Source organism: Phytobacter sp. RSE-02 (assembly GCF_040578655.1).
GTDB lineage: Bacteria > Pseudomonadota > Gammaproteobacteria > Enterobacterales > Enterobacteriaceae > Phytobacter > Phytobacter diazotrophicus.
Genome location: NZ_JBEULY010000009.1, coordinates 115,344 through 222,220 on the forward strand (window position 1 = coordinate 115,344; position 106,877 = coordinate 222,220).

The following is a 106,877-nucleotide window of genomic DNA, read 5'->3' on the forward strand; positions in this document are numbered from 1 at the left end:
CTGTTGTGAGGCGACCAGATCCATGCGCTGCGCCTGTTGGTTCAGCGCCTGCGACAGCTCACGGTTGATCTTAAACTGTTCGATGATACCGGGCGGTAGGTTATCACTGTTTTCCGCCAGTTGTTCGGTACTCTCCAGCGCCTGCTCGGCTTCGCGCTGACGCTGGCTGTTGAGCTGATTACGCAGCGCCTGCAGGTAAGCATCCAGTTGCTGTGCCTGCTTTTGGGCCAGCTCTGAGCGCATCCGTGACAGCTCCTGGCGGTTATTTGCCGATAGCTGTGCCAGTTCCAGTTCATCGACCAGTGCCCTCAGTTTTGCAGACTCTGCCTGGGCACTCAGATTTTGCGCCTGCGCGAGCGGCGTATTACTGGTTTGCGCGCCGATGCGGCGTTCAACTTCATTAACCTGGCGGCGAGCATCCGTTTGCTGTTGCGGAAGCTGGCTCAGGGAATCGTTAATTTCCCTGGCGCGCTCCTGCTCTTGCTGTGCCTGGCGGGTTTTTTCCAGCAACTGGCTGCTGACTTGCAGAATTTCCTGGTTTAGCGCGTCGGTGCTTATATTGGCAGGCACCGATTTTGGCTCATCGCGCAGGTTATCTAGCTGCGAGCGTAGCGTGCGGGAAAGTTTGGGGAAGTTATCGATAACGTCTTGATATTGCTGGGCGCGCTCAAGCGAGCCTTTACGCTCTTCAAGCGCGTTCAGCGCGCCCTGGAGCACTTCGACGGTTTCAGCCTGATCGGGCGTGGCTTTTGCCGCTTTGGCCTGCTCCAGTTCTTGCGAGATTTGTTTGGCATCGGGGGCCGTTGCTGCGTTGGCCCCCAGGCTGAGGCACCAGGCCATCAGAAAAATGATAATCAGGCGCACTACAGCTTACCTTCTTCGTTAGACTTCGTCTTTCTTGTCGTCTACCAGCGGGCTGGCATCCAGCTCGGCGGCAATTTCTTCTGCGGGCAAAGGCGTCGGTTCAACTTCCGGTGTCACCAGCGTTTCGGTGGAGACGGCCAGCGGCTCGCCGATTTTGGTCACAGAAAGGCTTTGCAGGTGTTCTGCCAGGTTCACTTTACCCGGCGCGAACAGGTTAATCACCGTTGAACCCAGTTTGAAGCGGCCCATCTCCTGGCCTTTCAGCAGTGCAACTGCACCATCGCTCTCGCCTGCAGGAAAGGTCCAGCGTTTGATGATGCCTTCGCGCGGCGGAGTGATCGTACCGGCCCAGACTGTCTCAATACTGCCGACAATCGTTGCTCCGACCAGAATTTGCGCCATCGGGCCAAATTCAGTATCGAACAAGCAAATGACGCGCTCGTTACGGGCAAACAAGTTCGGCACGTTCTGCGCAGTCAGGTGGTTAACCGAAAACAGGTCGCCCGGTACATAAATCATTTCCCGCAGGATACCGTTGCACGGCATATGCACGCGGTGATAATCACGCGGTGACAGGTACGTGGTAGCAAAAGAGCCATTACGGAACAGGTCTGCCATCAGGTAGTTGCCTGCCAGCAGGGCTTCCAGGCTGTAATCGTGGCCTTTCGCCTGCAGGATTTTGTCGTTTTCGATTTTACCAAGCTGGCTTATCACGCCGTCTGCGGGCATCACCAGGATGTTCGGATCGGTGTTCAGAGGGCGAACATCGTCACGCAACGGGCGCACGAAGAAGTCGTTGAAGGTGCGATAGCTGGCGGTGTCCGGCTTTTGCGCCTCCTGCATATTGACCTTGTAGTATTTGACGAACAGATCAATAACCAGTTTGGTCAGCCAACCCGCGCGTTTGCTTGCGCCCCAGCCCGCCAGGCGAGTGAGCCACAGTTTCGGCAGAATGTATTGAAGCGAAAGTTTAAATGAGTTTAACAAGGTAGCCTCCAGGCCATTGTTTTTGTCGTTCCTGACCCGGCGCTATCGCCAGGTCTTTGCAAAAAAGGGGACGATTCTAACGACGCTTAGCTTAGTTGTCAGTCATCGGATTCAGAAAAGCTTTTACGCGTTTTTACTTGTGACATGCTCTCAAGAATACGGTGATAATTTTCGAACCGTGTCCCGGCGATTTCGCCCTTGTCGACGGCTTCGCGGATGGCGCAGCCTGGGTCGCTGGCGTGTTTACAGTCACGATATTTACAGTGGCCGATATAGTCATGGAATTCGACAAAGCCGTTAGTAATTTGTTCCGGCTCCAGATGCCAGAGTCCAAATTCACGCACCCCGGGAGAATCAATCACATCGCCGCCGTGCGGGAAGTGATAAAGACGGGCGGCTGTCGTAGTGTGCTGGCCCAGACCGGAGTTATCAGAGACATCATTTGTCAGGATTTGGTCTTCATGCAGACCGAGCAGGGCGTTCAACAGGCTGGATTTGCCCACGCCAGACTGCCCGGCGAAGATACTGATACGGTGAGTTAACGCGTCTTCAAGAGGCTGCAGCCCGTTCTGGGTGTGGCTGGATACCATCAATACGCGATAACCGATTTTGCGGTAGATATCCATCTGCTCATTTACGAAGGCCATGCCTTCATCGTCCAGCAGATCGATCTTGTTCAGCACGATCAGCGGTTCAACCTCCAGCGCTTCACAGGCCACCAGATAACGATCGATAATATTGAGCGAGAGTTCCGGCAAAATGGCTGAAACGATCACGATCTGATCGATATTTGCCGCGATCGGTTTTACGCCATCGTAAAAGTCAGGACGGGTCAGTACAGACGTGCGATCGTGTACGGCTTCGACAATGCCTTTTACCGTCACCCCTTCCGCCGCCTCTTTGCCCGGACGCCAGACGACGCGGTCGCCGGTGACCAGTGAACGAATGGTACGACGAATATTGCAACGGTGTACGGTGCCATCCGCGGCTTCAACGTCCGCGTGCATGCCGAAGCGGCTGATCACTATGCCCTCAGACGGCTCGCCAAACAGGTTGTCATCGTAGTCGGCTTTCTCCACAGACGTTTTTAACCGGCGCTGATGATTCGCGTTGACGCGGCGTTGCTGTCCTTTGGAGAGTTTATTTTTACTCAATCGTACTGGCTCCTGGTCGCCCCGGATGGGCAAAACCTTTATGATACACGCTATTTTAGATGAATATAGTCACGCTGAATATGACGCGAGAAGGGTGGAAAATAGCATGAGTGCAAATGAAAACAACCTGATTTGGATCGATCTGGAGATGACCGGGCTGAATCCGGAACGCGATCGTATTATTGAAATCGCGACCCTGGTTACCGACGCGAATCTGAATATCCTGGCGGAGGGGCCGACCATTGCGGTTCATCAGTCTGACGCTCAACTGGCGTTGATGGATGACTGGAACGTACGTACCCACACTGGCAGCGGTCTGGTGGAGCGCGTCAAGGCAAGTCAGTTTGATGATCGCGCGGCAGAGCTGGCGACCATCGAATTTCTGAAAGAGTGGGTGCCAGCGGGCAAGTCACCAATTTGTGGCAACAGTATCGGTCAGGACCGCCGTTTTCTGTTTAAGTACATGCCGGAGCTGGAAGCTTACTTCCACTATCGTTATCTGGACGTAAGCACCTTAAAAGAGTTAGCGCGTCGCTGGAAACCGGAAATTCTCGACGGCTTCAAAAAACAGGGCACGCATCAGGCAATGGATGATATCCGCGAGTCTGTGGCCGAGCTTTCTTACTATCGCGAACATTTTATTAAGCTGTAAAAAGAGTGCCCGGATGGATGAAAAAGAGAGTAAGGTAGTCCGTCCGGTGCAAAAACAGGCAAGATGACGAATAATCGAGCACTTGAACGAAAAATTTAAAAAATCGTTTTCGGGGGGCTTGCAGGAGAAAGGAATTCTCGTATAATGCGCCTCCCGTGACGACACAGAAATGTGAAATTACGACAGCAAGAAAAATGATGTTTGCGGGAATAGCTCAGTTGGTAGAGCACGACCTTGCCAAGGTCGGGGTCGCGAGTTCGAGTCTCGTTTCCCGCTCCAAAATTTGAATGCACCATCAATCGCAGGTATGTACGTGTAGCCAAGCTGTTGCAACGTGAAACCAGAGATTATGCGGGAATAGCTCAGTTGGTAGAGCACGACCTTGCCAAGGTCGGGGTCGCGAGTTCGAGTCTCGTTTCCCGCTCCAAAATTTGAAAAGTATCGAAAGATACGCACCACCCAAGCGGGAATAGCTCAGTTGGTAGAGCACGACCTTGCCAAGGTCGGGGTCGCGAGTTCGAGTCTCGTTTCCCGCTCCAAATTTTTACTCCATTAAATTATCCACAGCGGAAAGCACATGCTGCGGACGATTTTTTTCGTCCTTACATATTCTTGTAAACAGACTTATCCACAGAACGCCTGCCTTCATTTGAAAATCCAATCGCTTCGCCTGGTGAATAGTATCAATTTAACTTACTGAATTATTTAATAAAAAATTCATCTTAAATTGTTAGTGGGATCACTTGACGATTTTGTGGGCATTGAAACGCAATGCGTTTTTAATTTTATTCACAAGCTGTGGATGGCTCAGGCGTCACGTATCAACCCCTTTTCGATGACCCTCACAAGGCGTTGTTTCTTCGGCGTCTGTACTTCCACCACGCAGGCATTTCGTTTTTCTACCTGTTGCGCAATGGCCCATTCTATATGTTCATCAAGAAGTGGGTGCTCACCCCGGCGTTGTTCCAGCGCATGTATATTGGCTTCATTCCAGGGCGCGTTACCCAGCGCGACGGCAATATTACGCAGCCAGCGTAGATGACCGATACGGCGAATCGCCGAGCCTTCCGTTACTTTCAAAAACCAGCTCTCGCTCCATGCAAACAATTCAATCAGTTCCGGCGAATGCAGCGCCTTACGCGGGCTGAAATCTGCTTCATCGGTTAATTGCGAGAAACGGTTCCACGGGCAAATAAGCTGGCAGTCGTCGCAGCCATAGATGCGGTTACCGATTAACGGGCGGAATTCCTCCGGAATCGCCCCTTCCAGTTCAATGGTGAGATAAGAGATGCAGCGGCGTGCATCGACCGTATAGGGCTCGACAATCGCCCCCGTCGGGCAAATGGTGAGGCAGGCCACGCAGCGACCACAATCTTCTTCAACGGGCTGGTCGACAGGCAGGGGCAAATCAATGAGTAACTCGCCGAGGAAGAAGAATGACCCGGCCTGGCGATTAAGAATAAGTGAGTGCTTACCTACCCAACCAAGCCCGGCTTTTTCGGCTAACGGGCGTTCAAGGATGGGCGCAGAATCCACAAACGGTCTAAAATTCAGCGAAGCACAATGCTGCTGGATCTTTTCACCGAGTTGCTTTAATCGGTTACGTAGCAGTTTATGATAATCGCGTCCCAGCGCGTAGCGGCTGACATAGCCCAGCGCCGGGTTTTTAAGTGTGCTGGCGAAGGCGGCATTTGCGGGGAGATAGTTCATTCTTACGCTGATAACCCGCAAGGTGCCGGGCAGAAGCTCGTGTGGACGGGCGCGCATCATGCCGTGTCGCGCCATCCACTCCATTTCGCCATGATATTGTTTGTCCAGCCATGCCTGCAGCTTAGGTTCGCTGGCGGAAAGGTCGGTGTCAGCGATACCGACCTGCTGAAAACCCAGTTCAGTGCCCCACTGTTTGATGCTGTGCGCTAATTGATTGAGATCGAGGGGTTCTGACATGACGGACCATACAATGAAGAAATACGCAGCAAGTATACCACACTCAATCTGGCCTGCGGATGAACTGCGGCGGGCGGAAAAGGAGGCGGCAGATAGCCTTGGGATTACGCTGTTTGAACTGATGCAGCGTGCGGGTGAAGCCGCGTTCAACGTCGCACGGGCATACTACCCCACAACGCGACACTGGCTCGTGCTGTGTGGCCATGGCAACAATGGCGGCGATGGTTACGTTGTCGCACGTCTGGCTACGGCCGCAGGCATTGAGGTGACCCTGTTGGCTGTTGAGGGGAGCAAGCCGCTGCCGGAAGAGGCGCAGGCGGCGCGAGAAGCCTGGCTGAACGCGGGAGGTGTCATCCATGCCGCTGATATCATCTGGCCGGAAGGCGTCGATCTGATTATTGATGGTTTGCTGGGCACAGGGCTTAACAGCGCACCAAGAGAACCTGGCGCCTCCCTGATAGCCCAGGCCAATGCACATCCGGCTCCGATCCTGGCGCTGGATATTCCTTCTGGTTTAGTGGCCCAGACCGGTACAACGCCCGGTGCGGTCATTGAGGCCGCGCATACCGTGACTTTTATCGCCCTGAAACCGGGATTGCTGACCGGGAAGGCCCGTGATGTCGTCGGTGTGCTCCATCATCATGCTCTGGGGCTGGAAAACTGGCTGGCCGGGCAGCAAACTTTACTGACCCGCGTTGATGCGACGTTCCTTCCCCACTGGTTTAGGCCGCGCCGTCCCACTTCACATAAAGGCTCCCATGGTCGGCTGGTCATCATTGGCGGCGATCATGGCACCGCTGGCGCTATCCGCATGGCGGGCGAAGCGGCGCTGCGGGCGGGGGCGGGGCTGGTGCGTGTGCTTACGCGTAGCGAAAATATTGCGCCTGTCATTACGGCCCGCCCGGAACTGATGGTACATCAACTCACGCCACAGAGCCTTGAAGAGAGTCTGGAGTGGGCCGATGTGGTGGTCATTGGGCCGGGGCTTGGTCAGCAAGAGTGGGGCAAAAAAGCCCTGCAGAAAGTTGAGAATTTCCGCAAACCGATGCTCTGGGACGCCGATGCGCTGAACCTTCTGGCAATCAATCCCGATAAACGTCACAATCGCATCCTGACGCCACACCCCGGCGAGGCTGCACGCCTGCTTGGCTGTTCTGTTGCAGAAATTGAAAGTGATCGCTTACTTTCTGCGCAACGTCTGCTACAACGATACGCAGGCGTTGTCGTTCTGAAAGGGGCGGGTACGGTGGTGGCGGGCGCTGACGGCAAGGTCAGTATTATTGATGCCGGCAATGCGGGGATGGCCAGCGGCGGCATGGGAGATGTGCTGTCTGGCATTATCGGCGCAATGCTGGGGCAGAAGCTTGAACTGTATGACGCGGCCTGCGCAGGCTGTCTCGCCCATGGTGTCGCAGCAGATGTGCTGGCGGCGCGACAAGGGATGCGGGGCATGCTGGCAACCGATCTTTTTTCCACGCTGGTGCGTGTAGTTAACCCGGACGTTATTGAAACAGAAGATGATGAATCGAGTAATTCCTTTACCTGATGAGCAAGCGACCCTTACGTTGGGGCAACGCATGGCGCAGGCTTGCAATGGCGCGACAGTGATTTACCTGTACGGCGACCTGGGTGCGGGTAAAACCACTTTCAGCCGGGGCTTTCTGCAGGCTCTGGGTCACAACGGGAATGTTAAAAGCCCGACCTATACGCTGGTTGAACCCTACACACTCGATAAGCTGAATGTGTACCACTTCGACCTGTATCGCCTTACGGATCCTGAGGAGCTGGAATTTATGGGGATCCGCGATTATTTTGCCAACGACGCTATTTGCCTGGTCGAGTGGCCGCAACAAGGTGCGGGTGTGCTGCCTGACCCGGATGTCGAAATTCATATTGATTACCAGGCGCAGGGGCGTGAGGCGCGCATTACTGCTGTATCCTCATCTGGCGATGCATTGCTGGCTCGTTTGGCCGGTTAATCTAAGGGATGACGGGATGATTTATCGCGTTAAAAGTTGGCTAATGACCGCACTGATTTTATTCAGCATGCAGGTCGGTGCGGCGAGTTTGTCAGATATTCAGGTTTCCAATGGGGATAACCAGGCCCGTATCACGTTCAGTTTTATGGGCGACCCGGAATATGCCTTTTCTCAGGAAGGGAAGCGAAGCGTTGCGCTGGATATCAAACAAACCGGTGTAATTCAGGGGTTGCCGCTCCAGTTCAGCGGTAACAATTTGGTCAGAAGCATTCGTTCGGGCACGCCGAAGGATAACCAGTCGCTGCGATTGGTGGTCGATTTAACGCAAAACGGTAAAACGCGCGCGGTGAAACAGCAAAGCGGCTCAGGCTATACCGTGGTGTTTACCATTGATGCCGATGTGCCGCCACCGCCTCCGCCGCCAAAAGTGGTAGCGAAACGCGTTGAGACGCCTGCCGTCACGCCGCAACCGGTGCAGACCCAACCCGGTCGTAATCCTTTTAGTGGCAGCAACGATCGCATCACTAGCGTCACCAGCAGCAATACGGCGGTTCGTCCTGCGGCACAAGCGCGTCCGGCTTCCGGGGACAGTAAAGTCATTATTGCTATCGATGCCGGGCACGGCGGGCAGGATCCTGGTGCGATTGGCCCTGGCGGTACTCAGGAGAAAAACGTCACTATCTCCGTGGCGCGTAAACTGCGTACTTTGCTGAATGACGACCCAATGTTCAAAGCCGTAATGACCCGCGATGGCGATTATTTTATCTCGGTGATGGGGCGTTCGGACGTGGCGCGTAAACAAAACGCAAACTTCCTGGTGTCGATTCATGCGGATGCCGCACCGAATCGCGATGCTACCGGCGCGTCCGTCTGGGTGCTTTCTAACCGTCGCGCCAACAGTGAAATGGCGGGCTGGCTTGAGCAGCATGAGAAACAGTCCGAACTGTTGGGCGGTGCGGGCGATGTGCTGGCGAACAGTCAGTCTGACCCCTACCTGAGCCAGGCGGTGCTGGATTTACAATTCGGCCATTCTCAGCGTGTCGGTTATGATGTCGCCAGCAGTATGATCACTCAGCTTGCGCGTATTGGCGCGCTGCATAAGCGACATCCGGAACACGCAAGCCTTGGTGTACTTCGTTCGCCGGATATCCCGTCAGTGCTGGTTGAAACCGGGTTTATCAGTAACAACAGCGAAGAGCGTATGCTGGGCAGCGATGAATACCAGCAGCAGCTTGCGGAAGCAATCTACACGGGGCTGCGCAACTATTTCCTTGCACACCCTCTGCAATCTGCGCCGCAGGGGGGCAGTGGACAAATGGCTAACGCCGCAGCGCCCGCCAGCGGATTGCTTAATTAAGGAGACTTCATGCCGATTCAGGTTTTGCCGCCACAGCTTGCGAACCAAATCGCCGCAGGCGAAGTGGTGGAACGCCCTGCGTCGGTGGTGAAGGAACTGGTGGAAAACAGTCTGGATGCGGGCGCGACCCGCATCGATATCGATATTGAACGCGGCGGGGCGAAGCTTATCCGCATTCGCGATAATGGCGGCGGCATTAAAAAAGATGAGCTGGCGCTGGCGCTGGCACGTCATGCCACCAGTAAAATTGCCTCGCTTGACGATCTTGAAGCCATCATCAGTCTGGGTTTTCGCGGTGAAGCGCTGGCCAGTATCAGCTCTGTCTCGCGTTTGACGCTCACCTCGCGCACCGCCGAACAGCAGGAGGCCTGGCAGGCTTATGCGGAAGGCCGCGATATGGACGTGACCGTTAAGCCTGCCGCCCATCCTGTTGGCACCACCCTGGAAGTGCTGGACCTCTTCTATAACACCCCGGCGCGGCGCAAATTCATGCGCACTGAAAAAACCGAATTCGGCCATATTGATGAAGTCGTAAGACGCATCGCGCTGGCGCGTTTTGATGTCACCATCAACCTAAGCCATAACGGTAAGATGATGCGTCAGTACCGTGCGGTGACTCAGAACGGGCAAAAAGAACGTCGACTGGGGGCTATTTGCGGTACTGCATTTCTGGAACAGGCGCTGGAAATCGAATGGCAGCATGGCGATCTGGCGCTACGTGGCTGGGTGGCTGAGCCCACGGCGACCACATCCGCGTTTGCTGAAATCCAGTATTGCTACGTCAATGGCCGCATGATGCGCGATCGCCTGATTAACCACGCGATTCGCCAGGCCTGTGAAGACAAGCTTGGGGCCGATCAGCAGCCTGCCTTTGTCCTCTATTTAGAGATAGACCCGCACCAGGTTGATGTGAACGTGCACCCGGCAAAACATGAGGTGCGTTTTCACCAGTCAAGGCTGGTGCATGATTTTATCTACCAGGGTGTGCTGAGCGTGCTGCAACAGCAGACAGCAACCGCCTTGCCGTTGGAAGACGAACCTGCGCCGCGTCCGATACCGGAAAACCGCATCGCCGCCGGGCGCAATCACTTCGCAGAACCCTCTGTGATGCGCGAGCCTACGCCGCGAGCGTCTGCTTCATCAGGAGCTGCTTCGGCAGGTTCCGCGCGTGCGCCTTCATGGCCAAACGCACAGCCGGGTTATCAGAAGCAGCAAGGTGCGCTGTACCGCCAGTTGCTGGAAACCCCGGCGGCGGAGCGTAAAGCGGATGTCGTAAAAGAAGCCGCTCCCGTTCTGGACGCGCACAGCCAGAGTTTTGGTCGGGTGCTGACGGTTGTCGCGCCTGCCTTTGCTTTGCTTGAGCGCGGCGGCCAGGTCGCGTTACTGGCGTTGCCCGTGGCAGAACGCTGGCTGAGGCAGGCGCAATTGTCGCCGACCGGCGGGCCGGTGTGCGGACAGCCGCTGCTCATTCCCGTGCGTCTGAAAGTGTCCTCACAAGAAAATGCCGCGTTAAAACGCGCGCAACCGGTACTGGCTGAAATGGGTATCGAATTTGTGCCGGATGGTCAACACGTTACGATTCGCGCCGTGCCTTTACCCTTACGCCAACAAAATTTACAAATCTTGATTCCTGAACTGATAGGCTACCTGGCGCAGCAGACAGAGATTGATGTGGTGAATGTTTCCCACTGGCTGGCTCGTCATCTGGCGAGCGAACATACCCAGTGGAATATGGCGCAGGCCATTAGCCTGCTTACCGACGTCGAGCGTCTTTGTCCGCATCTGGTTAAGACCCCGCCAGATGGTTTGTTACAACCTGTTGATTTATCTATGGCGATGAATGCCCTGAAACATGAGTGATGTAAGCAAGGCTGGCCTGCCTAAGGCTATTTTTTTGATGGGGCCGACGGCCTCTGGCAAAACGGCATTAGCCATTGAGTTACGTAAAGTTTTGCCAGTTGAGTTGATAAGCGTAGATTCAGCCCTTATCTATCAAGGGATGGATATCGGTACGGCGAAGCCGACTGCCGCTGAATTACGCGCCGCTCCGCACTGGTTGTTGGATATTCTCGACCCGGCGCAGGCGTATTCCGCAGCCGATTTTCGCCGCGATGCGCTGGCAGCCATGGCGGAGATTACCGCAGAAGGGCGCATTCCGCTGCTGGTTGGCGGCACGATGCTTTATTTTAAGGCACTGCTGGAAGGGTTGTCCCCTTTGCCATCAGCGGATCCAGCGGTACGAGCAGAGATTGAAAGACAAGCAGCAGAGCGTGGATGGGACGCGTTGCATCAGCAGCTACAGACTATTGATCCTGTAGCCGCAGCGCGAATCCATCCAAATGATCCGCAAAGGCTTTCCCGGGCACTGGAAGTTTTTTTCATTTCGGGTAAAACTTTAACAGATCTGACGCAAACGTCTGGAGATACTCTGCCGTATCAGGTGCATCAGTTCGCCATCGCCCCGGCGAGCCGTGAACTGCTCCATCAGCGAATTGAGCAGCGTTTTCATCAGATGTTAGCTTCGGGTTTTGAAGCAGAAGTGCGGGCGCTTTTTGCTCGCGGAGATTTGCATACGGATATGCCTTCCGTTCGTTGTGTGGGTTATCGCCAGATGTGGTCGTATCTTGAAGGCGAAATATCCTACGACGAAATGGTTTACAGAGGTGTTTGCGCCACGAGGCAGTTAGCTAAGCGGCAAATAACCTGGTTGCGTGGCTGGGATGGCGTTCACTGGTTAGACAGTGAAAAGCCGCAAGAGTCATACAACGAAGTGTTACAGGTTATTGGTGCGATCGCGAATTGAATGTGTACAATCAAGTTGTATCGTGCGCAAAATTTTACGCAGTTTTCAGAACTCCCGGGTTCTAAGTACAAAACAAGCATATAAGGAAAAGATAGAATGGCTAAGGGGCAATCTTTACAAGATCCGTTCCTGAACGCACTGCGTCGGGAACGTGTTCCAGTTTCAATTTATTTGGTGAATGGTATTAAGCTGCAAGGGCAAATTGAGTCTTTCGATCAGTTCGTGATCCTGTTGAAAAACACGGTCAGCCAGATGGTCTACAAGCATGCTATTTCTACTGTTGTTCCGTCTCGCCCGGTTTCTCATCATAGCAATAACGCGGGCGGCGGCACTGGCAGTAACTACCATCACGGTAGCAATGCTCAGTCCTCTGCGCAGCAGGACAGCGAAGAAACCGAATAAGGTTGATGGCTGTTTTTCCATGTCGGGGAGCCAGGATTCTGAGTTCCCCGCTGGTATTTTAGGAGAGTTTACGCTTGTTTGACCGTTATGAAGCCGGTGAGCAGGCGGTGCTGGTACACATCTATTTTTCGCAAGACAAAGATATGGAAGATCTCCAGGAGTTTGAATCTCTGGTCTCTTCCGCCGGTGTCGAAGCAATGCAGGTGATTACTGGTAGCCGTAAAGCACCGCACCCTAAGTATTTTGTAGGTGAAGGTAAGGCTGTCGAAATTGCGGAAGCCGTAAAAGCGACAGGGGCTTCTGTTGTTTTATTTGATCACGCATTGAGTCCGGCCCAGGAACGTAATCTTGAAGCGTTATGTGAATGCCGGGTTATCGACCGTACAGGTCTGATATTAGATATTTTCGCCCAGCGTGCGCGTACCCATGAAGGTAAGCTGCAGGTTGAGCTGGCGCAGTTGCGCCATTTAGCGACGCGTTTAGTGCGTGGCTGGACCCACCTTGAAAGACAGAAGGGCGGGATTGGTTTGCGTGGCCCGGGTGAAACCCAGCTCGAAACCGACCGTCGTTTACTGCGTAATCGTATTATGCAAATCCTCTCGCGGCTTGAGAAAGTGGAAAAGCAGCGTGAACAGGGACGCCGCTCGCGCATGAAAGCGGATATTCCAACGGTGTCGCTGGTGGGTTATACCAACGCCGGCAAATCCTCCCTGTTTAATCAGATAACCGAGGCCCAGGTGTACGCGGCGGATCAACTGTTCGCCACACTGGACCCGACCCTGCGTCGTATTGATGTTGCTGACGTAGGTGAAACCGTACTGGCGGATACCGTTGGGTTTATTCGCCATTTGCCACATGACCTGGTGGCGGCGTTTAAAGCGACGTTGCAGGAAACCCGGCAGGCGACGCTGCTATTGCATGTCATAGACGCTGCCGATGTGCGTGTCGCTGACAACATTGAGGCGGTGAACATTGTGCTTGAAGAGATCGACGCACATGAAATCCCGACGCTGCTGGTGATGAATAAGATCGATATGCTGGATGATTTTGAGCCGCGTATCGACCGTGATGATGAAAATAAACCGATTCGGGTGTGGCTTTCCGCTCAGACCGGAGTCGGCGTACCACTGTTATTCCAGGCTTTAACAGAGCGGCTGTCTGGCGAGGTTGCGCAGCATACGTTGCGTTTGCCGGCAAAAGAAGGTCGTCTGAGAAGTCGTTTTTATCAGCTTCAGGCCATCGAAAAAGAGTGGATGGAGGAAGACGGGAGTCTGGGCATACAGGTGCGTATGCCGATTGTGGACTGGCGTCGCCTCTGTAAACAAGAACCGGCACTGGAAGACTACGTCGTCTGACCGGTTGGCCAGAAGGATTTTCCCCTTTGGGGGTACCTAAAATAATTTGGGTTGCATCGTGGCGGCAAATCAAGGCCGCCAACAAAGAGGCAGCCCAAAGCATGAAGGGTAAAACCGCATAACAAATATGGAGCACATACATGGCGTGGAATCAGCCCGGTAACAACGGACAAGACCGCGACCCGTGGGGAAGCAGCAAACCAGGCGGCAACTCTGAGGGAAATGGAAACAAAGGCGGTCGCGATCAGGGGCCACCTGATCTGGATGATATCTTCCGTAAGCTGAGCAAAAAACTCGGCGGCCTGGGCGGTGGCAAAGGCACCGGTTCAGGTGGCGCAAGCCAACAACCTTCCGGCCCGCGTGGCCACGTTGGCGGCCGCATCGTCAGCATCGTCGCGGCTGCTGCCGTGATTATCTGGGCTGCCAGTGGGTTCTACACCATTAAAGAAGCGGAACGTGGCGTTGTGACCCGTTTCGGCAAATTCAGTCATCTGGTAGAGCCAGGTCTGAACTGGAAACCGACCTTTATCGATAACGTGACGGCGGTAAACGTCGAATCCGTTCGCGAGCTGGCGGCGTCCGGCGTGATGTTAACGTCTGATGAAAACGTCGTGCGCGTCGAAATGAACGTGCAGTACCGCGTGACCGATCCTGAACGTTACCTTTATAGCGTAACCAGCGCGGATGACAGCCTGCGCCAGGCGACAGACAGCGCGCTGCGTGGCGTTATTGGTAAATACGGCATGGACCGCATTCTGACTGAAGGCCGTACCGTTATCCGTAGCGATACCCAGCGTGAGCTGGAAGAGACCATCAGACCGTACAACATGGGTATCACCCTGCTGGACGTCAACTTCCAGGCGGCGCGTCCGCCAGAAGAGGTCAAAGCCGCCTTTGATGATGCGATTGCCGCACGTGAAAACGAGCAGCAATTCATCCGTGAAGCGGAAGCGTACACCAACGAAGTGCAGCCTCGTGCAAACGGTCAGGCGCAGCGTATCCTGGAAGAAGCGCGTGCGTACAAGACCCAAACCATTCTGGAAGCCCAGGGTGAAGTGGCTCGCTTTGCGAAGATTCTGCCTGAGTATAAAGCCGCACCGGAAATTACCCGTGAGCGTCTCTATATCGAGACCATGGAAAAAGTGCTGAGCCACACCCGTAAAGTGCTGGTCAACGATAAAGGTGGCAACCTGATGGTTCTGCCGCTTGATCAGATGCTGAAAGGCGGGAATGCACCTGCGGCAAAGAGCGATAGCAGTGGCGCGAACAACCTTCTGCGCCTGCCGCCTGCGTCCTCTTCCGGTAACAGCGGTGCGAGCAATTCATCGTCTATCAGTCAGGGCGACATTATGGACCAACGCCGCGCTAACGCGCAGCGTAACGACTATCAGCGTCAGGGGGAATAACGATGCGTAAGTCAGTTATCGCGATTATCATCATCGCGCTGGTAGTGCTCTACACCTCTATTTTTGTCGTAAAAGAGGGTGAACGCGGGATCAAATTCCAGTTCAGCAGCGTGGTGCGTGACGGCGATAAAAAGCCGGTAATTTATGAGCCTGGTCTGCATTTTAAAGTGCCTTTTATTCAGTCAGTTAAAATGATGGACGCGCGTATCCAGACGATGGATAACCAGGCCGATCGTTTCGTGACCAAAGAGAAGAAAGACCTGATTGTCGACTCGTACATCAAGTGGCGGATCAGCGATTTCAGCCGTTACTTCCTGGCGACGGGAGGCGGTGACGTCTCTCAGGCGGAAGTACTGTTGAAACGTAAGTTCTCGGACCGTCTGCGTTCTGAAATTGGTCGCCTGGATGTCAAAGATATCGTGACCGACTCTCGTGGCCGCCTGACGCTGGAAGTGCGTGACGCGCTGAACTCCGGTTCTGCGGGTACGGTAGACGAAGTGACAACGCCAGCGGCGGATAACGAAATCGCTAAAGCGGCGGAGCGCGTTCAGGCTGAAACCAACGGTAAAGTGCCGGTGGTGAACCCGAACAGTATGGCGGCGCTGGGTATTGAAGTCGTTGATGTGCGTATCAAGCAGATCAACCTGCCAACCGAAGTGTCGGAAGCGATCTTCAACCGTATGCGCGCTGAGCGTGAAGCGGTTGCCCGTCGCCACCGTTCTCAGGGTCAGGAAGAGGCTGAAAAACTGCGCGCAGCGGCCGATTATGAAGTCACGAAGACACTGGCGGAATCTGAGCGTCAGGGCCGTATCCTGCGTGGTGAGGGCGATGCCGAAGCGGCGAAACTGTTTGCTGACGCCTTTAGTCAGGATCCTGACTTCTACGCCTTTATCCGTAGCCTGCGTGCTTACGAAAGCAGTTTCCAGAGCAACCAGGATGTGATGGTTCTCAGCCCGGATAGCGATTTCTTCCGTTACATGAAGACACCGACTTCCGCGACACGTTAAACTGACGTCTCGATTTTATAAGTAAAAACCACCGGCCCATCAGGGCGGTGGTTTTCTTTTTATAAGGATAAAAAATGAACGCAACAATCTGGCTGGCACTGGCGCTCGTGTTGGTGTTTGAAGGGCTCGGTCCGATGCTTTATCCCCGAGCCTGGCGTCGCATGATTGCCACGATGAGTACATTGCCAGACAACCTGCTGCGTCGTTTCGGAGGGGGTCTTGTGGTCGCCGGTATCGTTATCTACTACATGTTGAGGAAAACGATTGGCTGATCAAAAAACGGTCGGATTTGCCTCATTTTGGGTACAAAAAGTGCTGTATATCTGAAAAAGCGATGGTAGAATCCATTTTTAAGCAAACGGTGATTTTGAAAAAATGGGTAACAACGTCGTCGTACTGGGCACCCAATGGGGTGACGAAGGTAAAGGGAAGATTGTTGATCTTCTGACTGAACGGGCTAAATATGTTGTTCGCTACCAGGGCGGTCACAACGCAGGCCATACTCTCGTAATCAACGGTGAAAAAACCGTCCTCCATCTTATTCCATCGGGCATTCTTCGTGACAATGTGACCAGCATCATCGGTAACGGTGTTGTGCTGTCTCCTGCTGCTCTGATGAAAGAGATGAAAGAACTGGAAGACCGTGGTATCCCGGTTCGTGAACGTCTGCTGCTCTCCGAAGCATGCCCGCTGATCCTTGATTATCACGTTGCGCTCGATGTAGCACGTGAGAAAGCGCGCGGTGCGAAAGCTATCGGCACCACCGGTCGTGGTATCGGGCCAGCTTATGAAGATAAAGTTGCTCGCCGCGGTCTGCGTGTTGGCGACCTGTTCGATAAAGCGACCTTTGCTGACAAACTGAAAGAAGTGATGGAATATCACAACTTCCAGTTGGTGAATTTCTATAAAGTTGAAGCGGTTGACTACCAGAAAGTGCTGGACGATGTCATGGCGATTGCCGACATCCTCACCGCGATGGTGGTTGATGTTTCCGATCTGCTGGATCAGGCGCGTAAGCGCGGCGACTTCGTGATGTTCGAAGGTGCGCAGGGTACGCTGCTGGATATCGACCACGGTACCTATCCGTACGTCACCTCCTCTAACACCACTGCAGGTGGCGTGGCAACAGGTTCTGGCCTGGGTCCGCGTTATGTGGATTACGTACTGGGTATCATCAAAGCCTACTCCACCCGCGTGGGTGCGGGTCCGTTCCCGACAGAACTGTTCGATGATATCGGCGAGTTCCTGTGCAAACAGGGTAACGAATACGGCGCTACCACTGGTCGTCGTCGTCGTACCGGTTGGCTGGACTCCGTTGCCGTTCGTCGTGCTGTGCAGATCAACTCCCTGTCTGGCTTCTGCCTGACCAAGCTGGACGTCCTGGACGGCCTGAAAGAAGTGAAGATCTGTGTTGCTTACCGTATGCCGGATGGTCGTGAAGTGACGACGACTCCGCTGGCGGCAGACAACTGGGAAGGTATTGAGCCGATTTATGAAACAATGCCGGGCTGGTCTGAATCGACCTTTGGCGTGAAAGAGCGTAGCGGGTTACCGCAGGCGGCGTTGAATTACATCAAACGCATTGAAGAACTGACTGGCGTGCCGATCGATATTATCTCTACCGGTCCGGACCGCACAGAAACCATGATCCTGCGCGACCCATTCGACGCGTAATGATCCAGGGGGCTTGCCTTGCAGGCCCCTCTCTTCCTGCTTTTTTCCCCTTCAGTTCAAATAAATTAGCGGCATCACTGTTGGCTGGTTTATCATCAATAGAGTCAATACCTGTAGGTATCTCACCTTTCTCCCTTTTACTGAGGTAGATGTGCAGTTAACAAGTTTTACGGATTACGGATTACGCGCATTGATTTACATGGCTTCCTTGCCGGAAGGAAAGATGACCAGCATTACCGAGGTCACTGAAATTTATGGTGTGTCCCGTAATCATATGGTCAAAATAATCAATCAACTTAGTCGTGAAGGTTACGTTGCTGCCGTCAGAGGAAAAAACGGCGGGATACGCCTTGGTCGGGCGGCGAAAGATATCTGCATTGGCGATGTCGTGCGTGATCTGGAACCGCTGGCGCTGGTTAACTGTAGCAGTGAGTTTTGCCATATTACTTCCGCCTGCCGCCTTAAGCGGGCGCTTTCTAAGGCTGTGCAAAGTTTCCTCAAGGAGTTGGACAACTACACGCTGGCCGATTTGGTTGAAGAGAATCAACCGCTTTACAAATTACTGCTGGTGGAAGGATAAAAGCCCTGAGTATTTCGCGTTACATCGCGGTGGCAACTGAACGAATTCCCCCGGCGCTTATATCGATAAGTGACGGGGTGAGTGAAAGAAGCCAACAAAGAGGTAGCCTGAAAGATAACGGGACTTTCACCAGAGATGACAACGGAGGAACCGCTATGTCACACGATCCTTTCCAGGAACGCGAAGCTGAAAAATACACAAACCCCATCCCCAGCCGCGAATTTATCCTCGAACATTTAACAAAACGCGAAAAACCGGCCAGCCGTGAAGAGCTGGCAATTGAACTCAATATCGAAGGCGAAGAGCAAAACGAAGCACTGCGCCGCCGCCTGCGCGCCATGGAGCGCGACGGACAACTGGTCTTTACCCGCCGTCAGTGTTACGCCCTGCCAGAACGCCTTGATTTGCTGAAAGGAACGGTTATCGGTCACCGCGATGGCTACGGCTTCTTGCGCGTAGAAGGCCGCAAAGACGATCTGTACCTCTCCAGCGAACAGATGAAAATGTGTATTCACGGCGATCAGATTCTGGCCCAGCCGCTGGGTGCCGACCGTAAAGGTCGTCGTGAAGCGCGTGTTGTGCGCATCCTGGTACCGAAAACCGGTCAGATTGTTGGCCGTTACTTTACCGACGCGGGCGTCGGCTTTGTGGTGCCGGATGACAGCCGTCTGAGTTTCGACATACTGATCCCGCCAGAAGAGATCATGGGCGCGCGCATGGGCTTTGTGGTGGTGGTTGAACTGACCCAGCGCCCGACCCGTCGCACTAAAGCCATCGGTAAAATTGTCGAAGTACTGGGCGACAATATGGGCACCGGCATGGCTGTCGATATGGCGCTGCGTACCCATGAAATTCCGTACGTCTGGCCGCCTGCGGTTGAAAAACAGGTTTCAGGGCTGAAAGAGCAGGTGCCGGAAGAGGCCAAAGTGGGCCGCATAGACCTGCGTTCCCTGCCACTGGTCACCATCGATGGTGAAGATGCCCGCGACTTCGACGACGCCGTTTATTGTGAGAAAAAACGCGGCGGCGGCTGGCGCCTGTGGGTTGCTATTGCCGATGTCAGCTATTACGTCCGTCCGGGCACGCCGCTGGATGATGAGGCGCGTGCTCGTGGAACCTCGGTCTATTTCCCATCCCAGGTTGTGCCGATGCTGCCGGAGGTGCTCTCCAACGGCCTGTGTTCACTCAACCCGCAGGTTGACCGTCTGTGTATGGTCTGTGAAATGACCATTTCGGCAAAGGGTCGTCTGACGAGTTATACCTTCTACGAAGCGGTAATGAGCTCCCATGCCCGTCTGACCTACAACAAGGTCTGGCATATACTGCAGGGCGATCAGGATCTGCGCGAGCAGTATGCGCCGCTGGTTAAGCACATCGAAGAGCTGCACAACCTCTATAAAGTTCTTGATGCCTCCCGTGCCGAACGTGGCGGCATCTCCTTTGAGAGCGAAGAGGCGAAGTTCATCTTCAACGCCGAGCGTCGTATTGAGCGCATTGAGCAAACTCAGCGTAATGATGCCCATAAATTGATTGAAGAGTGCATGATCCTCGCAAATATCTCGGCGGCGCGCTTCGTTGAGAAAGAGAATGAGCCCGCGCTGTTCCGTATCCATGACAAGCCAACGACTGAAGCGATCACTTCTTTCCGTACCGTTCTGGCGGAGTTGGGCCTGGAGCTACCGGGCGGTAACAAGCCTGAGCCTGCGGATTATGCAGCACTGCTTGAGTCCATCGCCGATCGTCCCGATCATGAGATGCTGCAAACCATGCTGCTGCGATCCATGAAGCAGGCGGTCTACGATCCGGAAAACCGCGGCCACTTCGGCCTGGCGCTGCAATCTTATGCACACTTTACCTCGCCGATCCGCCGTTATCCTGACCTGTCGCTGCACCGTGCCATCAAATATCTGCTGGCGAAAGATGAGGGCCATACCGGCAACAGCACCGAAACCGGCGGCTGGCACTACTCTATGGAAGAGATGCTGCAACTGGGCCAGCACTGCTCAATGACTGAACGTCGCGCGGATGAAGCGACCCGTGAAGTCTCTGACTGGCTGAAATGCGACTTTATGCAGGACCAGGTGGGCAATACCTTCCCTGGCGTGATTGCCAGCGTCACCGGCTTTGGCTTCTTTGTACGCCTGACCGATCTGTTTATCGATGGTCTGGTGCACGTCTCCACGCTCGATAACGACTACTATCGCTTCGACCAGGTGGGCCAGCGTCTGATTGGCGAATCGGGCGGCCAGACTTACCGTCTGGGCGACAAAGTGGAAGTGCGTGTGGAAGCGGTCAATATGGACGAGCGTAAAATCGACTTCTCGTTGATTTCCAGCGAACGCGGGCCGCGTAATGTGGGTAAAACCGCACGTGAAAATGCGAAGAAAGGTAACGGCGCTAAGCCGTCGGGAAAACGTCGTCAGACCGGTAAGAAAGTTAATTTCGAACCCGACAGCGCATTCCGTAAAGCGAAAAGCCCCGCGAAACCGAAGAAAGAAAAAAGCGTGAAAAAGCCGTCCGCGAAGACGCAAAAAATTGCCGCAGCGACTAAAGCGAAGCGTGCGTCAAAAAAGAAAGACGCTGAATAAATAGCGCTGAAATACCGCCTGATAACCCCTCTCTATGCAGAGGGGTTATTCTTTTTTAACGTAATATATTCCCGCGTGTAATAGAAATAGCCCTCCGGACGGTTATTTCTCTGACTTAGCTAAATTGTGAGAATCGATATTTATTATTGGTGATTAGCGCTCAGATTCTGATGTGTATAGTGACTCCCATCTGTTATTCGCTTATTTAGCAAGGAGTCGTTATGCATCTGGCGCGCTTTCCCCGACTTTCGCTCGGCCATTTTCCCACTCCCCTGGAGCCTCTGAATAATCTCTCTGCATTACTCGGTGGTCCGAAAATATGGATCAAGCGCGATGATGCGACAGGGCTTGCCAGCGGCGGCAATAAAACCCGTAAGCTGGAATTTCTGCTGGCCGATGCGCTGGAGAAAAAAGCCGATGTGATCATTACCCAGGGGGCGACCCAGTCTAACCATGTGCGCCAGACCATTGCCGGCGCGGCGAAACTTGGGCTGGCCGCAAAAGTGCTGCTGGAAAAACGCGTTACCGACTTTGGCGAAGACTATCAACGCTCCGGGAATGTCCTGCTGGATGATCTGCTGGGCGGCGAAATCGTTGCCCATCTGCCGGGCGGCACCGATATGCAGCAGGCAATGGAAGAGTATGCCGCGACGCTACGTGAGCAGGGCCATAACCCCTACATCATCCCTGGCGGTGGCTCTAACCCCATTGGTGCGCTGGGTTATGTCGCCTGTGCCGAAGAGTTGCTGTACCAGTCTTCACAGTTACGTTTGCGTATTGATCATGTCGTGCACGCTACCGGCAGTACAGGTACACAAGCCGGGCTGGTCGCCGGGTTTACCGCCACCAACAGCCAGGTGCCTGTGCTGGGGATTAGCGTTCGCGCACCGAAGGCGAAGCAGGAAGAGAACGTCTGGAATCTGGCCTCGCGCACCCTGGCGCTGCTGGGTGTGCCGGGTGAGCTACCGCGTGAGGCGGTGGTGGCGAACAGCGATTACGTCGGTGACGGCTACGGTCTGCCGACCGAGAGTATGCTGGAGGCGCTGACCCTCTTTGCCCGCCATGAAGGCATTCTTCTCGACCCGGTCTATTCCGGGAAAGGGGCTGCCGGGCTTATCGATCTGATTCGTAAAGGCCATTTCCGCAAGAATGAGAACGTGGTGTTTATCCACACCGGTGGTTCCGTTGGTCTGTTTGGCTATCGCCAGGTGCTGGAGGCGCATGCCCGTCATGGCTAAGCCCTTCTTGCTTGGTGTGCTGGGCGGCATGGGGCCGCTCGCCACGCTCGACTTTCAGCACAAATTGCTCGACGCCACACCGGCGCAGAGCGATCAACACCACCTGCCGTCGGTAGTGTGGAATGTGCCGCAAATCGCCGACCGGCAAAAGGCGCTGGCCGGGGCTGGTCCGTCGCCGTTGCCTCAACTGCTTGAGGGCATTGAAAAACTGAATCAGGCGGGGGCGAGCCATATCGCTATTCCTTGCAACACCGCGCACCACTGGTATCCGCAACTGAGTGCCGCCAGTGATGCGCCCATTCTGCATATCGTGGATGCTACCCTGGATGCGCTGTTAACGGCGGCGAAAAAGCCCGAACGTGTCGGCATCATTGCCACCAAAGGGACGCTGGACGCCGGCTGGTTTCAGCAGCGTCTGGCAGCGCAGGGCATTGAATCCATTACGCCTACCGAAGACGAGCTGGCTGAGTGGTTTGTGCCCGGCTGCTATGCGGTGAAGCGCGGCAAACTGGCCGAGGGTGGCGAACTGCTCTCATTGCAGGCGCTGGCGCTGATGGCGCGTGGCGCGCAGCAACTGGTGCTGGCCTGCACGGAAGTCCCGGTGGCTCTGCGTGCGGTGGAAGCGCCGTTTCTGTCACTTACGCACGACCCCGCACAATCGCTGGCCGAACGATGTTCCCGCCTCTGGCAGGACTATCGCCTCACGCAACTGGCATAAAACAACACGCTTTAATTGACTATTTTCCCCTGCTTCGCGGGAAAGATGACTCGCATTTACCTCAAGGAAAAAGAAATGAAAAAAACGCTCGGCATATTACTCGCAGCAGGCAGCCTGTGGGCCAATATCGGTATGGCCGCCAATCCTCCAGAAGTCCGTGTGGCTTATAGCGGCGGCTCGCAGGTATTAATGCTCGCCAAAGCCGACGGCTCTTTAGATAAAGCCTTACACAGCCAGGTGAAATGGGTGCAATTTGCCTCCGGTGCCGATGCCCTTAATTATTTCGCCAGCAATGCGATTGATATTGCCAATTTCGGCTCCAGTCCGGCAACGGCGGGTATTGTCCGTAAATTGCCAGTGGAAATTATTGGTGTTTCAGGCGTCATTGCCAGCTATGAACGTTTAATTGGCAAAGACGGCATCAACACGATTAAAGATATTGAAGGGAAACGCGTGGCCTATCCGCCAAATTCCACGGCGGCTTATGCGCTGGAAGCGGCAATTAGCGTCAATAAACTCGATCGCAGCAAAATAACGCTGTTGCCTTTACGCCCGGCAGAGATGGTGGCAGCGTGGAAACGCGGCGATATTGACGCAGGTTACGTCTGGGCCCCCTTTGCGCAGGAGCTGGAATCCTCCGGCGGTCATCAGGTCTTTGCCACCAAAGATCTGCAGAAAGATGGCTACCTGATTTACAACAACTACGTGGTACGTAAGGCCTTTGCCGAACAGTACCCGGAAACAGTGAGCGCCTTCCTGCGCGTGCATCAGCAGAAAGTCGACGAGTTTAAGAAAGACCCGGAGAGTGCTGCCGCCATCGTTGCGAAAGAAGTGGGTGCACCGGTCACCACCGCCGCCAATACGCTGGGCGGGCTGGAGTACCCAACGCTTACTGAGCAGGGCACTGCGGCCTGGCTGGGTAACGGCACCGACACCACCCATAGCGGCATTGGCAAGGCGCTGACCAAAACCTCTAACTTCCTCGCAGGCATTGGCGAAATTCGTAAGCAGGATATCCCGGACAATTGGGACACGGCGATTGATTCCCGTTACATCCGGGAAGCGGCGGCAAAATGAAAGTAGGTCAGCATATCGCCATCAGCGTGTTTTCGGTGGCGGTTTTCTTCGCGCTCTGGCAACTGGCGGCCACCCGGCAATGGGTGGACCCGCTGTTACTGCCGTCACTCACCGATATTGGCCTGACGGCTGAAGAGCTGCTGGCGGACGGTTACCGCCAGGTCCCACTCTGGCAGCACGTGGCGGTGAGCCTGGCCCGTGCGCTGAGCGCCTTTGCGGTCGCGATTGTGCTGGGTATCCCGCTCGGACTGCTGATGGGGCTGTCACCCGGTTTGTCCGCGGTGCTTAACCCGTTTGTGCAGTTCCTGCGTCCGTTACCGAAAATCGCGCTAATCCCGCTGGCCGTGGTCTGGCTGGGGATAGGGGAAGCGTCGAAATTCTTCCTGATCTTTATCGCCACCTTCCTGAGTGTGGTGGTGGGGGCGTCGGCGGCGGTGGAGCGGATTGGGCGGGCACGCATACGGGTCGCGCAAACGCTGGGCGCCACCAAAGGGCAGATTTTCCTGCGCGTGGTGCTGCCGGATGCCCTGCCGGATCTCTTTACCACCGTCAGGCTCTCTATTGGTATTGGCTGGACCTCGTTGATTGCCGCTGAGATGGTCGCCGCCAGTTCAGGCCTCGGCTGGATGGTCATCAACGCCAGCTCTTATTTACGTACCGATATCGTCATGCTCGGCATCCTGCTCTTGGGCGGGACGGGGTATCTGTTGGATTTATTACTGCTGGGGCTACAACGTCTGTTTGTCCCGTGGGCGGGGAAAGAATAATGAGTGCCATCGCGCTTGAAAATGTCTCCCTCTCTTTTGCGGCTAAACCGCAGCCGTTTACGGTGCTGGAGGGGATAGATCTCACCCTCGATAAAGGGGAGTTTGTCGTGCTGTTAGGCCCGTCGGGCTGCGGCAAATCCACCATTCTCAACCTGGTCGCCGGGTTTACCAAACCGGACAGCGGCCGCGTACTCGCGAGCGGAAAACCGGTGCGGCAGCCGGGGCCGGAGCGCGGCATGATCTTCCAGCAGCCGAACCTGTTCCCGTGGTTGTCGGTGCTGGATAACGTCACCTTTGGCCCACGTCTGGGCCGTTATCAAAAAGAAGAGGTCAATGCACGGGCGCAGGACTGGCTGAATCGCGTTGGCCTGAAAGGTTTTGAGCAGCATGCGCCGTGGCAGCTTTCCGGGGGTATGAAGCAGCGTGTGGCGCTGGCCCGTGCCTGGCTGCCGGGGCCAGAAGTGCTGCTGCTGGATGAACCCTTTGGCGCACTGGATGCACAAACCCGTCTGATGATGCAGGAGCTGCTGCGTGAAGCCTGGCTGACGACCGGCACCACGCTGTTGTTCGTCACCCACGATGTGGAAGAAGCACTGTTTCTGGCCGACCGCATTCTGGTGATGTCGGCCAAACCGGGAAAAATCGTCGAAGAGATTGTCCTGCCCTTTGGCCGCGAGCGCGACATTGAAACGCTGGCGGAGCACCCGCGTTACGGCGAAATCAAGCAGCACATTTTACACCGCGTCCGCCAGGAGGCGAAACGTCATTTAGGTTAACTCCCTGTTCCCGGTGTCGGGAATGAATCAACTGTCATCACTGAGGTGGAAGCAATGAGCACGAGCGAATTACGAGACCGTCTGGAAGAGAGCATTCATCAGCACCGCGACGAGTATGTGGCGATAGCCAAAGATATTCATGCCCATCCCGAAACCGGGAATAACGAGTATTACGCCAACGGGGTGCTGACCCAACTGCTGGAGAAGCATGGTTTTACCGTGACCTCCAACGTGGCCGGGCACGAGACCGCCTTCTACGCCGTCAAAGAGAGCGGCAAACCGGGGCCAACCATTGCGTATCTGGCGGAATACGATGCGCTGATCGACATTGGTCACGCCTGCGGGCACAACATCATTGGCGTCACCAGCATTGCGGCGGCGGTAGCCTTAAGTCAGGTGCTGGATCAGACCGGCGGTAAAGTGGTGGTGCTCGGCACTCCGGCGGAAGAGGGCGGACTGCGCGGTAAAGGCGGCCCGAACGGCAATGTGAAAGCCCGCTTTGTTGAGCATGGCTTCCTTGATGATGTTGATGTCGCACTGATGGTACACCCGGCAGGCAAAACCCGCCTTTCCGGCCCGTCGCTGGCCAACAATCATCTCTATTTCCATTTCTACGGTAAACCTTCCCATGCGGGTAGCTCGCCGCACAAAGGGGTGAACGCGCTGGATGCGCTGGTCCTGCTCTACAACGGTATCAGCGTGCTGCGCCAGCAGTTGCCGGACGGGATTCGCGTCCACGGCATTATCACTAACGGCGGTCAGGCTCCGAACGTGATCCCGGAATACGCTTCCGCCCACTACTACATTCGCGCCCATACCCGCGAAGAGGTGTTGGCGCTTGAGCCGCGCATCCGCGCCATTGCCGAAGGCGTTGCCCTGGCAACCGGCACCACGGTGAAAATTGAGCACCAGGTTGGCCCGCGTGATTTCAATATCAACCACACGCTTAATAACGTGCTACTGGAAGAGTTTACCGCCGCCGGGGAAGAGGTCGAGCTGAAAGAGAAAGAGGGGCTGGGTTCAACGGACGCGGGCGATATCAGCCATGCCGTTCCAACAGGACACCCCTATATCAAAATCGGCCCGGACGATCTTATCGGTCACACCGTGGCATTCCGTGAAGCAGCGAACTCGGTAAAAGGCTACGAAGCCCTGGTCACCGGCGCGCAGGTGCTGGCGCGTACCGGCCTGCGTTTACTGACCGATGCGGCGCTGTTGCAGGAAACCAAAGATGAATTCGCCGGGCGCAGCACTGCGACCCAGGCTGCCTGATATTCGACTGGAGCCACAATATAATGAAAATGCTGTTTTCTGCCGCCGCGCTGATGCTGGCGGCGGTTTTACCTCTGGGGAATGCGCAGGCAGAAACCGTAAACCGGAACGCCACGCTCAATATCGCTTACGGTAACCGTCCGGGAACGCTGGACCCGTATCTCACCACCAACAACGCCACTTCGGATGTGGACCGCCATATCTTCGAGACGCTGTTTACCATTAACGCCCGCTACGAGCCGGTGCCGGAGCTGGTGCAGAGCTACACCCTAAGCGACGATCGCAAAACCTACACCTTCGTATTGCGTGATGGCGTCCACTTCCATGACGGGCAACTGCTCACCGCCGATGACGTGGTGGCGTCCATGAACCGCTGGCTCACTGTGTCGACGCAGGGCAAGGCCAACCTGCCGGGCGTACAGTTCAGCAAAGTCGACGACAAGACCGTCACTTTTACCCTGCCCGCGCCGTCGCTCATTACTCTCAACGTGCTGGCGGACGTGAAAAATATCGCTGCCATCATGCCGAAACGCATTATTGATGAAGCGAACAGCAGCAAAAAACCGGTCACTGAACTGATTGGCACCGGCCCCTACAAGCTGGCGGAATTTAAAGCCGGAGATTATCTGCATCTGACCCGTTACGACCAGTATGTGTCGCGTACCGAAGCGGCCAGCGGGCTGTCCGGGCAGAAAAAAGCAGACGTCAAAGACATCTGGTTCCGCTATATCACCGACGAATCGACCCGCCTGGCGGGGGCGATGACCGGGGAGTATGACCTGGTATTCCAGTTGCCGAAGGACAATATCGATACCCTCGCCAGCGCTCCGGATATTTCGTTGTTCCAGCCGCAAAGCGGTGGTTCGCTTATCACTTATCTGTTTAATAAAAATCAGGGGCCGTTTGCCAACGTCAAGCTGCGCCAGGCGTTTAACCTGGCGCTGGATGTGCATCAGACCCTGCTGGCGGGCTATAGCGATCCGCGCTTCTTTAAAGAGGGACCGTCGCTGGGCTTCCCGGATCAGGTGGACTGGTACAGCGATGCCGGTAAGCCTTACTGGAATCAGCATAAGCTGGATGAGGCACGCAAGCTGGTACAAGAGTCGGGCTATAAAGGCGAAGAGGTGGTGATTATCGCCACCAAAGAGTATGCCGAGCTGTATAACCTGGCGATCGTCGCCCAGCAGGTACTCAAACAGATTGGCGTGAAATCCCGTCTTGATGTTTACGACTGGCCGACGGTGCTGCAGCGCCGCCAGGATCCGAAAAACTTCGATCTCTGTGCGCTGGAGTTCACCATGCGCCAGGTGCTGCATCAGTATCCGTTCCTCGACTCGCGGGCGAAATTCCCGGGATTAAGCGATAGCCCGGAAATTGACGGCGTGCTGGATGCCATCAAACAGGCCGCAACTCTGAAAGAGACGCGTCCGCTGGTGGATAAACTCAACGTCCTGCTCTGGCAGTACCTGCCGGTGATTGTGCTGGGACGCACCACGCCGGATGCGGTCGCCATCAAAAACAACGTTAAAGGTTATCAGGATCTGAGCGGGCCGATTCTGTGGAACCTGAGCGTCACTCAGCCCTGACGGGAGAAGGCGATGAAACGATACCTCTTTCACCGCCTGCTGGCGCTGCTGCCGGTACTGCTGGTGGTCTCGGTGGTGGTGTTCTGTTTGATTCATCTGGCGCCGGGCGATCCGGCGCTGGTTATCCTCGGTAACGATGCCAGCCCGGCTGACATTGCCGCGATGCGCCAACAGATGGGGCTGGACAGGCCGCTGCTGGTGCAGTTTGTCAGTTGGTTTGCTGGCATCTTAACGGGCGACCTCGGTCATTCGCTGTTTCTTAATACCAGCGTGATGACCCTCTTTTTACAGCATCTGACCCCGACGTTGGCGCTGGCGCTTTATGCCCAGGCTATCGCGCTGGTGCTCGGACTACTCGGCGGTGTAGTGAGTGCCTGGCAACATGGCGGTGTCATCGATAAAGCCATTCGTGCGCTCGCCACTTTAGGCATGTCAGTCCCCGGCTTTCTGCTGGGGCTGTTTCTGATCTTCTTTTTTGCCGTCCAGTTGCGCTGGTTCCCGGTGGTGGGGTACCGCTCTACCAACGACTCGCTGTGGCTTAACGTCTGGTATCTCACCTTGCCGGCGTTCGCGCTGGGGTTGCGCATTGCAGCACTGATTGCCCGTATGACCCGGGCGGTGATGCTGGATGTGATGCAGGAGCATTTTATCAGCACGGCGCGGGCGAAAGGGGTGCCGGAACGGCTGGTGCTACTGCGTCATACGCTGCGTAATGCGCTGATCCCGATTCTGACTATTTGTGGGGAGTCCTTCGCCTCGCTGGTGACGGGCACGATTGTTATTGAAAGCGTGTTCGGCATTCCCGGCGTTGGCTCACTGATTGTTGACTCGATAGAACGGCGCGACGTGACGGTGATTCAGGGCGTAGTACTGTTGATTACCGTGTGCTATGTGCTGGTTAATCTGGCGGTGGATCTGCTGAGCTACCTTGCCGATCCACGCTTGTCCGTTGAGGGGGAAAGCCGCTGATGATCGGAAAAAATCCCGGAATCTGGATCTGGCCCGCGCTGTTGCTGGCGATCGTGCTGCTGTCGTTTTTCGCCAGCGCCCTCAGCCCCTACGACCCTTACAGCATTGACCCGCTCAGCCGCCTGAAGCCGCCTTCGTTACAACATTGGTTCGGAACCGACAACTTTGGTCGCGATCTCTTTGTGCGTGTCGCACTGGCGGTGCGCGTGTCGCTGTCAGTGGGTGCGGCGGTGGCGGTGATTGCAGGTGTAACAGGCCTGGCCATCGGTCTGCTGTGCGCCTGGTATCGCCCGGTGGATCGCATTCTGATGCGCGTCTGCGACGGACTCTTTGCCTTCCCGTCGCTGCTGCTGGCGATTGCGATTGTTGGCGTGCTGGGGCCAAAAATCAGCAACGTGGTGCTGGCGTTATCGCTGGTCTACGTGCCGTCGATTGCCCGCGTGATTCGCGGTGCGGCAATGGTCATCAAAGAGAAAAACTTTATTGAAGCGCTGCGGGCGCAGGGGGCATCGGCCTCACGCATTATCTGGCTGCATCTGCTGCCGAATGTGGTGTCGCCGTTTATCGTGCAGGTGAGCTGGGTCTTCTCGGTCGCTATTCTCACCGAGGCGGCGCTCAGTTTTCTCGGTTCCGGCGTGCCCCCGCCGATGCCCAGCCTGGGTAACCTTCTGCTGGAGGGAAAAGCGGTGATCTTTACCGCCTGGTGGATGACCTTCTTCCCCGGCGTGGCCATTGTGCTGCTGATTCTGGGGTTGAATATTATCGGCGACGATCTGCGCGACAGCGCCGACCCTGGCCTGAAACCACTGCCGCGCCGCGTACTGCGCTTGCTGAAACAGGGAGGGCGTCATGGCTGAGACATTGCTACAGGTCAGGCACCTTGAAGTCAATTTCGCCACCCGTCAGGGGGTGATATCCCCCGTGCGCGGCGTCTCTTTTGAGGTTAATGCCCATGAAACGCTGGGCATTATTGGCGAGTCAGGCTGTGGTAAAAGCGTCACCGCCCAGGCCCTGATGGGGCTACTCTCACCCCGCACCACGCGGATTGAAGGAGAGGTGATGCTGGCAGGCCAGGCGTTACATACGCTCTCCGCCAGGGCGCGACGGCAGCGCAGCGGTCGCGATATGGCAATGATTTTCCAGGACCCGCTTGCCAGCCTCAATCCGGTGATGACCGTCGGCTATCAAATTGCGGAAAGTTTACGCTTACATACCACGCTGACGCGTCGCCAGCGGCAGGAAAAAATCCTCAGCTTGCTCGAACAGGTCGGCATACCCGACCCTGCTCGTTGTGCCAGCGCCTGGCCCCATGAGCTCTCCGGCGGGATGCGCCAGCGGGTGATGATCGCGATGGCGATTGCCACCTCCCCGGCGCTGCTGATTGCTGACGAGCCCACCACCGCGCTGGATGCCACTATTCAGGCACAAATCCTCGACTTGCTGGATGACATCAAACAGCAGACGGGCATGGGTATCGTGTTTATTACCCACGATCTCAGCGTAGTGGCGCGGTTGTGCCAGCGTGTAGTGGTGCTCTATGCCGGTCAGGTTGTCGAAGAGACCGACGTACACACGCTTTTTGCCAGCCCGCGCCATCCTTACACGCGGGCGCTGCTGGCGGCTCGTCCATCGGTGGAGCATCAGCCAAAAACCCCGCTGGCAGAAATTCGCGGCCAGGTTCCCTCGCTGCATTATTTACCGGCCGGCTGTACCTATGCCGATCGCTGCCCGCTGGCGCAGCCGCGTTGTCGGGCACAACCGCCAGCGTTGCGAAAGGTAAACGGTGAACATCACAACGTTCGCTGCTGGCGCGCAGACGAAACGGAGGGATTACCGGGATGACGGCACTTTTGCAGGTGAACAACTTATCCAGAACCTTTCACCGACGTGGGCAGACGGTGCTGGCGGTGGACAACGTCAGTTTCTCGATTAACGCCGGGGAAACCTGGGCGCTGGTGGGGGAATCGGGCAGCGGTAAAAGTACCACCGGACGGTTGATTCTGGGGCTGACGCCAGCCTCAGGTGGTGAGGTGCACTTTGAGGGGCAGTCACTGCTGGGGCAAAGTGCCACGCAGTGGCAGCGGGTGCGTCGGGAGATGCAGATGATATTTCAGGACCCGCTCTCCTCCCTCGACCCAAAGCGCAGCATTGGCTACAGCCTGGAGGAGCCGCTTATCATCCACGGTGTCAAAAATCGCAAAGCACAGGTCGCGGAAATGCTGGAGCATGTGGGGCTACGCCCGCAGGATGCCGCCCGCTACCCACATGAATTCTCAGGCGGTCAGCGCCAGCGAATCGGCATTGCCAGGGCGTTGATTCTTAAACCGAAACTCATTATCTGCGATGAGCCCGTCTCCGCACTGGACGTTTCCATTCAGTCGCAAATCCTTAACCTGCTGATGTCACTCCAGCGGGAATACGGGCTGGCCTATCTGTTTATCTCCCACGACTTAAACGTGGTGCGCCATATTGCTGACCATGTGGGGGTGATGTACCGCGGTAAGCTTGTGGAGCAGGGGGAGAGCGAGCGCATCTTCACCCAGCCGACGCAGGACTACACGCGCTATTTACTGAGTGCGCGGCTGCCTGAATACCCGGTGACTCACGAGGCCAGACGCGCGGTGGTGAACGGTTGAACGTTCAGCAGTCGATTTGAAGGCTATGTCGGTTATAATGGGGCGATGTGAATGTCTCACAGCTTCTTTAACCCGGCGATATCGCCTCAAATGAGTACCATTGATGAGTGAAATGATTTACGGCATCCATGCGGTGCAGGCCCTGCTGGAACGCGCTCCGGAGCGTTTTCAGGAAGTCTTTATTCTTAAGGGTCGCGAAGACAAACGCCTGATGCCCCTGATCCATGCGCTGGAAGCGCAGGGTGTCGTGATTCAGGTCGCTAACCGTCAATATCTGGATGAGAAAAGCGAAGGCGCGGTCCATCAGGGCATCATCGCTCGCGTGAAACCGGGTCGTCAGTACCAGGAAAACGATCTGCCGGATCTGATCGCCAGTCTCGATCAGCCTTTCTTCTTGATCCTCGATGGCGTCACCGATCCACACAATCTGGGGGCCTGCCTGCGTAGCGCCGATGCGGCGGGCGTTCACGCTATCATCGTGCCGAAAGACAAATCTGCCCAGTTAAACGCGACCGCCAAAAAAGTGGCCTGCGGTGCGGCGGAAAACGTCCCGCTGATCCGCGTGACCAACCTGGCGCGTACTATGCGGTTGCTGCAGGAAGAGAATATCTGGATTGTTGGCACCGCGGGTGAAGCTGACCACACCCTGTTCCAGAGCAAAATGACCGGCCCGATGGCACTGGTGATGGGTGCGGAAGGTGAGGGGATGCGTCGTCTGACGCGCGAGCATTGCGACGAGCTCATCAGCATTCCGATGGCGGGTAGCGTGTCGTCGCTGAACGTGTCGGTCGCCACCGGTATCTGCCTGTTTGAAGCTGTACGTCAGCGCACAAAATAAACCGCAAAAGGCAACGTAAGTTGCCTTTTTAGTGTTTGCTCCCTCTCCCCGTGGAGGTAAAAGCAAAACGGCAACGTTGGTTGCTGTTTTTAGTGTTTGCTCCCTCTCCCTGTGGAGGTAAAAGCAAAACGGCAACGTTGGTTGCTGTTTTTAGTGTTTGCTCCCTCTCCCTGTGGAGGTAAAAGCAAAACGGCAACGTTAGTTGCTGTTTTTGATGTTTGCTCCCTCTCCCTGTGGGAGAGGGCCGGGGTGAGGGCACCAGACCGCACGACTGCCAGCAAGGTGAGGGCATCAGACCGCACTACTCCTCCAGTGAACGCTGATGATCATCCTTCCTGAGCGTCATCAGCGCAATCACACTCACCACCGCCGTTGCCATCACGTAATATGCCGGAATATCCAGATTCCCCGTCTGCTTAATCAGTCCGGTAATGATTAACCCCGCACAGCCTGAGAAAATCGCATTCGACAGCGAATAGGCAAGCCCCAGGCCGGTATAACGAACCCTGGTCGGGAACATCTCCGCCAGCATGGCGGGCCCAGGCCCTGCCAGCATCCCCACCAGTCCACCAGCAATAAACACCACCATCGCTTTGATAAATATCGTGCTTGATTCCGCCTGTAACACTTTCAGCAGCGGCAACGCCAGGATAAGCAGCAGCACTGCGGCGGTGACCATCACGGTGCGTCGACCAATCCTATCGCTCAGCATGCCGGAGGGGATAATCGTCAGGGCGAACCCGGCATTTGAAATCACCGCAATCAGCAATGCCTGGTTAAAGCCAGTGTGCAGCGCCGACTGAAGGTAGGTCGGCATAATCACCAGATAGGTATAACCCGCCGCTGACCAGACCATCAGACGGCCAATCCCGGTGATAATGGCTTTTAGCGTACTGGCGAAACTGGCCGCCTGAGGAGGCGCGGCCTGCGCTTGCTGATGTACAAAACTGGGTGTCTCTTCCATATGAACGCGAAGCCAGAGCGCAACTCCGCCCATTGGAATGGCGATGAAAAAGGGAATACGCCAGCCCCAGTCATGAAGGGCCTCCGGACTAAGTAATGCTGACAACAATGCTACGACCCCGGCCCCTGCCAGCAGACCGAGGGCGACGGTTAATGACTGCCACGCACCGTACAATCCACGCTTACCCTTTGGGGCAAACTCGGTCATCAGCGAGACGGCCCCGCCATATTCCCCACCGGCAAACAGACCCTGCAAAATGCGCAGGCCGGTAATAAGCAGCGGTGCGGCGACGCCGATACTGGCATATACCGGCACCACGCCAATGGCCGCTGTCGCCAGGGTCATCAGTACGAGGACAATGATCAGCGTTGGCTTACGGCCTATCCGGTCACCCATGCGGCCAAACACCACCGCACCCAACGGACGGAAGAAAAAGGCGACGGCAAAGGCGGCATAGGTCAGGATCAGACTGGTGATAGCAGATTCACCTGCGAGGGTAAAAAAGTTCTTCGCAATCACCGTGGCAAGAAAACCATAGACCGCAAACTCGTACCATTCGATGAAATTACCGATTGAGCCTGCGACCAGCGCTCTTTTTTGTGCATGTGTTGTTGTCATGGGCGTCACCGTTCCTGGTTTCATATCGTTAAGCCTCGCCGCTAAGTGCGGGTAACGCAAACAGAAAGCGCCCATACGCACCGTTTTGTGACCGCTATCGCGGGCGGAACGCCTGCCATCTGCCCATACTTATTGCCGATGCCATTGATGGAGGGCAAACAGATGCACTGGCAAACGCATACCGTTTTTAATCAACCCATCCCCCTGAATAACAGCAATCTTTTCCTTTCTGACCGAGCCCTGTATGACGCTGTTATCCGTGAAGGCGCAGCCTGGGATACTGATTTACTGGCCAGTATCGGCCAGCAATTGGGTACGGCAGAATCGCTGGAGCTCGGCAGGCTGGCCAACGTTAATCCCCCTGAGCTGCTGCGTTATGACCCGACGGGGGCACGACTCGATGATGTACGGTTTCACCCGGCATGGCACTTACTGATGCAAGGCCTGTGCGCCAACCGTGTTCATAACCTGGCATGGGAAGAGGACGCGCGCAGCGGCTCGTTTGTTGCCCGCGCCGCGCGGTTTGTGCTCCATGCACAGGTGGAAGCCGGTTCGTTATGCCCGGTTACCATGACTTTTGCCGCCACGCCGCTATTGCAGCATTCGCTTTCTGCACCTTTCCAGGATTGGCTCAAACCGCTGATGAGCGACCGTTACGACCCGCATCTCGCGCCAGGCAACCAAAAGCGCGGTTTGCTGATTGGCATGGGGATGACGGAAAAACAGGGCGGCTCGGACGTGCTCAGTAATACCACGCGGGCGCAACGCAGCGGTGACAGCTACCGGCTGGTGGGGCACAAATGGTTTTTCTCGGTGCCGCAGAGCGATGCGCATCTGGTTCTGGCGCAGGCGGAAGGCGGACTCTCCTGCTTTTTTGTGCCGCGTTTTTTACCTGACGGACAGCGCAACGGTGTGCGGCTCGAACGTCTGAAAGACAAGCTGGGTAACCGCTCAAATGCCAGCAGCGAAGCAGAATTTTGCGAGGCCAGCGGCTGGCTGGTAGGAGAAGAGGGCGACGGCGTGCGTCAAATCCTCAAAATGGGCGGTCTGACCCGTTTTGACTGTGCGTTGGGGAGCCACGGTCTGATGCGCCGGGCATTTTCCGTGGCCCTGTACCATGCTCATCAGCGTCAGGCATTCGGAAAAAATCTCGTCGACCAGCCAATGATGCGGGAAGTCCTTAGCCGGATGGCGTTGCAACTGGAAGGGCAGACGGCGTTTTTATTTCGCCTTGCCCGTGCCTGGGATGGTCGCACTAAGCCGGAAGAGACGCTTTGGGCGCGGCTGTTTACCCCCGTTGCGAAATTCGCGGTCTGCAAAGCGGGTATGCCCTTTGTTGCCGAAGCCATGGAAGTGCTGGGCGGCATTGGCTATTGCGAGGAGAGCGAGCTTCCACGGCTTTACCGGGAAATGCCGGTGAACAGTATCTGGGAGGGCTCCGGCAATATTATGTGTCTTGATGTCTTACGCGTGCTGGCTAAACAGCAGGGCATCAGTGAGTTGTTGCACGATGCGTTTGGTGCGGTCAAAGGTCAGGACAGGCATTTTGATCGTGCATGGCGTCAGTTACAGCAACAGTTGCGTAAACCTCTTGAGGCGCAAGGGCGGGAGATTACCCGGCAACTGTATCTGCTAGCGACGGGGGCGCAATTGTTGCAGTTTGCTCCCCCGTCAATAGCACAAGCCTGGTGTCGGATGATGCTGGATATACGCGGCGCGTCTGTTGTGGCTGAGCAGGTCCAAAGTGACCTGCTGCTGCGTGCCACGGGCGGTGCCGGTTAGTCCGTTTTCAGACTGAACAGGCGGACCACTTCCGTCAGATGTGCCCCTTTTTCGCGCAGCGTGCCAGCGGTTTGCTCACTGCGCGAAACCCGTCCTGCGTTAATATGCGTGGCTTCACCAATATGCGTCATGGCGATATTGACCTGATTAATCCCTGCCGACTGCTCATGAGAGGCGTTGTTAATCTCGTTAACCAACTGGTTAATGTGGTTCATATGCGCGGTGATAGAGCCCATCGCCTGCCGGGTATTGTTAGATAACGTATGCCCCTCATGGACTTTTTTGAGCGTATCGCTGGTCAACTCGTCGATCTCTTTTACCGCATTGGCGCTGCGGGCTGCCAGCGCTCGTACTTCCTGGGCCACGACGGCAAATCCTTTACCATGTTCCCCGGCGCGAGCGGCTTCAACCGCAGCGTTAAGCGCCAGGATATTGGTCTGGAAGGCGATAGATTCAATCACATGGGTGATGTCGGCAATTCGCTGAGAGGCGGTACGAATCGCGTCCATGGTGGCAACCGCTTCTTCGACGGTTATGCCACCCTTTTGTACTTCCCGGGCGGTTTCATTCACCAGGGACTGCATCTCTTCCATATTGGCGGCATTCTGCTGTAGGGTCGCCGCAAGTTGCTCCATGCTGGCTGAGGTCTCCTCGACGCTGCTGGCCTGCTTGTTAATTTGCTCGCTGATTTCACTGCTGTCGGCGGCAAGCGCATTAGTGCCGTGATGAATATCACTGGCCGATTCACGCACTTGTAAAACAATGGCATGCAAGCCATTGCCTATCCCGTTGATGGCATCAATGAGTTGCCCCACTTCGTCCTGACGTTTGACTTCCAGACTGGCCCGCAGATCGCCCGACGCATAGCGGCTGGCCAGGCCAATGGCATCACGAAGAGGGCGGGTCAGCCAGCGGCGAACAATCACCACAAACAGTGCGGCAAACAGCAGAGAGAGGACCAGCCCGGCTATCAGGAACTGGTTGCGTAACGTGTTGACGTCATTGAGTAATGCCGCCTTGTCGACTTCGCCCACCACCGTCCAGTTCCAGCCGGGCACAGTTATCCATGAGAGCATTTGTCGATGGCCATCGGGGCGCTGCTGTTCCAGCGTACCGGTAGTCTGTTGCAGAACGGTATTCAGATCGCGCTCATCCCACTGCGGGCGTTTACCCTCCTCGCTGGGGTGGAACAGGTAATTACCGTAGTTCTTACCATTATTACGATCCAGTACGTAGAAATGGCCGCTATCGCCAAGCTGGCGTCCGAGGATCTTACTGCGCATGATCTCCCATGAGTGGGTGATGTCCACGCCGACAAATAAGATGGCTATGGTATTGCCGTTGCTATCTTTTACCGGCTGGTATTGCGTGATGTAGCGCTTACCGAATAATAAGGCCAGCCCACGGTAGGTTTCGCCTTTCAACGCCGGAGCAAAAGCCGGGCTGGCTTTGTCCAGTTTCGTGCCTATCGCACGATCGCCATTCTCTTTACGTAACGAGGTAGCAACGCGCACAAAGTCATCGCCACTGCGCACAAACAGTGTGGCGATAGCCCCGGTGCGGGTAAGAAAATCATCAACAATGGCATTGTTTTCATGAAGGTCACTGTCGCCCCCTTTCAGCAAGGGAACGCTAATGCCGTTAATTTCACGGCGTTGCGCCTGATCGATGGTCACAGGTTGAGGCAAAAAACTGCTGAACAGACGGGTATAGCTTTCAACCTCTTCGCTCAGGCTGCTGTTAAACATTTCTACCATATCCTGGACGCCCGTGGACTGGTTATGGAGATCTTCCACCGCCAGCGTTTCCAGTTGTTGGCTGGCTTTATTGCTTAACAGAAAGGTGAAAACCAGGAAAAGCACGGCTACGCTTGTGCCCGTCAAAAGAGAAAGTTTGGTGCCGAGTCCAATGCGACTAAAAAAGGTGCTCATAAAATATCCGCTGAAAAGAATGTCAGCACCTTCAACGGCAATAATTCGATAACATTTAACGTGTCAATGTAACTAAATGTTACTAAAATGTATTGTTTTCGCAACTCTTTGTTAACGATGAAGTAAACAAAAAAGCCACTCTTTAAAAGTGGCTTTTTCGGGTATATGGCATGTCAGGCATAAAGTATGGCCTGCACCCGCCAGTTATCTGCCCGTTGTTCTTCCTGCATCTGAATAATACGGTACCAGGATGCACCCTGTTCGTCTGCCTTCAGCGCGATGACACGCTCCACATCCTGTGGGCTTCCGGAAACGTTGTTGACAGAAATCAGGCCAATTTCATTCAGCCCGGTGACGCAGTCAGCGCTCGCGAACTCTGCTGGCTGCGCTGTTATGCTGGCTAAGCCTGTAGAAAGCAACAGTGAGTTTAAGGCAAGAGATCGTTTCATATCAGCTCCATTCCACGTTACCCCGATTTTTTCCAGGGCACTCCATCGCGCGAAAATTCCATACATTCCATTGTGCACAGGCAAACATAAAAGGACGCAAAGCAGTGTAAATCTTCCTTAAACCCAGACGTTTACTTAATGACGATACAACATAGCCCTTGCATACCAGCGGCCTGGAATGACCGTGTCATCCATCATCAGAATGACGTAGTAATCCGCTTTTTCAGCGGTAGCTCTGGCTTTTATTTCATCTTCAACGTCCATAGGCGAACCCAGCACCGATACGCTAAATGCACCCATTTCATGCAGGTTTTGCGTCTGATTACGACTTATCTCCTGCGGATGATCGCTGACGGGCGGGGCGGGCTGTGGTTTACCTTCCAGCACGCTACATCCACTCAAAAACAGCGCCATAACAAGGGGGAGAAACCAGCGCATCATGTTTTCATGTTTCCTGATAGCCATAGTGTAGTTCCATAATAAACAGGCAAGAGGGGAATGTTCCCAATTTTGCTATTGCCAACATAAGTTTCGAATGAAAATGCGATCGGCGCAGCATCTTTATCACAATGCTAACACTTGATATGTGAACGTTGACTTGCACCTTCGAAGGCGTGATGGCATACCAGCACTATAGATCAAGGAGAGGCCAATGATAGAACTCGATGTACGGCATTTTGCCGGGATTGAAGCATTACACGCGTTCCCGGCGGGAAAAGAGGCACAGCCATTACCCTGTATTGTTTTTTACCACGGATTTACCTCCTCCAAGCTGGTATATAGCTATTTTGCCGTGGCGCTGGCTCAGGCCGGGTTTCGGGTCGTTATGCCTGACGCGCCGGAGCATGGTGCCCGGTTTGACGGTGATGAAACGCGGCGGCTACAGCGTTTCTGGCAAATTTTGCAGGGTAATTTTACGGAGTTTGCGGCGCTGAAAGCGGCGCTGTATCAGCAGGGATTGATCGACAATCAGCGGCTGGGTGTGGGGGGCGCATCGATGGGCGGCATGACGGCGCTCGGTATTATGACGCAGTTTCCGGAGGTCAGAAGCGTTGCCTGCCTGATGGGTTCTGGCTATTTCTCCACCCTGGCGAATTCCCTTTTTCCGCCGCTTGAGGTGACAACACCGGAAGAGCAGACGGCGTTCGACGCGATTGTCGCGCCGTTAGCAAAATGGGATATCAGTGGGCAATTAGCACAGCTTGCCAACCGCCCGCTTTTTCTCTGGCATGGGGAGGAGGACGACGTTGTACCCGCAGCGGAAACATTACGTCTGCAGCAGGCGTTGACGGCTGCACGTCTGGACGAGCAGTTAACCTGCCTGTGGGAAGCAGGCGTAAAACATCGCATAACACCCACCGCCCTGACGGCCACCGTCCGCTTTTTCACCGAGCATCTTTAACTAAACGCGCATCACTTTAACTCCCTGATCCTCAAGTTTTTTGAGGATTTCGGGGTTGGCCTGTTTTCCGGTGATCACCAAATCGATTTGATCGGCGTTACTGAACAGCATACCCGCACGCTCACCGACTTTGCTGCTATCCACCAGAACGACCAGTTTTCCCACCATGTTCAGCATTTTCTGTTCGGCCATGGCCGTCAGCATGTCGGTTTTATAAAGACCTTCTGCCGTCAGCCCTTTGCCGCTGGTAAACATCCAGTGACCGGCATAGAGGCTATTTTCACTGCTTTGCGGGCTCAGGGTGATGGACTGCGTCTTGTTGTACTGTCCACCCATGATGACCACGCTTTCGTGTTCTTGTTCGATGAGATAATTGGCGAGCGGTAGGTAGTTAGTGATGATTTGTACCGGTTTACCGCAGATTTCACGGCCCAACAGGAAGGCAGTTGATCCACAGTTGATCACTACGCTTTCACCCGCGCTAACGAGCTGTGATGCGGCTCTGGCGATACGTACTTTTTCATCGTGATGCAGTGCCTCATGGATATTCATCGGCGACCAGCGCGGACGCTGCTGGCTGATGGCTTCGGCGCCGTTACGCACCTTCTTAAGTTTGCCACTTTCATCCAGCTTGTTGATATCGCGACGTGCGGTTGCAGGAGAAACGCCCAGGCTGGCGATCACTTCTTCAACCGTAATAAAGCCCGTCTGCGACAGTTGATCCAGCAGTATTTGATGTCGTTGCGCTTCCGTCATGAGCTATTCCGATGATTAATGATGTGAAAAGATGATATTTGAAATAGCCTGAAATTACTAAAGATAAGTGCACGATACTGATGATAAAAGCGGGTGCACACGGCACCCGCTCCGGCTTTAGAGGAAGGATTTAAACGGTAAATCGGGCTCGATAGTAAAGCAATCATCAAAACCACGTGGGTAGTGATACTCGAAATTATCTTTATCCACAGGCCAGGTAAATTTCCCGCCCACCTGCCAGATATAAGGCTTAAAGCCATACTGTAAGCGGTCTTTTTTCATGTTCCACAGAACACGAATCTCTTGTGGATCGGCCTGAAAATTAGACCAGATATCGTGGTGGAATGGGATCACGACTTTTGTATTTAGCGCTTCCGCCATACGCAGTATGTCGGCGCTGGTCATTTTGTCGGTAATGCCGCGCGGGTTCTCGCCGTAGGAACCCAATGCCACATCGATTTGGTACTCATTGCCATGTTTCGCATAGTAGTTGGAATAGTGCGAGTCACCGCTGTGGTATAGCGTACCGCCGGGGGTTTTAAAGAGGTAGTTAACTGCACGCTGATCCATGCCGTCAGGCAGTACGCCAGCCGCTTTTTGCTCTGCAGGCAGGGTAATCAACGCGGTGCGATCGAACGCATCAAGTGCATGAATTTCAATATCTTTTACGCGAACAACATCACCCGGTTTGACGACGATACAGCGTGACTTTGGTACACCCCAGCCAATCCATAAATCGACGCAGGTCTGTGGACCGATGAAGGGGACATCATCGGCACAGTTCTTCATGACGGCAGCAGCGACGTTTACATCAATATGATCGTTGTGATCGTGAGTGGCGAGGATGGCATCGACCTGACGAATAGCGAACGGATCCAGCACAAACGGCGTGGTGCGCAGGTTTGGCTGCAGTTTTTCAACACCTGCCATGCGTTGCATCTGATGCCCTTTTTTCATCAATGGGTTACCGTGGCTCTGCTTGCCCGTACCGCACCAGAAATCGACGCATACATTGGTACCTCCTTCTGATTTCAGCCAGATACCGGTACAGCCCAGCCACCACATAGCAAAGGTGCCGGGAGCGACACGTTCCTGCTCAATTTCCTCATTAAGCCAGCTTCCCCACTCGGGAAAAGTGCTCAAAATCCATGATTCCCGGGTAATGGTTTCAATCTTACTCATGGTGTCGCTCCTTACCTGTTTAATCAAAATAAATCATATTGTGATAACTTGTGATTTATATTTTCACAGTTTCATCATGATCGCAACAGGGTTTGGCGTGTTAAATCGCATTGTGATTGTGTTGCTACGATACGTTTTGCATGCTGATTTCTTTGCTATTTTTATTAACTATATGAATTTAATAAATTGTTTTGCGGGTTCTTGTACTGGATATGTATGTCTAATGAGAATGGGGAAATAAATTGCGTGATGCATCACAATTAATCAAAAACAATCTTTTTGTGATTATTTATGATTGGTAGAGTGTTTTCACCTTGTGCTGCATTGCACAAATGCAGCCACTTTCTTACTGGAGCGAGTTATGGAGATTCTCTACAACGTCTTCACTGTCTTTTTTAATCAGGTGATGACCAATGCCCCGTTGCTGCTGGGGATCGTGACCTGTATTGGCTATATCCTGTTGAGAAAAAGTGTCAGCGTTATCGTTAAAGGCACGATCAAAACGATCATCGGCTTTATGTTGCTGCAGGCGGGGTCGGGGATCCTGACCAGCACGTTTAAACCGGTGGTTGCCAAAATGTCTGACGTGTACGGCATCAACGGTGCGATTTCTGACACCTACGCGTCAATGATGGCGACCATCGAACGTATGGGCGACGCGTACAGTTGGGTGGGTTATGCGGTACTGCTGGCCCTGGCGCTAAACATTATTTACGTCCTGCTGCGGCGTATTACTGGCATTCGCACCATCATGCTGACCGGGCACATCATGTTCCAGCAGGCCGGTTTGATTGCGGTGTTCTTCTTTATTCTCGGTTACTCCATGTGGACCACCATTATCTGTGCTGCCGTGCTGGTTTCACTCTATTGGGGCATTACCTCCAATATGATGTACAAACCAACACAGGAAGTGACAGATAATTGCGGTTTCTCTATCGGTCACCAGCAGCAGTTCGCCTCCTGGATCGCTTACAAAATCGCGCCGTACCTTGGGAAAAAAGAGGAAAGCGTTGAAGATCTGAAACTGCCGGGCTGGCTGAATATCTTCCATGACAACATCGTCTCTACCGCCATTGTCATGACGGTTTTCTTCGGCGCGATTCTGCTCTCTTTTGGGCTTGATATCGTTCAGGCGATGGCGGGGAAAACTCACTGGACGGTCTATATCCTGCAAACCGGCTTCCAGTTTGCAGTGGCGATTTTCATTATCGTCCAGGGCGTGCGTATGTTTGTCGCCGAGCTTTCCGAAGCCTTCAACGGTATTTCTCAGCGCTTGATTCCGGGGGCTGTGCTGGCAATTGACTGTGCGGCGATTTATAGCTTCGCGCCGAACGCGGTGGTCTGGGGCTTTATGTGGGGGACTATCGGCCAGTTGATTGCAGTCGGCATCCTGATTGCCTGCGGCTCCTCCATTCTCATCATTCCTGGCTTTATCCCGATGTTCTTCTCCAACGCCACCATCGGCGTCTTTGCCAACCACTTCGGCGGCTGGCGTGCCGCCATCAAGATTTGCCTGGTGATGGGCATGATCGAAATTTTTGGCTGTGTTTGGGCGGTAAAACTGACGGGAATGAGCGCATGGATGGGAATGGCTGACTGGTCCATCCTGGCACCGCCGATGATGCAAGGCTTTGCCTCCGTGGGGATCGCGTTTATGGCTGTGATGATTTTGATTGCGCTGGCTTACATGTTCTTTGCCGGTCGCGCCCTGCGTGCTGAGGAAGACGCGGAAAAACAACTGACAGAACACTCTGTTTAAAAAGGAGTTTGATTATGACCGTACGTATTCTGGCTGTGTGTGGTTGTGGGCAAGGTAGTTCCATGATCATGAAAATGAAAGTTGACCAGTTTTTGACGCAACAAAAGGTCGACCATACGGTGAACAGCTGCGCGGTGGGGGAATACAAAAGTGAGCTGAGCGGGGCGGACATCATCATTGCCTCTACCCATGTCGCCAGTGAAATCGAAGTCTCCGGTAATAAGTACGTGGTCGGGGTACGCAATATGCTCTCTGCCGCTGATTTTGGTCCGAAGCTAATGGAAGTCATCAACGCCCATTTTGCACAGGATGTGAAATAAGGACTCACTATGAAATTACGTGACTCGCTGGCGGAGAACAATGCGATTCGCTTGCAGGCAGAGGCCAGTACGTGGCAGGAGGCGGTGAAGCTTGGCGTGGATCTGCTGGTAGAGGCTGAGGTTGTTGAACCGCGTTACTACCAGGCCATTCTGGACGGTGTGGAACGGTTTGGACCGTACTTCGTGATTGCCCCGGGGCTTGCCATGCCCCATGGCCGCCCGGAAGAAGGGGTGAAGAAAAATGGCTTTGCGCTGGTGACTCTCAAAACACCGCTGGTTTTTAATCACGAGGACAACGACCCGGTCGACATCCTTATCACTCTGGCGGCAGTGGATGCGCGTACGCATCAGGAAGACGGCATTATGCAAATCGTCAATCTGTTTGAAGATGAAGCAAATTTTGACCGTTTACGCGCCTGTCGCACGGCGCAGCAGGTACTGGATTTAATTGATAGCGCCACGGCGGCGTCTGTATAAGGAGCAAAAAAACATGTCTGATTTACCGATGTTACAGGTAGCCCTGGATAACCAGACGCTGTCACACGCTTATGCAACCACCCGCTTAATTGCCGAAGAGGTGGATATTATTGAGGTTGGGACCATTTTATGTGTTGGCGAGGGCGTTCGGGCTGTTCGCGATCTTAAGGCGCTGTATCCTCACAAAATCGTACTGGCCGACGCCAAAATTGCCGATGCCGGGAAAATCCTTTCAAGAATGTGCTTTGAAGCCAATGCCGACTGGGTGACCGTGATCTGTTGCGCCGATATTAACACCGCGAAAGGTGCGCTGGATGTGGCGAAAGAGTTTAACGGCGACGTGCAGATTGAACTGACCGGCTACTGGACGTGGCAACAGGCGCAGCAGTGGCGCGATGCAGGCATTCAACAAGTCGTTTATCACCGCAGCCGTGATGCGCAGGCGGCAGGGGTCGCATGGGGTGAGGCGGATATCAGCGCGGTGAAAAAACTGGCCGAAATGGGCTTTAAGGTGACGGTTACCGGCGGACTGGCGCTGGAAGATTTGCCGCTGTTCAAGGGCATTCCCATTCACGTCTTTATTGCCGGGCGCAGTATCCGCGACGCCGCAGATCCGGTTGAAGCGGCGCGTCAGTTCAAGCGCTCAATTGCTCAACTGTGGGGCTAAGGAGCGGGTATGTTGTCAAAACAGATCCCGCTGGGTATCTACGAAAAAGCACTCCCTGCCGGGGAGTGCTGGCTGGAACGGTTGCGGCTGGCGAAAACGCTGGGTTTCGATTTTGTCGAAATGTCGGTAGATGAAACCGATGCTCGTCTGGCCCGCCTCGACTGGAACCCTGAGCAGCGTCTGGCACTGGTAGCTGCGATAGCGGAAACAGGCGTTCGCGTTCCTTCAATGTGTCTGAGCGCGCACCGGCGTTTTCCGCTGGGCAGCGAAGATGACGCGGTACGCAACCAGGGGCTGGAGATCATGCGCAAGGCTATCCGGTTTGCGCAGGATACCGGTATCCGGGTGATTCAACTCGCTGGTTATGACGTCTACTACCAGCAGGCGAATGATGAGACGCGCCGCCGCTTTCGTGACGGACTCAAAGAGAGCGTGGAAATGGCCAGCCGCGCACAGGTAACCCTGGCGATGGAAATTATGGATTACCCGCTGATGAATTCGATCAGCAAAGCGCTGGGGTACGCGCACTACCTTAATAACCCGTGGTTTCAGCTCTACCCGGATATCGGCAATCTTTCAGCCTGGGATAACGACGTGCAGATGGAACTGCTGGCGGGCGTCGGCCATATCGTGGCGGTTCATGTCAAAGACACGCGCCCTGGTGTTTTTAAAAACGTCCCCTTTGGCACCGGCGTAGTGGATTTTGAACGCTGTTTCGCCACGCTCAAAGAGAGCGGCTACTGTGGTCCGTACTTGATCGAGATGTGGAGCGAGACGGCAGAAGATCCGGCGGCAGAGGTGCTAAAAGCGCGCGACTGGGTGAAAGCGCGTATGGCAAACGCGGGTTTAGTGGAGGCGGCATAATGCAAGAGCTTAAGCAGCAAGTGTTTGATGCCAATATGGATTTGCCGCGCTATGGATTAGTGACCTTTACCTGGGGAAATGTCAGCGCTATTGATCGTGAACGCGGGCTGGTGGTGATTAAACCCAGCGGTATTGCCTACGAGAACATGAAACCAGATGACATGGTCGTGGTGGATTTACAGGGCAACAGGGTGGAAGGGCAGTGGCGCCCGTCTTCCGATACCGCAACACACCTTGAGTTGTACCGACGCTACCCTCAGCTTGGCGGTGTTGTGCATACCCATTCCACGCATGCCACAGCCTGGGCGCAGGCGGGGCTGGCCATTCCTGCGCTTGGCACCACCCATGCAGATTATTTCTTTGGCGATATTCTCTGTACCCGGGCGCTCTCTGAAGAGGAGGTACGGGAAGAGTATGAACTCAACACTGGTAAGGTGATTGTCGAGACGCTGGGCCACAGTAACCCATTGCATACGCCGGGAATGGTGGTCTACCAACACGGTCCGTTTGCATGGGGGAAAAATGCCGCTGACGCCGTTCATAATGCGGTGGTGATGGAAGAGGTTGCCCGGATGGCGTGGATTGCCCGAGGTATCAATCCGTTGTTAAAACCGATTGATGATTATCTGATGAATAAACATTTTATGCGTAAGCACGGCCCAAATGCCTATTACGGGCAATGACCAGTAGTCCGGCCAGGCGAAGCGCCGCAGGAGTTTCCCCGGCATCAGCTACGCTTCGCCCGGACTACCAGAAAATTATGCTCCGGAATATGTACGCCTTCGGGATGTTACTGGTCTGATTCCGGAGCCTTTTTATGCCTGACGATAGGCTGACGGTATGCAGCGCATCCCCGCTAACGTAATCAGGCAGATCACGGCACCGGCATAAAATGTTGATGCTGCGCCCAGACTTTCCCACAAAATACCGGCCCCGGCGCTGGCCAACAGCAGGGCGATACCGCTCATGAGGTTAAACATGCCAAACGCGGTGCCACGCAGTTCTGCTGGTGCGGTATGGGCGATCATGGCCGCCAGCAGGCCCTGGGTCATTCCCATATGGATACCCCACAGGGCAACGCCGAGCAGTAACGTGCTCCAGTGGTGGCTTAACGCCAGTACCAGATCGGCGGCAATCAGCACCAGCAGGCCTGCCTGCAGCATTTTACTGTGGCTCATGCCGTCGGACAGTTTACCAAAGGGGTAGGCCGTCAGGCCGTACACCAGGTTCATTGCGACCATTACCAGCGGAATGGCGAACAGTGGAATATCCATCTGCTGTGCGCGTAGTACCAGAAAGGCTTCACTAAAACGGGCGAGGGTAAAGACGCTGCCCAGTCCAACGACCCACCAGTAAGCGCTGCTGAGTTTTTTCAGGTTCTCACGGGTGAGCGGGTTGGTGCGCTTGTTGGTAATCGGCGTTTTGGGTTCATCAAGCCCGAAATAGAGCAGAGCGATAGCCAGTGTGCCAGGGATCACTGCCACCCAGAAGATGGACTGGAAATCATTGTCCCACAGAAACATCAGCGCCACGGCCAGCAGCGGACCAAGGAAAGCACCGATTGTGTCCAGCGACTGGCGCAGGCCAAATGCGGCACCGCGAATGTCGGAGGGCGTCACATCGGCAACCAGCGCGTCGCGAGGTGCCCCACGGATCCCTTTGCCAACGCGGTCAATCATTCGCGCGCCGAATACCAGACCGGAGGAGGAAGCCAGGGCAAACAGCGGTTTGCTGAGAGCACCCATGCCATATCCCAACAGAGCCAGTCCTTTGCGTTTACCCAGATAGTCGCTGAGTACGCCGGAAAATACTTTAATGATAAGCGCAGTTGCCTCTGCCATCCCTTCGATCAGGCCAATGACAATGACGCTGGCACCTAATGTGGTCGCCATAAAGAGAGGTAACAGGCTGTGGATCATCTCGGACGAGACATCCATTAACAGACTTACTCCGCCGAGCACCCAAACGCCTTGCGGGATACGGCCCAGGGTTGCAAAACGCACAAACACGATATCACTCCGGATAATCAGGTTATTAAGATGCTATTAAATCAGTGGTCTGGCGTTTTGATAAGCATAAAGTGCAAATAGTTATCATTTAACGATGAGCAAAAAAAGCCCTCATGGGAGAGGGCATAAAATAATGGCAAGGGTAATTTGGGCTGTGCGTACTAGCGATAAATGTCAGCGCTGGCATGAATAAGGCCATTGCTGCCCGGCTCCCGAAGTAAGACCGGGTGATAATATTTCGCACCCTTCGCGTCAGTTTCGACTTTGAGTGCTTGATCCGCTTCGCTTTCAGTGGCGATGTTATGATTAATGTAAATAACGCCTAAGCTCTGCACATCATCCATGTTTTTGGCTTGCCGCCCGTCAATTTTGATGGCTGCTGCCGCATTGGCGCTAAGGAGTAGCGCTGTGAGTAAGATTGCGATGTTTTTCATAATATTGTGCTCCATTACTGCTTATGTTGTGACCGTCAGAACATCTTTCCTCCCGTGTCATTGGGGTGTATTTAAAGTCTACGCTTTCCTGCCAAAACGTATCGCGACCATTTCTGATGCTGTCGTTCAAAAAATTGCCGTATCCGTTTTGTCTAATTTTAATCCCACTCTGTGAAGCGGCTTTGCGCTTAGTGCGAATTATTTGTGCAATCAGCTTGAGTTTGGGGGGCGAGATAAGTATTATGACGCGTCAATTTTTCAGCCGCCCTTTAATCACGTTCCTTGCCTCCATGGGCCGCGGCTGACCCAGACAGGAGGCTGAATAATCCGTAAGGAGCAATTCGATGCGTCATTACGAAATCGTTTTTATGGTCCATCCTGACCAGAGCGAACAGGTTCCGGGCATGATCGAACGTTACACTGGTGCAATCACTGCAGCAGAAGGTACGATCCACCGTCTGGAAGACTGGGGCCGCCGTCAGCTGGCTTACCCGATCAACAAACTGCACAAAGCACACTACGTTCTGCTGAACGTTGAAGCTCCGCAGGAAGTTATCGATGAGCTGGAAACAAACTTCCGCTTCAACGATGCCGTTATCCGTAGCATGGTAATGCGTACTAAACACGCTGTTACCGAAGCATCTCCGATGGTTAAAGCGAAAGACGAGCGCCGTGAGCGTCGCGATGATTTCGCAAACGAAACCGCAGATGATGCAGATGCTGGGGATTCTGAAGAGTAATTTCTGATGACCAACCGTCTGGTGTTGTCCGGCACCGTGTGCAGGACCCCCCTTCGAAAGGTCAGCCCATCAGGAATTCCTCACTGCCAGTTCGTGCTTGAGCACCGTTCTGTGCAGGAGGAAGCCGGGTTTCACCGGCAGGCGTGGTGCCAAATGCCCGTTATCATTAGCGGACACGAAAACCAGGCCATTACTCACAGTATAACGGTCGGTAGCGCAGTAACCGTTCAGGGGTTCATCTCTTGCCACAAGGCAAAGAACGGTCTGACTAAAATGGTTCTGCATGCCGAGCAGATTGAATTGATAGATTCTGGAGACTAGCCATATGGCACGTTATTTCCGTCGTCGCAAGTTCTGCCGTTTCACCGCGGAAGGCGTTCAAGAGATCGACTATAAAGATATCGCTACGCTGAAAAACTACATCACCGAAAGCGGTAAGATTGTCCCAAGCCGTATCACCGGTACTCGTGCAAAATACCAGCGTCAGCTGGCTCGCGCTATCAAACGCGCTCGCTACCTGTCTCTGCTGCCGTACACTGATCGTCATCAGTAATCGGGCACGGTCCATTAATACGACTTTAAGAGGATAAGGTAATGCAAGTTATTCTGCTTGATAAAGTAGCAAACCTGGGCAGCCTGGGTGATCAGGTAAACGTTAAAGCGGGCTACGCTCGTAACTTCCTGGTTCCACAGGGTAAAGCTGTTCCGGCTACCAAGAAAAACGTTGAGTTTTTCGAAGCTCGTCGCGCTGAACTGGAAGCCAAACTGGCTGACGTTCTGGCGGCTGCTAACGCTCGCGCTGAAGCAATCAACGCACTGGGCACTGTAACCATCGCTTCCAAATCTGGCGACGAAGGTAAACTGTTCGGTTCCATCGGTACCCGCGACATCGCTGACGCTGTAACTGCAGCTGGCGTTGAAGTGGCTAAGAGCGAAGTTCGTCTGCCGAACGGCGTTCTGCGTACCACTGGTGAGCACGAAGTGGACTTCCAGGTTCACAGCGAAGTATTCGCTAAACTGATCGTTAACGTTGTTGCTGAGTAATTAGCTTCTGACGTTGCGTAAAAACGCTGGCCTTGTGCCGGCGTTTTGCTTTTTATCCCTCTGGTTTTTCCTTTTTATGCCTTCGAGCTCGCAACCTGATCTCTGTTTTCGCATATCTGTTTCCATTTCCTGGCTATTCCGCAATAATTAAAAAATAAAACGTTATTTTAAATTGGTGAATGTATGGAAACGATACACCAGTCGCCGCTCTTTGCCCGTAAAAATGCGGCGTATGCAGGAGCAGCATTCTGTTGTTTATTATGGGGAAGCGCCTACCCGGCGATTAAAAGCGGTTATGAGATTTTCCAGATTGATGTGGATGATATCCCTTCGAAAATCGTCTTTGCTGGCTATCGCTTCTTCTTCGCAGGGCTTCTGTTATTACTGCTTGCGCTGGCGCAGCGCCGCCCGCTGGCTCGCCTCTCTTTCCATCAGTGTGGCCAACTGGCACTGCTCGGGGTCACGCAAACCTCACTCCAGTACGTCTTCTTCTATATTGGTCTGGCCTTCACCACTGGGGTAAAAGGTTCAATTATGAATGCGACAGGCACCTTCTTTAGCGTGCTGCTGGCCCACTTTATCTACCAGAATGACAAACTGAGCTATAACAAAACCCTTGGCTGCGTACTGGGGTTTGCTGGTGTCATGGTGGTTAACCTCAACAATGGCCTGATGGAGTTCAGCTTTAGCTTGATGGGGGATGGCTTTGTGGTCCTGGCGGCGTTTATCCTCTCGGCATCGACGCTATATGGTAAGCGGATCTCGCAAACGGTCGATCCGTTGGTAATGACGGGTTATCAACTGGGGTTTGGTGGCGTCGTGCTCGCGGTCGGCGGGTATGTTTTTGGCGGCGAGCTTACCGTGCATGGCCCTTCCTCGGTGGCGATTCTTGGCTATCTGACGCTGCTCTCCTCGGTTGCGTTTGCGCTGTGGAGCATTCTGCTCAAGTACAATCGGGTGGGGATGATTGCGCCGTTTAACTTCTTAATCCCGGTCTCAGGTGCGTTACTGTCGGCTATTTTTCTGGGCGAGAATATTCTCGAACTCAAATACGCGATTGCGCTGGTGCTGGTGTGCTCCGGCATCTGGTGGGTGAACAAGGTCTCCCGAAAAGCCGATTAACTTCTGGCCGGGTAGCGTTATCGCTCACCCGGCCAGGAGGCTTATCGTGCCCGGATAAAACTACCGTCCTGCTGGCGAGTGAACAAGACAGACTGGCCGCTGCCATTTTCAATCGTCAACCCGGTTACTACGCCATTCGCGTTCTGACGAATTTTCACCATCTGGCCGCTTTGCAGGGTGCTGAGCGGTTTGCCTTCACCTTCTACTTTTGCCATGGCATAGACATCGGTTGGCGGCAAATTGTGGTCACGGAAAACCTGGGCCAGCGTTTTGCCCTGTTCGACACGGTAGGTGCGCCACTGCTGCTCAATACCGCCAGCGGAAGAGGCAGCAGGGGCAGAGTGTTCGGCGACCGGACGCTCCTGTTGTATCGGCTCCTGTACGGCCTGCGGTTCCTCGTTAAGGACAGGAGCAGGTTGTTGGTTTTGCACCGGCTGTGACGTCACCAGCGGTTGTGAAGGCTGCGATTGTGTCTGCGGCTGGGATTGTGACTGAATATTCAGTTGTGCTTCGTGCCCGACAGAGGCGGGAGGCATCACCGTCTCTTTCGGGGTGGGCAGCAGGAAACCGATAATAACCAACAACGCCGCAAGGATCAGCCCACGACGGTGCATCGGCGGAAGCGGGTCCAGAATGCGAAAATGATCCGGGGCGTGCCAGATTTTCGCCAGGGTAGGTTTCAGTTCAAATCGCCCGGGCATGGCTTTCCTCCTGCTCCGCGTCATTATTTATCCTGTCTCGTTGAGTATAGATGGCTAACTACCTGATTGGCTGTGTGATGCATTGTCTCGTGACATCATAATGAGAATTATCTTACCGGGAGTATTGTTTCTGTTTCTCTGCGATTTGTCATCTTTACTACGACAAAGTTTTACCCGCTGCGGCGTGGCTGTTATGCTGCGCGCTACCTTAAAAAGTGATGAAAGGAAAACCCATGACAACCCCAACGTTTGACACGATCGAAGCGCAGGCCAGCTATGGCATTGGTTTGCAGGTAGGACAGCAGCTTAGCGACTCCGGCTTACAGGGGCTGTTGCCGGAAGCGCTGGTCGCCGGTATTGCTGACGCGCTGGCAGGTAAACAACCGGCGGTGCCGGTGGATGTTGTTCATCGTGCGCTGCGTGAAATCCACGAACGTGCGGACGCAGTGCGTCGTGCGCGCTTTGAAGAGATGGCGGCAGAAGGCGTGAAATATCTGGACGAAAACCGCGAGAAAGAGGGTGTGAACAGCACGGAATCTGGTCTGCAGTTCCGCGTTATCACTCAGGGCGAAGGCGCTATCCCGGCGCGTACTGACCGTGTTCGCGTTCACTACACCGGTAAACTGATCGACGGTACCGTGTTCGACAGCTCCGTCGCGCGTGGCGAACCGGCTGAATTCCCGGTAAACGGCGTGATTGGCGGCTGGATCGAAGCGCTGACGCTGATGCCGGTTGGCTCCAAATGGGAACTGACGATTCCGCACGAACTGGCCTACGGCGAGCGTGGTGCGGGCGCGTCCATCCCGCCATTCAGCACCCTGGTATTTGAAGTGGAATTACTGGAAATCCTGTAATCTTCCCGATGTTTTCCTCTCCTCGTCAGGGGGGAGGAAGACGATGTTGCGTGAATCATTCATTAAATGAATTAGTTTCGATACTTTATCTTGCTATGCGCGCATTGCGGTGTATTTTTGTGAACTCCATCCCCTAATTTGAGTGATATGCTGCTCACTTTAAACAAATATTTAACATCTCTTTTAATTCAGAGTATTCATCCTACCAATTCTTACCTAATATCGTTGCGTCCGCGAATGGGCGAAGTATGCAATTAAAGGCCAGAAGAGCCTCAACAACACAGACAGGATATAAACATGGTAGATCAGGCAAAAGTCGCGGCTGACGAAGAGGCTTCGACTGAACAATCGCTACGGCGCAATCTTACAAACCGTCATATTCAGCTAATCGCTATCGGTGGTGCCATCGGTACCGGGCTGTTTATGGGCTCCGGGAAAACCATCAGCCTTGCAGGACCGTCGATCATTTTTGTCTATATGATCATCGGGTTCATGCTGTTTTTCGTCATGCGTGCGATGGGTGAGTTGCTGCTGTCGAACCTTGAGTACAAATCTTTTAGCGACTTCGCCGCCGACCTGCTCGGACCGTGGGCGGGGTATTTTACCGGCTGGACATACTGGTTCTGCTGGGTAGTCACCGGGATGGCCGATGTGGTGGCGATCACCGCTTACGCACAATTCTGGTTCCCTGGATTATCCGACTGGATAGTGGCGTTGACCATTGTCCTGGTGCTGCTGAGCCTGAACCTTGCCACCGTAAAAATGTTCGGCGAGATGGAGTTCTGGTTCGCGATGATCAAAATCGTCGCCATTGTGGCGCTGATTGTTGTTGGTCTGGTGATGGTGCTGACCAGTTTCAAATCGCCGACCGGGGTCGAAGCCTCTGTAGCGCATTTGTGGAATGACGGCGGCTGGTTCCCGAAAGGCATCAGCGGCTTCTTTGCCGGTTTCCAGATCGCGGTCTTTGCCTTTGTGGGGATTGAGCTGGTCGGAACGACAGCGGCAGAAACCAAAGACCCGGAAAAGTCGCTGCCGCGCGCGATTAACTCCATTCCGATCCGCATCATCATGTTCTATGTGTTTGCGTTGATTGTGATTATGTCCGTGACCCCATGGAGTTCCGTGGTGCCGGATAAGAGCCCGTTTGTTGAACTGTTTGTTCTGGTGGGCCTGCCTGCCGCAGCGAGCATTATCAACTTTGTGGTGCTGACGTCTGCTGCGTCTTCCGCGAACAGCGGCGTGTTCTCCACCAGCCGTATGCTGTTCGGCCTGGCACAAGATGGCGTGGCGCCAAAAGCGTTCGGTAAGCTCTCTAAACGCGCGGTACCGGCGAAAGGGCTGACCTTCTCTTGTATCTGCCTGCTGGGCGGTGTGGTGATGCTGTACGTGAACCCAAGTGCGATTGCGGCGTTCACCATGATTACCACCGTTTCGGCCATCCTGTTTATGTTTGTCTGGACGATTATCCTCTGCTCTTACCTCGTCTACCGTAAACAGCGTCCGCAACTGCATGAAGCGTCCATCTACAAAATGCCGCTTGGCAAAGTGATGTGCTGGGTATGCATGGCGTTCTTTGTGTTCGTACTGGTGTTGCTGACGCTGGAAGAGGACACTCGTCAGGCGCTGATCGTCACCCCAATCTGGTTTATTGTGCTGGGTGCGGGCTGGCTGATTGTGGGTAAAAAACGCCTGGCAGGTATGCGCTAGTATTCGTAGACCTTGCATCCGGGAAAATAAAAAAGAGCCGCGCAGGCGGCTCTAAAGACTTCCATGAATCAGGCGCTCTCAGGGGCGCCTTTGCTTATTCTCCAGCGAGGGCACGCGGAAACAGAACGTTGTTTTCCAGACTGATGTGTTCCATCAGGTCGTCGATCAATTCATTGATACCGTTATACATTGCTTTCCAGGTGGTGCAGGCTTCCGGCGGCGGCGTCACGCCATTGGTAATGTGCTTGATCACTTCCAGCAGTTCGCCTGCATCATCATGCTCGCTTTCCATCACGCTGATTGGCCCCATCGCCTGGCTGCCCATCCCCTCTTTAATCATCGGGAACAGGATGCGCTCTTCTTTCATCATGTGGCTGGAAAGCTCGTCGTGCAGCATGGTCAGGTATTTGGTTAACCCTTTTGGCACGTTGGGTTTATCGGCATGCACGCGTTCTACTTTGGTCGCCTGCAGGATAAGCTCTGGCAGTTGTTCGCGGTGGCGGTCGTGGTAACGCACGATAATGTGATCGATGATTTCGCTCAGGGCGGCGACGCGCCAGTCTTTCTCGATGGGCTGCTCTGCCAGCTTTGCCAGTTCGGTTTCAATGATGCCAACATCCAGTTCTTTGCGGGACGCGGCGCGCTCCAGCGTCTGCTTACCGCCGCAGCAGTAATCCATATCGTATTTACGAAACAGCGCTGACGCACGTGGAATGGATAGCGCCAGTTCACCCAAGGGTTGGTCACGGAAAGCCATAGCAGTTACCTCATCAGAAATTATAACATGCATCTTAAATGCATCTTTTATTCGATGATATACCCCTTTCGGGGCAGGGTAAACAAGACCACGATTAACCGTGGTCTGAAACTGACTGAACCAGAGGCTTTTCTGGCTTCGCGCGTACGGCCATGACCACGCCGCAAACCAACAGGGCGATACCACAGAGGGTGAGCCACGGCGGCATTTGCTGACGTAGCATGAAGGTATAAAGCAGGCCCGCCAGGGTTTCAAAAACAATCAGTGGCCCGACAATGACCGTGGGTAAACGCTGACTGGCAACATTCCAGCACATAGCGCCGACCCAGGAGCAGAGCACAGCAATCGCGAACATCAAACCGAGAAACACCGCCGGGCGCGGGCCAAAGGGTTGGGCAAAATCAGGCTGTTGCACGCTCAGCCACAGACAGGCAGCAGCATAACCGAGTAAAGAGACGGGGAGCGTCACCAGTGCCTGCGCGGTTGCCCACATCATCGGGTTCTTGTCCGGGTTTTCCCGCAGCCAGCGGGCGTTACGCAGCGCATACCACGCCCAGCAGGCGACGGAAACCAGCGCAAGGGCAATGCCGGAGCCATAGCGCCACCAGGAGAACGCTGGCAGGCCGCCGTGCAGTTCGGCTATGTTGACGCAGACCAGTCCCGCCGCAATACAGAGCAGTGCCGGGGCGAGGCTGGTCCAGGCGCGTTTACCGTCACGCTGGCTGTAGAGCAGATTTGCACATATCGGGATAACAACCGGCAGGGTGCCAATGATCATCGTTGAAACCGGTGCTCCGGTGCGCTGAATGGCGCTGGCAAGACAGACGTAATAGATGAGATTGCCCATCATGGTCAGCGCCAGCGCGGTGAGCCAGTCTTTTTGTGTTAACTGCCGTAAACGCTGGCGGCCCAGCCACGCCAGCGGCAGGGCAATTATCCCCAACGCCAGATAACGACCGGTTGACTGCAATGCCGCCGGGTAATCCGGCACAATTAACGGCCCAACAAAAATAAGCCCCCACAACATCCCCGCGAGCAGGGCATACAACACACCACTAATCATACTTCCACCTGACGTTTCTGTTTGCCGTCACAGTGTAGGAAAGGAGGGGAACGAAATATTGTATGAGATTGCGCATTAGCGCCGGACGACCTGCTTCTGGTAGCGCACGGGGGTAATGCCATAACGACGCGTAAAGGCGCGGGTGAGGTGTGACTGGTCAGTCAGCCCGGTGGCAGCGGCTACTTCGGCGGCGGGCATCCCGTGGGTCAGGAAATCTTTCGCCCGCCACAGACGAATCGCCATCAGCATTTGATGGGGTGTTACGTGAAAATGGGCTTTGAACTGACGCTGAAAATGGTACGGGCTCAACGAGACCACCTGCGCCAGCTCATCCAGCGTCAGGGGGTGCATAAAATTATCATGCAGATACTCACGGACCCGCTCAAAACGATGAGCGCCTTCCTGACTGACCGGCGCGTGACGTGCAAGCGGTGTGAAGGTGTCGATCAGGTCCAGCAGCATCCCTTTTTGCGCCAGCGAATCCTCGGTGTGCCACAGGCCATGAATCAGGCGGCAAATCTTGACTGTGCGCAGGGGATCGTGGCGAGTAGCATCGCTAAACCACCAGTGGCGGATACCGGTCACCTCTTCCAGCAACGCGGGGTCAAGGTAGATCATGCGATAGCGCCAGCCATCCGCGGTCTCAGCCTCACCGGTATGCAGTTCGTCGGGGTTCATGGTGACAACGGAATTGGCAGGCGCAACGTACTGCGTACCGCGATAGCGAAAGCGTTCGGCACCCGCTTCGATTGCGCCAATACCAAAGGCTTCGTGGGTGTGGGGTTCGAAGGCATAACGGGAGATATGCGCATGGTACAACTCCACCCCTGGCAATTGCGCCAGGTGGCGAAAACGCGCGCTGTCTCTCTCGTCAAAGAATTGTTCCGGTACGCCTTCCACTTTTCGCCTCCGCTCAGGTCATCTTCTCATTATTAAGGATGACCCGGCGGCGTGCTACAAAAATTAACCAGCCTGTAACAGTTACAGGATGCCTTTGACGCTTTCCGCGAGCGGGGTGGTCGGGCGACCAATCAGCTTGCTCAGGGTATGGCTGTCATCGAACAGACCTCCTTTCGAGGCACCGATATCCGAGTCAGCCAGCAGGTTAGCGAACACATCTGGCAGACCAACACCCTTTAACGCACCCGCAAAATCGGCTTCGCTCAGGTTCTGATACACCACCGGTTTACCGCTCTGTTTGCTCAATTCAGCCGCCAGTTCGCTGAGTGTCCAGGCGCTGTCACCGGCCAGTTCGTAGACTTTCCCGGCATGGCCCTCTGTGCTGATAACGCGTGCGGCGGCAGCGGCGTAATCTGCGCGGGTGGCCGAGGCGATTTTGCCGTCTCCCGCAGCGCCGATGAAGACGCCATGAGCCAGAGCAGCCGGGGCGCTGGCCAGGTAATTTTCGGTATACCAGCCATTACGCAGCAGGGCGTAAGGAATGTCGGAATCGGCCAACATTTTTTCGGTTTCAACGTGCTCAACATGCAGACCGAGCGGAGATTTATCCGCATGCAACAGGCTGGTATAGGCGATAAATTTCACGCCCGCCGCTTTGGCAGCATTGATCACATTACGATGCTGAGCGGCGCGCTGGCCCACTTCGCTGGAGGAGACCAGCAGCAGTTTTTCTACGCCCGACAGTGCCGCCGTTAGCGCTGCCTGGTCGCCGTAGTCGGCCTGGCGAACGACGACACCTTTCTGAGCCAGTGCGTCAGCTTTTGCCGGGTTACGTACAATCGCGACGAGCTCACTCGCGTTGACGGTTTTCAGTAATTCTTCAACAGCCAGTGCGCCCAGTTGGCCTGTAGCGCCGGTAATTGCGATCATGATGATTCCTCTTCGTGTTTGTCTTGTGTTGTGGCACACTATCACCTTAACTAACTTTTAGTAAGTACGTACAAAAAGGTAAGTATGGAAGGCATAAATCCCACCCTGAGCGAGCGGATGCGCGACGGTAATCTGTTTGCTGAGGAGTGCCCCTCCCGTGAGGTGCTTAAACACGTGACCAGCCGCTGGGGCGTATTGATTCTGGTGGCGCTGCGCCACGGCACCCACCGTTTCAGCGATTTACGCCGCAAAATGGGCGGTGTCAGCGAAAAGATGCTGGCGCAATCGCTGCAGGCGCTCGAAATGGACGGTTTTATTAACCGCATTTCGTATCCGGTGGTGCCGCCGCATGTGGAGTATAGCCTGACGCCGCTGGGTGAGCAGGTGAGCGAGAAAGTGGCCGCGCTGGCCGACTGGATTGAGCTGAATTTGCCGCAGGTGCTGGCGACGCGAGACGACCGCGCCGCCTGAGTGAACCCGGATGGCGGCGTGAACGCCTTGTCCGGTTTACGTTTTTGATCCCCTCTCACTCAAGGTAAGGGGAGAAAAGCAGGCTCGATCGGTTCCCTCTCCTCTTTGGGGAGAGGGTTAGGGTGAGGGGAAAATGCAGCTCAGATGGTCATTCCGTTCACCTTATGTTCCTTGCTTTTCTGTCGCGACAGAACCCGTGAACGTGCCAGGGTGGCTCACCGCCGCCACCCTGGCGACCCGGGCTCCCGGCCAGGAAAATCGCCGCTGGCGCGGTCCATGATGCTTATGTCGTCTGACTTTCGGGGCGGGGACCAGCCTGCGTCCTTGCAGGCTATCCCCTCCGCCCGCTTCCCTGCGGGCGGCCCCGGTCAGCCGCCAACGCCTCATCGATTTTCAGCCGGACCCTGTCATCGCGGTGACTGTTTTATTCTCATTGAGCAATGTTATCGCTGTAAAACGTAATATTACTGGGGGGCCTCAGCCCTGAGGGATAAGTGTCAACCGCTTACTTACTTAAATCCACCTGATAGAGCGCAAAGCCAACCTCGTCCGTACCGACCTTCTTCATCGGGTACTGCGCTTTCTCTTTGATAAACGCAGCCGCCTTCTCAGAAGGTGAGGTTTCGAAACGGATATCCAGCGCCGTATTACTGTGAATCGGCGCCAGGCGCCAGTTGTTATCCGCTGCCGGGTGGATTTCTCCCGCTTTTGCCGATTCGTCGGTTATCCATTTTGCCAGCACCGCGCGGTTTTCATCCGGCGAGGCAAAGGCGATATGGCTGTCACCCGTTCCCGCAAACTTACCGCCATAGGCGCGGTAGTTATTGGTTGCCACCAGGAACACCTGGTTGGGATCGATCGGTTTGCCGTTAAAGGTCAGATCTTTAATACGCTCGGCCTGCGGGTTGATGCTCTGGCACTCGCCGTCATAACGCGCAGGCTGCGTTACATCAATCTGGTATTTCACCCCATCAATCACATCGAAGTTATAGGTACGGAAGGTCTCCCAGTTGATGAGTGACTGAGGCTTCGTGCTGTTGATATCGATCTGATTAAACTGCCCGGCGGAGCACTCCAGCCACTCTTTTACTTCTTTGCCCGTCGCTTTCACGACCACCAGTGTGTTGGGGTAGAGATACAGATCGGCGGCGTTACGGAAGGTGAGCTGCCCTTTTTCGACCTCGACAAAACTGGCCGGATCGTTTTTACGTCCGCCTGCTTTGAACGGGGCGGCGGCAGACAAGACCGGCAGATTCGCCAGATCCGGATCGCCCTGAATAAAGTGCTTCACATAAGCGGTCTGGGCGTTGTTAACGACCTGGACGGTTGGGTCATCCTGTACAAGGGAGAGGAAGCTGTACATATTGTCGGCGGATTTACCGATAGGCTTGCCGACGAACTGACGGGTGGCATCGTGGTCGTGTTTCAGGATTTCCACCAGTTTGCTGTCTTCTGCGGCCAACGATTTTTTGGCGGCGGCATCATAAATCGGGCGCGCTTCGGCTTTTGACGAAGCGACCTGCCACTTCCCGGCATCGTTATTCAATACCAGATCCACCACGCCGAGGTGGTCGCCCCACATTCCTGGCATCACTGACGGCACGCCATTTAAGGTTCCTTTGGCGATATCCGCTCCTTTAATGGCGGCGAAATCTTTCGACGGGAAGACCGCATGGGCATGGCCAAACAGAATAGCGTCAACGCCGGGGACTTCGCTTAAGTAGTAGACGGAGTTTTCCGCCATCGCCTGATAAGGTTCAGAAGAGAGACCGGAGTGGGCAACCAGTACCACCAGGTCGGCCCCTTTTTCGCGCATCTCTGGCACATATTTCTTCGCCGTTTCGGTGATGTCATTAACCGTGACTTTGCCGCTCAGGTTGGCTTTATCCCACACCATGATTTGTGGCGGGACAAAGCCGATATAGCCAATCTTCAGAGTATGCGTTTTACCTTCGGTATCGGTAACGGCGGTCTCTTTAATGAGATACGGGGTAAACAGCGGCTTTTGGGTTTTGACATCGATAATGTTGGCATTCACGTAGGGGAATTTTGCCCCTTCCAGCGCCCGGTGCAGATAATCCAGGCCATAGTTGAATTCGTGATTGCCGAGGTTGCCCACGGCGTAGTCCAGCGTATTCAGCGCCTTATAGACAGGGTGGATGTCGCCCTTTTTCAGCCCTTTGGCTGCCATATAATCACCGAGCGGGCTGCCCTGAATTAAGTCGCCGTTATCCACCAGCACGCTATTTTTGACTTCTTTTCTGGCGGCATTGATCAGGCTGGCGGTACGCACCAGGCCAAATTTTTCTGTCGCAGAATCTTTATAGTAATCAAAGTCCATCATGTTGCTATGCAAATCAGTGGTTTCCATAATCCGGAGATCCACCGTCGCCGCTTGTACGCTGGCTGCTATCAACGTGGCAAGGAGCGTTGCGCTAAACTTAATCATCAGAGGTGTCCTTTTTAGATCTGAGCCACAAAAGAAATGATATGTACATTTTGTTGCTTACAGAATTGTGAATTCTGCCATGAAATTTGCCACATAAATGCAACAACTATCACACCTGGCAGATTCGACCTGAATGCGATATAAGTAAAACAATGAGTTATACCCGTCATACTTCATGTTGCATGAGCGTTGGCAGCGTTCACTCACCCGAATCACTTGCTGAGGTAAGTGCATTGGGATTCACTCACTTGCCGCCTTCCCGCAATGTGAATTATTGAGGGTAAAAACCCCACTGCCATAGATAAGAGGTGGATGATGTTAGAAGCCATTTGTCAGCTCGCGCGAGAAGCGGGCGATGCCATTATGCAGGTCTACGACGGCCATAAGCCGATGGATGTAACCAGCAAATCCGACGATTCCCCCGTAACGGCCGCCGATATTGCCGCGCATGCGGTGATTGCTGGCGGGCTACAGGCACTGACGCCGGATATTCCGGTTCTGTCGGAAGAAGATCCCCCCTCCTGGAGCGTTCGTCAGCACTGGCAGCGTTACTGGCTGGTCGATCCGCTGGACGGCACCAAAGAGTTTATAAAGCGTAACGGCGAGTTCACGGTGAATATCGCCCTGATTGAAAACGGGAAACCGGTACTTGGCGTCGTTTATGCCCCGGTGCTTAAGGTGATGTATTGCGCGGCGGAAGGTAAAGCGTGGAAAGAGGAAAACGGCACGCGGACGCAGATTAAAGTGCGTGACGCGCGTCCGCCGCTGGTGGTGGTAAGCCGTTCCCACGCGGATGACGAACTGAAAGAGTATTTAACGCAGTTGGGCGAACATCAGACGACCGCGATTGGTTCATCGCTGAAATTCTGCCTGGTGGCAGAGGGACACGCTCAACTGTATCCGCGTTTTGGGCCGACCAGCGTCTGGGATACGGCGGCAGGTCATGCGGTAGCCGTGGCAGCCGGGGCACATGTTCACGACTGGCAGGGAAAAACCCTGGATTACACGCCGCGTGAATCTTTCCTGAACCCCGGCTTTCGGGTGTCGATTTACTGACTGTCGAGTAACTTATGCAGCAGGGCGATGACCTGCTGCACTTCCGCCTGTGTCAGCCCACCGTCTTTGACATATTGCACCCGTCCGTCTTTATCCAGCACAACGATGGCTGAACTGCCTTCATCCAGTTGCCAGGCCTTTCGCGCTACGCCATCACTGTCGACAATAAACTGTGACCAGGGATAGAGCTTTTTGTTGCTCTCAATACTGCTGCGCACAAACATTGCTGAGCCGGGGATAGCATCATCTGTATTGATGACGGTCGTCGTCTGGTAACGATCGTGAGGTAAATTTGCGGCCTTGATCGCTTCAATCAGCGCGGCATTTTTCTCTTTGGCAGAGGTCCGACCGGCAATATGTTGCACCACTCGCACTTTGCCAGGAAGCTGCGCGCTGTTCCAGTTTTTGTAGCTAAACTTATCGTTATTGAGAATCAATTCCCCTCTGTCAGCGATGCCCACAGGCGGTACTCGTTGGCTGGTTTCAAAATTGTGGGCTTGCGCCAGGAGCGGCAGTAGCAGGCAGGTGGCTGCCAGGATGTTACGTAAGGTCATGGTGTTTCCTTTTATTGTTTGCAGGTGATCCGACCACTTAACTCAACCTTTTAATCATAAGTGCGATCAATGTGCTTTTCCCGCAAACGGGATGCCAGTTTGCGGGTTAACGCACATAACGGCGAAAAAACGACGACTTATACTGCCTGTTCGTAAGCGCTGAAAAGAAAATTCTGAATAACTGTAATCAAAAGGTAAATAAACTTATACATACTAGGTCTCATATTGTTTCTGAACTATGCTCATTGAGCACCAAAATTTGCGCTCATCACTGTTGGGCCAAGCGTGGCACCGCAAGGGCGTATTACTTAGCAGGAGATACAAAAATGAAAATTTTCCAACGTTACAACCCACTTCAGGTGGCAAAGTACGTGAAAATCCTGTTCCGTGGACGGTTGTACATCAAGGACGTTGGCGCTTTCGAGTTTGATAAAGGCAAGATCCTTATCCCGAAAGTGAAGGACAAACAGCACTTTACTGTGATGTCCGAAGTCAACCGTCAGGTTATGCGTCTGCAAACTGAGATGGCTTAACCAACCCACTACGCTATGCAGTAATCGCAGTACAACAAAAACGGCTCCGTCAGGGAGCCGTTGATGTTTTCAGGGGAGAGGCGCCTCTGTATAACAGGCAAGAAAAAAGGCGGAAATTATGCCGCCTTTTATGCAGGTGATTTGCCGTCGCGCTTATTCGCTTTTCTCTTCAGCATCCGGCAACTTTGGCGTTAATACCGTAGCCTTGTTATCAATCCGCGTGACCAGCAACTGGTCGATACGGTAGTTATCAATGTCCACGACTTCGAACTTATAGCCGGAGTACTTCACCGAGTCGGTACGTTTCGGGATCTTGCGCAGCATGAACATCATAAAGCCGCCAATGGTCTCGTAATTGCCGGACTGAGGGAACTCGTCGATATCCAGCACCCGCATCACGTCATCAATCGGCGTGCCGCCGTCAATCAGCCATGAGTTTTCATCACGCGCGACGATTTGCTCTTCCAGCCCCTGACCGACCAGGTCGCCCATCAGCGTGGTCATTACGTCGTTGAGGGTGATAATCCCCACCACCAACGCATACTCGTTCATGATGACCGCAAAGTCTTCGCCTGCCGTTTTAAAGCTTTCCAGCGCTTCGGAGAGCGTTAGCGTATCCGGCACAATAAGCGTGTTGCGGATTTGCACGCCGCTGCTCAGCACCAGGCTTTGGTTGGCCAGTACGCGAATAAGCAGGTCTTTTGAATCGACGTAACCAACGATATGGTCAATGTCTTCATTACATACGAGGAACTTGGAGTGTGGGTTTTCAGCGACTTTTCGTTTTAAGCTTTGCTCATCTTCATGCAGATCAAACCACACTACGTTTTCGCGCGATGTCATTGACGATGGTACCGTGCGCGATTCCAGCTCAAACACATTCTCAATCAGCTCATGCTCTTGCTTACGCAGCACACCGGCCAGCGCGCCAGCCTCGAAGATGGCATAGACATCATCAGACGTGATGTCGTCTTTACGCACCATTGGCAGTTTGAAGATGCGGAAAATAATGTTAGCCATGCCGTTAAAAAACCACACCAGCGGGCGGAAGAGAAACAGGCAGAAGCGCATCGGGTTGATAATGCGCAAAGCCACAACTTCAGGCGCGATCATACCGATGCGTTTCGGGGTCAGGTCGGCGAACAGGATAAACATCCCCGTTACCAGCGAGAACGAAATAATAAAGCTCAGACGGTCTGCCAGCTCTGGCGACACCACGGTGACTAAGATGCTGTAGAACGCGGGGGAGAAAGCGGCATCACCCACGATACCACCCAGGATGGCAACGGCATTCAGGCCGATTTGCACCACGGTAAAAAAGGTGCCGGGGTTTTCCTGCATTTTTAAAATGCGTTGCGCATTGACGTTGCCATCATCGGCAAGCAGTTTCAGTTTTATTTTTCTGGAAGCGGCAAGCGAAATCTCAGATAGCGAGAAGAATGCACTTACGACTATCAGACAGAGTATGACTAAGATGCTGTTTAACATAATTTATCCAGCTATAAGCGGGATCCTCGGAGGGAAGTTGAAAAATCCTTGTGGTAAACACATTGAAAGTGAGTCCGAAGCGGTGGACCTACAATTTCGACGGCTAGTATAGCGTAAGCGTGTTACAGCCTGCCAGCAGTGTAAGCAGTTTGTTACATGTAGATGGGAGCTTTTCTCATTTGTGAGTTCGTTTCTTGCTCGAATGGCGCAATGTTTAGTCGTTTTTCAGATGTAGCCTTAATCCGCAGGGGGGAGCAATGCGTCAATGAAAGAGCAAAAGGAGTAATAAGAGGGTTTCTATATATTCCCATGGCACGTTATTACTTCCTTTTACTCGCGCGAAGATCTTGCCTGTAATTTCTATTTTGTGGGTGTGACCTCTTCGTTATTACGCTCGTGTTCTCTTATGTAACGATTAAAGCAACCACTCCAGTTTCTTTAAGGGTACTGAACGATACATGTAGCCCTGAACCGCCCAGATGCCGCAATCCTGTAGTACTGAAAATTCCCACGTACTTTGTACGCCGTCGATAATGACGCGATCCGAATATGATTTTCGGATGTTCTTAATCAGTTCAGGGAAAGTGGGTTTCTGCACCTGTTTATGGTAGAAGTCTCGATTAATCACCACGGCCTGGCGGACATTTTCCCGCCATAGCCCAAATAACGCAGGATCTTCCTGTTTCATTAATGTCAGGTGTGGAAACTGTGCTGCAGTATCTGTAAGATTCCTGGGGTTGTTAACATAAAACAAAAGCCCATTTTCGATAGAGAAGTCAGAACAATACTTCAGGTGATGGCTGTGCGGGGGATGATCGCTACAGTCCATTGAAAATCCAACAATTGTGCCATTCAGGCTGTGAATGGGTATTACGCTAACCCGGTCCATATCCTTTCCTTGTTAATGCCTAGATATATCTAATATTGATCGTTAAAAGTTATTAATCAATCATTTATTGATCGATAATTAATATCAATATATATACCTATCAAAGGGTATTTCTTTGATAGTTAGCGCATTTGTATATTGCCGGTTGGGCAATAAATGTTGTTAAGCGATGAGGGTTCTGGCTGTCGCTTTTATATGAAGGCGACTTTTTTGTGGTCGTAAGACGTCATTCCTTACCGGAAGATGTATTGGAGTTTTTCACTGTTTATGTATAAAAAACCAAATAAAAATATCAATTCATATTCATTTCGTAATAAATGACACTGCAAATGGGCAGGGCGTTTCGCAACAAGGGGTTACATTAACTGATGCACCTTACTGAACGGTATTGGCGCATAAAGTCCGCAACAGGCCCAAATACCCGCCTCTTCAAGTGCTCTGCGGTTAATATTACTGTCTGTTTTTATAATAACTTTGTCGCAATAACGCTTTAAATTTTGGATAAGGTATGGAAATGTGCTTTTACTTAGCTCGTTGTTTGTAAAGGTTTCATCCAAAATGATGGCTTCACAATACTGGGTAAAGGGCGCGTTTTTATTCCCCACATGACTCAGCCAGATACCATTTTTACTTTTTGCTAAATCTTGTATGGCTGTTTCAAATGTTTGGTTGATTTGTAATTTCACAAAGGGAAGTCGCGCCAGTGTTGCCTGTAACACTAAGTCAAACGTTAATAGCATTGCGATCTCTTCATCGGTGATGGAGACCAGACAGAACAAATCACGCTTTTTAAAAAAGTCGGCTTTATTACCAATGGCATTCATTAAATCAAAAAGATAAGTTCTTTTTTTTTCGAGGCTGTTCAGGACAAGCGTTTTTCTTGGGTAGATTTTAACGCCCAGTAGTTGACCGTGTGGAGTGGTTATCCTTTCTGCTAAGTAAGGCATATAAAATCTCCCTCCAGGTGGTATTCACATCGCTTTCTAAAAAACACGCTTACAACGTGTGTAACACATACTAAGAGCATATTGCGACAGGTGGTGTCACTCTTAAATGGAAATTTATCTGAAATACGCTTATGAAAAATATTGTTATATATGACAGATTTTACTTAAGTTAAGAAATTGAAAAAGTTAAAAAAACTTCTCAATAAAATGAACAGGATACTCATATCTCGTAATACAGTTCAGGCATGCGAAATTAAAGCAGTAATGACGAGTAAATAGCGTGGCCGGTGGAGAAAGAATAGCGAAAAGTTAAAACGAGAATTTCCAGGGTGAGCGGGTCAGGTGCTACGTGAAAACCGGTTCAGGAAGCTGAACCGGTAATAAAGGAATATCAGGCCAGTTGCGGCGGCAGGCAAACGCCAATGCCACCAATGCCGCAATATCCATAGGGGTTTTTATGCAGATACTGCTGATGATCGTCTTCGGCATAGTAGAACGGCGGTGCGTTAACAATTTCCGTCGTGATAGTACGATCATCATTCGCGGCCCGCATTGCTGCCTGGAAGCGTTCGAGGCTGGCGTGGGCGGCGGCGCTCTGCTCGGGCGTCAGCGGATAAATGGCGGAGCGGTATTGCGTGCCGTGGTCATTGCCCTGACGCATTCCCTGGGCCGGATCGTGATTTTCCCAGAACACATGCAGAAGCTGCTCATAACTGATCACCGACGGGTCATACACTACGCGAACCGCTTCGGCATGGCCCGTCTGTCCGGTACACACTTCGCGGTAGGTCGGGTTCGGCGTATAACCGCCCATGTAACCTGCCGCCGTGCTGTAGACCCCGGCCAGTTGCCAGAACAGACGTTCGACGCCCCAGAAGCAACCCATTGCGAAATAAGCGGTCTCCATCCCTTCCGGTACGTTTGTCATGGAGTGCTCGTTAACAGCATGTAGCGTGGCAACGGGCATTGGCGTGTTACGTCCGGGTAACGCATCCGATTGAGTAACAAGGTTTTTCTTATCAAACAGACTCATGGTGAGGCCTCCCATAAGCGCAAATTGCGGTTAAGGTTGTAACGAAGCGTCTCTTTTAACACAATAAACGCGGTAAATCAGACTAGATTTAAACATAAGAAATATTTGGGGTGTCGTCCGTTTTTCAATCCACATATTGGATTTTTTACAAGCCGCGGAGCGGTATTGACGTTTCCTTCCAGGGGTGGGAACAAGGGATATTCAGGAGAGAACGTGCCAAAAATCCGTACTTTATGTTTTGCCGGTTTGTTGCTGGCAAGCCATAGCGCCATGTCGGCAAACGTCCGATTGCAACTGGAAGGGTTGACCGGAGCGCTGCAGAAAAATGTCCGCGCTCAGCTTTCCACCATCCAGAGCGATGAAGTGACGCCGGACAAGCGATTTCAGGCGCGTGTCGATGACGCCATCCGTGAAGGTTTGAAAGCGCTGGGATATTACGAACCCACTATCGAGTTCGAGCTTCGCCCACCGCCGGCTAAAGGGCGTCAGGTGTTGATTGCGCGTGTCTCAGCAGGGGAACCGGTACGCATCGGCGGTACGGATGTGATCCTGCGCGGCGGTGCGCGTACCGATGAAGATTATATTGCATTGCTAAAAAAGCGCCCGGAAAAAGGCACGGTGCTGAACCACGGTGATTACGACGGTTTTAAGAAATCACTCACCCGTGTTGCCTTGCGCAAGGGCTATTTCGATAGCCACTATAACCACAGCCAGTTGGGCATCGCGCTTGACCGGCATCAGGCATTCTGGGATATCGACTATGACAGCGGCCAGCGCTACCGTTTCGGAGATGTGACCTTCGAAGGTTCGCAAATCCGCGAGGAGTATCTGCAAAATCTGGTGCCGTTTAAAAAAGGTGATTATTACCAGACCAAAGATCTGGCGGAACTTAACCGTCGCCTGTCGGCTACCGGCTGGTTTAACTCCGTGGTGGTGGCTCCGGAGTTTGATAAAGCCAGAGAAAGCAAAGTACTACCTTTAAAAGGTGTCGTCGCACCGCGGATTGAAAACACCATTGAGACGGGTATCGGCTATTCCACCGACGTAGGTCCGCGCGTCAAAGCCACATGGAAAAAGCCGTGGATAAACTCCTATGGCCACAGCTTTACCACTACTGCCAGCGTCTCTGCGCCGGAACAACAGCTTGATTTCAGCTACAAAGTTCCGCTGCTCAAAAACCCGCTTGAGCAATATTATCTGATTCAGGGCGGTTTTAAGCGCACCGATTTAAATGATACCGAAGCGGACTCCACCACGCTTGCGGTGTCCCGTTACTGGGATCTCTCCAGCGGCTGGCAGCGCGCCATTAACCTGCGCTGGAGCCTCGACCACTTTACGCAGGCGAGCGTGACCAATACCACTATGCTGCTTTATCCTGGGGTGATGATCAGCCGTACCCGTTCGCGCGGCGGTCTGATGCCGACCTGGGGTGATTCTCAGCGTTATTCCATCGATTACTCCAGCACCGCCTGGGGCTCGGATGTGGAGTTTATCGTGATGCAGGCGCAAAACGCCTGGATCCGCACGTTATATGACCGCCACCGTTTTGTCGCCCGTGGCAACCTGGGGTGGATTGAAACCGACGATTTTAACCGCGTACCGCCAGATTTGCGCTTCTTCGCCGGGGGCGACCGCAGCATCCGCGGCTATAAATACAAATCTATCGCGCCGAAGGATGATGACGGCAAGCTGATCGGTGCCTCGAAAATGGCCACTGGATCGCTGGAATATCAGTACAACGTGACGGGTAAATGGTGGGGCGCGGTCTTTGTCGACAGCGGTGAGGCCGTGAGCGATATCCGCCGCAGTGATTTCAAAACCGGTACCGGCGTCGGGGTACGCTGGCAATCACCGGTTGGCCCAATCAAATTCGATCTGGCCGTTCCGGTCGGCGATAAAGACGAGCACGGATTACAGTTTTACATCGGTTTGGGGCCTGAATTATGAGTTTATGGAAGAAGATAAGCCTCGGCGTACTGGTGTTTATCCTGTTAGTGCTGGGGACGGTTATTTTTCTCGTCGGGACGACGAGCGGGTTACATCTGCTGTTTAAGGCCGCCAACCGTTGGGTTCCGGGGCTGGAAATCGGCCAGGTGACCGGTGGCTGGCGCGATTTATCGCTGAAAAACATTCGTTACGATCAGCCGGGTATCGCGGTGAATGCCGGAGAGTTCCATCTGGCGGTGAAACTGGGCTGCCTGCGTGACAGTAGCCTGTGCGTGAACGATATCTCGCTAAAAGATATCAATGTGGTCATCGATACCAAAAAGATGCCACCTGCCGCGCCGGTGAAAGAAGAGGATAACGGGCCGTTAAACCTTTCCACGCCATATCCCATTACGTTAAGCCGCGTGGCCCTCAATAACGTCAATATTAATATTGATGACACGACCGTCTCCGTCATGAACTTCTCCTCTGCCCTGAACTGGGAAGAGAAGAACCTGACCCTGAAACCGACCTCGCTGAGCGGCCTGCTGATTGCGTTGCCGAAAGTGGCGAAGGTGGCGCAGGAACAGGTGGTGGAGCCGAAAGTTGAGAATCCGAAACCGGATGAACTGCCGCTGGGCGAATCCCTGAAGCAACTTTTCGCCAAACCGCTGCTGCCGCAGATGACGGATGTGCATCTGCCGCTCAATCTCAATATTGAAGAATTTCGCGGTGAGCAGCTTCGCTTAACCGGTGACACCGATATCACGGTCAGCAATATGCTGCTCAAAGTGAGCAGCATTAACGGCAATATGAAGCTCGATGCATTCGATATCGATTCAAATCAGGGCACGCTTAATGCCACGGGCACGGCGACATTGCGGGATAACTGGCCGGTGGATATCACGCTCAACAGCACCCTGAATGTCGATCCGATGAAAGGCGAGAAAGTGAAACTCAAAGTCGGCGGCGAGGTGCGCAAACAACTGGAATTTGGCGTCAACCTGTCCGGCCCGGTGGATATTGTTCTGCGTGGGCAAACACAGCTTGCCGAGGCGGGACTGCCGCTCAATCTGGACATCACCAGCGAGCAGCTCTACTGGCCGTTTACCGGTGAAAAACAGTATCAGGCCGACGACCTTAAGCTCAAGCTGACCGGTAAAATGACTGACTACACGCTGTCGTTCCGCACGGCGGTAAAGGGCCAGGACGTACCACCAGCCACCATCACTCTGGACGGTAAAGGTAACGAGCAGCAAATCAGCATCGACAAGCTGAGCGTAGCTGCGCTGGAAGGGAAAACCGAACTCAAAGCCTTGCTCGACTGGCAGCAGGCGATTAGCTGGCGCGGAGAGTTAACGCTGGACGGTATCAACACCGCAAAAACCTTCCCGGACTGGCCTGCAAAACTGAACGGGCTGGCGAAAATGCGCGGCAGTCTCTACGGCGGAACCTGGCAGCTTGATATCCCGGAGCTGAAACTCGCCGGGAACGTGAAACAAAATAAAGTCAGCGTTGACGGGCAGCTTAAAGGCAACAGCTATATGCAGTGGACCATTCCGGAGCTGCATCTGGAACTGGGACGCAACAAAGCCGATGTCAAAGGCGAACTGGGGGTAAAAGATCTTAACCTGGATGCCAACATCGACGCGCCAGGTCTGGATAACGCACTGCCAGGGCTGGGCGGTACGGCTAAAGGGCTGGTGAATATTCGCGGTACGGTGGATGCGCCACAGGTAATGGCGGATATCACCGCCAGCAATCTGCGCTGGCAAGCGCTGCGTGTGGCCCGTGTCCTGGTGAAAGGGGATGTGAAATCGACCGATCAGCTTGCCGGTACGATGAATGTGCGGGTTGAACGCCTCTCTCAGCCTGGGGTGAATATCAGCCTGGCAACGCTTGCTGCCAAAGGTAGTGAAAAGCAGCACGAGCTTGAGTTGCGGGTGCAGGGTGAGCCGGTCGCCGGGCAGTTAAAACTGGCCGGGAGTTTTGATCGCAACGAACAGCGCTGGAAGGGCACTCTTAGCGATACACGCTTCACCACCCCCGTCGGGCCAGTTGCCCTGAACCGTGAAATCGCGCTGGATTACCGTAATCAGGAACAGAAGATCAGTATTGGGCCACACTGCTGGACCAACCCGAATGCGGAGCTTTGCGTGCCGCAGACGATCGATGCCGGGGCGCAGGGGCGTGCGGTAGTCAATCTGAACCGCTTCGACCTGGCGATGCTGAAACCCTTTATGCCGGATACCACTCAGGCCAGCGGCACATTCAGCGGTAAGGCTGATGTCTCGTGGGATGCCAGCAAAGAAGGCTTGCCGCAGGGTGAAGTGACGCTGTCCGGGCGTAATGTCAAAGTGACCCAGGTAGTGAACGATGCACCGCTGCCGGTCGCCTTCGAAACACTAAACCTTAACGCGAAGTTGCAGAATAACCGTGCGGATTTAGGCTGGCTGATCCGTCTGACCAATAACGGACAGTTTGACGGGCAGGTGCAGGTCACCGATCCCCAGGGGCGGCGTAACCTTGGCGGTAACGTCAATATCCGCAATTTCTCGCTGGCGATGGCTAACGCCATCTTTACGCGCGGCGAGAAAGCAGCGGGTACGCTGAACGCTAACCTACGGCTCGGCGGGAATCTGCAAAGCCCGCAATTGTTCGGGCAGATGCAGCTCAACGGTGTGGATGTGGAAGGTAACTTCATGCCGTTCGATATGCAGCCCAGCCAACTGGCAATGAATTTCAATGGTACCACGTCGACCCTGCAAGGGGTGGTGCGGACCCAGCGAGGACAGATTAACCTGAGCGGTGATGCGGACTGGAGCCAGATTAACAACTGGCGTGCCCGTGTGGCGGCACAGGGGAACAAGGTGCGCATTACCGTGCCGCCTATGGTGCGTCTGGACGTCTCCCCTGATCTGGTGTTCGAGGCTACGCCGACGCTGTTTACGCTTGATGGTCGGGTCGATGTGCCCTGGGCGCGGATCGTCGTGCATGATTTGCCGGAAAGCGCGGTTGGCACCTCCAGTGATGAAGTGATGCTCAATGCGGATCTGAAACCGGAAAAACCGAAAAGCGCGGCGATTCCGATTAACAGTAATTTGATTGTGCATGTCGGCAATAATGTGCGGATGGATGCTTTCGGACTGAAAGCGCGGCTGACCGGCGATCTGAAAGTCACTCAGGATCAACAAGGGCTTGGCCTTAACGGGCAAATCAATATTCCGGAAGGGCGCTACCACGCTTATGGTCAGGATTTGATTGTGCGTAAGGGGGAACTGCTTTTCTCCGGCCCTGTCGATCAGCCGCTGCTGAATATCGAGGCGATTCGTAACCCGGATGCCACCGAGAACGACGTGACCGCCGGGGTGCGTATTACCGGCACGGCAGATGAACCGAAAGCGGAGATCTTCTCCGACCCGGCGATGTCGCAGCAAGAGGCGCTCTCTTACCTGCTTCGCGGGCAGGGTCTGGAGAGCGGACAAAGCGATAGTGCAGCAATGACTTCAGCCTTAGTGGGCCTGGGGGTTGCACAAAGTGGTCAGGTTGTGGGTAAAATCGGCGAGACGTTTGGCGTAAGCAATCTGGCGCTGGACACCGAAGGGGTGGGCGACTCCTCCCAGGTGGTGGTCAGCGGCTATGTACTGCCGGGTCTACAGGTAAAATATGGTGTGGGTATTTTTGACTCACTGGCGACTCTCACGTTACGTTATCGCCTGATGCCTAAGCTGTATCTGGAAGCGGTGTCTGGCTTAGATCAGGCACTTGATCTGCTCTATCAGTTTGAGTTTTAGCAATGCGAATATTTGTCTACGGCAGTTTACGACGCAAGCAAGGCAACAGCCACTGGATGACCAATGCTCAGTGGCTGGGTGATTATTGCGTTGAAGATTATCAACTCTACAGTCTGGGGCACTACCCTGGCGCTGTACCGGGTGATGGCAGTGTGCTGGGTGAAGTTTACCGCATTGATGCGACAACGCTTGGCGAACTGGACGCGCTACGTACCGCTGGGGGCGAATATAAACGGCAGCTTATACAGACGCCTTATGGCAGCGCCTGGATGTATGTGTACCAACGGCCGGTGGAGGGGAAAACGTTTATCCCTACCGGCAACTGGTTAGACAGAGACCAGTATTAATACAAACACGCCACCTTCGGGTGGCGTTGTTTTTTGTCCCGCAGGCGTTGCCCGGTTACCAGTGCTTAATCAGAGATGCGCCGATGTCGGCGATTTTTTTGTTTCGTTCGTCCATGGTCGCTTGCGTTTCGGTGATGTAGATAACGACGATGCGGGCCGGTTTGCCATCAGGCCCCAGCGCGGCAACAATACCGCGAGAACCCCGTTCCCCCGCTCCCGTTTTATCGGCGATAAACCAGCCTGCTGGCATGACCGAGCGAATCAGCGGCCCGCCGACTTTATCTGCTTCCATCCAGGCCATTAATTGCTGCTGTGATGCTGGTGTCAGTATCTTGCCGTTGAGAAGCTGGCGCAGCATCTGCGCCATGGCCTCAGGCGTTGTCGTATCACGCTCATCGCCAGGTAACGCTTCATTCAACGCGGTTTCCCATCGGTCGAGACGGGTGACCCGATCGCCCGCTTTACGCAGGAACGCCGTAAGTTCTGACGGTCCACCGATCGCAGACAGCAGCAGGTTGCCCGCCGTGTTATCACTCATTGTGATGGCGGCGCTGCACAGTTCGGCCACGGTCATCCCGTCGGTAAGGTGTTTTTCCGTTACCGGCGAGTACTCGACCAGGTCCTGCTTACGATACTGTATACGACGGGCAAGCTGCTCCTGCCCGGCATCAACCCGCGATAAGACCGCGCCGCACAGTAGCACTTTAAAAGTACTCATCATGGGAAAACGTTCTTGTGGACGATAGCTGCCCAGCATCTGGCCGTTGGCGAGGTTCAATTCGGCATAGCCCACTCGTGCGTTAAGTTGGTCCTCGGCTTTTTTTACGGTCTCCAGCGTGAGCGGGTGAGCAAAAGCGGGCAGGCAAAAGGCGGTCAGCAGGGAGATAAAGTGCAGACGAAACCGTGGCATAGAGATACGTTTCCTTGTGGTTATTTCGGGGCAGGGGGGCAATCACACAACGGTATGCATTGTAGAGGTATATGTTTACCAAAGCGTGATGAATTCGGGGATAAAGAATCGCACAGTCAATGAAAGCGGGGGGAGATACAGCGCCCTCCGACCCAAAGGCGAATGGCGCTGCTGCTGATTACGCGGCGTTTTGCCGCAATTTGAACTGGCTTACGGCTTCTAACAGCTCTTCTGCCTGGCGCTGCATTTGATGCGCGGCAGCCGACGATTCCTGCGACAGCGTGGCGTTCTGCTGGGTTGCGGTATCCATATGCGTCACCGCCACGTTCACCTGATCGATACCGGTGCTCTGCTCTTTGCTGGCGGCGGAAATGGACTCCACCAGCTCGCTCACCTGCTGCACGATACGCAAAATCTCGGTCATTGCGGAACCGGCGCTTTGTACCTGCGCGTTCCCTTCGGCGATACGGTTAACGGAATTGTCGATCAGGTTACGAATATCCCGCGCCGCAGAGGCAGAACGTTGCGCCAGGGCGCGGACTTCGGAGGCAACGACAGCGAAACCTCGTCCTTCGGCACCCGCGCGTGCGGCCTCGACGGCGGCATTCAGCGCCAGGATGTTGGTCTGGAAGGCAATACTGTCAATCACACCGATGATGTTATTAATCTGGCTGGAGAGCTGGTGGATGTCGCTCATGGTTTGCACCACGCGCTCCACGGCTTGCCCGCCCTGGCCTGCGATAGTGAATGCGTCGCGGGCGATAGTGCTGGCAAAACGCGAGTTCTCGGCGTTGCTTTTCACCACCGAGGTGAGCTCCTCCATGGAGGCAGCCGTTTCTTCCAGCGCGCTCGCCTGCGCCTCGTTACGTGAAGAGAGTTCCCGGCTACCGGTGGCAATTTGCACCGATGCCGAGGCTATGGATTCCGTGCTGTGGCGAACACCGTGGACGATGCGGGTCAGGTTGCCGTTCATCTCTTGCAAGGCGTGCATCAGTTCGGCTGTCTCGTCGCGCCCGGAGATACTAAAGGTAGTCTGCAAATCACCAGAGGCCACCGTGCGGGCAACGGTAACGGCCTGTGCCAGCGGATGGGTAATGCTGCGCACCAGCCACCAGGTGATAATCCCACCGGCCAGCATGGTCAGCGCCATGGCGATCAGCAACATCAGGCGGGTTTGCTGATATTGCGCCAGGTTACGCGCGTCCGTCTCCACGTGAATGGCATTGGCGTGTTTCAGCGTATGCTCCACTACTTCGTCAATCATCCGTGTCGGCTCCCGGTCAATACCGGTCACCAGTTTGTCGACGCGTTGGGCGCTGGTAGGGTCGCTCAGATCGTATTGCTGTAGTGCGCTCAGGTAATGCGCTTCAAGCTCAGCATGGAGCTTGCGAGTCTGTTCAACCTGCGCATTATCCATGCCAAGTTGTGGCAACATCGCGCTCAGTTTTTCCAACAGTTGCTGCGTTTTTTGGCTCTGGGAAACAAAGGCGGCTTTGTATTTATCAAAAGTCTCTTGTCCCTGAGAGCCGCGTAGTAGCGTGTTCTTCCATTCCTGAACCTGGATTTTGAACTGCACCTGGGCGTTACGTGCGGTATCAATGCTCTCAACGAGCACTTTCTCCGTTGCCATCATTTTCTGATTCTGCCCAAAGCTGTCACTGTTTATCGCCAGCCCCCGCAAGCCGATAAACAGCGTTGCCAGCAGCAACAGTGTTGCCATCAGGCCGAGTCGTTGCCCAATTGTGAAGTGATTAAGTTTCATGTTGTTCCCCGGTGGAATGAAAGAGCACGGTCACAAAAGGGGTATCGACCCGCGTGGGGCGGACTTTACAGAGGTCGGAAGACGGTTGTGGGGCGGGTTTGGGTTATATCGTTCAAACGCATGGGAAAAGAATTTTGTGACATTTTTATGACAGATTAAGAAACGGACGCTGAAAGGGCAGGAACAGAGAAGGACAGAGGAATAAGACATAAAAAAACCCTGTCCGCCGTTATCCGCATTCAGGGTTTTTCAGATAAAACGGATTACTTCTTCGCAGCGCGCTCGAAGGAAGCAACGATTTCAGCTTTAGCCGCTTCAGCGTTGTCCCAACCGTCTACTTTCACCCATTTGCCTTTTTCGAGGTCTTTGTAGTGCTCGAAGAAGTGAGTGATCTGTGCTTTCAGCAGTTCTGGCAGGTCGTTCACATCTTTAATGTGATCGTACTCTTTGCTCAGTTTGGTGTGCGGTACAGCAACCAGTTTGGCATCTTCACCAGACTCGTCGGTCATTTTCAGTACGCCAACCGGACGGCAGCGAATGACAGAGCCGGGTTCCAGCGGGTACGGCGTTGGGACCAGCACGTCTACCGGGTCACCGTCCAGAGACAGAGTGTGGTTGATGTAGCCGTAGTTGCACGGATAGAACATCGCAGTGGACATGAAACGGTCAACGAACAGCGCGCCGCTGTCTTTATCGACTTCGTATTTGATCGGATCTGCGTTAGCAGGGATTTCGATAATAACGTAGATATCTTCTGGCAGATCTTTGCCCGCCGGGACGTTGAGTAAGCTCATGTTTGTTTCCTTTAAAATGTGTGGCAAACAAGTGCCGGGTATTATAGCCAACTCATCGGGAATGTCTTTGCTTGTTTTACATTGTGACTCGCCTGACGTCCCCTTTTTTTTCAGAAAATGTAGCCGTATTGTCCATAAAGATAGCTGCATCCTGAATAAAATTGTGAAAGCGATTACACTGCATAAATTGGACGCGGCTTTGAATGAAAATTTGTGTGTTTTCAAAGCATGATGCAGAGGCGATCGACCTGACTCTTTTCGCGCGCCAGATCTCAACTGACAACTAACAATTCATTCACTTTTCTGATTTGTGATGTAACGCATTCTGTTACATCTCCAATTGTCTATAGTTTTCCCGCAGGCGAAGTTGTAGCCAACAATAACCCTACGAGGATACACTTATGTGGAAGCGCTTACTTCTTGTCACAGCAGTTTCAGCAGCCATGTCGTCTATGGCGATGGCCGCCCCGTTAACCGTGGGATTTTCGCAGGTCGGATCAGAATCCGGCTGGCGTGCCGCCGAAACCAACGTCGCTAAAAGCGAAGCTAAAAAACGCGGTATTACCCTGAAAATTGCTGACGGTCAGCAAAAACAGGAAAACCAGATCAAAGCGGTGCGTTCGTTCATTGCCCAGGGTGTGGACGCCATCTTTATTGCACCTGTTGTGGCAACAGGCTGGGAGCCGGTACTGAAAGAAGCGAAAGATGCAAAAATCCCGGTATTCCTGCTCGACCGCTCAATTGATGTGAAAGATAAATCCCTCTATATGACCACCGTGACCGCCAATAACGTGCTGGAAGGGCAACTCATTGGTGACTGGCTGGTGAAAACCGTCGCCGGCAAACCGTGTAACGTGGTTGAACTGCAGGGCACCGTAGGCGCGAGCGTGGCGATTGACCGTAAGAAAGGCTTTGCCGATGCCATTTCTAAAGCGTCCAATATCAAAATCATTCGTTCTCAATCCGGCGACTTCACCCGCAGTAAAGGGAAAGAGGTCATGGAAAGCTTTATCAAAGCGGAGAACAACGGCAAAAACATCTGCATGGTTTATGCCCATAACGATGACATGGTGATCGGCGCCATTCAGGCCATCAAAGAAGCGGGTCTCAAACCGGGCAAAGACATCCTGACGGGTTCTATTGACGGCGTGCCGGATATCTACAAAGCGATGATCGACGGTGAAGCCAATGCCAGCGTCGAACTGACGCCGAACATGGCCGGACCGGCGTTTGATGCGCTGGAAAAATACAAAAAAGACGGCACCCTGCCTGAGAAGCTGACCATCACCAAATCCACGCTCTACCTGCCGGATACGGCGAAAGAAGAGTTAGAGAAAAAGAAAAACATGGGCTACTAAGCCGTTGTTACCCTCACCCCAGCCCCCTTCCCGAAAGGAGAGGAGGGCTGCCTGGTGAGGGTACGCCTGCTTATTGTCGCGATATGTCCCCTCTCCCTTCCGGCGAGAGGGACAGGGTGAGGGGGAGAGCATAATGACCACCGAACAACACCAGGAGATCCTCCGTACAGAGGGGCTTTGCCAGTACTTCCCGGGCGTTAAAGCGCTGGATAACGTCAATTTCAGTCTGCGTCGGGGCGAAATCATGGCGTTACTCGGTGAAAACGGTGCGGGAAAATCCACGCTGATTAAAGCCTTAACGGGCGTCTACCATGCAAACAGCGGCACCATCTGGCTGGAAGGCAGCGAAATCCGGCCTAAAAACACCGCCCATGCGCAGCAACTGGGCATTGGTACGGTGTACCAGGAAGTCAACCTGCTGCCGAACATGTCGGTAGCGGATAACCTGTTTATTGGGCGCGAACCGCGTCGTTTCGGCTTTATATGCCGCAAAGAGATGGAAAGACGTGCCACCGAGTTAATGGCGTCTTACGGCTTTTCCCTCGATGTGCGCGAGCCGCTCAACCGTTATTCCGTCGCCATGCAGCAGATCGTGGCGATCTGCCGTGCCATCGATCTCTCTGCCAAAGTGCTGATCCTGGATGAACCCACCGCCAGCCTGGATACCCAGGAAGTAGAAATGCTCTTCACTCTGATGCGCCAGCTACGCGCGCAAGGTGTTGCGCTGATTTTCGTGACCCACTTCCTGGACCAGGTTTACGAGGTGAGCGACCGCATCACGGTTCTGCGTAATGGTGGCTTTGTTGGCTGCCGCGAAACGCGAGAACTGCCGCAAATTGAGCTGGTAAAAATGATGCTGGGACGCGAACTGGACAATAACGCCCTGCAACGTGCGGGACGTACCCTGTTGAGCGAAAAACCCGTCGCGGCATTTAAAGGCTTCGGTAAGAAAGGGCTGATAGCACCGTTTGATCTGGAGGTTCGTCCCGGTGAGATCGTAGGCCTGGCCGGGCTATTGGGTTCCGGGCGCACTGAAACCGCCGAGGTTATCTTCGGGATTAAGCCCGCCGACAGCGGCAATGCGATGATCAAGGGTAAGCCCCAGACGCTGCGCTCACCGCATCAGGCTTCTTGCCTCGGTATCGGTTTTTGCCCTGAAGACCGTAAGACGGACGGCATTATTGCCGCCGCCTCCGTGCGGGAAAATATCGTTCTCGCGTTGCAGGCGCAGCGCGGCTGGCTACGGCCGATTCCCCGGCGCGATCAAAACGCCATTGCGGAGCGCTTTATTCGCCAGTTAGGGATCCGTACGCCGAGTGCGGAACAGCCGATTGAGTTTCTCTCCGGCGGCAACCAACAGAAGGTGCTCCTTTCCCGCTGGCTGCTGACCAAACCGCAGTTCCTGATCCTCGATGAGCCAACGCGTGGCATCGACGTCGGAGCGCATGCGGAAATCATCCGCCTGATTGAAACGTTGTGCGCGGACGGCCTGGCGCTACTGGTTATCTCTTCGGAACTGGAAGAGCTGGTGGGCTACGCTGACCGGGTAATTATCATGCGCGATCGCAAGCAAATAGCGGAAATCCCGCTTGCTGAGCTGTCGGTCCCGGCGATCATGAATGCCATTGCGGCATAAGGAGTACAGTGTGATGCCTCAATCACTCCCGCAAACCGGGCAGCCGAAGCGCCGCTTTAAGTGGCCCACAGGGACGCCACAAATACTGGCGCTGATTCTGGTGCTCGTGGTGGATAGCCTGGTGGCGCCCCATTTCTTCCAGATTGTGTTACAGGATGGCCGCCTGTTCGGCAGCCCGATTGATATTCTCAACCGCGCCGCGCCCGTGGCGTTACTGGCTATTGGCATGACGCTGGTGATCGCGACCGGAGGGATCGACCTCTCCGTCGGTGCGGTTATGGCTATCGCCGGGGCGACCGCCGCGTCAATGACCGTGGCCGGATACGGCTTGCCAATAGTGTTGCTTGCCGCGCTGGGGACGGGGATCCTCGCCGGTCTGTGGAACGGCGTTCTGGTGGCGATTTTAAAGATCCAGCCGTTCGTCGCCACGCTGATTTTGATGGTGGCCGGACGCGGGGTGGCGCAACTGATTACCTCCGGACAAATCGTCACTTTCAACGCGCCCAATCTGGCCTGGATTGGGAGCGGTAAGCTCTTGCTGTTCCCGACACCGGTCATTATCGCACTGGCCACACTGGTTATCTTCTGGCTGTTTACCCGTAAAACGGCGCTCGGCATGTTTATTGAAGCGGTGGGGATCAATATCCGCGCGGCGAAAAATGCCGGGGTGAATACCCGCACCGTGGTGATGCTGGCCTATGTGCTAAGCGGTGTATGTGCGGCTATCGCCGGGGTGATTGTGGCGGCGGATATCCGCGGGGCTGATGCCAACAACGCCGGTCTGTGGCTGGAGCTGGATGCTATCCTCGCCGTGGTGATTGGTGGCGCATCGCTCATGGGCGGGCGCTTTAACCTTGTGCTGTCGGTGGTAGGGGCATTGATTATTCAGGGCATGAATACAGGAATTTTGCTCTCCGGCTTCCAGCCAGAGCTTAACCAGGTGGTGAAAGCGGTGGTGGTGCTGTGCGTACTGATTGTTCAGTCGCCGCGCTTTATCGCACTGATTAAAGGAGCGCGCGGTCATGATAAAACGTAATTTACCGCTGATGATCACTCTGGGCGTGTTTATCCTGGGTTATCTCTATTGCCTGACGCAGTTTCCCGGTTTTGCGTCCACACGCGTCATTTGTAATATCCTGACCGATAACGCCTTTTTGGGCATTATCGCTGTCGGTATGACCTTTGTGATTCTGTCCGGCGGGATAGACCTCTCCGTGGGCTCGGTGATTGCTTTCACCGGGGTGTTTTTGGCGAAAGCTATTGGTTTCTGGGGGATATCGCCGCTGGTTGCCTTTCCGCTGGTGCTGGTGATGGGTTGTGCATTTGGCGCGTTTATGGGGCTTTTGATCGACGCGCTGAAAATCCCTGCATTCATCATTACCCTGGCCGGGATGTTCTTTTTACGCGGTGTCAGTTATCTGGTCTCCGAAGAGTCGATCCCGATTAACCACCCTGTCTATGACACTCTGTCCGGCCTGTCGTGGCTGATTCCCGGCGGCGGACGTCTGAGCGCCATGGGGCTACTGATGTTAGGGGTCGTGGTCATTGGGATTTTCCTTGCCCACCGTACCCGTTTTGGTAATGAAGTGTATGCCATTGGCGGCAGTGCAACGTCGGCGAACCTGATGGGGATCTCAACGCGCAGCACTACCATTCGTATCTATATGCTCTCGACCGGGCTGGCGACGCTGGCAGGCATTGTCTTTTCTATCTACACCCAGGCGGGTTATGCGCTGGCCGGTGTGGGGGTTGAACTGGATGCGATTGCCTCGGTGGTCATTGGCGGTACGCTGCTGAGCGGTGGTGTGGGCACGGTACTGGGTACGCTGTTCGGTGTGGCGATTCAGGGGCTGATCCAAACCTACATCAATTTTGACGGAACACTGAGTTCCTGGTGGACCAAAATCGCGATCGGCATTTTATTGTTTATTTTTATCGCGTTACAACGTGGTCTTACGGTGCTGTGGGAGAATCGCCAGAGCTCGCCTGTTACACGCGTTAGCACAGCGGCAACAAGGCAGTAACACATTGAAATAATTAAAAAGAAGTAAAGTTTTTCCGGTGGCGGTCGATAACCTGCCAATGAGGCTTATTTTACGCCTGAAAGAATCTCTGCTACCGGAAAAACTATCATGCTCAGAACGCTCTCGCTTCGTACTGGTTTGCTTTCCCTTCTCGCTATTATGACTTTCCTGCTGCTGGTGGTGAGCGGCATGGGAATTTATGCCCTCAGCAAAAGCTCCTCCTCCCTGGAACGAATTAGCGTTCTGCAAGGTGAGAAGATGGCGCGCCTCAATGAAGGCTATACGCAAATTCTGCGTGCGCGTAATGAGTCGGGCCAGGCTGTACGCATGATGGAAGTTGGTCTGCTCGCCGATGCAGGCAGTGCAGTCAAAATCATTAATAGCGAAATTGAACAGGGGCGTAAGTCGCTGGACAGCGTCATTAAAGCGGGCGTGGATGACGACCAGGGCGCAGTGCTGCTGGCTCAGGTTGCGAAAAGCTACAACGTATATCTGGACCAGGGCATTAAGCCGATGCAGGCAGCGTTAAACCAACAAAGCGCGGATGCCTATTATGATCTGCTGGAGAACAAATTAGTTCCGGTTTCGCGGCAGTTTGATAACGATATCCAGGCGTTTCTTAGCTGGGGCGAAAACCGTGGTAAAGCTGAGGTAAGCGCGGTCCAGACCAGCAAAAATTTTGTGATGATGCTGATTGTTGTCGTTGCACTGGCCGCGGCGGGCATTATCGTGCTGGCCTGGCTGGCAATGCGCCATATGCTGCTTAAACCGCTGGATGCTTCAATTGTCCAACTGGAGCATGTTGCCGCCGGAGACCTGGCATCCGTTAGCGTCAGTACCGCCAGTAAAGGGTTCAACCGCCTGAATACGGCGATTGAGAATATGCGTCATTCCCTGATCAACTCCGTTACCCGCGTGCGTGATGCCAGCTCGCAAATCGATACGGGCAGCCGTGAATTGTCGCTGGGTAACGTCGACCTGGCGCAACGTACCGAATCAACGGCAACGTCGCTGGAGCAGACCGCCGCCAGCATGGAACAGATCACCGCCACGGTGAAACAGAATGCGGATAACGCCGATCAGGCGCATCAACTGGCGAAATCGGTGTCTGATACTGCCGATCGCGGCAGTGAAATGGTCTGCTATGTGATTGAGAAGATGCGCGATATTTCCGACAGTTCCAGCCGCATCGCCGATATCCTCAGCATGATTGACAGTATCGCTTTCCAGACCAACATCCTGGCGCTGAACGCCGCCGTTGAAGCAGCCCGTGCAGGCGAGCAAGGGCGCGGCTTTGCCGTGGTGGCAGGCGAAGTGCGTAACCTGGCAAGCCGCAGCGGTGATGCGGCCAAAGAGATCCGCCAGCTCATCAGTAGCTCTCAGGCCCATGTGTCCGAAGGCAGCGACCTGGCGATGCAGGCAGGTGAAACGATGGATGAGATCGCGTCCGAAGTTATGCGTATGACCAAATTGATGCGTGAAATTGCCAGTGCGTCGCAGGAACAGAGTCGTGGCATAGAGCAGGTAAATATCGCAGTCAGCCAGATGGACGAAACGGCACAGCAAAACGCCTCGCTGGTGCAGCAATCTTCCGCCGCGACCCGCTCGCTGGAAGAGCAGTCCCGCGAACTGCTGGAGGCGATGGCCTCTTTCCGTTTGCAGCCAACTGCATAATAATTAGCCCCGCGCAGGTTCGCGCGGGATTTTTTTGTACAGGGTAAGGATAGATGGACACACAGGAAGAGATCAGAAAACACATTTGTATTCAGTGTGATAACGAAGCGCTTAAGGGCAGCGATTACTGCGAAGCGTGTGAGGCCAAAGAATTTAAGAAAATTGGTGGCTGGTTGTATCTCCCCGCGCTGGGGCTGCTCGTGGCGTTAGTGTTGAGTATTTTTGCCATTAACAATACCGCGCGTGCCTTGCTTGAATTCAGCAGTAGCTTTACCACCAGTGGGCTTGCGGTCATTTACTTTGAGCTTTTTGGTTTTATCGGGCAGTTCCTGCTCGTTATTTATGTGGGCAGTCTCTTTCTGCGCAAAAAGCGCCAGTTACCGGTTACTTACATCATTTTTCTTCTTTACGGTGTGGTGTTTGTGGGCGTGGATTTGTGGCTGGCGAACGCGCTGATGAACCTTCCATTTGGCTATGACGATGCACGCTCCCTCATTCGCGCGATCGTGGCTTGCTGTATCTGGATACCCTATTTCCGGATGTCTGAACGTGTAAAACGGACTTTTGTGCATTAATCAAAAAAAACCGGATGCGGCATCAATGCCTTATCCGGTTGTTGCACGGGTACGCGAAACGCACCCGGGATCAGATGCCGAACTTACGCGTCCGGGAACTCACGCATAAGACGTTCTACATCATCCACCATGTGCTCATTGCCAACGAAGAACGGGCGGCGCTGGTGCAGACTTTGCGGCACGATATCCAGAATACGGTTTTTACCGTCACTCGCTTTACCGCCAGCTTGTTCCGCCAGGAACGCCATCGGGTTGCACTCATACAGCAGACGCAGTTTCCCTTCCGGGTGGCTCGCGGTGCTCGGGTAGAGGTAGATCCCGCCTTTGAGCAGATTACGATGGAAGTCCGCCACCAGTGAGCCGATATAGCGCGTGGTGTACGGGCGCTGAGTGGACTTATCTTCTTCCTGACAGAACTTGAGATACTTCTTCACGCCCAGCGGGAATTTGATGTAGTTGCCTTCGTTGATGGAGTACGTGGTTCCTTTTTCCGGGAAGCGCATACGCTCCTGGCACAGGCAGAACACACCCAGGGAGGGGTCGTAGGTGAAGGCATGTACGCCGCAGCCAGTGGTGTAGACCAGCATGGTAGACGAGCCGTAAACCACATAGCCCGCAGCAACCTGCTTGTTGCCGGGCTGCAGAAAATCTTCTTCGGTGACAGGTGTGCCTACCGGCGTAACACGGCGGTAGATAGAGAAGATGGTACCGACAGAAACGTTAACATCAATGTTACTGGAGCCGTCCAGTGGATCCATGAGCACAACATATTTCGCGTGTTCGCAGCCTTCGAAAACGACGATTTCGTCCTCTTCCTCAGAGGCAATACCCGCGACGATATCGCGCGCACGGAGCGCGGCTTTCAGTTTTTCATTGGCAAACAGGTCGAGTTTTTGTTGCACCTCGCCCTGGACGTTTTCGGCGCCACTGGCACCCAGGATATCAACCAGACCCGCTTTGTTGATATCACGATGGATGATTTTGGCACCCAGTTTTATTGCCGAGAGCAGTGCAGTCAGCTCACCGGTAGCATGGGAAAATTCATGCTGCTTTTCGACAATAAATTCACCTAACGTTTTCATACCCTGTCCCTACATTTTATATGGAGTAATGTGACTGCAACAATATTAACAAAGATTCAAATGTTAGCGCACAGGTGAATCGCGCCAGCACAATACGGATTATCCTGAAATGCATTTCCGTCGTGTGAGACAAGAGGGTAAAATGTGCGCCGTAGATAAGAAGGATAGAGACGAATGCGCATTCATATTTTGGGGATTTGTGGCACCTTCATGGGTGGGCTGGCGCTGCTGGCGCGCTCACTGGGTCATGAGGTAACGGGTTCGGACGCCAATGTGTATCCGCCGATGAGTACCCTGCTCGAGAAGCAAGGCATTGAACTTATTCAGGGTTACGACGCCAGTCAGCTTGATAACGCGCCGGACCTTGTGATCATTGGCAACGCCATGACGCGCGGGAATCCGTGTGTTGAGGCGGTGCTGGAAAAAAACATTCCGTATGTTTCAGGCCCGCAATGGCTGCATGACTTTGTGTTGCGCGACCGTTGGGTGTTGGCAGTGGCGGGCACACACGGCAAAACGACCACGGCAGGCATGGCGACCTGGATTCTGGAAGCCTGCGGTTACAAACCTGGGTTTGTCATTGGCGGCGTGCCGGGCAACTTCGAGGTGTCTGCTCGCTTAGGGGAAAGCCCGTTTTTTGTCATCGAAGCCGATGAATATGACTGCGCGTTTTTTGATAAGCGTTCAAAATTCGTGCATTACTGCCCGCGTACGCTTATCCTCAATAACCTTGAGTTCGATCATGCGGACATTTTCGACGATCTGAAAGCGATCCAGAAACAGTTCCACCACCTGGTGCGTATCGTACCGGGGCAGGGCAAGATCATCTGGCCTGAAAACGACATCAACCTGAAACAGACGATGGCGATGGGTTGCTGGAGCGAGCAGGAGCTGGTGGGCGAACAGGGCCACTGGCAGGCAAAAAAACTGACCACCGATGCCTCTGAATGGGAAGTGCTGCTGGACGGTGAATCTGTCGGACAGGTGAAGTGGGGTCTGGTAGGCGAACACAATATGCATAACGGTCTGATGGCGATTGCCGCTGCCCGTCATGTGGGGGTTGCGCCAGCCGATGCTGCCGATGCGTTGGGCTCGTTCGTGAACGCCCGTCGCCGCCTTGAACTGCGCGGTGAAGCCTACGGCGTCAAGGTGTATGACGATTTCGCGCATCACCCGACGGCGATTCTGGCGACGCTGGCTGCCCTGCGCAGCAAAGTGGGGGGAACGGCGCGCATTATTGCGGTGCTGGAACCGCGCTCAAATACCATGAAAATGGGCATCTGCAAGGACGATCTGGCGCCTTCTCTGGGGCGTGCCGATGAAGTCTTCCTGTTGCAGCCTCAGCATATTCCGTGGCAAGTGGCGGAAGTGGCTGACGCGTGTGTGGTCCCTGCGCACTGGAGTGGCGATGTCGACGCGCTGGCAGAGATGATCCTCAAAACCGCGCTGCCTGGCGATCACATTCTGGTGATGAGTAATGGCGGGTTCGGCGGCATCCATCAAAAACTGCTGGATGGGCTGGCGAAGAAAGCCGAAGCGGTCGCAGAGTAATTGAGCGGCCTCTCTTTCGACCAAAGAGCGGGATTGCTTAGACGTTGAGATAAGACGTTCAGGAAACCGCGCCATCTGATGGGAATGGCGCGGTTTTTTTTATGCTTACTCTTTGGCGATTGGCGTGTCGATGATCTGCGGTGCTTTAGCTCCCTGAATATCAGCGACGCGTTTTTCCACATCCTTCACCTGGCTTGCGTTGTGCAGCAGGGTGTAGGTCAGATCGAAACGGGTGCTCTGGCCCGGTTCCAGTTTCTTCACGCGTTTCTGTTCGCGTTCAATGGTCACCGGATAGGCGTAGCTGGTACCTGGTTCAATCCCCGTCACATAGCCCTGTTTCAGGGTGTCGGTATTTTTCCACAGCGTCAGCACCGGCAACTGCTGGGTGTTAAAGCTGATGGCTGCCCCTTTATCACCGGCTTTGTTTATTACCGCCGCCACGGTCTCTTTACGCGCGTCAGCCAGCGGCTTGAAGTTAAATACCATTTCATCGAAACCTTTGGTCGGCCCGCTATAGGTTTGCCAGTTTTTCAGCCCGGCTTTGGCGTAATCGTTAAACGGGCTGACGCTCTCAACAGGGGCGATAAAGCGCGCGCCTTCTTCCAGAATCGGCGTGCCGAAGTTGCTGTGATAGATGATTTGGTAATCGTGCGCGTAATCAGCATGGTTGGTCAGCACATCATGCAGGGTAAAGCTGTTGCTGCCCGGAATATAGCTCAGCTCCATTTCGGTTTGCAGATCGGCTTTTTTGAAGGTGCTCTCTTTTACCAGCCCACGAATGCGAATTTCATACGGCGCTTTCTCGCTGACATCCACGGAAACCTGTGAGGCCGGGGTGTTGCCCACTTTGCCGTGCAGGGTATAAATCTGCCCGTCAGCGGTGACCGGATGACCGGTCCATTCATAGCCGCAGCGCACCAGCATTTCGTTGAATCCTTCCAGCCACCCCAGACCATTGCGGCTTTCCAGATTCATATACGCCGGGTTAACCACCTCTTTTACCGGTGAATCCCAGCCCATCCGCACGCCAAAACCTTCTACACGAAGCAAATTCATGCCGCGAGTCGGGCTCAGGGTGATTGTCAGGCCATTCTGGCTGCTGATGGTGATGATTTTACTGCCTTCCTGCTTGCCGCCGTGCAGGACTTTTTGCTCAATGCTGAAAGTTTGATCTTTAATTTTCAGCTGCTGGCTGGTGACCTGCCAGTTTCCTTGTTCTACGCCGCTTTCAGCGCTTGTCAGCAACCATGTTTTTGCACAGACGTTGCCAGAAATAAGCAGAGCGAGGGTTGATAACACCAGGGCTTTCTTCATTTTTATTCCTTTTTTGCTGAATCGATTATTTTGATGACCCCTGAAATCTAATAATTGCTGACGCTAAAAAATGTGATCCGTTTCATCTGGTGTAATTAAGCGCAATTGAGTGATCAAAAATCTGCTATTGATCGCTTTTAACTATGTAATCATGAAAGCTCATGCATAAAATCTGTGAACCAGAATGATTTTAGCTTTAACGATTCAGCTTAATTGGCCTTGGGATATCAATAAGATAGATAAAACATAGGTAAGAGAATTTTTAGATCCCTGGAAGGCCTGGCTGGCGAGGTGAGGGGAAGATGACAGGACATTTATCGCGCCACCAGGTACTGATACGAGTGGCGCAAAGTGTGGGTATTAAATGGCTTTTAGCTGATTAATGATAAATGGGTTCGCCTGCAGGAGCAGGAGGAGTTTTCTCGGCGCCCCTGTGGGTTGACGGCGCTTTGTCTCCCAACTTTTGACAAGGTCATAACTGACGCCCACCGCCACGGCAAAATCCTGTTGCTTTAACCCGGTTGCCTCACGGATCGCTTTTACATCAATTTCGCTAAACGTATGCACATGTTCCGGCAGTGGAATATGTTCGCCTTTTTCAATGCGCACCATCTCTTCTGCACTGGCCAGCAGATCGGCAAATAATTCGTCTTTCATCTGTCTCTCATCGCTGCTCGTAGACGGACTTTGCCGCCTGGTGGAAGTTACAGAGCTTTAGCGTTATACCAGCATGTCGGATAATTGCTTAAGGGCTTTTTTTGAGCTTCCGTCAAATTATCCATTTCGTTCATAGGGTAGAGCAAAGCCAGATAAATACGCCCCTTGCTCGTCAGCGTGTAATAAATCACCCTGATACCACCGCGCCTGCCCATACCGGGCCGACGCCAGCGGATCTTTTTAAATCCACCGGTATCCGCGTTGGTGTCACCAGCTTCTGGATCTTCAATTAGCATTTCCTGAAACGCCCGGTATTCGTCATCAGGTAAAAGCGCCTGGCGTCGCTTACTGAAACCCAGCAGTTCAATAAAAGTGAACATATCAATCCCTGATCCTTAGCCACTCCTGAGTTCACTATAAGTGTACCGGGTACATGATGCAAATTGAAAAATGTACCAGGTACATATTTAGTTATTTACGGCAATAAGTAGAGAACCAGAAAAGGCCGGGGAAACGAATTGGCAGGGAGAAGAGGAAAAGCGATGTGCGGGGCGAGCCGCACATCCGGGGGAGGTTACTCTGCGGCTTCGGACAGCTCGCGCAGGTACTGGAAAATCAAACGCGCGGATTTTGGCGGTTTGTTTCCTTCTTTCTCTTTCTTCGCGTTGCGGATAAGCGTACGTAATTGCTGACGGTCCGCGTCCGGCCACAGGCCTAACACTTCCGCAATGGCGTCATCACCTTCCTCAATCAGGCGGTCGCGAATCTGTTCCAGCTTGTGGAAAAACGCCACCTGTTGGTTATGGCGGTTTTTCAGCTTATCCAGCGCCTGGCGAATTGGCTCAACGTCACGTTGACGCAGCAATTTACCAATCAACTGTAACTGGCGGCGGCGGCCTTCCATCTTGATACGCTGCGCCAGTTCAATGGCGTCGCGCAGGTCCTGGTCGAGCGGGATTTTCTCCAGCGCATTTTTACCCAGGTCTACCAGTTCTGCGCCAAGGCGTTTTAATTCCTCGGCGTCGCGTTTAATTTCACTCTTACTGACCCAGATGATCTCATCATCTTCGTCCTCGATGTCGTCACCGGGAACGTCGTCGAGCCAGTCGTCGGGCTGCTTTGTCATCTCAGGTTCCTCAAAAAAGAGGCTAATGTTACCAGTTAAGGGGCGCACTGAAAAACGGTTCTCTGTTAGACTTCAAAGATTCTCTCCTCTAATTATGGCATTGGCGATGAAAGTAATCACACAAGTTGCACAACAACGCAAAGCACTGGAAGAAGCGGTTTCTACCGCGCTGGAGTTGGCCTCCGGAAAAGCGGATGGTGCGGAAGTGTCTGTCAGCAAGACCACCGGGATCAGCGTTAGCACGCGCTACGGTGAAGTGGAGAACGTAGAATTCAACAGCGACGGTGCGTTAGGCATTACGGTTTATCATCAAAATCGCAAAGGCAGCGCGTCGTCCACCGATTTAAGCCCGGATGCGATTGCCCGCACCGTGCAGGCCGCGCTGGATATCGCCCGCTACACGTCGCCAGATCCCTTTGCCGGGGTGGCGGATAAAGAGCTACTGGCCTTCGAAGCACCGGATCTGGATCTCTTCCATCCGGCGGAGGTAACGCCAGACGAAGCCATTGATCTGGCTTCACGCGCAGAGCAGGCGGCGCTGAAAGCCGACAAGCGCATTAACAATACCGAAGGCGGCAGTTTTAACAGCCACTACGGCGTCAAAGTCTTCGGCAACAGCCACGGTATGTTGCAGGGCTATGCCTCCACGCGTCACTCGCTCTCAAGCTGCGTTATCGCCGAAGAGAACGGGGATATGGAGCGCGATTACGCTTACACCATTAGCCGTGATATTCGCGATTTGCAAAGCCCTGAATGGGTGGGGGAAGAGTGCGCGCGCCGTACGCTCTCTCGCCTTGCTCCGCGTAAACTCTCCACCATGAAAGCGCCGGTCATTTTTGGCCATGAAGTGGCGACCGGCCTGTTCGGGCATCTGGTCGGGGCAATTGCGGGTGGTTCGGTGTACCGCAAATCCACCTTCCTGCTTGACTCGCTGGGTAAGCAAATTCTGCCGGAATGGCTGACCATTGAAGAACATCCGCATTTGCTGAAAGGGCTGGCCTCTACGCCGTTCGACAGCGAGGGGGTGCGCACAGAGCGTCGCGACATCATCAAAGATGGCGTATTAACGCAGTGGCTGCTGACTAATTACTCCGCACGCAAACTGGGGCTGAAAAGCACCGGGCACGCGGGCGGGATCCACAACTGGCGGATCGCCGGGCGCGGCCTGAGCTTTGAGCAATTGCTTAAGCAGATGGGTACCGGTCTGGTTGTTACCGAACTGATGGGGCAGGGCGTTAGCGGTATTACCGGCGATTACTCCCGCGGTGCGGCGGGGTTCTGGGTGGAAAACGGTGAAATTCAGTACCCGGTAAGTGAGATCACCATTGCAGGAAATCTGAAAGATATGTGGCGTAATATCGTTACGATTGCTGACGATATCGAAACACGTAGTAATATTCAGTGTGGTTCAGTGTTGTTACCGGAGATGAAAATCGCCGGTCAGTAATGCCCGTCATAGTTCAGGTTACAGGCGCGTTGGCTGTACGTGCACACCCCGGTCGTTTACTCCTGTAAACGGCTGGAATCCAGACGTTTTCCGGCTGCCTGAATCTCGAATTATTGAGGGTATGGCTTTTTTTAATAATAAAAAAGGAAGTGAGCAATGCGGAAAAAACTGCTGGCGATGTTAGCTGTCTCTACCCTTGTCCTGGGCTCGGCACATGTCTTTGCTGCCGACCTTGAAGATGACATGGACACCCTCAACAAAAATCTCCAGGTTGTCGAAAAATCGGATGACGCCGCCACCATTAAAGATGCGTTAACCAAAATGCGCACGGCTGCCGAAGATGCGCAAAAAGCGACACCGCCGAAGCTGGAAGGTAAAGCACCGGACAGCCCTGAAATGAAAGACTACCACCAGGGGATGCAGACGCTGATTGGTCAGATCGACGGCGCGCTGAAACTGGCGAACGAAGGCAAAGTCAAAGAAGCAAAAGCGGCGGCTGAAGATTTTAAAGCCACCCGCAACAGCAACCACAAGAAGTTCCGCTAACTATCCCGAAGCGGGGCATATGCCCCGCTTCTCTCCCCGCTACGGGACAAGTACGATCTTCCCGCTAAATTCCCGGTTCTCCAGCAAACGATGCGCTTTTGCCCCTTCCCTCAGTGAAAACGCGGTAATATCGGGCAGCGAGACATGACCCTCTTTGATAAGCCCGAACAGGCGATCCGCCCGCCGTTGACGTTGCTCCCGCGAGGTCAAGTATGTCCACAGATCGGCCCCCAGCACCCCGGAGGATTTCAGTAAAAAATCAGCCGGATCCACGGCCGGAATTTTTCCTCCTGACATCCCAAACAGCACCACGCGGCCGCCTTCTTTCACGGCTTCGAGGCTTTGCAACAGGGTGCTGCCGACGGAGTCAAAAACGATATCGCAGCCTGCGGCCTGTTTCTGCCAGGTGTCATAACCCACCGCAATTTCCGCCCCGTGGGCAAGGCAGATGGCCTGCTTCTCCTGGCTTGATGCTACGGCAAGCACCTGAACACCCCGGTGGACGAGCATCCGCGTCAGTAGCCGCCCAACACCACCGGCAGCGGCCAGTACGGCAACGCGCATCCCCGGCAACACCGGCAATACATCGTGGATCAGGTAATCAGCGGTCAACCCTTGTAACAGCACGGCGGCGGCCTGCTCCTCGCTAAGCCAGTCGGGAAGGTGAATAGCATGGGTTTGCGGCACAATAACGTGGCTGGCATGTGCCAGCGGCACATCGGTAAAGCCAATACGATCCCCTGGCTGCCAGCCGCTGACCCCCGCACCGACCTGCACCACGCGCCCGGCCCCTTCATAACCCGCTGTCCAGGGCGCGTTTCCGGCAAGGGGATAACGTCCCTGTCGCCGATAGACATCGGCAAAGTTAAGCCCTGCCGCGGAAATTTCAACGAGAATATCGCCCGGCCCTGGCTGCGGCGTGGCGCTCTCTCGCAAGTACAACACGTCGGCAGATCCAAACTCATCGAAAACCAGTGATTGCATAATAAAATGACCTAATAGAGGGTGATGTGACGATTATTCCTCCCTGTCATGGGCGGATAAAGTGGAGTCTGTTATTTTGATTTGATAGCCAAAGTTTAGAATTGGGGTGGTGAATGGATTACTTAAAATGCGTTGAGTCCTTTGTCCGCACGGTAACCTGCGGCAGCTTCACCGCGGCGGCGGAAGAACTGGGCATCACCCCGGCGATGGTGGGTAAACATGTGCGCGAACTGGAAGCCAGAACGGGATGCCAGTTGATTCACCGGACGACCCGGCGACAAGGGCTGACGGATGCCGGCCAGCGTTTTTACCAGTATGGCCTGCAGATCCTTGCCACCATTCGTGAGGCGGACGGGCTGGCAAACCATCTGTATGACAATGTCGCGGGCATGCTGCGTATCAGCGCGCCGGTGACCTTTGGCCAGCGCGTTCTCACCCCCATCCTGTCGCGTTTTCTGCAGCAATATCCTGGGGTCGATGCTGAAATGGTGCTGACCGATCGGAAAGTGGATCTGATTGAAGAGCGCTTCCAGTTGGCGATACGCATTGGCAATATCAACGATGACGGGATCGTCGCCATTCCGCTTCCGCCGTATCGTATGATCCTCGCCGCCTCCCCCGAATACCTGCAACGCCACGGCGCGCCGCTCACGCCACAAGATCTGAGGCAGCATCATTGCATCAGTTTCAGCCAGTGGCGCTCGGATCATAGCTGGCAACTGGAAGGCCCGTCCGGGAAGCTGGAGGTTGCGATTACACCGCGTCTGATGGTCGATTCTGGCGAGGCGATACGCCAGGCGGCGCTCGCCGGGTTGGGGATAGTGCAGCACTCTGTTCTGACGTTACAACAGGATATCGACGACGGCCGTCTCTGCCCGGTGCTGCCAGACTACCTGCCACCTCCGCGCCCCATGCATTTGCTGCGCTTACCGATCAGGCCGTTGCTGCCGATTGTCTCCTCGTTTACCGACTATTTCTTGCAGGCACTAAAAACGACCCTTTGATCCTTTTTCATAAGGAACCCTTATCTCGTCACACTTTTCACTTCATGTTGACCCTTTTTTTATTCTCCCGTAGCCCCGTTTTTCCGCATTTTTCCATCAAAGCTGTGAGCGCTGCACAGTGAAAAGCCCCGGAGGGGCGCATTAATGTGGCGCAGATCACTAAAGTCTCCCGGCTTTCCACTTCAAAGTGGAAAACTCCTCGCTACAAACTCTTAACCTGCAACGTTAGTTTTATTCCAGGCCATTAACGGGGTAAGACGAGTGAAAAACGGAGCGGTAATGAACGACGCTGGAGACGGGGCGGAACAAACGGCAAGCCTGGCCGGGCATATGCTCACGCAGGTATACACCTTATTGCGCCAGCACAACATCACGCCTAATGCGGTGCAGCAGCAGATGTTGACCTCGCATGTCCGCGCGATGGCGCACCGGTCGGTGACTGGCGAGCCGCTACCGGAGGTGGATGCCAGCCTGTTTGACGAAATCTCGCCTGAATCAATGCAACTTGCCCGCGATGTCGTGGCGCAATTTGGCAACCTCCCGGAAGAAGAAGCCTGGCTACTGTCGGTGCACTTCGAAGTGGCAAAAGACAACCTGTAAGGAGCGAACAATGGAACAGATTACCGTAGTGATTGGCGACCGTCTGGGGAAAGGCCAGAAAGTGGCGGCAGGTGTTGAGAAAGCCGGTGGACGCGCCGTGGTGGTGCCGGGTGTGGCGGCGGATATGAAGCTGGGCGATGTGATGAAAGCGGAAAACGCGACGTTCGGCATCTCGTTTTGCGGCAGCGGCGGCGCGGGGGCTATCACCGCGCAAAACAAACACGGCTATAAAGCCAAATACGGCATGCGTTCGGTTGAAGAAGGTGTTACCGCCATCAACGAAGGCTGCAATGTACTGGGTTTCGGCTTTATGGATAAAGAAGAGTTAGGCGAGCGCCTGGTGCAGGCGTGGCAGAAAAAATACGGCGCGTAACCATGAAAGAACAATTCACCACCACGGTCAGGGTTAAAGGGAAAGGCGAGGCGAAAGCGCGCGCGTTTTCCGATGCGCTGAACCATGTTCAGGCCGCGGTGATGAAAGCGTCGCCGCACATTTTACTGCGTATAGAGCCACAGGACGTGCAGGTTGTTCATGCGCATGAAACGACGCGGAAAGAGGCTTTTTTGTTCTTCTTTCTGCGCCGCGAAAGACGGACATACAGCGTGGAGCTGGATGTCACCGTCAACGTGACCGCCATCAATCTCGACAAAGTGGATTTCGTCACGCAACGCTGATTTTGACTAAAAGGGCAGACTGATGTTCCTGATAATTTTAATAAAATCGCTCATCATCGGCGGCCTTGTGGGCGTCGGGGTAGGCGCTGGGGCTGCACGCATGTTTCATGCGCCGACCACGCAAGGGATGGGCGCATTTCGTACACTCGGCGAGCTGAATTCCTGTGAAGGGGATCCGGCTTCTCACTTCTCCTTTGGGTTAGGTTTCTTCTTCAACGCCTGGGCCTCGTCTGTAGCGGCGGGTTCCTTCACTCAGGACGTTGATCATCGCATCATTCCGAACTGGGGCGCGGCGGCGCTGATGGTGAAAAACCGCAACGTCGGCGAAACCCTCCATGATCCGAAAAAGATGGCCATCGCCTGCGGCCTGATCGGCATGATCGTGGTGACCTTCCTTAACCTGACAGCCTCCTCCGTTCCGGCAGCACTACAGGTGACGGCGGTGAAAGTTCTGGTGCCTGCGGCGAACCTGCTGGTCAACACCGTCATGCCGGTGATCTTCTGGCTGGCGGCGATCGATGCGGGGAAAAAATCCGGCTTCTGGGCCACCGTTTTTGGCGGTGCCGCGCAGCTCATCATGGGTAACGCCGTGCCGGGCCTGGTGCTGGGCATTCTGATTGGTAAAGGTGTGGAAGAGAGCGGCTGGCATCGCGTCACCAAAGTGATGATGAGCGCCATTGTGGCCCTGTTTGTCCTGAGCGCCTTCTTCCGTGGCTTCGATCTGAAAATGATCCAGTCCTTCCACCTGAGCGCGCCGAACTGGCTGGAGCTCATCCATAACTCGCTCAGCGGCAAGTAAGGAACGATGATGGAACAGAATAAAGGTTTTTGGTACGCCGACTGGTCATTCCCGATTTTTGTCGGTCTGCTCTCTTCCGGCGTCTTCGCCGGGACCCATATGTACTACCTCTACGGCATCGGTGCCTTTAACGAAGTGGCGTTTGTGGCGATGCTGAAATCGGGGATTGATACCGGCGCGTACGGCGCGGTGGCGGCCTTTGGCGCGAGCTTCCTGTTCGCCCGCATTATCGAAGGTTCACTGGTGGGGATTCTGGACATCGGCGGGGCGATTCAAACCGGCGTTGGTCTCGGCGTTCCCGCGCTACTGCTGGGTGCGGGAATTATGTTCCCGGTGACCAACTTTATCGCTTCGCTGGCGACCGGCCTGGTGATTGGCCTGGCGATTGGTTACATCATCATTCTGGCGCGTAAGTTCACCATCAACCAGAGCGACTCCACCTACGGGGCGGACGTCATGATGGGGGCGGGCAATGCTTCCGGCCGTTTCCTTGGCCCGTTGATTATCCTCAGCGCGATGACCGCGTCGATTCCTATCGGCATCGGCTCTCTGATTGGCGCGCTGCTGTTCTACCTCTGGCAAAAACCGATTACCGGGGGCGCCATCCTCGGGGCGATGCTGCTGGGCTCCATTTTCCCGATTGCACTTTGATCTGACCGGGCGCGTAAGCACCCGTTATCACTGGAGATTCGCATGTTTGATTTACTCCTGCGCCGGGCGCGTCTGGTGGATGACACGGTGACGGATATCGCCATCGAAAACGGTAACATCGCGGCGCTGGGCGACATTAGCGGCCCGGCGATGAAAACCGTTGATTTAGGTGGTGAGCATTATGTGAGTGCGGGCTGGATTGACTCCCACGTCCATTGCTACTCCAAATCGCCGATTTACAATGACCAGCCGGACAGCGTCGGTATCGCGACGGGTGTGACCACGGTCATTGATGCGGGGAGTACGGGGGCAGACGACATTGATGACTTTTATGCCATTACCCGCAAGGCGGTGACCGAGGTCTATGCGCTACTGAATATCTCTCGCGTTGGGCTGATCGCGCAAAACGAACTGGCAAACATGGCGAATATTGACGCCGATGCCGCGCGCGACGCGGTGAAACGCCATCCGGATTTTATCGTCGGCCTGAAAGCGCGTATGAGCAGCAGCGTCGTTGGCGAGAACGGCATTAAGCCACTAGAGCGCGCCAAAGCTATCCAGCAAGAGAACGGCGACCTGCCGTTGATGGTTCATATCGGTAATAACCCCCCAAACCTGGATGAGATTGCCGATCTGCTGACTTCCGGCGACATCATCACCCACTGCTATAACGGCAAACCCAATCGCATTCTGACGCCATCCGGCGAACTGCGTGCCTCTATTACGCGTGCCATTGCGCGCGGCGTGCGTCTGGATATCGGCCACGGTAGCGCCAGTTTCAGCTTTGCCGTCGCGAAACAGGCTATTGCCCTTGGCATCCTGCCGCAGACTATCAGTTCTGATATCTACTGCCGCAACCGGATCAACGGCCCGGTCTTCTCGCTGGCGAAAGTGATGTCCAAATTCCTGGCTATTGGTATGTCGTTGCCACAGGTGATTGCCTGTGTGACCGACCATGCCGCCGACGGACTGCGTTTGCGTCGCAAAGGGCGGCTTGCCGTAGGCTATGACGCCGACCTGACCATTTTCGATCTGCGCCGTCAGCCCGCGCTCTTTCGTGACGCGGAAAACGACACCCTGCAGGCCGACCTGTTACTCACGCCGCTTGCCGCTATTCGCGCAGGCAAGGGCTATATGACCGAACAAGGGAGTGCGGAACATGTCTTCGATTTATGAAAAATATCAGTTAAAGCAAGTGATTAACGCCTCCGGGCGCATGACGATGCTGGGGGTTTCCACACCGCGCCCGGAAGTCGCTGAGGCCGTGTTGAACGGCATGAATCACTACTTCGAAATGAAAGATCTGGTGAACAAAACCGGCGACTACATTGCGAAGCTGCTGGAAGTGGAAGGGGCGACGGTCGTCTCCTGCGCCTCGGCGGGGATCGCCCAGTCGGTGGCGGCGGTACTGGTGAAAGACAGCGACTGGTTGCTGGAAAACCTGCACAGCACGCCGATTGAGAACAATGAAATCGTCCTGCCACGCGGCCATAACGTCAACTTCGGCGCCCCGGTGGGCACCATGGTGGCGCTGGGCGGTGGAAAGGTGGTTGAAGCAGGCTATGCCAACGAGTGCTCTGCCGACCAACTGGCGGCGGCCATCTCCCCGCGCACGGCGGCAATCCTCTACATCAAATCGCACCACTGTGTACAAAAAAGCATGCTGAGTGTGGAACAGGCGGCGGTAGTGGCACGTAAACACAACCTGCCGCTGATTGTGGATGCGGCGGCGGAAGAAGATTTGCAGTGCTATTACCGTGCCGGGGCAGATCTGGTGATTTACAGCGGTGCGAAGGCGATCGAAGGGCCAACCAGCGGGCTGGTCATCGGCAGAACACAGTACGTGGAGTGGGTCAAACGCCAGACGGCGGGGATCGGGCGCGCCATGAAAGTGGGTAAAGAGGGTATCCTCGGGCTGACATGTGCCATTGAGCACTACCTGAGCGCCACCAAAGAGAGCGGCGCAGAGATGGTCGCCAAAATGACGTCGTTTATCGACAGGCTGAACACCCTCAACGGCGTCAGCGCCCGCGTGGTGTGGGACAGCGCCGGTCGTGATATCGCCCGTAGCGAAATCAAGTTTGATGAAGCGATCACCGGCATTGCCACCGGCGAGCTGGTCAGCGCCCTGAAACAGGGGGAATACGCCATTTATTTCCGTGGCTACAAAGCCAATGAAGGGATCATCGAAGCCGATGTACGCAGCGTGAGCGCTGAACAACTGGACATTGTGGCGAACCGTATCGCCGAAGAACTGAATAAGGAGCCCCGCGCATGAAACTGACGCCCAATTTTTACCATGACCGTGTTTGCCTGAATGTGCTGGCGGGGAGCAAAGAGAACGCCAGCGCTATTTACGAGGCCGCAGAAGGTCATGTGCTGGTGGGGGTACTCTCCAAAAACTACCCGGATGTGGCAAGCGCGGTGGCAGATATGCGTGAGTATGCGGCGCGTATCGACAATGCCCTCTCCGTGGGCCTGGGGGCAGGGGATCCGAACCAGTCGGCGATGGTGAGCGCCATCTCCCGTGAAGTACAGCCGCAGCATGTTAACCAGGTCTTTACCGGGGTGGCGACCAGCCGTGCGCTGCTCGGCCAGAACGCGACCGTAGTGAACGGTCTGGTGTCGCCAACGGGCACGCCGGGTCTGGTCAAAATCTCTACCGGGCCGCTCAGCAGCCAGGCGGCGGACGGCATCGTCCCGGTGGAAACGGCGATTGCTCTGCTCAAAGACATGGGCGGCAGTTCGATTAAATATTTCCCGATGGGCGGCCTGAAATGTCGCCAAGAGTACCAGGCGGTGGCGGAAGCGTGTGCGCGTTATGACTTCTGGCTGGAGCCGACGGGCGGTATCGATCTGGAGAACTTTGGTGAGATTTTGCAGATCGCACTGGACGCAGGGGTGAGTAAAATCATTCCTCATATTTATAGTTCTATTATTGATAAGGTAAGCGGCGATACCCGCCCTGCGGATGTCCGCCAGTTGCTGGCGATAACCCAACAGCGCGTGGGTTAACACACCCTCACCCCGACCCTCTCCTTCAGGGAGAGGGAGAAAAGCCATGTTAAGAGGACAACGACGTGCGATTCCCCAACCAACGTTTAGCGCAACTGTTTATGATGTTGCAGAACGAGACGCTGCCGCAGGATGAACTGGCGCAGCGGCTGTCGGTTTCCACGCGTACCGTCCGGGCTGATATCACTGCGCTGAATGCTTTGCTGGAAAGCCACGGGGCGCAGTTTATCCTCAACCGTGGCAGCGGTTATCAGCTAAAAATTGACGACGCCAGCCGTTATCAGACCCTGCAGGCAGAGCGTCCGCGCACGCTGCGTATCCCCCGCAGCGGACCGGAGCGGGTACAGCATCTTCTGCTGCGTTTTCTGACGTCGGCCTTTTCCATCAAACTGGAGGATCTGGCGGACGAGTGGTTTGTCAGTCGCGCCACGTTGCAAAATGACATGGCGGAAGTGAGGGAGTGGTTTTCCCGCTATCGCCTGACGCTGGAAACCCGGCCGCGTCACGGTATGAAGTTGTTCGGCAGCGAAATGGCGTTGCGTGCCTGCCTGACGGATTTGCTCTGGGAACTGACGCAGCAGAATGCCCGCAACCCGCTTGTCACCGAAGAGGCGCTCAATAAAGGGATACCGGAGCAACTGGCGGTGATTCTGCACGATGTTTTTACCCGGCATCATATTCGGCTGACCGATGAGGGCGAGCGCTTCATCCGCCTGTATTGTGCGGTAGCGGTACGCCGTATCAGCGAAGGGTTTCCGCTGTCAGAGTTCACCGCCGAAGACGGTGACGAGAACGTGCGGGATGCTGCGCGCGAGATTGCCGCCGCGCTACAACAGCTTGCCGAAAAACCGCTGGCGGCTTCGGAAGTCCACTGGCTGCGGGTGCATATCGCCGGGCGTCAGTTGCAGGACATTACCCCCAGCGCCATCAGTGCGGACGATGACGAAGCGCTGGTCAATTACATCCTCAATTACATCAACACCCACTATAATTACAACCTGCAAAACGATGCGCAGTTACATGCGGATCTGCTTACCCATATCAAGACCATGATCACCCGGGTGCGCTATCAAATCATGATCCCTAATCCGTTGCTGGATAACATCAAACAGCACTACCCGATGGCGTGGGACATGACGCTGGCCGCGGTCTCCAGTTGGGGGAAATATACGCCGTATGTGATCAGCGAAAACGAAGTCGGCTTTCTGGTGCTGCATATCGGCGTTGGGCTGGAGCGGCATTACAACATTGGCTATCAGCGCCAGCCGCGGGTGATGCTGGTGTGCGATGCGGGTAACGCGATGGCGCGAATGATTGAGGCGGTGCTGCAACGCAAATATCCACAGATTGAGGTCACCCGTACGCTGACGCTACGCGACTATGAGCAGTGCGAGGCCATTAGCGAAGACTTTGTTATCTCCACGGCAAGGATCAGCGATAAAGAGAAGCCGATTGTGACCATCGCGCCGTTCCCGACGGACTACCAGCTTGAACAGATCGGCAAACTGGTGCTGGTGGACAGAACGCGGCCGTGGATTCTGGAAAAGTATTTCGATGCTTCGCATTTCACGATTATCGACCAGCCGTTAGACAGACAAACGTTATTCACCACGCTTTGTGCCCAGCTTCAGCGGGAAGGGTTTGTTGATGCGGATTTCCTCGACTCGGTCGTGGAACGTGAAGCGATTGTCAGCACCATGCTGGGTGAGGGGATCGCGCTGCCGCACTCGCTGGGCCTGCTGGCGCAAAAGACGGTGGTCTATACGGTGCTGGCACCCCAGGGCATTCAGTGGGGGGAGGAGACGGCCCACGTTATTTTCCTGCTGGCCATTAGCAAAAGCGAATATGAGGAGGCGATGGCGATATACGATATTTTCGTCACGTTTTTACGCGAGCGGGCTGCATCCCGATTGAGTGCCTGTAAAGATTTTATGTCATTTAAAGCCGTAGCCATGGAATGCGTTAGCCGCTTTTAATGGGGATTGCGCGTTGAAACAACGCGCCCCACCTGACCAGACGTTACTGCTTAATATTCCGAAAGAGTAAAACGAATATTCTATTTAAAGCTTGTGCTTATTTTCCTTGGCGGAAATAAGGTTTTCTTATCTTATCTTTCTGTGTGCGTAGTAAATAATTTACTATTCCGCAAGTAAGACTGATTATATTTTTTAATATTTATTCTGCGTTACCGGCGTGAGATTTAATAGTCTCTCCCGGTGTCCCTGCGATGTTTGCCATCTCAATATTTAACGATTCCTGAACGTTTTCTGTAGACTGACTAAACTGTTGCTGCAGGTCTTGCGCCGTTAATTTGACGCCAGAGAGTGCATCAACCATCTCTTCACTCCCGTCAGGATATTTCACCACCGAGACCAGCCGACCATGAAATAGCGGGATGCCCGTCATCTCCAGGGTGTAGTCAGTCTTTTTTATTTCTTCCTGTTTTAATTGATGTTGTTTCTTAATTTCCTCCGCTGTTTTGGACGATAGCGAAAGTTTGGTACTGCTATCATCGCTGCCAGAGCTATTACTGTCAGAATTAGCATCTGCTGATTTAGGTTTATTTCGCAGACCAAACGTACTTTCATTATTTGATAAATGAGGATCACCGAGTGTGCCTGCGCTTACGGCGGTAACTTTATCAATACCGTTCATTGTCATCTCCGAAAAATGCAATCCAGGACCTGACGCAAGGAGCCTTCTGCCTCGTTGGATGATGAATCTACGCGGGAAAGAACGAGACTACGTCATTATCGGCAGTAATAAAAATATGTTTAGTAAATAATCACACTAAGGGTTCTTTCACTTTTTTTGAACGATAGATACAAATAGTTCTGCTTTCCCTAACTGGCTGGCAGGGCTACTCTTTTCACAGTCAGAGCAAACAGCCAGCGGGGTGTTTGCTCTCTTTTAAGGGACCGACAGGAAGCAGCGAACCATGAACTCGTTTCAGCGAATTTTGAACGCATTACTTTCCCGGGAGCAGCCTGTCACGCACACCCCAACTCCGTTGGAATTCACCACGCTTTCAGGAGGCGTTATGCCAGAGAACTACCTTGCTTTAGCGAAACAACGCAGAACCATTTATGCACTGGGCAAAGACCTGCCGTTGCCGGAAGATGAAGTTGTTCAGACGATTCAGGACGCCATCAAGCAAGCGCCATCTGCGTTCAACTCGCAGAGTTCTCGCGCGCTAATCCTGTTGGGTAATGAGCACAATAAATTCTGGGAGCTGGTCCGTGAGCAACTGAGGAAAATTGTTCCGGCAGAGAGCTTCCACGCCACCTCCGATAAACTCGATGGTTTTGCCGCTGCCGCGGGTTCCGTGCTGTTCTTTGAAGATCAGGACGTCGTGACCGGGCTGCAGGAGCAGTTTGCCGCCTACGCCGACAATTTCCCGATTTGGTCAGAGCATAGTTCAGGTATCGCGCAATATGCGGTATGGCTGGCACTGGCAGAGAAAGGCATTGGCGCCAACCTCCAGCACTACAACCCGCTGGTGGATGCGGATGTTCAGCGTACCTGGAATATCCCGGCGAGCTGGAAACTGCGTGCGCACATGAACTTTGGTTCAATTATCGCGCCTGCAGGCGACAAAGCCTATATGGATGACGCCAAACGTTTTATCGTGGCGAAATAATCCGTTCAGGCTGGATGTATCACGTGCCTTCGCCGCCCCGGCAGCATAGCGCCGCCGGGGAAAACCCGGATGGCGGCGCAAGCGCCCGATCCGGGCTACTGATACCCCTGGCACCTGTGCCGGGGTTTTACTATCGCAGGTGATGCACCACCTGGTTGCTGCTGCCCCGCCAGATAAGCGCCGGGTCTTTTAGATCCTGCACAAACTTCCCGTCGATCAACACGTTAATTAAATCGACTACGGCCATTTGCGCGTCGTTCAGCTCGTTTAACTTATACCCCGTCCAGACCCAGATATCTTTGCCCGGACATTCAGTGCGGATGCGCTGCACCAGCTTGAGGATATCCGGGATGTTCTGCGGATGGAGCGGATCGCCGCCGGACAACGAGATCCCCTGGCGTTTGACGCGGGTGTCGTTGAGATCGTCAATGATCTGGTCTTCTATCTCTTTGGTAAACGGCTTGCCGGAGTTTAACCGCCAGGTGCTTTTGTTGTAGCAGCCGGGGCATTCGTGTACGCACCCGGAGACAAACAGGGTGCAGCGCGTGCCGGGGCCGTTGACGATGTCGACAGGGTAGTATTGATGAAACCTCATTTTCGCTTCTCAATTGACGCCATTACTGCGTTGGCTGCTCTCACTCACCCGGGTCACTTACTTATGTCAGCTCCCCGGGATTCGCTCGTTTGCCGCCTTGTCCTGACGCCAATTGCTTTGCGAAGAGCGCGGATCAGGTAAGTTACAGTAATAGAAGTTGCTTTCGATCGGTCCCCTCTCCCTTGAGGGAGAGGGTTAGGGTGAGGGGGAGAGGTTGGTAAAAAACTTAACCTATCTGCCCATTCCCCAGATGCTTAACCCGGCGTTTCACTTCTTCCTGCTTCCCGGCGTTAAACGGACGGGCGTCCGGGCTACCCAGATAACCGCACACGCGGCGGGTTACTGATACACGTGCTGCATCGTGGTTGCCGCATTTCGGGCAGGTGAAGCCTTTGCTGGTACACTCGAACTCGCCGGTAAAACCACACTCGTAGCACTCATCAATCGGCGTATTGGTCCCGTAATAGGGCACATGCTGATAGCTGTAATCCCAGACATCTTCCAGCGCACGCAGGTTGTGCTGAATATTCGGGTACTCGCCGTAGCAAATGAACCCCCCGCTGGCGAGCGGTGGATATGGCGCTTCGAAATCAATCTTGTCGTATGGGTTTACCTTCTTCTCGACATCGAGATGGAAGCTGTTGGTGTAATAACCTTTATCCGTCACCCCATCCACCACGCCAAACTCAGCGGTATCCAGACGGCAGAAACGGTCACACAGGTTTTCACTCGGGGTGCTGTAGAGGCTAAAGCCGTAGCCGGTTTCTTCTTTCCATTGATCCACCGCCTGGCGCAGACGCTCTACAATCGCCACGCCTTTGGCACGCAGCGTTTCACTGTCGAACATGTGCTCTTTGCCGAACAGCGCGTTGATGGTTTCGTGGATGCCGATAAAGCCAAGCGAGATAGACGCACGGCCGTTTTTGAAAATTTCAGAGACGTCGTCGTCCGCTTTCAGACGCACGCCGCAGGCCCCTTCCATATAGAGGATCGGTGCCACACGCGCTTTCACTCCCTCCAGACGGGCGATACGGGTCATCAGCGCCTTACGCGCCAGCACCAGACGTTCATCCAGCAGTTTCCAGAACGCGGCTTCGTTGCCTTTGGCTTCCAGCGCGATGCGCGGCAGGTTCAGGCTGATGACGCCCAGGTTGTTACGCCCGTCGTGAATCTGTTCGCCGTTCTCTTCGTACACGCCGAGGAAGCTGCGGCAGCCCATCGGGGTTTTAAACGAGCCGGTCACTTTCACGACCTGATCGTAGTTGAGGATATCCGGGTACATGCGTTTGCTCGCGCACTCCAGCGCCAGTTGTTTGATGTCGTAGTTCGGGTCATCAAACTTATGGTTCAGACCATCTTTAATGGCGAACACCAGCTTGGGGAACACGGCGGTTTTACGGTTTTTACCAAGACCTGCGATGCGGTTACGCAGAATCGACTGCTGAATCAGACGCGATTCCCAACTGGTGCCAAGACCAAAGCCGAAGGTGACGAACGGGGTCTGGCCGTTGGCGGTGTGCAGCGTATTGACTTCATATTCCAGTGACTGGAAGGCGTCGTAACACTCTTTTTCCGTGCGGCTGTGTGCGTAGCCATCGGCATCCGGAATTTGCCATTCGTCGGCGACTTTACGGTGTTTGGCAAAGCTTGCAGTAACAAACGGCGCCAGCACTTCGTCGATACGGTTGATGGTGGTACCGCCGTAAATGTGGCTGGCGACCTGCGCGATAATTTGCGCGGTCACTGCGGTTGCGGTAGAGATGGATTTCGGCGGCTCAATTTCCGCGTTGCCCATTTTAAAGCCGTGGGTCAGCATGCCTTTCAGGTCGATCAGCATGCAGTTGAACATCGGGAAGAACGGCGAATAGTCGAGATCGTGGTAATGGATTTCACCACGCTCATGCGCCAGTACCACATCGCGCGGCAACAGGTGCTGACGGGCATAGTGTTTGGCAACGATGCCGGCCAGCAGGTCGCGCTGGGTCGGAATGACTTTACTGTCTTTGTTTGCGTTTTCGTTCAGCAGTGCGGAGTTGGTCTGTTCCACCAGCCCGCGAATTTCCTGGTTCAGGCGGCCCCGTTTTTCACGCGCGATATCACGATCGTGGCGATATTCAATATAGGCACGCGCGAGCTGCTTGTGGGAACCGGACATGAGCTGGTTTTCGACAGCGGTCTGGATTTCATTGATGTCGACCTGTGAACGGTTTTGCATCTGCTGACTGACAATTTCTGCGACGGTGGCGCAATAGTCCGCGTCATCGACTCCCGCTGCTTTAGCTGCACGCAGAATGGCTTCTTTGATGCGCTCTGATTTGAACGGCACTTTCTTGCCGTCTCGTTTCATCACATGCGGTGTCATGATCACTCCATATTAAAAACAGGTTATCCACAGAGGTGAGGAATTATTCACTGGAGGTAAGTGTTGTTGCGACAGTGAGTTCCCCGAATCCTGACCCTTGTTATCCACAATTCCGGCCAGCGTCGATGCCGTTGCTTTGTTGGAATAATAGACGATTAATACAATATGTTGGGTCGGCGTGCATTCTAAGTTCTATATATAGTGATTTGCATCAAACAAGTTTGCGATTTTTTTGATTCAGAACAAAGTAAAAAAGGGAGAGTACAAACGGCGGGCACTGGCGGCTTTGTAAATTCTACCAAGAAAAATCTGATTAATTATTCAACAAAAACAGTAAGGTAATAGGACGCGCGGATATAACGCACTCCCCGGTGTCGCTATGCTAACCGGGGCTACGAATTTCTTTTCCCCCTCTCCCTGTACGGTCCGGAGACATGGTAGACAGGTGTTCGGAGACATGGTGAACACTTTTTAACACCCTTTACCCATGATGATCGACCTCTTTTTCAGGTCGATCATCCCCACTTTCGTGCTGTACCACCACA

103 protein-coding genes and 3 tRNA genes (1 of these 106 only partly in view) are annotated in these 106,877 nt (G+C 54.1%); 70 read left to right on the top strand and 36 right to left on the bottom strand.

Going from position 1 to position 106,877, the window contains the following annotated elements; genetic code table 11:
• The 3 genes from mscM to rsgA all read right to left on the bottom strand — a co-directional run.
• On the bottom strand, positions 1-864 hold the 5' end (the start) of the coding sequence (gene mscM, locus ABU190_RS18615) for a miniconductance mechanosensitive channel MscM (protein WP_296433626.1). Its footprint begins 2,469 nt before the window's first position; the window shows 864 of its 3,333 coding nt (coding positions 1-864); it begins with the start codon at positions 862-864; its stop codon lies off the left edge, out of view.
• An 18-nt stretch (positions 865-882) separates the two neighbouring features.
• A complete protein-coding gene (gene asd / locus ABU190_RS18620) occupies positions 883-1,851 on the bottom strand; it encodes an archaetidylserine decarboxylase (protein ID WP_296433627.1) in 969 nt (322 codons plus the stop codon).
• A 98-nt stretch (positions 1,852-1,949) separates the two neighbouring features.
• Positions 1,950-3,005 carry a small ribosomal subunit biogenesis GTPase RsgA gene (gene rsgA / locus ABU190_RS18625; protein WP_354692111.1) on the bottom strand — a complete coding sequence of 352 codons (1,056 nt, stop codon included), beginning with the start codon at positions 3,003-3,005 and terminating at the stop codon, positions 1,950-1,952.
• 106 nt (positions 3,006-3,111) lie between these two features.
• Here rsgA and orn point away from each other — a divergent pair, with 106 nt between their 5' ends.
• The 4 genes from orn (at position 3,112) to ABU190_RS18645 (ending at position 4,196) form a co-directional block, all read left to right on the top strand.
• The gene (gene orn, locus ABU190_RS18630; RefSeq protein ID WP_039077828.1) at positions 3,112-3,657 is read left to right on the top strand and encodes an oligoribonuclease; all 546 of its coding nucleotides are present in this window, start codon (positions 3,112-3,114) and stop codon (positions 3,655-3,657) included.
• A gap of 203 nt (positions 3,658-3,860) precedes the next feature.
• Positions 3,861-3,936: transfer RNA gene (locus ABU190_RS18635), tRNA-Gly, on the top strand.
• A 72-nt stretch (positions 3,937-4,008) separates the two neighbouring features.
• Positions 4,009-4,084 (top strand) — tRNA-Gly (locus ABU190_RS18640).
• A gap of 36 nt (positions 4,085-4,120) precedes the next feature.
• Positions 4,121-4,196: transfer RNA gene (locus ABU190_RS18645), tRNA-Gly, on the top strand.
• A 268-nt stretch (positions 4,197-4,464) separates the two neighbouring features.
• Here ABU190_RS18645 and queG read toward each other — a convergent pair.
• Entirely contained in the window at positions 4,465-5,604 is a 1,140-nt protein-coding gene (gene queG, locus ABU190_RS18650; protein WP_335257652.1) for a tRNA epoxyqueuosine(34) reductase QueG, read from the bottom strand.
• Between queG and nnr the strand changes: the two genes are divergently transcribed.
• The 25 genes from nnr to rlmB all read left to right on the top strand — a co-directional run bounded on the left by nnr (position 5,603) and on the right by rlmB (position 32,632).
• Positions 5,603-7,150 (top strand): bifunctional ADP-dependent NAD(P)H-hydrate dehydratase/NAD(P)H-hydrate epimerase, encoded by a 1,548-nt coding sequence (gene nnr / locus ABU190_RS18655; RefSeq protein ID WP_354692112.1) that lies wholly within the window; start codon positions 5,603-5,605, stop codon positions 7,148-7,150. The two genes, queG and nnr, sit on opposite strands and share 2 nt — an antisense overlap.
• Positions 7,122-7,583, top strand: a complete 462-nt coding sequence (gene tsaE / locus ABU190_RS18660; protein ID WP_354692113.1) for a tRNA (adenosine(37)-N6)-threonylcarbamoyltransferase complex ATPase subunit type 1 TsaE — start codon at positions 7,122-7,124, stop codon at positions 7,581-7,583. Before nnr ends, tsaE begins: the two co-directional genes overlap by 29 nt.
• 16 nt (positions 7,584-7,599) lie before the next feature.
• Positions 7,600-8,940 (top strand): N-acetylmuramoyl-L-alanine amidase AmiB, encoded by a 1,341-nt coding sequence (gene amiB, locus ABU190_RS18665; protein WP_071193464.1) that lies wholly within the window; start codon positions 7,600-7,602, stop codon positions 8,938-8,940.
• Between the two features lie 9 nt (positions 8,941-8,949).
• Positions 8,950-10,800 (top strand): DNA mismatch repair endonuclease MutL, encoded by a 1,851-nt coding sequence (gene mutL / locus ABU190_RS18670; protein WP_354692114.1) that lies wholly within the window; start codon positions 8,950-8,952, stop codon positions 10,798-10,800.
• Positions 10,793-11,743, top strand: a complete 951-nt coding sequence (gene miaA / locus ABU190_RS18675; RefSeq protein WP_354692115.1) for a tRNA (adenosine(37)-N6)-dimethylallyltransferase MiaA — start codon at positions 10,793-10,795, stop codon at positions 11,741-11,743. The genes mutL and miaA overlap by 8 nt, the downstream gene beginning before the upstream one ends.
• Before the next feature lie 96 nt (positions 11,744-11,839).
• Positions 11,840-12,145: an RNA chaperone Hfq gene (gene hfq / locus ABU190_RS18680; protein WP_039077815.1), complete on the top strand. Its 306-nt coding sequence runs from the start codon at positions 11,840-11,842 to the stop codon at positions 12,143-12,145.
• A gap of 74 nt (positions 12,146-12,219) precedes the next feature.
• A complete protein-coding gene (gene hflX, locus ABU190_RS18685) occupies positions 12,220-13,500 on the top strand; it encodes a ribosome rescue GTPase HflX (RefSeq protein ID WP_039077814.1) in 1,281 nt (426 codons plus the stop codon).
• Positions 13,501-13,640: 140 nt separating this feature from the next.
• A complete protein-coding gene (gene hflK, locus ABU190_RS18690; RefSeq protein WP_039077813.1) occupies positions 13,641-14,906 on the top strand; it encodes an FtsH protease activity modulator HflK in 1,266 nt (421 codons plus the stop codon).
• A gap of 2 nt (positions 14,907-14,908) precedes the next feature.
• Positions 14,909-15,913 carry a protease modulator HflC gene (gene hflC / locus ABU190_RS18695; RefSeq protein ID WP_039077812.1) on the top strand — a complete coding sequence of 335 codons (1,005 nt, stop codon included), beginning with the start codon at positions 14,909-14,911 and terminating at the stop codon, positions 15,911-15,913.
• A gap of 74 nt (positions 15,914-15,987) precedes the next feature.
• Complete coding sequence (locus tag ABU190_RS18700; RefSeq protein WP_039077811.1) at positions 15,988-16,185, top strand: DUF2065 domain-containing protein; 198 nt, start codon at positions 15,988-15,990, stop codon at positions 16,183-16,185.
• A 103-nt stretch (positions 16,186-16,288) separates the two neighbouring features.
• Entirely contained in the window at positions 16,289-17,587 is a 1,299-nt protein-coding gene (purA, locus tag ABU190_RS18705) for an adenylosuccinate synthase (protein WP_039077810.1), read from the top strand.
• A 151-nt stretch (positions 17,588-17,738) separates the two neighbouring features.
• On the top strand, positions 17,739-18,167 hold the full coding sequence (gene nsrR / locus ABU190_RS18710; RefSeq protein WP_039077809.1) for a nitric oxide-sensing transcriptional repressor NsrR: 429 nt from the start codon (positions 17,739-17,741) through the stop codon (positions 18,165-18,167).
• Positions 18,168-18,322: 155 nt separating this feature from the next.
• The gene (rnr, locus tag ABU190_RS18715) at positions 18,323-20,755 is read left to right on the top strand and encodes a ribonuclease R (RefSeq protein WP_296414348.1); all 2,433 of its coding nucleotides are present in this window, start codon (positions 18,323-18,325) and stop codon (positions 20,753-20,755) included.
• A 221-nt stretch (positions 20,756-20,976) separates the two neighbouring features.
• On the top strand, positions 20,977-21,993 hold the full coding sequence (locus tag ABU190_RS18720) for a D-cysteine desulfhydrase (RefSeq protein WP_354692116.1): 1,017 nt from the start codon (positions 20,977-20,979) through the stop codon (positions 21,991-21,993).
• On the top strand, positions 21,986-22,711 hold the full coding sequence (locus ABU190_RS18725) for an amino acid racemase (protein ID WP_354692117.1): 726 nt from the start codon (positions 21,986-21,988) through the stop codon (positions 22,709-22,711). The genes ABU190_RS18720 and ABU190_RS18725 overlap by 8 nt, the downstream gene beginning before the upstream one ends.
• Positions 22,712-22,786: 75 nt before the next feature.
• On the top strand, positions 22,787-23,788 hold the full coding sequence (locus ABU190_RS18730; protein ID WP_354692118.1) for a glycine betaine ABC transporter substrate-binding protein: 1,002 nt from the start codon (positions 22,787-22,789) through the stop codon (positions 23,786-23,788).
• Positions 23,785-24,555 (top strand): ABC transporter permease, encoded by a 771-nt coding sequence (locus ABU190_RS18735; RefSeq protein ID WP_079497688.1) that lies wholly within the window; start codon positions 23,785-23,787, stop codon positions 24,553-24,555. The genes ABU190_RS18730 and ABU190_RS18735 overlap by 4 nt, the downstream gene beginning before the upstream one ends.
• Positions 24,555-25,331 (top strand): ABC transporter ATP-binding protein, encoded by a 777-nt coding sequence (locus ABU190_RS18740; RefSeq protein ID WP_354692119.1) that lies wholly within the window; start codon positions 24,555-24,557, stop codon positions 25,329-25,331. Before ABU190_RS18735 ends, ABU190_RS18740 begins: the two co-directional genes overlap by 1 nt.
• Before the next feature lie 54 nt (positions 25,332-25,385).
• Positions 25,386-26,603 (top strand): M20 family metallopeptidase, encoded by a 1,218-nt coding sequence (locus tag ABU190_RS18745; RefSeq protein ID WP_071193469.1) that lies wholly within the window; start codon positions 25,386-25,388, stop codon positions 26,601-26,603.
• A 23-nt stretch (positions 26,604-26,626) separates the two neighbouring features.
• Complete coding sequence (locus ABU190_RS18750) at positions 26,627-28,189, top strand: ABC transporter substrate-binding protein (protein WP_193794947.1); 1,563 nt, start codon at positions 26,627-26,629, stop codon at positions 28,187-28,189.
• 12 nt (positions 28,190-28,201) lie between these two features.
• Positions 28,202-29,158, top strand: coding sequence for an ABC transporter permease (locus ABU190_RS18755; RefSeq protein WP_071193471.1), 957 nt, complete (start codon positions 28,202-28,204; stop codon positions 29,156-29,158).
• Entirely contained in the window at positions 29,158-30,015 is an 858-nt protein-coding gene (locus tag ABU190_RS18760; RefSeq protein WP_071193472.1) for an ABC transporter permease, read from the top strand. Before ABU190_RS18755 ends, ABU190_RS18760 begins: the two co-directional genes overlap by 1 nt.
• Complete coding sequence (locus ABU190_RS18765) at positions 30,008-31,000, top strand: ABC transporter ATP-binding protein (protein WP_354692120.1); 993 nt, start codon at positions 30,008-30,010, stop codon at positions 30,998-31,000. The genes ABU190_RS18760 and ABU190_RS18765 overlap by 8 nt, the downstream gene beginning before the upstream one ends.
• The gene (locus ABU190_RS18770) at positions 30,997-31,794 is read left to right on the top strand and encodes an ATP-binding cassette domain-containing protein (RefSeq protein WP_354692121.1); all 798 of its coding nucleotides are present in this window, start codon (positions 30,997-30,999) and stop codon (positions 31,792-31,794) included. The genes ABU190_RS18765 and ABU190_RS18770 overlap by 4 nt, the downstream gene beginning before the upstream one ends.
• A gap of 103 nt (positions 31,795-31,897) precedes the next feature.
• On the top strand, positions 31,898-32,632 hold the full coding sequence (rlmB, locus tag ABU190_RS18775) for a 23S rRNA (guanosine(2251)-2'-O)-methyltransferase RlmB (protein ID WP_039077803.1): 735 nt from the start codon (positions 31,898-31,900) through the stop codon (positions 32,630-32,632).
• Between the two features lie 301 nt (positions 32,633-32,933).
• On the opposite strand, the gene ABU190_RS18780 is transcribed toward rlmB, so the two are convergent.
• The gene (locus tag ABU190_RS18780) at positions 32,934-34,214 is read right to left on the bottom strand and encodes an MFS transporter (RefSeq protein ID WP_354692122.1); all 1,281 of its coding nucleotides are present in this window, start codon (positions 34,212-34,214) and stop codon (positions 32,934-32,936) included.
• 162 nt (positions 34,215-34,376) lie between these two features.
• Here ABU190_RS18780 and ABU190_RS18785 point away from each other — a divergent pair, with 162 nt between their 5' ends.
• Positions 34,377-35,996, top strand: coding sequence for an isovaleryl-CoA dehydrogenase (locus tag ABU190_RS18785; RefSeq protein ID WP_354692123.1), 1,620 nt, complete (start codon positions 34,377-34,379; stop codon positions 35,994-35,996).
• On the opposite strand, the gene ABU190_RS18790 is transcribed toward ABU190_RS18785, so the two are convergent.
• The 3 genes from ABU190_RS18790 to bsmA all read right to left on the bottom strand — a co-directional run bounded on the left by ABU190_RS18790 (position 35,993) and on the right by bsmA (position 38,841).
• Positions 35,993-37,927: a Cache 3/Cache 2 fusion domain-containing protein gene (locus tag ABU190_RS18790; RefSeq protein ID WP_354692124.1), complete on the bottom strand. Its 1,935-nt coding sequence runs from the start codon at positions 37,925-37,927 to the stop codon at positions 35,993-35,995. The genes ABU190_RS18785 and ABU190_RS18790 overlap by 4 nt on opposite strands.
• Positions 37,928-38,100: 173 nt before the next feature.
• On the bottom strand, positions 38,101-38,376 hold the full coding sequence (gene yjfN, locus ABU190_RS18795) for a DUF1471 family protease activator YjfN (RefSeq protein ID WP_039077798.1): 276 nt from the start codon (positions 38,374-38,376) through the stop codon (positions 38,101-38,103).
• Between the two features lie 135 nt (positions 38,377-38,511).
• Positions 38,512-38,841: a biofilm peroxide resistance protein BsmA gene (gene bsmA / locus ABU190_RS18800; protein WP_039077797.1), complete on the bottom strand. Its 330-nt coding sequence runs from the start codon at positions 38,839-38,841 to the stop codon at positions 38,512-38,514.
• A gap of 187 nt (positions 38,842-39,028) precedes the next feature.
• On the opposite strand from bsmA, the gene yjfP reads away from it, so the two are divergent.
• The gene (gene yjfP / locus ABU190_RS18805; protein WP_354692125.1) at positions 39,029-39,778 is read left to right on the top strand and encodes an esterase; all 750 of its coding nucleotides are present in this window, start codon (positions 39,029-39,031) and stop codon (positions 39,776-39,778) included.
• On the opposite strand, the gene ulaR is transcribed toward yjfP, so the two are convergent.
• Both ulaR and ulaG read right to left on the bottom strand, forming a co-directional pair.
• Entirely contained in the window at positions 39,779-40,534 is a 756-nt protein-coding gene (ulaR, locus tag ABU190_RS18810) for an HTH-type transcriptional regulator UlaR (protein ID WP_039077795.1), read from the bottom strand.
• Between the two features lie 117 nt (positions 40,535-40,651).
• On the bottom strand, positions 40,652-41,716 hold the full coding sequence (gene ulaG, locus ABU190_RS18815; RefSeq protein ID WP_271848637.1) for an L-ascorbate 6-phosphate lactonase: 1,065 nt from the start codon (positions 41,714-41,716) through the stop codon (positions 40,652-40,654).
• 361 nt (positions 41,717-42,077) lie between these two features.
• Between ulaG and ulaA the strand changes: the two genes are divergently transcribed.
• Genes ulaA through ABU190_RS18845 form a run of 6 tightly spaced genes read left to right on the top strand, consistent with a single transcriptional unit; the run spans position 42,078 to position 46,486 of the window.
• Positions 42,078-43,475 (top strand): PTS ascorbate transporter subunit IIC, encoded by a 1,398-nt coding sequence (gene ulaA, locus ABU190_RS18820; RefSeq protein WP_354692126.1) that lies wholly within the window; start codon positions 42,078-42,080, stop codon positions 43,473-43,475.
• Positions 43,476-43,489: 14 nt separating this feature from the next.
• Positions 43,490-43,795: a PTS ascorbate transporter subunit IIB gene (gene ulaB, locus ABU190_RS18825; RefSeq protein WP_039077792.1), complete on the top strand. Its 306-nt coding sequence runs from the start codon at positions 43,490-43,492 to the stop codon at positions 43,793-43,795.
• A gap of 9 nt (positions 43,796-43,804) precedes the next feature.
• Entirely contained in the window at positions 43,805-44,272 is a 468-nt protein-coding gene (gene ulaC, locus ABU190_RS18830) for a PTS ascorbate transporter subunit IIA (RefSeq protein WP_296414327.1), read from the top strand.
• A gap of 13 nt (positions 44,273-44,285) precedes the next feature.
• Entirely contained in the window at positions 44,286-44,939 is a 654-nt protein-coding gene (gene ulaD / locus ABU190_RS18835) for a 3-keto-L-gulonate-6-phosphate decarboxylase UlaD (RefSeq protein ID WP_107223536.1), read from the top strand.
• Between the two features lie 9 nt (positions 44,940-44,948).
• A complete protein-coding gene (locus tag ABU190_RS18840) occupies positions 44,949-45,803 on the top strand; it encodes an L-ribulose-5-phosphate 3-epimerase (protein WP_079497700.1) in 855 nt (284 codons plus the stop codon).
• Positions 45,803-46,486, top strand: coding sequence for an L-ribulose-5-phosphate 4-epimerase (locus tag ABU190_RS18845; RefSeq protein WP_354692127.1), 684 nt, complete (start codon positions 45,803-45,805; stop codon positions 46,484-46,486). The genes ABU190_RS18840 and ABU190_RS18845 overlap by 1 nt, the downstream gene beginning before the upstream one ends.
• A 132-nt stretch (positions 46,487-46,618) precedes the next feature.
• Here ABU190_RS18845 and ABU190_RS18850 read toward each other — a convergent pair whose 3' ends face one another.
• Both ABU190_RS18850 and yjfY read right to left on the bottom strand, forming a co-directional pair.
• On the bottom strand, positions 46,619-47,812 hold the full coding sequence (locus ABU190_RS18850; protein ID WP_354692128.1) for an MFS transporter: 1,194 nt from the start codon (positions 47,810-47,812) through the stop codon (positions 46,619-46,621).
• A 161-nt stretch (positions 47,813-47,973) separates the two neighbouring features.
• The gene (gene yjfY, locus ABU190_RS18855; RefSeq protein WP_039077825.1) at positions 47,974-48,246 is read right to left on the bottom strand and encodes a DUF1471 family protein YjfY; all 273 of its coding nucleotides are present in this window, start codon (positions 48,244-48,246) and stop codon (positions 47,974-47,976) included.
• Between the two features lie 344 nt (positions 48,247-48,590).
• Between yjfY and rpsF the strand changes: the two genes are divergently transcribed.
• The 5 genes from rpsF (at position 48,591) to ABU190_RS18880 (ending at position 51,152) form a co-directional block, all read left to right on the top strand.
• The gene (rpsF, locus tag ABU190_RS18860) at positions 48,591-48,986 is read left to right on the top strand and encodes a 30S ribosomal protein S6 (protein ID WP_006686337.1); all 396 of its coding nucleotides are present in this window, start codon (positions 48,591-48,593) and stop codon (positions 48,984-48,986) included.
• A 6-nt stretch (positions 48,987-48,992) separates the two neighbouring features.
• On the top strand, positions 48,993-49,307 hold the full coding sequence (gene priB / locus ABU190_RS18865; protein WP_039077787.1) for a primosomal replication protein N: 315 nt from the start codon (positions 48,993-48,995) through the stop codon (positions 49,305-49,307).
• A 4-nt stretch (positions 49,308-49,311) separates the two neighbouring features.
• Positions 49,312-49,539 (top strand): 30S ribosomal protein S18, encoded by a 228-nt coding sequence (rpsR, locus tag ABU190_RS18870; RefSeq protein WP_000135199.1) that lies wholly within the window; start codon positions 49,312-49,314, stop codon positions 49,537-49,539.
• 41 nt (positions 49,540-49,580) lie between these two features.
• Positions 49,581-50,030 carry a 50S ribosomal protein L9 gene (gene rplI / locus ABU190_RS18875; protein WP_039077786.1) on the top strand — a complete coding sequence of 150 codons (450 nt, stop codon included), beginning with the start codon at positions 49,581-49,583 and terminating at the stop codon, positions 50,028-50,030.
• A 183-nt stretch (positions 50,031-50,213) separates the two neighbouring features.
• Entirely contained in the window at positions 50,214-51,152 is a 939-nt protein-coding gene (locus ABU190_RS18880) for a DMT family transporter (RefSeq protein WP_039077785.1), read from the top strand.
• Positions 51,153-51,193: 41 nt separating this feature from the next.
• On the opposite strand, the gene ABU190_RS18885 is transcribed toward ABU190_RS18880, so the two are convergent.
• Positions 51,194-51,853, bottom strand: a complete 660-nt coding sequence (locus ABU190_RS18885; RefSeq protein ID WP_354692129.1) for a LysM-like peptidoglycan-binding domain-containing protein — start codon at positions 51,851-51,853, stop codon at positions 51,194-51,196.
• Positions 51,854-52,086: 233 nt separating this feature from the next.
• On the opposite strand from ABU190_RS18885, the gene fklB reads away from it, so the two are divergent.
• Positions 52,087-52,707: an FKBP-type peptidyl-prolyl cis-trans isomerase gene (fklB, locus tag ABU190_RS18890; protein WP_039077783.1), complete on the top strand. Its 621-nt coding sequence runs from the start codon at positions 52,087-52,089 to the stop codon at positions 52,705-52,707.
• Between the two features lie 297 nt (positions 52,708-53,004).
• The gene (cycA, locus tag ABU190_RS18895; RefSeq protein WP_079497704.1) at positions 53,005-54,414 is read left to right on the top strand and encodes a D-serine/D-alanine/glycine transporter; all 1,410 of its coding nucleotides are present in this window, start codon (positions 53,005-53,007) and stop codon (positions 54,412-54,414) included.
• Positions 54,415-54,508: 94 nt separating this feature from the next.
• Here cycA and ytfE read toward each other — a convergent pair whose 3' ends face one another.
• From ytfE to ABU190_RS18915, 4 genes are all read right to left on the bottom strand, one after another.
• Positions 54,509-55,171 (bottom strand): iron-sulfur cluster repair protein YtfE, encoded by a 663-nt coding sequence (gene ytfE, locus ABU190_RS18900; protein WP_071193486.1) that lies wholly within the window; start codon positions 55,169-55,171, stop codon positions 54,509-54,511.
• A gap of 94 nt (positions 55,172-55,265) precedes the next feature.
• On the bottom strand, positions 55,266-56,234 hold the full coding sequence (locus tag ABU190_RS18905; RefSeq protein WP_354692130.1) for a DMT family transporter: 969 nt from the start codon (positions 56,232-56,234) through the stop codon (positions 55,266-55,268).
• Between the two features lie 75 nt (positions 56,235-56,309).
• On the bottom strand, positions 56,310-57,134 hold the full coding sequence (locus ABU190_RS18910; RefSeq protein ID WP_354692131.1) for an AraC family transcriptional regulator: 825 nt from the start codon (positions 57,132-57,134) through the stop codon (positions 56,310-56,312).
• 81 nt (positions 57,135-57,215) lie between these two features.
• Positions 57,216-58,064, bottom strand: a complete 849-nt coding sequence (locus ABU190_RS18915) for an SDR family oxidoreductase (RefSeq protein WP_354692132.1) — start codon at positions 58,062-58,064, stop codon at positions 57,216-57,218.
• An 84-nt stretch (positions 58,065-58,148) separates the two neighbouring features.
• Between ABU190_RS18915 and ABU190_RS18920 the strand changes: the two genes are divergently transcribed.
• Positions 58,149-58,535, top strand: a complete 387-nt coding sequence (locus ABU190_RS18920; protein WP_039077777.1) for a winged helix-turn-helix transcriptional regulator — start codon at positions 58,149-58,151, stop codon at positions 58,533-58,535.
• A gap of 505 nt (positions 58,536-59,040) precedes the next feature.
• On the opposite strand, the gene ABU190_RS18925 is transcribed toward ABU190_RS18920, so the two are convergent.
• Entirely contained in the window at positions 59,041-60,984 is a 1,944-nt protein-coding gene (locus tag ABU190_RS18925; RefSeq protein WP_354692133.1) for a bifunctional 2',3'-cyclic-nucleotide 2'-phosphodiesterase/3'-nucleotidase, read from the bottom strand.
• A gap of 315 nt (positions 60,985-61,299) precedes the next feature.
• On the opposite strand from ABU190_RS18925, the gene cysQ reads away from it, so the two are divergent.
• Positions 61,300-62,040, top strand: a complete 741-nt coding sequence (gene cysQ, locus ABU190_RS18930; RefSeq protein WP_271848870.1) for a 3'(2'),5'-bisphosphate nucleotidase CysQ — start codon at positions 61,300-61,302, stop codon at positions 62,038-62,040.
• On the opposite strand, the gene ABU190_RS18935 is transcribed toward cysQ, so the two are convergent.
• Positions 62,034-62,594 (bottom strand): YtfJ family protein, encoded by a 561-nt coding sequence (locus ABU190_RS18935; protein WP_354692134.1) that lies wholly within the window; start codon positions 62,592-62,594, stop codon positions 62,034-62,036. The two genes, cysQ and ABU190_RS18935, sit on opposite strands and share 7 nt — an antisense overlap.
• A gap of 326 nt (positions 62,595-62,920) precedes the next feature.
• Here ABU190_RS18935 and ABU190_RS18940 point away from each other — a divergent pair, with 326 nt between their 5' ends.
• Positions 62,921-63,127, top strand: coding sequence for a DUF1107 domain-containing protein (locus ABU190_RS18940; protein ID WP_039077773.1), 207 nt, complete (start codon positions 62,921-62,923; stop codon positions 63,125-63,127).
• A gap of 153 nt (positions 63,128-63,280) precedes the next feature.
• On the opposite strand, the gene ABU190_RS18945 is transcribed toward ABU190_RS18940, so the two are convergent.
• The 4 genes from ABU190_RS18945 to msrA form a co-directional block, all read right to left on the bottom strand.
• A complete protein-coding gene (locus ABU190_RS18945) occupies positions 63,281-64,615 on the bottom strand; it encodes a hemolysin family protein (protein WP_039077772.1) in 1,335 nt (444 codons plus the stop codon).
• Positions 64,616-65,030: 415 nt separating this feature from the next.
• Positions 65,031-65,504 carry a hypothetical protein gene (locus ABU190_RS18950; RefSeq protein WP_354692135.1) on the bottom strand — a complete coding sequence of 158 codons (474 nt, stop codon included), beginning with the start codon at positions 65,502-65,504 and terminating at the stop codon, positions 65,031-65,033.
• A gap of 356 nt (positions 65,505-65,860) precedes the next feature.
• On the bottom strand, positions 65,861-66,451 hold the full coding sequence (locus tag ABU190_RS18955) for a hypothetical protein (RefSeq protein ID WP_354692136.1): 591 nt from the start codon (positions 66,449-66,451) through the stop codon (positions 65,861-65,863).
• Positions 66,452-66,842: 391 nt separating this feature from the next.
• Positions 66,843-67,484: a peptide-methionine (S)-S-oxide reductase MsrA gene (msrA, locus tag ABU190_RS18960; protein WP_354692137.1), complete on the bottom strand. Its 642-nt coding sequence runs from the start codon at positions 67,482-67,484 to the stop codon at positions 66,843-66,845.
• Positions 67,485-67,697: 213 nt separating this feature from the next.
• Between msrA and tamA the strand changes: the two genes are divergently transcribed.
• The 3 genes from tamA to ABU190_RS18975 are packed head-to-tail and all read left to right on the top strand — an operon-like array spanning position 67,698 to position 73,551.
• On the top strand, positions 67,698-69,431 hold the full coding sequence (gene tamA, locus ABU190_RS18965; protein ID WP_354692138.1) for an autotransporter assembly complex protein TamA: 1,734 nt from the start codon (positions 67,698-67,700) through the stop codon (positions 69,429-69,431).
• Positions 69,428-73,204 (top strand): autotransporter assembly complex protein TamB, encoded by a 3,777-nt coding sequence (gene tamB, locus ABU190_RS18970; RefSeq protein ID WP_354692139.1) that lies wholly within the window; start codon positions 69,428-69,430, stop codon positions 73,202-73,204. Before tamA ends, tamB begins: the two co-directional genes overlap by 4 nt.
• 2 nt (positions 73,205-73,206) lie before the next feature.
• Positions 73,207-73,551, top strand: coding sequence for a gamma-glutamylcyclotransferase (locus ABU190_RS18975; RefSeq protein WP_039077766.1), 345 nt, complete (start codon positions 73,207-73,209; stop codon positions 73,549-73,551).
• A 55-nt stretch (positions 73,552-73,606) separates the two neighbouring features.
• On the opposite strand, the gene bla is transcribed toward ABU190_RS18975, so the two are convergent.
• The 3 genes from bla to ppa all read right to left on the bottom strand — a co-directional run bounded on the left by bla (position 73,607) and on the right by ppa (position 77,017).
• Positions 73,607-74,461: a class A beta-lactamase gene (bla, locus tag ABU190_RS18980; protein WP_354692140.1), complete on the bottom strand. Its 855-nt coding sequence runs from the start codon at positions 74,459-74,461 to the stop codon at positions 73,607-73,609.
• A gap of 178 nt (positions 74,462-74,639) precedes the next feature.
• Positions 74,640-76,223 (bottom strand): methyl-accepting chemotaxis protein, encoded by a 1,584-nt coding sequence (locus ABU190_RS18985; protein WP_354692141.1) that lies wholly within the window; start codon positions 76,221-76,223, stop codon positions 74,640-74,642.
• Between the two features lie 263 nt (positions 76,224-76,486).
• Positions 76,487-77,017 (bottom strand): inorganic diphosphatase, encoded by a 531-nt coding sequence (ppa, locus tag ABU190_RS18990; RefSeq protein ID WP_039077764.1) that lies wholly within the window; start codon positions 77,015-77,017, stop codon positions 76,487-76,489.
• Positions 77,018-77,418: 401 nt separating this feature from the next.
• Here ppa and ytfQ point away from each other — a divergent pair, with 401 nt between their 5' ends.
• From ytfQ to ABU190_RS19020, 6 genes are all read left to right on the top strand, one after another.
• A complete protein-coding gene (gene ytfQ, locus ABU190_RS18995; protein WP_271848654.1) occupies positions 77,419-78,375 on the top strand; it encodes a galactofuranose ABC transporter substrate-binding protein YtfQ in 957 nt (318 codons plus the stop codon).
• 133 nt (positions 78,376-78,508) lie between these two features.
• The gene (gene ytfR / locus ABU190_RS19000) at positions 78,509-80,011 is read left to right on the top strand and encodes a galactofuranose ABC transporter, ATP-binding protein YtfR (RefSeq protein ID WP_296414306.1); all 1,503 of its coding nucleotides are present in this window, start codon (positions 78,509-78,511) and stop codon (positions 80,009-80,011) included.
• A 10-nt stretch (positions 80,012-80,021) separates the two neighbouring features.
• Positions 80,022-81,047: a galactofuranose ABC transporter, ATP-binding protein YtfT gene (gene ytfT, locus ABU190_RS19005; protein WP_103245020.1), complete on the top strand. Its 1,026-nt coding sequence runs from the start codon at positions 80,022-80,024 to the stop codon at positions 81,045-81,047.
• Entirely contained in the window at positions 81,034-82,035 is a 1,002-nt protein-coding gene (gene yjfF / locus ABU190_RS19010) for a galactofuranose ABC transporter, permease protein YjfF (protein ID WP_039077760.1), read from the top strand. The genes ytfT and yjfF overlap by 14 nt, the downstream gene beginning before the upstream one ends.
• A 108-nt stretch (positions 82,036-82,143) precedes the next feature.
• Positions 82,144-83,709 (top strand): methyl-accepting chemotaxis protein, encoded by a 1,566-nt coding sequence (locus ABU190_RS19015; RefSeq protein ID WP_354692142.1) that lies wholly within the window; start codon positions 82,144-82,146, stop codon positions 83,707-83,709.
• 53 nt (positions 83,710-83,762) lie between these two features.
• Positions 83,763-84,284 (top strand): DUF2569 domain-containing protein, encoded by a 522-nt coding sequence (locus ABU190_RS19020; RefSeq protein WP_039077758.1) that lies wholly within the window; start codon positions 83,763-83,765, stop codon positions 84,282-84,284.
• 83 nt (positions 84,285-84,367) lie between these two features.
• Here the strand turns inward: ABU190_RS19020 and fbp are convergent, their stop codons facing one another.
• Entirely contained in the window at positions 84,368-85,366 is a 999-nt protein-coding gene (gene fbp / locus ABU190_RS19025) for a class 1 fructose-bisphosphatase (protein WP_039077757.1), read from the bottom strand.
• A gap of 174 nt (positions 85,367-85,540) precedes the next feature.
• Between fbp and mpl the strand changes: the two genes are divergently transcribed.
• Complete coding sequence (gene mpl / locus ABU190_RS19030) at positions 85,541-86,917, top strand: UDP-N-acetylmuramate:L-alanyl-gamma-D-glutamyl-meso-diaminopimelate ligase (RefSeq protein WP_271848658.1); 1,377 nt, start codon at positions 85,541-85,543, stop codon at positions 86,915-86,917.
• Positions 86,918-87,022: 105 nt separating this feature from the next.
• On the opposite strand, the gene ABU190_RS19035 is transcribed toward mpl, so the two are convergent.
• The 4 genes from ABU190_RS19035 to yjgA all read right to left on the bottom strand — a co-directional run bounded on the left by ABU190_RS19035 (position 87,023) and on the right by yjgA (position 90,014).
• Positions 87,023-88,231 (bottom strand): aldose 1-epimerase family protein, encoded by a 1,209-nt coding sequence (locus ABU190_RS19035; RefSeq protein WP_071193499.1) that lies wholly within the window; start codon positions 88,229-88,231, stop codon positions 87,023-87,025.
• 360 nt (positions 88,232-88,591) lie between these two features.
• Positions 88,592-88,888, bottom strand: coding sequence for a NadS family protein (nadS, locus tag ABU190_RS19040; protein WP_039077754.1), 297 nt, complete (start codon positions 88,886-88,888; stop codon positions 88,592-88,594).
• A gap of 47 nt (positions 88,889-88,935) precedes the next feature.
• Entirely contained in the window at positions 88,936-89,268 is a 333-nt protein-coding gene (locus tag ABU190_RS19045; RefSeq protein WP_354692143.1) for a type II toxin-antitoxin system RelE/ParE family toxin, read from the bottom strand.
• A 194-nt stretch (positions 89,269-89,462) separates the two neighbouring features.
• Complete coding sequence (gene yjgA / locus ABU190_RS19050; protein WP_039077752.1) at positions 89,463-90,014, bottom strand: ribosome biogenesis factor YjgA; 552 nt, start codon at positions 90,012-90,014, stop codon at positions 89,463-89,465.
• Between the two features lie 94 nt (positions 90,015-90,108).
• On the opposite strand from yjgA, the gene pmbA reads away from it, so the two are divergent.
• Both pmbA and cybC read left to right on the top strand, forming a co-directional pair.
• Entirely contained in the window at positions 90,109-91,461 is a 1,353-nt protein-coding gene (pmbA, locus tag ABU190_RS19055; protein WP_039077751.1) for a metalloprotease PmbA, read from the top strand.
• Between the two features lie 156 nt (positions 91,462-91,617).
• Positions 91,618-92,007: a cytochrome b562 gene (gene cybC / locus ABU190_RS19060; RefSeq protein ID WP_039077750.1), complete on the top strand. Its 390-nt coding sequence runs from the start codon at positions 91,618-91,620 to the stop codon at positions 92,005-92,007.
• Positions 92,008-92,046: 39 nt separating this feature from the next.
• Here cybC and ABU190_RS19065 read toward each other — a convergent pair whose 3' ends face one another.
• Positions 92,047-92,991: a quinone oxidoreductase gene (locus tag ABU190_RS19065; protein ID WP_354692144.1), complete on the bottom strand. Its 945-nt coding sequence runs from the start codon at positions 92,989-92,991 to the stop codon at positions 92,047-92,049.
• A gap of 113 nt (positions 92,992-93,104) precedes the next feature.
• On the opposite strand from ABU190_RS19065, the gene ABU190_RS19070 reads away from it, so the two are divergent.
• The 10 genes from ABU190_RS19070 to ABU190_RS19115 all read left to right on the top strand — a co-directional run bounded on the left by ABU190_RS19070 (position 93,105) and on the right by ABU190_RS19115 (position 101,711).
• Positions 93,105-93,995: a LysR family transcriptional regulator gene (locus ABU190_RS19070; RefSeq protein WP_354692145.1), complete on the top strand. Its 891-nt coding sequence runs from the start codon at positions 93,105-93,107 to the stop codon at positions 93,993-93,995.
• A gap of 261 nt (positions 93,996-94,256) precedes the next feature.
• On the top strand, positions 94,257-94,595 hold the full coding sequence (locus ABU190_RS19075) for a PRD domain-containing protein (protein ID WP_296414293.1): 339 nt from the start codon (positions 94,257-94,259) through the stop codon (positions 94,593-94,595).
• 10 nt (positions 94,596-94,605) lie between these two features.
• Positions 94,606-94,968, top strand: a complete 363-nt coding sequence (locus tag ABU190_RS19080; protein WP_020456288.1) for an SFCGS family glycine-rich protein — start codon at positions 94,606-94,608, stop codon at positions 94,966-94,968.
• Positions 94,969-94,970: 2 nt separating this feature from the next.
• Positions 94,971-95,270, top strand: a complete 300-nt coding sequence (locus ABU190_RS19085) for a DUF4312 family protein (RefSeq protein ID WP_039077746.1) — start codon at positions 94,971-94,973, stop codon at positions 95,268-95,270.
• Between the two features lie 22 nt (positions 95,271-95,292).
• Entirely contained in the window at positions 95,293-96,069 is a 777-nt protein-coding gene (locus ABU190_RS19090) for a DUF4311 domain-containing protein (protein WP_039077745.1), read from the top strand.
• A gap of 9 nt (positions 96,070-96,078) precedes the next feature.
• Positions 96,079-96,720, top strand: coding sequence for a DUF4310 family protein (locus tag ABU190_RS19095; protein ID WP_039077744.1), 642 nt, complete (start codon positions 96,079-96,081; stop codon positions 96,718-96,720).
• 42 nt (positions 96,721-96,762) lie between these two features.
• Positions 96,763-97,896: an amidohydrolase/deacetylase family metallohydrolase gene (locus ABU190_RS19100; RefSeq protein WP_039077743.1), complete on the top strand. Its 1,134-nt coding sequence runs from the start codon at positions 96,763-96,765 to the stop codon at positions 97,894-97,896.
• Positions 97,880-98,998, top strand: a complete 1,119-nt coding sequence (locus tag ABU190_RS19105) for a DgaE family pyridoxal phosphate-dependent ammonia lyase (protein WP_354692146.1) — start codon at positions 97,880-97,882, stop codon at positions 98,996-98,998. Before ABU190_RS19100 ends, ABU190_RS19105 begins: the two co-directional genes overlap by 17 nt.
• Complete coding sequence (locus tag ABU190_RS19110) at positions 98,995-99,735, top strand: KDGP aldolase family protein (RefSeq protein WP_354692147.1); 741 nt, start codon at positions 98,995-98,997, stop codon at positions 99,733-99,735. Before ABU190_RS19105 ends, ABU190_RS19110 begins: the two co-directional genes overlap by 4 nt.
• Positions 99,736-99,800: 65 nt before the next feature.
• The gene (locus ABU190_RS19115) at positions 99,801-101,711 is read left to right on the top strand and encodes a PRD domain-containing protein (protein ID WP_354692148.1); all 1,911 of its coding nucleotides are present in this window, start codon (positions 99,801-99,803) and stop codon (positions 101,709-101,711) included.
• Positions 101,712-101,910: 199 nt separating this feature from the next.
• Here the strand turns inward: ABU190_RS19115 and ABU190_RS19120 are convergent, their stop codons facing one another.
• Positions 101,911-102,390 (bottom strand): hypothetical protein, encoded by a 480-nt coding sequence (locus tag ABU190_RS19120; protein ID WP_110295153.1) that lies wholly within the window; start codon positions 102,388-102,390, stop codon positions 101,911-101,913.
• Between the two features lie 385 nt (positions 102,391-102,775).
• Here ABU190_RS19120 and ABU190_RS19125 point away from each other — a divergent pair, with 385 nt between their 5' ends.
• A complete protein-coding gene (locus tag ABU190_RS19125; RefSeq protein WP_110295152.1) occupies positions 102,776-103,375 on the top strand; it encodes a nitroreductase family protein in 600 nt (199 codons plus the stop codon).
• Between the two features lie 130 nt (positions 103,376-103,505).
• Here ABU190_RS19125 and nrdG read toward each other — a convergent pair whose 3' ends face one another.
• From nrdG to ABU190_RS19140, 3 genes are all read right to left on the bottom strand, one after another.
• Positions 103,506-103,970, bottom strand: coding sequence for an anaerobic ribonucleoside-triphosphate reductase-activating protein (gene nrdG / locus ABU190_RS19130; RefSeq protein WP_354692149.1), 465 nt, complete (start codon positions 103,968-103,970; stop codon positions 103,506-103,508).
• A gap of 226 nt (positions 103,971-104,196) precedes the next feature.
• On the bottom strand, positions 104,197-106,332 hold the full coding sequence (gene nrdD / locus ABU190_RS19135; protein ID WP_071193505.1) for an anaerobic ribonucleoside-triphosphate reductase: 2,136 nt from the start codon (positions 106,330-106,332) through the stop codon (positions 104,197-104,199).
• Positions 106,333-106,803: 471 nt separating this feature from the next.
• Positions 106,804-106,877, bottom strand: a 74-nt coding sequence (locus ABU190_RS19140) for a hypothetical protein (RefSeq protein ID WP_354691669.1), incomplete at its 5' end; no start/stop codon positions are given.

Coding starts and splice junctions, on each gene's coding strand:
- ABU190_RS19015 (WP_354692142.1), top strand. CDS start 82,144: ATGCTCAGAACGCTCTCGCTTCGTACTGGTTTGCTTTCCCTTCTCGCT.
- miaA (WP_354692115.1), top strand. CDS start 10,793: ATGAGTGATGTAAGCAAGGCTGGCCTGCCTAAGGCTATTTTTTTGATG.
- ABU190_RS18885 (WP_354692129.1), bottom strand. CDS start 51,853: ATGCCCGGGCGATTTGAACTGAAACCTACCCTGGCGAAAATCTGGCAC.
- ytfQ (WP_271848654.1), top strand. CDS start 77,419: ATGTGGAAGCGCTTACTTCTTGTCACAGCAGTTTCAGCAGCCATGTCG.
- yjfF (WP_039077760.1), top strand. CDS start 81,034: ATGATAAAACGTAATTTACCGCTGATGATCACTCTGGGCGTGTTTATC.
- ABU190_RS19110 (WP_354692147.1), top strand. CDS start 98,995: ATGAAACTGACGCCCAATTTTTACCATGACCGTGTTTGCCTGAATGTG.
- tsaE (WP_354692113.1), top strand. CDS start 7,122: ATGATGAATCGAGTAATTCCTTTACCTGATGAGCAAGCGACCCTTACG.
- nnr (WP_354692112.1), top strand. CDS start 5,603: ATGACGGACCATACAATGAAGAAATACGCAGCAAGTATACCACACTCA.
- rpsR (WP_000135199.1), top strand. CDS start 49,312: ATGGCACGTTATTTCCGTCGTCGCAAGTTCTGCCGTTTCACCGCGGAA.
- ytfE (WP_071193486.1), bottom strand. CDS start 55,171: ATGGCTTTCCGTGACCAACCCTTGGGTGAACTGGCGCTATCCATTCCA.
- ABU190_RS18985 (WP_354692141.1), bottom strand. CDS start 76,223: ATGAAACTTAATCACTTCACAATTGGGCAACGACTCGGCCTGATGGCA.
- hflK (WP_039077813.1), top strand. CDS start 13,641: ATGGCGTGGAATCAGCCCGGTAACAACGGACAAGACCGCGACCCGTGG.
- cysQ (WP_271848870.1), top strand. CDS start 61,300: ATGTTAGAAGCCATTTGTCAGCTCGCGCGAGAAGCGGGCGATGCCATT.
- ulaC (WP_296414327.1), top strand. CDS start 43,805: ATGAAATTACGTGACTCGCTGGCGGAGAACAATGCGATTCGCTTGCAG.
- ABU190_RS18740 (WP_354692119.1), top strand. CDS start 24,555: ATGAGTGCCATCGCGCTTGAAAATGTCTCCCTCTCTTTTGCGGCTAAA.
- ABU190_RS18955 (WP_354692136.1), bottom strand. CDS start 66,451: ATGCCTTACTTAGCAGAAAGGATAACCACTCCACACGGTCAACTACTG.
- ABU190_RS19100 (WP_039077743.1), top strand. CDS start 96,763: ATGTTTGATTTACTCCTGCGCCGGGCGCGTCTGGTGGATGACACGGTG.
- orn (WP_039077828.1), top strand. CDS start 3,112: ATGAGTGCAAATGAAAACAACCTGATTTGGATCGATCTGGAGATGACC.
- bsmA (WP_039077797.1), bottom strand. CDS start 38,841: ATGGCTATCAGGAAACATGAAAACATGATGCGCTGGTTTCTCCCCCTT.
- ABU190_RS18940 (WP_039077773.1), top strand. CDS start 62,921: ATGAAAATTTTCCAACGTTACAACCCACTTCAGGTGGCAAAGTACGTG.
- ABU190_RS18905 (WP_354692130.1), bottom strand. CDS start 56,234: ATGATTAGTGGTGTGTTGTATGCCCTGCTCGCGGGGATGTTGTGGGGG.
- ABU190_RS18780 (WP_354692122.1), bottom strand. CDS start 34,214: ATGACAACAACACATGCACAAAAAAGAGCGCTGGTCGCAGGCTCAATC.
- yjfP (WP_354692125.1), top strand. CDS start 39,029: ATGATAGAACTCGATGTACGGCATTTTGCCGGGATTGAAGCATTACAC.
- hflC (WP_039077812.1), top strand. CDS start 14,909: ATGCGTAAGTCAGTTATCGCGATTATCATCATCGCGCTGGTAGTGCTC.
- cybC (WP_039077750.1), top strand. CDS start 91,618: ATGCGGAAAAAACTGCTGGCGATGTTAGCTGTCTCTACCCTTGTCCTG.
- amiB (WP_071193464.1), top strand. CDS start 7,600: ATGATTTATCGCGTTAAAAGTTGGCTAATGACCGCACTGATTTTATTC.
- nadS (WP_039077754.1), bottom strand. CDS start 88,888: ATGAAAGACGAATTATTTGCCGATCTGCTGGCCAGTGCAGAAGAGATG.
- ABU190_RS18950 (WP_354692135.1), bottom strand. CDS start 65,504: ATGGACCGGGTTAGCGTAATACCCATTCACAGCCTGAATGGCACAATT.
- ABU190_RS18840 (WP_079497700.1), top strand. CDS start 44,949: ATGTTGTCAAAACAGATCCCGCTGGGTATCTACGAAAAAGCACTCCCT.
- ABU190_RS18755 (WP_071193471.1), top strand. CDS start 28,202: ATGAAACGATACCTCTTTCACCGCCTGCTGGCGCTGCTGCCGGTACTG.
- ABU190_RS18915 (WP_354692132.1), bottom strand. CDS start 58,064: ATGATCGCAATTACCGGCGCTACAGGCCAACTGGGCGCACTGGCTGTT.
- ABU190_RS18725 (WP_354692117.1), top strand. CDS start 21,986: ATGGCTAAGCCCTTCTTGCTTGGTGTGCTGGGCGGCATGGGGCCGCTC.
- ulaD (WP_107223536.1), top strand. CDS start 44,286: ATGTCTGATTTACCGATGTTACAGGTAGCCCTGGATAACCAGACGCTG.
- ABU190_RS18920 (WP_039077777.1), top strand. CDS start 58,149: ATGGAAGGCATAAATCCCACCCTGAGCGAGCGGATGCGCGACGGTAAT.
- ABU190_RS18975 (WP_039077766.1), top strand. CDS start 73,207: ATGCGAATATTTGTCTACGGCAGTTTACGACGCAAGCAAGGCAACAGC.
- ABU190_RS18760 (WP_071193472.1), top strand. CDS start 29,158: ATGATCGGAAAAAATCCCGGAATCTGGATCTGGCCCGCGCTGTTGCTG.
- ABU190_RS18785 (WP_354692123.1), top strand. CDS start 34,377: ATGCACTGGCAAACGCATACCGTTTTTAATCAACCCATCCCCCTGAAT.
- ABU190_RS18745 (WP_071193469.1), top strand. CDS start 25,386: ATGAGCACGAGCGAATTACGAGACCGTCTGGAAGAGAGCATTCATCAG.
- msrA (WP_354692137.1), bottom strand. CDS start 67,484: ATGAGTCTGTTTGATAAGAAAAACCTTGTTACTCAATCGGATGCGTTA.
- ulaR (WP_039077795.1), bottom strand. CDS start 40,534: ATGACGGAAGCGCAACGACATCAAATACTGCTGGATCAACTGTCGCAG.
- rpsF (WP_006686337.1), top strand. CDS start 48,591: ATGCGTCATTACGAAATCGTTTTTATGGTCCATCCTGACCAGAGCGAA.
- ABU190_RS19090 (WP_039077745.1), top strand. CDS start 95,293: ATGTTCCTGATAATTTTAATAAAATCGCTCATCATCGGCGGCCTTGTG.
- ABU190_RS18945 (WP_039077772.1), bottom strand. CDS start 64,615: ATGTTAAACAGCATCTTAGTCATACTCTGTCTGATAGTCGTAAGTGCA.
- ABU190_RS19070 (WP_354692145.1), top strand. CDS start 93,105: ATGGATTACTTAAAATGCGTTGAGTCCTTTGTCCGCACGGTAACCTGC.
- ABU190_RS19020 (WP_039077758.1), top strand. CDS start 83,763: ATGGACACACAGGAAGAGATCAGAAAACACATTTGTATTCAGTGTGAT.
- tamB (WP_354692139.1), top strand. CDS start 69,428: ATGAGTTTATGGAAGAAGATAAGCCTCGGCGTACTGGTGTTTATCCTG.
- rnr (WP_296414348.1), top strand. CDS start 18,323: ATGTCACACGATCCTTTCCAGGAACGCGAAGCTGAAAAATACACAAAC.
- yjfY (WP_039077825.1), bottom strand. CDS start 48,246: ATGAAAAACATCGCAATCTTACTCACAGCGCTACTCCTTAGCGCCAAT.
- ulaG (WP_271848637.1), bottom strand. CDS start 41,716: ATGAGTAAGATTGAAACCATTACCCGGGAATCATGGATTTTGAGCACT.
- nrdD (WP_071193505.1), bottom strand. CDS start 106,332: ATGACACCGCATGTGATGAAACGAGACGGCAAGAAAGTGCCGTTCAAA.
- ABU190_RS19065 (WP_354692144.1), bottom strand. CDS start 92,991: ATGCAATCACTGGTTTTCGATGAGTTTGGATCTGCCGACGTGTTGTAC.
- mpl (WP_271848658.1), top strand. CDS start 85,541: ATGCGCATTCATATTTTGGGGATTTGTGGCACCTTCATGGGTGGGCTG.
- ABU190_RS18845 (WP_354692127.1), top strand. CDS start 45,803: ATGCAAGAGCTTAAGCAGCAAGTGTTTGATGCCAATATGGATTTGCCG.
- rlmB (WP_039077803.1), top strand. CDS start 31,898: ATGAGTGAAATGATTTACGGCATCCATGCGGTGCAGGCCCTGCTGGAA.
- yjgA (WP_039077752.1), bottom strand. CDS start 90,014: ATGACAAAGCAGCCCGACGACTGGCTCGACGACGTTCCCGGTGACGAC.
- ytfR (WP_296414306.1), top strand. CDS start 78,509: ATGACCACCGAACAACACCAGGAGATCCTCCGTACAGAGGGGCTTTGC.
- ABU190_RS18765 (WP_354692120.1), top strand. CDS start 30,008: ATGGCTGAGACATTGCTACAGGTCAGGCACCTTGAAGTCAATTTCGCC.
- ABU190_RS18720 (WP_354692116.1), top strand. CDS start 20,977: ATGCATCTGGCGCGCTTTCCCCGACTTTCGCTCGGCCATTTTCCCACT.
- pmbA (WP_039077751.1), top strand. CDS start 90,109: ATGGCATTGGCGATGAAAGTAATCACACAAGTTGCACAACAACGCAAA.
- bla (WP_354692140.1), bottom strand. CDS start 74,461: ATGCCACGGTTTCGTCTGCACTTTATCTCCCTGCTGACCGCCTTTTGC.
- cycA (WP_079497704.1), top strand. CDS start 53,005: ATGGTAGATCAGGCAAAAGTCGCGGCTGACGAAGAGGCTTCGACTGAA.
- ulaA (WP_354692126.1), top strand. CDS start 42,078: ATGGAGATTCTCTACAACGTCTTCACTGTCTTTTTTAATCAGGTGATG.
- nrdG (WP_354692149.1), bottom strand. CDS start 103,970: ATGAGGTTTCATCAATACTACCCTGTCGACATCGTCAACGGCCCCGGC.
- ABU190_RS18750 (WP_193794947.1), top strand. CDS start 26,627: ATGAAAATGCTGTTTTCTGCCGCCGCGCTGATGCTGGCGGCGGTTTTA.
- ABU190_RS18880 (WP_039077785.1), top strand. CDS start 50,214: ATGGAAACGATACACCAGTCGCCGCTCTTTGCCCGTAAAAATGCGGCG.
- fklB (WP_039077783.1), top strand. CDS start 52,087: ATGACAACCCCAACGTTTGACACGATCGAAGCGCAGGCCAGCTATGGC.
- ABU190_RS18700 (WP_039077811.1), top strand. CDS start 15,988: ATGAACGCAACAATCTGGCTGGCACTGGCGCTCGTGTTGGTGTTTGAA.
- mutL (WP_354692114.1), top strand. CDS start 8,950: ATGCCGATTCAGGTTTTGCCGCCACAGCTTGCGAACCAAATCGCCGCA.
- ABU190_RS19125 (WP_110295152.1), top strand. CDS start 102,776: ATGCCAGAGAACTACCTTGCTTTAGCGAAACAACGCAGAACCATTTAT.
- purA (WP_039077810.1), top strand. CDS start 16,289: ATGGGTAACAACGTCGTCGTACTGGGCACCCAATGGGGTGACGAAGGT.
- ABU190_RS18925 (WP_354692133.1), bottom strand. CDS start 60,984: ATGATTAAGTTTAGCGCAACGCTCCTTGCCACGTTGATAGCAGCCAGC.
- ABU190_RS18730 (WP_354692118.1), top strand. CDS start 22,787: ATGAAAAAAACGCTCGGCATATTACTCGCAGCAGGCAGCCTGTGGGCC.
- ABU190_RS19080 (WP_020456288.1), top strand. CDS start 94,606: ATGGAACAGATTACCGTAGTGATTGGCGACCGTCTGGGGAAAGGCCAG.
- ABU190_RS18935 (WP_354692134.1), bottom strand. CDS start 62,594: ATGACCTTACGTAACATCCTGGCAGCCACCTGCCTGCTACTGCCGCTC.
- priB (WP_039077787.1), top strand. CDS start 48,993: ATGACCAACCGTCTGGTGTTGTCCGGCACCGTGTGCAGGACCCCCCTT.
- hfq (WP_039077815.1), top strand. CDS start 11,840: ATGGCTAAGGGGCAATCTTTACAAGATCCGTTCCTGAACGCACTGCGT.
- ABU190_RS19120 (WP_110295153.1), bottom strand. CDS start 102,390: ATGAACGGTATTGATAAAGTTACCGCCGTAAGCGCAGGCACACTCGGT.
- fbp (WP_039077757.1), bottom strand. CDS start 85,366: ATGAAAACGTTAGGTGAATTTATTGTCGAAAAGCAGCATGAATTTTCC.
- rplI (WP_039077786.1), top strand. CDS start 49,581: ATGCAAGTTATTCTGCTTGATAAAGTAGCAAACCTGGGCAGCCTGGGT.
- yjfN (WP_039077798.1), bottom strand. CDS start 38,376: ATGAAACGATCTCTTGCCTTAAACTCACTGTTGCTTTCTACAGGCTTA.
- ulaB (WP_039077792.1), top strand. CDS start 43,490: ATGACCGTACGTATTCTGGCTGTGTGTGGTTGTGGGCAAGGTAGTTCC.
- ABU190_RS18735 (WP_079497688.1), top strand. CDS start 23,785: ATGAAAGTAGGTCAGCATATCGCCATCAGCGTGTTTTCGGTGGCGGTT.
- ABU190_RS18790 (WP_354692124.1), bottom strand. CDS start 37,927: ATGAGCACCTTTTTTAGTCGCATTGGACTCGGCACCAAACTTTCTCTT.
- ABU190_RS19035 (WP_071193499.1), bottom strand. CDS start 88,231: ATGAAGAAAGCCCTGGTGTTATCAACCCTCGCTCTGCTTATTTCTGGC.
- ABU190_RS18770 (WP_354692121.1), top strand. CDS start 30,997: ATGACGGCACTTTTGCAGGTGAACAACTTATCCAGAACCTTTCACCGA.
- ABU190_RS19105 (WP_354692146.1), top strand. CDS start 97,880: ATGTCTTCGATTTATGAAAAATATCAGTTAAAGCAAGTGATTAACGCC.
- ppa (WP_039077764.1), bottom strand. CDS start 77,017: ATGAGCTTACTCAACGTCCCGGCGGGCAAAGATCTGCCAGAAGATATC.
- queG (WP_335257652.1), bottom strand. CDS start 5,604: ATGTCAGAACCCCTCGATCTCAATCAATTAGCGCACAGCATCAAACAG.
- ABU190_RS19045 (WP_354692143.1), bottom strand. CDS start 89,268: ATGTTCACTTTTATTGAACTGCTGGGTTTCAGTAAGCGACGCCAGGCG.
- ABU190_RS19085 (WP_039077746.1), top strand. CDS start 94,971: ATGAAAGAACAATTCACCACCACGGTCAGGGTTAAAGGGAAAGGCGAG.
- ABU190_RS19095 (WP_039077744.1), top strand. CDS start 96,079: ATGGAACAGAATAAAGGTTTTTGGTACGCCGACTGGTCATTCCCGATT.